Annotated in this window: 72 protein-coding genes and 4 pseudogenes; 43 read left to right on the plus strand and 33 right to left on the minus strand. The window is 71.5% G+C overall.

Going from position 1 to position 82,348, the window contains the following annotated elements; translation table 11 throughout:
* Nucleotides 1–165: 165 nt before the first annotated feature.
* From KUM49_RS46515 to KUM49_RS46525, 3 genes are all read right to left on the minus strand, one after another.
* On the minus strand, nucleotides 166–1,764 hold the full coding sequence (locus KUM49_RS46515) for a transporter (protein WP_217243059.1): 1,599 nt from the start codon (nucleotides 1,762–1,764) through the stop codon (nucleotides 166–168).
* Entirely contained in the window at nucleotides 1,761–2,555 is a 795-nt protein-coding gene (locus tag KUM49_RS46520; protein ID WP_217243060.1) for an ABC transporter ATP-binding protein, read from the minus strand. The genes KUM49_RS46515 and KUM49_RS46520 overlap by 4 nt, the downstream gene beginning before the upstream one ends.
* Nucleotides 2,556–2,663: 108 nt before the next feature.
* Nucleotides 2,664–3,326 (minus strand): bifunctional DNA primase/polymerase, encoded by a 663-nt coding sequence (locus KUM49_RS46525; protein ID WP_217243061.1) that lies wholly within the window; start codon nucleotides 3,324–3,326, stop codon nucleotides 2,664–2,666.
* A 284-nt stretch (nucleotides 3,327–3,610) separates the two neighbouring features.
* On the opposite strand from KUM49_RS46525, the gene KUM49_RS46530 reads away from it, so the two are divergent.
* A complete protein-coding gene (locus tag KUM49_RS46530; protein WP_217243062.1) occupies nucleotides 3,611–4,996 on the plus strand; it encodes a transcriptional regulator in 1,386 nt (461 codons plus the stop codon).
* 224 nt (nucleotides 4,997–5,220) lie between these two features.
* Nucleotides 5,221–7,299, plus strand: coding sequence for a hypothetical protein (locus KUM49_RS46535; protein ID WP_217243063.1), 2,079 nt, complete (start codon nucleotides 5,221–5,223; stop codon nucleotides 7,297–7,299).
* A gap of 44 nt (nucleotides 7,300–7,343) precedes the next feature.
* On the opposite strand, the gene KUM49_RS46540 is transcribed toward KUM49_RS46535, so the two are convergent.
* On the minus strand, nucleotides 7,344–8,651 hold the full coding sequence (locus KUM49_RS46540) for an ABC transporter substrate-binding protein (RefSeq protein ID WP_217243064.1): 1,308 nt from the start codon (nucleotides 8,649–8,651) through the stop codon (nucleotides 7,344–7,346).
* A 117-nt stretch (nucleotides 8,652–8,768) separates the two neighbouring features.
* Here KUM49_RS46540 and KUM49_RS46545 point away from each other — a divergent pair, with 117 nt between their 5' ends.
* Together KUM49_RS46545 and purU are read left to right on the plus strand one after the other, a co-directional pair.
* Nucleotides 8,769–9,269 (plus strand): hypothetical protein, encoded by a 501-nt coding sequence (locus KUM49_RS46545; RefSeq protein WP_217243065.1) that lies wholly within the window; start codon nucleotides 8,769–8,771, stop codon nucleotides 9,267–9,269.
* A 47-nt stretch (nucleotides 9,270–9,316) separates the two neighbouring features.
* Entirely contained in the window at nucleotides 9,317–10,198 is an 882-nt protein-coding gene (purU, locus tag KUM49_RS46550; protein WP_217243066.1) for a formyltetrahydrofolate deformylase, read from the plus strand.
* Between the two features lie 151 nt (nucleotides 10,199–10,349).
* On the opposite strand, the gene KUM49_RS46555 is transcribed toward purU, so the two are convergent.
* Complete coding sequence (locus tag KUM49_RS46555; RefSeq protein WP_217243067.1) at nucleotides 10,350–11,831, minus strand: zf-HC2 domain-containing protein; 1,482 nt, start codon at nucleotides 11,829–11,831, stop codon at nucleotides 10,350–10,352.
* A complete protein-coding gene (locus KUM49_RS46560; RefSeq protein ID WP_217243068.1) occupies nucleotides 11,828–12,409 on the minus strand; it encodes a sigma-70 family RNA polymerase sigma factor in 582 nt (193 codons plus the stop codon). Before KUM49_RS46560 ends, KUM49_RS46555 begins: the two co-directional genes overlap by 4 nt.
* Nucleotides 12,410–12,764: 355 nt before the next feature.
* Between KUM49_RS46560 and KUM49_RS46565 the strand changes: the two genes are divergently transcribed.
* A complete protein-coding gene (locus KUM49_RS46565) occupies nucleotides 12,765–13,145 on the plus strand; it encodes an STAS domain-containing protein (protein ID WP_217243069.1) in 381 nt (126 codons plus the stop codon).
* 148 nt (nucleotides 13,146–13,293) lie between these two features.
* The gene (locus tag KUM49_RS46570) at nucleotides 13,294–13,806 is read left to right on the plus strand and encodes an EF-hand domain-containing protein (protein WP_217243070.1); all 513 of its coding nucleotides are present in this window, start codon (nucleotides 13,294–13,296) and stop codon (nucleotides 13,804–13,806) included.
* 8 nt (nucleotides 13,807–13,814) lie between these two features.
* Here KUM49_RS46570 and KUM49_RS46575 read toward each other — a convergent pair whose 3' ends face one another.
* Entirely contained in the window at nucleotides 13,815–15,335 is a 1,521-nt protein-coding gene (locus KUM49_RS46575; RefSeq protein ID WP_217243071.1) for a class I adenylate-forming enzyme family protein, read from the minus strand.
* A 143-nt stretch (nucleotides 15,336–15,478) separates the two neighbouring features.
* On the opposite strand from KUM49_RS46575, the gene KUM49_RS46580 reads away from it, so the two are divergent.
* The 3 genes from KUM49_RS46580 to KUM49_RS46590 all read left to right on the plus strand — a co-directional run bounded on the left by KUM49_RS46580 (nucleotide 15,479) and on the right by KUM49_RS46590 (nucleotide 18,532).
* Entirely contained in the window at nucleotides 15,479–16,633 is a 1,155-nt protein-coding gene (locus KUM49_RS46580) for an acyl-CoA dehydrogenase (RefSeq protein WP_217243072.1), read from the plus strand.
* A 1-nt stretch (nucleotide 16,634) separates the two neighbouring features.
* Nucleotides 16,635–17,552: an acyl-CoA dehydrogenase family protein gene (locus tag KUM49_RS46585; RefSeq protein WP_217243073.1), complete on the plus strand. Its 918-nt coding sequence runs from the start codon at nucleotides 16,635–16,637 to the stop codon at nucleotides 17,550–17,552.
* 518 nt (nucleotides 17,553–18,070) lie between these two features.
* Nucleotides 18,071–18,532, plus strand: a complete 462-nt coding sequence (locus KUM49_RS46590) for an ATP-binding protein (RefSeq protein ID WP_217243149.1) — start codon at nucleotides 18,071–18,073, stop codon at nucleotides 18,530–18,532.
* A 438-nt stretch (nucleotides 18,533–18,970) separates the two neighbouring features.
* Here the strand turns inward: KUM49_RS46590 and KUM49_RS46595 are convergent, their stop codons facing one another.
* Complete coding sequence (locus KUM49_RS46595) at nucleotides 18,971–19,906, minus strand: cyclase family protein (protein ID WP_217243074.1); 936 nt, start codon at nucleotides 19,904–19,906, stop codon at nucleotides 18,971–18,973.
* Between the two features lie 83 nt (nucleotides 19,907–19,989).
* Between KUM49_RS46595 and KUM49_RS46600 the strand changes: the two genes are divergently transcribed.
* The 3 genes from KUM49_RS46600 (at nucleotide 19,990) to KUM49_RS46610 (ending at nucleotide 23,251) form a co-directional block, all read left to right on the plus strand.
* Nucleotides 19,990–20,907, plus strand: a complete 918-nt coding sequence (locus tag KUM49_RS46600) for an SDR family oxidoreductase (RefSeq protein WP_217243075.1) — start codon at nucleotides 19,990–19,992, stop codon at nucleotides 20,905–20,907.
* Between the two features lie 101 nt (nucleotides 20,908–21,008).
* Nucleotides 21,009–22,187, plus strand: coding sequence for an acyl-CoA dehydrogenase family protein (locus KUM49_RS46605; RefSeq protein ID WP_217243076.1), 1,179 nt, complete (start codon nucleotides 21,009–21,011; stop codon nucleotides 22,185–22,187).
* 14 nt (nucleotides 22,188–22,201) lie between these two features.
* Nucleotides 22,202–23,251 (plus strand): Zn-dependent alcohol dehydrogenase, encoded by a 1,050-nt coding sequence (locus KUM49_RS46610; RefSeq protein WP_217243077.1) that lies wholly within the window; start codon nucleotides 22,202–22,204, stop codon nucleotides 23,249–23,251.
* Nucleotides 23,252–23,286: 35 nt separating this feature from the next.
* Here KUM49_RS46610 and KUM49_RS46615 read toward each other — a convergent pair whose 3' ends face one another.
* Entirely contained in the window at nucleotides 23,287–24,339 is a 1,053-nt protein-coding gene (locus KUM49_RS46615) for a GlxA family transcriptional regulator (RefSeq protein ID WP_217243078.1), read from the minus strand.
* A 71-nt stretch (nucleotides 24,340–24,410) separates the two neighbouring features.
* Here KUM49_RS46615 and KUM49_RS46620 point away from each other — a divergent pair, with 71 nt between their 5' ends.
* Nucleotides 24,411–25,712, plus strand: a complete 1,302-nt coding sequence (locus KUM49_RS46620; RefSeq protein ID WP_217243079.1) for an MFS transporter — start codon at nucleotides 24,411–24,413, stop codon at nucleotides 25,710–25,712.
* On the opposite strand, the gene KUM49_RS46625 is transcribed toward KUM49_RS46620, so the two are convergent.
* Nucleotides 25,709–26,305, minus strand: coding sequence for a flavin reductase family protein (locus tag KUM49_RS46625; RefSeq protein WP_217243080.1), 597 nt, complete (start codon nucleotides 26,303–26,305; stop codon nucleotides 25,709–25,711). The two genes, KUM49_RS46620 and KUM49_RS46625, sit on opposite strands and share 4 nt — an antisense overlap.
* Nucleotides 26,306–26,369: 64 nt before the next feature.
* Entirely contained in the window at nucleotides 26,370–27,215 is an 846-nt protein-coding gene (locus tag KUM49_RS46630; protein ID WP_217243081.1) for an enoyl-CoA hydratase/isomerase family protein, read from the minus strand.
* 158 nt (nucleotides 27,216–27,373) lie between these two features.
* Here KUM49_RS46630 and KUM49_RS46635 point away from each other — a divergent pair, with 158 nt between their 5' ends.
* Nucleotides 27,374–28,582: an RNA-guided endonuclease TnpB family protein gene (locus KUM49_RS46635; RefSeq protein WP_217243082.1), complete on the plus strand. Its 1,209-nt coding sequence runs from the start codon at nucleotides 27,374–27,376 to the stop codon at nucleotides 28,580–28,582.
* 18 nt (nucleotides 28,583–28,600) lie between these two features.
* Here the strand turns inward: KUM49_RS46635 and KUM49_RS46640 are convergent, their stop codons facing one another.
* The 3 genes and pseudogenes from KUM49_RS46640 to KUM49_RS46650 form a co-directional block, all read right to left on the minus strand.
* Entirely contained in the window at nucleotides 28,601–30,826 is a 2,226-nt protein-coding gene (locus KUM49_RS46640) for an acetate--CoA ligase family protein (protein WP_217243083.1), read from the minus strand.
* A gap of 236 nt (nucleotides 30,827–31,062) precedes the next feature.
* Nucleotides 31,063–32,280, minus strand: a complete 1,218-nt coding sequence (locus KUM49_RS46645) for an NAD(P)/FAD-dependent oxidoreductase (protein ID WP_217243084.1) — start codon at nucleotides 32,278–32,280, stop codon at nucleotides 31,063–31,065.
* Between the two features lie 329 nt (nucleotides 32,281–32,609).
* A pseudogene (locus KUM49_RS46650) lies at nucleotides 32,610–33,689 on the minus strand (subtype B tannase); the annotation flags it as partial.
* Between the two features lie 5 nt (nucleotides 33,690–33,694).
* Between KUM49_RS46650 and KUM49_RS46655 the strand changes: the two are divergent.
* A pseudogene (locus KUM49_RS46655) lies at nucleotides 33,695–34,521 on the plus strand (transposase family protein).
* A 237-nt stretch (nucleotides 34,522–34,758) separates the two neighbouring features.
* Here the strand turns inward: KUM49_RS46655 and KUM49_RS46660 are convergent.
* Together KUM49_RS46660 and KUM49_RS46665 are read right to left on the minus strand one after the other, a co-directional pair.
* Entirely contained in the window at nucleotides 34,759–34,998 is a 240-nt protein-coding gene (locus KUM49_RS46660) for a hypothetical protein (protein WP_254402837.1), read from the minus strand.
* A 167-nt stretch (nucleotides 34,999–35,165) separates the two neighbouring features.
* Entirely contained in the window at nucleotides 35,166–35,999 is an 834-nt protein-coding gene (locus KUM49_RS46665) for a hypothetical protein (protein WP_217243085.1), read from the minus strand.
* Nucleotides 36,000–36,360: 361 nt separating this feature from the next.
* On the opposite strand from KUM49_RS46665, the gene KUM49_RS46670 reads away from it, so the two are divergent.
* Nucleotides 36,361–37,329 (plus strand): helix-turn-helix domain-containing protein, encoded by a 969-nt coding sequence (locus KUM49_RS46670; protein ID WP_217243086.1) that lies wholly within the window; start codon nucleotides 36,361–36,363, stop codon nucleotides 37,327–37,329.
* 387 nt (nucleotides 37,330–37,716) lie between these two features.
* Here the strand turns inward: KUM49_RS46670 and KUM49_RS49600 are convergent.
* Nucleotides 37,717–38,151, minus strand: a pseudogene (locus KUM49_RS49600) (hypothetical protein).
* 304 nt (nucleotides 38,152–38,455) lie between these two features.
* Here KUM49_RS49600 and KUM49_RS46685 point away from each other — a divergent pair.
* The 4 genes from KUM49_RS46685 (at nucleotide 38,456) to KUM49_RS46700 (ending at nucleotide 41,029) form a co-directional block, all read left to right on the plus strand.
* Entirely contained in the window at nucleotides 38,456–38,905 is a 450-nt protein-coding gene (locus KUM49_RS46685) for a DoxX family membrane protein (protein WP_217243087.1), read from the plus strand.
* Nucleotides 38,902–39,309 (plus strand): Zn-ribbon domain-containing OB-fold protein, encoded by a 408-nt coding sequence (locus tag KUM49_RS46690; RefSeq protein WP_217243088.1) that lies wholly within the window; start codon nucleotides 38,902–38,904, stop codon nucleotides 39,307–39,309. Before KUM49_RS46685 ends, KUM49_RS46690 begins: the two co-directional genes overlap by 4 nt.
* Before the next feature lie 198 nt (nucleotides 39,310–39,507).
* Nucleotides 39,508–40,113 (plus strand): GNAT family N-acetyltransferase, encoded by a 606-nt coding sequence (locus KUM49_RS46695; protein ID WP_217243089.1) that lies wholly within the window; start codon nucleotides 39,508–39,510, stop codon nucleotides 40,111–40,113.
* A gap of 4 nt (nucleotides 40,114–40,117) precedes the next feature.
* Entirely contained in the window at nucleotides 40,118–41,029 is a 912-nt protein-coding gene (locus tag KUM49_RS46700) for a GNAT family N-acetyltransferase (protein WP_217243090.1), read from the plus strand.
* A 5-nt stretch (nucleotides 41,030–41,034) separates the two neighbouring features.
* Here the strand turns inward: KUM49_RS46700 and KUM49_RS46705 are convergent, their stop codons facing one another.
* The 3 genes from KUM49_RS46705 to KUM49_RS46715 form a co-directional block, all read right to left on the minus strand.
* Nucleotides 41,035–41,700: a pyridoxal 5'-phosphate synthase gene (locus KUM49_RS46705; RefSeq protein ID WP_217243091.1), complete on the minus strand. Its 666-nt coding sequence runs from the start codon at nucleotides 41,698–41,700 to the stop codon at nucleotides 41,035–41,037.
* Between the two features lie 26 nt (nucleotides 41,701–41,726).
* A complete protein-coding gene (locus KUM49_RS46710; protein ID WP_217243092.1) occupies nucleotides 41,727–42,152 on the minus strand; it encodes a pyridoxamine 5'-phosphate oxidase family protein in 426 nt (141 codons plus the stop codon).
* 141 nt (nucleotides 42,153–42,293) lie between these two features.
* A complete protein-coding gene (locus tag KUM49_RS46715) occupies nucleotides 42,294–43,472 on the minus strand; it encodes an acetyl-CoA acetyltransferase (protein WP_217243093.1) in 1,179 nt (392 codons plus the stop codon).
* Between the two features lie 135 nt (nucleotides 43,473–43,607).
* On the opposite strand from KUM49_RS46715, the gene KUM49_RS46720 reads away from it, so the two are divergent.
* Entirely contained in the window at nucleotides 43,608–44,846 is a 1,239-nt protein-coding gene (locus tag KUM49_RS46720; protein ID WP_217243094.1) for an acyl-CoA dehydrogenase family protein, read from the plus strand.
* Nucleotides 44,843–45,313 carry a nitroreductase family deazaflavin-dependent oxidoreductase gene (locus tag KUM49_RS46725; protein ID WP_217243095.1) on the plus strand — a complete coding sequence of 157 codons (471 nt, stop codon included), beginning with the start codon at nucleotides 44,843–44,845 and terminating at the stop codon, nucleotides 45,311–45,313. Before KUM49_RS46720 ends, KUM49_RS46725 begins: the two co-directional genes overlap by 4 nt.
* 93 nt (nucleotides 45,314–45,406) lie before the next feature.
* Here the strand turns inward: KUM49_RS46725 and KUM49_RS46730 are convergent, their stop codons facing one another.
* Entirely contained in the window at nucleotides 45,407–46,042 is a 636-nt protein-coding gene (locus tag KUM49_RS46730) for a TetR family transcriptional regulator (protein ID WP_217243151.1), read from the minus strand.
* Between the two features lie 134 nt (nucleotides 46,043–46,176).
* Here KUM49_RS46730 and KUM49_RS46735 point away from each other — a divergent pair, with 134 nt between their 5' ends.
* The 3 genes from KUM49_RS46735 to KUM49_RS46745 all read left to right on the plus strand — a co-directional run bounded on the left by KUM49_RS46735 (nucleotide 46,177) and on the right by KUM49_RS46745 (nucleotide 50,094).
* Nucleotides 46,177–46,914 carry a VOC family protein gene (locus KUM49_RS46735; protein ID WP_217243096.1) on the plus strand — a complete coding sequence of 246 codons (738 nt, stop codon included), beginning with the start codon at nucleotides 46,177–46,179 and terminating at the stop codon, nucleotides 46,912–46,914.
* Nucleotides 46,915–47,105: 191 nt separating this feature from the next.
* Complete coding sequence (locus tag KUM49_RS46740) at nucleotides 47,106–49,469, plus strand: PQQ-binding-like beta-propeller repeat protein (RefSeq protein WP_217243097.1); 2,364 nt, start codon at nucleotides 47,106–47,108, stop codon at nucleotides 49,467–49,469.
* A 91-nt stretch (nucleotides 49,470–49,560) separates the two neighbouring features.
* Nucleotides 49,561–50,094, plus strand: a complete 534-nt coding sequence (locus tag KUM49_RS46745) for a hypothetical protein (RefSeq protein WP_254402840.1) — start codon at nucleotides 49,561–49,563, stop codon at nucleotides 50,092–50,094.
* Nucleotides 50,095–50,101: 7 nt separating this feature from the next.
* Here the strand turns inward: KUM49_RS46745 and KUM49_RS46750 are convergent, their stop codons facing one another.
* The 3 genes from KUM49_RS46750 to KUM49_RS46760 are packed head-to-tail and all read right to left on the minus strand — an operon-like array spanning nucleotide 50,102 to nucleotide 52,452.
* Complete coding sequence (locus KUM49_RS46750) at nucleotides 50,102–50,875, minus strand: enoyl-CoA hydratase/isomerase family protein (RefSeq protein ID WP_217243098.1); 774 nt, start codon at nucleotides 50,873–50,875, stop codon at nucleotides 50,102–50,104.
* Nucleotides 50,872–51,291: an OB-fold domain-containing protein gene (locus KUM49_RS46755; RefSeq protein ID WP_217243099.1), complete on the minus strand. Its 420-nt coding sequence runs from the start codon at nucleotides 51,289–51,291 to the stop codon at nucleotides 50,872–50,874. Before KUM49_RS46755 ends, KUM49_RS46750 begins: the two co-directional genes overlap by 4 nt.
* 3 nt (nucleotides 51,292–51,294) lie before the next feature.
* A complete protein-coding gene (locus KUM49_RS46760; RefSeq protein WP_217243100.1) occupies nucleotides 51,295–52,452 on the minus strand; it encodes a lipid-transfer protein in 1,158 nt (385 codons plus the stop codon).
* A 97-nt stretch (nucleotides 52,453–52,549) separates the two neighbouring features.
* Here KUM49_RS46760 and KUM49_RS46765 point away from each other — a divergent pair, with 97 nt between their 5' ends.
* Nucleotides 52,550–54,160, plus strand: coding sequence for a FadD3 family acyl-CoA ligase (locus tag KUM49_RS46765; RefSeq protein WP_217243101.1), 1,611 nt, complete (start codon nucleotides 52,550–52,552; stop codon nucleotides 54,158–54,160).
* A 56-nt stretch (nucleotides 54,161–54,216) separates the two neighbouring features.
* Here KUM49_RS46765 and KUM49_RS46770 read toward each other — a convergent pair whose 3' ends face one another.
* From KUM49_RS46770 to KUM49_RS46780, 3 genes are all read right to left on the minus strand, one after another.
* On the minus strand, nucleotides 54,217–55,440 hold the full coding sequence (locus tag KUM49_RS46770) for an RNA-guided endonuclease TnpB family protein (protein WP_217243102.1): 1,224 nt from the start codon (nucleotides 55,438–55,440) through the stop codon (nucleotides 54,217–54,219).
* A gap of 386 nt (nucleotides 55,441–55,826) precedes the next feature.
* Entirely contained in the window at nucleotides 55,827–56,027 is a 201-nt protein-coding gene (locus tag KUM49_RS46775; protein ID WP_217243103.1) for a hypothetical protein, read from the minus strand.
* Between the two features lie 217 nt (nucleotides 56,028–56,244).
* Nucleotides 56,245–59,184 carry a BTAD domain-containing putative transcriptional regulator gene (locus KUM49_RS46780; protein ID WP_217243104.1) on the minus strand — a complete coding sequence of 980 codons (2,940 nt, stop codon included), beginning with the start codon at nucleotides 59,182–59,184 and terminating at the stop codon, nucleotides 56,245–56,247.
* A 569-nt stretch (nucleotides 59,185–59,753) separates the two neighbouring features.
* Between KUM49_RS46780 and KUM49_RS46785 the strand changes: the two genes are divergently transcribed.
* The 6 genes from KUM49_RS46785 (at nucleotide 59,754) to KUM49_RS46810 (ending at nucleotide 67,187) form a co-directional block, all read left to right on the plus strand.
* Entirely contained in the window at nucleotides 59,754–60,986 is a 1,233-nt protein-coding gene (locus KUM49_RS46785) for an amidohydrolase family protein (RefSeq protein WP_217243105.1), read from the plus strand.
* Between the two features lie 7 nt (nucleotides 60,987–60,993).
* Nucleotides 60,994–61,911 (plus strand): TIGR03619 family F420-dependent LLM class oxidoreductase, encoded by a 918-nt coding sequence (locus KUM49_RS46790; RefSeq protein ID WP_217243106.1) that lies wholly within the window; start codon nucleotides 60,994–60,996, stop codon nucleotides 61,909–61,911.
* Between the two features lie 18 nt (nucleotides 61,912–61,929).
* On the plus strand, nucleotides 61,930–62,676 hold the full coding sequence (locus KUM49_RS46795; protein ID WP_217243107.1) for an SDR family NAD(P)-dependent oxidoreductase: 747 nt from the start codon (nucleotides 61,930–61,932) through the stop codon (nucleotides 62,674–62,676).
* A 116-nt stretch (nucleotides 62,677–62,792) separates the two neighbouring features.
* Nucleotides 62,793–63,911 (plus strand): LLM class flavin-dependent oxidoreductase, encoded by a 1,119-nt coding sequence (locus KUM49_RS46800; RefSeq protein WP_217243108.1) that lies wholly within the window; start codon nucleotides 62,793–62,795, stop codon nucleotides 63,909–63,911.
* A gap of 97 nt (nucleotides 63,912–64,008) precedes the next feature.
* On the plus strand, nucleotides 64,009–65,739 hold the full coding sequence (locus KUM49_RS46805) for an amidohydrolase family protein (RefSeq protein ID WP_217243109.1): 1,731 nt from the start codon (nucleotides 64,009–64,011) through the stop codon (nucleotides 65,737–65,739).
* On the plus strand, nucleotides 65,736–67,187 hold the full coding sequence (locus tag KUM49_RS46810) for an aldehyde dehydrogenase family protein (protein ID WP_217243110.1): 1,452 nt from the start codon (nucleotides 65,736–65,738) through the stop codon (nucleotides 67,185–67,187). The genes KUM49_RS46805 and KUM49_RS46810 overlap by 4 nt, the downstream gene beginning before the upstream one ends.
* Before the next feature lie 13 nt (nucleotides 67,188–67,200).
* Here KUM49_RS46810 and KUM49_RS46815 read toward each other — a convergent pair whose 3' ends face one another.
* The 4 genes and pseudogenes from KUM49_RS46815 to KUM49_RS46830 form a co-directional block, all read right to left on the minus strand.
* Nucleotides 67,201–67,521 (minus strand): hypothetical protein, encoded by a 321-nt coding sequence (locus tag KUM49_RS46815; RefSeq protein WP_217243111.1) that lies wholly within the window; start codon nucleotides 67,519–67,521, stop codon nucleotides 67,201–67,203.
* A gap of 17 nt (nucleotides 67,522–67,538) precedes the next feature.
* Nucleotides 67,539–68,225: a DUF6313 family protein gene (locus tag KUM49_RS46820; protein ID WP_217243112.1), complete on the minus strand. Its 687-nt coding sequence runs from the start codon at nucleotides 68,223–68,225 to the stop codon at nucleotides 67,539–67,541.
* A gap of 235 nt (nucleotides 68,226–68,460) precedes the next feature.
* On the minus strand, nucleotides 68,461–68,649 hold the full coding sequence (locus KUM49_RS46825) for a DUF397 domain-containing protein (RefSeq protein ID WP_217243113.1): 189 nt from the start codon (nucleotides 68,647–68,649) through the stop codon (nucleotides 68,461–68,463).
* Between the two features lie 10 nt (nucleotides 68,650–68,659).
* Nucleotides 68,660–69,292 (minus strand): annotated as a pseudogene (locus tag KUM49_RS46830) (DUF5753 domain-containing protein); the annotation flags it as partial.
* A 117-nt stretch (nucleotides 69,293–69,409) separates the two neighbouring features.
* Between KUM49_RS46830 and KUM49_RS46835 the strand changes: the two are divergent.
* The gene (locus KUM49_RS46835; protein WP_217243114.1) at nucleotides 69,410–69,685 is read left to right on the plus strand and encodes a hypothetical protein; all 276 of its coding nucleotides are present in this window, start codon (nucleotides 69,410–69,412) and stop codon (nucleotides 69,683–69,685) included.
* A 292-nt stretch (nucleotides 69,686–69,977) separates the two neighbouring features.
* On the opposite strand, the gene KUM49_RS46840 is transcribed toward KUM49_RS46835, so the two are convergent.
* Complete coding sequence (locus KUM49_RS46840) at nucleotides 69,978–70,373, minus strand: nitroreductase family deazaflavin-dependent oxidoreductase (RefSeq protein WP_217243115.1); 396 nt, start codon at nucleotides 70,371–70,373, stop codon at nucleotides 69,978–69,980.
* A 99-nt stretch (nucleotides 70,374–70,472) separates the two neighbouring features.
* Between KUM49_RS46840 and KUM49_RS46845 the strand changes: the two genes are divergently transcribed.
* The 9 genes from KUM49_RS46845 to KUM49_RS46885 all read left to right on the plus strand — a co-directional run bounded on the left by KUM49_RS46845 (nucleotide 70,473) and on the right by KUM49_RS46885 (nucleotide 80,146).
* Nucleotides 70,473–71,303, plus strand: coding sequence for an endonuclease/exonuclease/phosphatase family protein (locus tag KUM49_RS46845; RefSeq protein ID WP_217243116.1), 831 nt, complete (start codon nucleotides 70,473–70,475; stop codon nucleotides 71,301–71,303).
* A gap of 458 nt (nucleotides 71,304–71,761) precedes the next feature.
* Complete coding sequence (locus tag KUM49_RS46850) at nucleotides 71,762–73,351, plus strand: peptidoglycan-binding protein (RefSeq protein ID WP_217243117.1); 1,590 nt, start codon at nucleotides 71,762–71,764, stop codon at nucleotides 73,349–73,351.
* Nucleotides 73,352–73,492: 141 nt separating this feature from the next.
* On the plus strand, nucleotides 73,493–73,885 hold the full coding sequence (locus KUM49_RS46855) for a hypothetical protein (RefSeq protein WP_217243118.1): 393 nt from the start codon (nucleotides 73,493–73,495) through the stop codon (nucleotides 73,883–73,885).
* A 19-nt stretch (nucleotides 73,886–73,904) separates the two neighbouring features.
* Nucleotides 73,905–74,462 carry a protease inhibitor I42 family protein gene (locus KUM49_RS46860; protein WP_308407031.1) on the plus strand — a complete coding sequence of 186 codons (558 nt, stop codon included), beginning with the start codon at nucleotides 73,905–73,907 and terminating at the stop codon, nucleotides 74,460–74,462.
* A gap of 13 nt (nucleotides 74,463–74,475) precedes the next feature.
* Entirely contained in the window at nucleotides 74,476–74,886 is a 411-nt protein-coding gene (locus KUM49_RS46865; protein ID WP_217243119.1) for a hypothetical protein, read from the plus strand.
* 84 nt (nucleotides 74,887–74,970) lie between these two features.
* Nucleotides 74,971–75,816, plus strand: coding sequence for an LLM class F420-dependent oxidoreductase (locus KUM49_RS46870; protein WP_217243120.1), 846 nt, complete (start codon nucleotides 74,971–74,973; stop codon nucleotides 75,814–75,816).
* Nucleotides 75,817–75,959: 143 nt separating this feature from the next.
* Entirely contained in the window at nucleotides 75,960–78,545 is a 2,586-nt protein-coding gene (locus KUM49_RS46875; RefSeq protein ID WP_217243121.1) for a bifunctional FO biosynthesis protein CofGH, read from the plus strand.
* A gap of 68 nt (nucleotides 78,546–78,613) precedes the next feature.
* A complete protein-coding gene (locus KUM49_RS46880; protein WP_308407032.1) occupies nucleotides 78,614–79,489 on the plus strand; it encodes a DUF4231 domain-containing protein in 876 nt (291 codons plus the stop codon).
* An 87-nt stretch (nucleotides 79,490–79,576) separates the two neighbouring features.
* Nucleotides 79,577–80,146 carry a hypothetical protein gene (locus KUM49_RS46885; RefSeq protein ID WP_217243122.1) on the plus strand — a complete coding sequence of 190 codons (570 nt, stop codon included), beginning with the start codon at nucleotides 79,577–79,579 and terminating at the stop codon, nucleotides 80,144–80,146.
* Here the strand turns inward: KUM49_RS46885 and KUM49_RS46890 are convergent.
* The gene (locus KUM49_RS46890; RefSeq protein ID WP_217243123.1) at nucleotides 80,139–80,651 is read right to left on the minus strand and encodes a DUF2165 domain-containing protein; all 513 of its coding nucleotides are present in this window, start codon (nucleotides 80,649–80,651) and stop codon (nucleotides 80,139–80,141) included. The two genes, KUM49_RS46885 and KUM49_RS46890, sit on opposite strands and share 8 nt — an antisense overlap.
* A gap of 299 nt (nucleotides 80,652–80,950) precedes the next feature.
* Here KUM49_RS46890 and KUM49_RS46895 point away from each other — a divergent pair, with 299 nt between their 5' ends.
* Complete coding sequence (locus KUM49_RS46895) at nucleotides 80,951–82,066, plus strand: ADP-ribosylglycohydrolase family protein (protein ID WP_217243124.1); 1,116 nt, start codon at nucleotides 80,951–80,953, stop codon at nucleotides 82,064–82,066.
* Nucleotides 82,067–82,348: the final 282 nt, after the last annotated feature.

Below are 82,348 nucleotides of genomic sequence, written 5' to 3' on the forward strand. Positions count from 1 at the left end.
GCCAGTCTCTCGGGCGCGACAGCGCCGCCCGCTGCGAGGAGCTGGCGGCCGGCGGCCACGGGGGTGGGGGTTTGTGCGGTGTGCCGGGTGCGGGTGCCCGGTGGCTGGTCGCAGTTCCCCGCGCCCCTGGGGGCGCAGGTCCACGGGCCTACGGGCGCGCCCCGCTCACCCCTTGCTGACCGCCGTGAGGATCTCCGGCAGCTGCCGAGCCGTGCGCGGGGCCGCCAGCCGCAGACCCGCCACCGTGATCGCGGCCCCGTAGACCGTGCCCACCGGCAGCAGCAGCCAGCTCCACTCGTCGCCGCCCTCGCTGACGTTCAGCCAGATCGTCCCGGCGATGACGGGGGCGCAGAGCAGGGACGCCGAGACCATGCCGCCCAGGATGGCCATGAATGCGAGCCCGGACTGCCCGGGGGCCACGTTCTTGTAGCCCTCCTGCGGGATGGAGTACGGGAAGCGGGCGGAGGTCCACGCGCCGGTCGCCAGCATCGCGCCGAGCAGCGCGAAGGACAGCCCGAGCACCTCGGGCAGCTTCGGCCAGTCGTCGAGCAGGGCCGTCGTCAGGACGGTCACGAGGGTGGCGTACGGCAGGGTGATCACCAGCAGGGCGAGCGCGCGGGCGCGCAGTTCGACGTAGGCGTCCCGGGTCGAGGAGATCGTCAGCGCGACCATCCAGAACGCGGAGGTGTCCTGACCGAACTGGTTGTACATCTGCACGCCCAGCATCCCGGCGGCGAAGCAGGCGAAGTAGATCGAGCCGCTGCCCTGCAGGGCGTTGAACACCGGCACGATCAGACCGATGGCCAGCGAGGTCACCCAGGCCGCCTTGGTCTTGGGGTCGCGCCACACATAGCGCAGGCTGCGCTCCATGACCGTGCCGGTGCGGCCGGCGGGCAGCAGACGGGACAGGCCGGTCGAGGTCCGCTCGCGGGCCCCGGAGTCGGCGGACTGGAGCGTGGAGCCGTCCGGCGCGGTCATCAGCCGGGTCAGATGCCGCGACCAGACGGCGACCAGGGCCACCAGGGCGGCGGCGGTCAGGGCGAGCTGGAGGACGGCGACGCCGTACGACCCCTCGCTCGCGGAGTCCGCCGCTCCGATCGCCGACGCGGGCGGCACCCACTTCAGCACGTCGGCCGGCCCGTCCAGCTGGCCGAGACCACCGGAACCCAGCCGCTGCGCGCCGAAGTTGACGACCTGCGCCCCGACCGCGATGACCAGTCCGCTCAGCACCGCGAGATCCCGGCCCTTTCGGCTGGTCAGCAGCCGGAGGTTGGCCGCGGCGACGGCCCGCGCGAGCGCCACGCAGACCAGGAGCGCGAGGACGGCACCGACGACTCCGACGACGTACGCCACACCGCCGTGCGCGACCGACACGACGGAACCGGCCAGCATGCACAGCGTGAACAGCGGCCCGATGCCGACCAGCGAGGACACGAGCAGCGCCCGCACCAGCGGGCGGGGCCGCAGCGGCAGCATCACCAGGCGGGTGGGGTCCAGGGTCTCGTCGCCGCCGGGGAAGAACAGCGGCATCACGGCCCAGCCGGCCGCCAGCAGCGCGACGAGCAGCACCACCACGGACTCGGCGTGCGCGTGCCCGCGCAGCGCGATCAGGCCGATCAGCTGGGCCGCGGAGACGAGGAGGACGGCGACGACCGAGGCGACATAGGCGGCCCGCCGGCCACTGGACTGCCGGAGCCCGTTGCGCAGCAGGGACAGCTTCAGCCGTACGACGACAGGGGTGAGGGAGGTCGTCACGGTGCTCATCGGGCCGTCCCGCCGCCCAGCCAGTCGAGGTGGGAGCCGGTGTCGCGGCTGTTCGCGCCGACGAGTTCCAGGAAGGCCCGTTGCAGGGTCGGCGCGTCACCGCGGACCTCGGCGAGTGTTCCCTGGGCGCGGATGCGGCCCGCGGCCATCACCGCGACCCAGTCGCACAGCGACTCGACGAGCTCCATGACGTGGGAGGAGAAGACGACGGTGGCGCCGGAGGCGGTGTAGCGCTCCAGCACACCCCGGATGGTCTGCGCGGAGACCGGGTCGACGCCCTCGAACGGCTCGTCGAGGAACAGCACTTCGGGGTTGTGGAGGAGCGCGGCGGCGAGCCCGATCTTCTTGCGCATGCCGGTCGAGTAGTCGACGACGAGCTTGTGCTGCGCGCCGGCCAGGTCGAGGACGTCGAGGAGCTGGGTGACCCGCTTGTCGACCTCGGCGCCGGGCAGTCCGCGCAACCGCCCCGAGTAGGCGAGCAGTTCACGCCCCGACAGCCGCTCGAACAGCCGCAGTCCCTCCGGCAGCACCCCGATCCGCGCCTTCACCTCCACCGGATCCCGCCACACGTCGTGCCCGACGACCTCGACGGACCCGTGGTCGGGCCGGAGCAGTCCGGTGATCATGGAGAGCGTGGTGGTCTTCCCGGCCCCGTTTGGTCCCACGAGCCCGATGAACTTCCCGGCAGGCAGATCCAGATCGATCCCGGCCACGGCGACCTGTTGCCCGAACCGCTTCCAGAGCCCCCGCACCCGCACGGCCGCTGCACCCGTCACTGCTTCCGACGTCATGGATGCACCCTACGGCGGGACAACTTGGCCGACGGGCGCGGGACTGCGCCTGATGTGCGGCTCCGCCGCGTGGGCGCGACAAGCCACGGCACACCCGCGGCCGCGGAACTACCGGTCCCGCCCACACGCATAGGCGAGCGGCGAGATCAACTCCTCGGCGTCCGGCAGCCACCGATTCGCCGGCGTGGGGCGACAGGCCCACTGCACGGCCCCCCGGGACCCGAACCGGGTGGGCGGCCCGGCGACGTACTCGCCCTCACCCAGTGCGACGAGATCGAGCGACGACGGGGACCAGCCCAGCTTCCGCACCAGCTCCGGCACCTTCACCGAGGCCCCCGGCAGCACGAAGAACTGCATCCGCAGATCCGGCGTCAACGTCACGGGCCCCAGCGTCAACTCCATGCGCTCCATCCGCGCCAGCGCGAGGAACCCCGCCGTCTCCGGGACGGAGATCGCATCGAAGGTACGCCCCGTCGGCAGCAAGATGGACGCCGTCGGCTGTTTCTGCCACATCCGCCGGGCGACGGTCGCACTGCCGGTCGCCTGCGTCGCCCAGTCCTCGCGCGCCGGATGCGCGCCGGGTACGGCGCACGCGGCGTCGCCGCACGAGCAGCACTGCACCCCTTCGACGGCCTCCAGCCAGGTGCCGGGAAAGACGTCCCAGTGGCGCTCCTCGGCGTAGCGTACGGCTGTCTCCAGCAGCGATTCCCCGCGCTGCTTCGGAATCTGAACGGCTTCGGTGCCCGCGATCGTCTCTTCCACGCTGAACACAACTCCCGCGCTCACCTCGGGTTACGGGCGTAGCGCGCGCGGGGGAGGAGCATCGGTTCCGCATCTGGGGCGCATGGATGCATGTGCGGGGGCGCGCAGGAGGAAGCGAGGCGTGAGCTGGGTAGCCAGGTGTGGGGGCGGCATCCGCCTTTACCCCGGCAATCCTCGCATGCCTCGCATTTTCGCTCTCTCAGCGGGGCATTGATCTTCACGGCCGGAAATTTTCGGTGGAAGACACGTCAACTCGGTGCGTGGGCAGGCACCGCAGCCACAGGGGGTACGCCATGGCCGCAAGGCCTCTCGTCGCGCGGCAGCCGAACGAACGGTTGCAGGCGCTCATCCAGGAAGCAGGCTGCTCCAACGCGGGGCTCGCCCGCCGGGTCAACATGTGCGGCGCCGAACACGGTCTCGATCTGCGCTACGACAAGACGTCCGTGGCGCGCTGGCTGCGCGGACAGCAGCCACGCGGACGCGCCCCGGCGATCATCGCGGAGGCACTCGGCCGCAAACTCGGCCGTACGGTCACGATCGACGAGATCGGCATGGCCAACGGCAAGAACCTCGCCTCGGGTGTCGGCCTCCAGTTCTCGCCGACGGTGCTGGGAGCCATCGAGCAGGTGTGTGAGCTGTGGCGCAGCGACGTGGGCCGCCGGGACTTCCTGTCCGGTTCCTCCGTCGCCGCGTCCGCGCTGGTGGAGCCGAGCCGTGACTGGCTGATCTCCTCGCCGGACTCGCAGGTGGCGCGTTCGGCGGGGCCGCGGGTGGGGCCGTCCGACGTGGATGCGGTCCGCGCGATGACCCAGGCCCTGAGCGACCTGGACCACCAGTACGGCAGCGGGCATGTGCGCCCGGTCGTCGTGCACTACCTCAACAGCGTGGTGTCCGGACTGCTGGCCGGCTCCTACCGGGAGGCGGTCGGCCGCGACCTCTTCGCCGCGGTCGCCCGGCTGACCGAACTCGCGGGCTACATGGCCGTCGACACCGGCCAGCCGGGCCTCGCCCAGCGCTACTACATCCAGGCCCTGCGGCTCGCGCAGGCGGCGGGCGACCGTGGCTACGGCGGATACGTGCTCGCCGCCTCCATGAGCCACCTCGCCGCACAGCTCGGAAACCCGCGTGAGATCGCGCAGTTGGCGCGGGCGGCACAGGAGGGGGCGCGTGGGCACGTGACTCCGCGCGCGGAGGCGATGTTCTGCGCGGCAGAAGCGCGCGGGCACGCGTTGATGGGCGACGCGAGGGCGACCCAGGTGGCGTCCGGGCGCGCGGTGAGGGCGCTGGAGCAGGCGGACCCGTCCGCCGGGGACGACCCGGCGTGGATCGCGCACTTCGACGAGGCCTATCTCGCCGACGAGTTGGCGCACTGCCACCGGGACCTGGGACAGGCCGAGGCGGCGGCGCGGTGCGCGCGTGAGTCGCTGGCCGGGCACCCCGAGTCGCGGGCCCGCCGCAGGGCCATCGGCTACGTGCTGCTGGCCAGTGCGCAGGTGCAGCAGCGGGAGGTGGAACAGGCCTGCAACACCGGCATGAAAGCGGTGGAGTTGCTGGAGACGCTGCGCTCCAACCGGGGCGCCGAGTATCTCGACGACTTCCAGCAGCGGCTGGAGCCGTACCGGGACGAGTCGGTGGTAAGGGAGTTCGGGGCGCGGCTGGACCTTCAGGCCGCTGCGTGACAGCACCGGGTACCGGAGTGTGAACGGCAGGGAAACGAAGGCACCGGAGGCGAAAGGGGCCTTTATACAGCGGATGGGGGACCGGTTCTGTCACGGGACTCATGGTGATCTGTTATCGCCGTCACAGGGATGCAGGTCACGTCATGAGCTGCGTGGCACCCGGCTCAGGGAACCCGGTAGCGTGAGCCGACGATTCCGAAGGTCCCCCATTCGTAGGAGTCCCGGTGACGCAGAGTGGACAGGGCGAGGAGCCCTCGCCGCGTGAGGCGCGCGAAGGCATCGTGCTGCCCTCCGACGGCGGGGAACCCCTGCTGCCGGGAATGACGGGCGGATACGGCGGAAACGGCGGCTACGGCGGCCAGAACGGCTATGGCGGCCCGAACGCGTACGGCGGTCAGGGCGAACACGGCCGCCAGGACGCCCAAGGCCGGCAAGGCGAGTACGGCCGGCGAGATGAACACGGCGGCCAAGGTGAATACGGCGGCCCGGGTGCGTACGGCGGCCAAGGGGAGTACGGCGGCCAAGGTGAGTACGGCGGGCAGCCGACCGGCTCCGGTCGTCACGCGTCGACGCCCGGTTCGCCGTCCGGTCCACCGGCCGGTTCGCCGGCCGGTCCGGCCGGTGGTCAGGCCTGGGGCACGCCGTGGGGACCCGACCAGCACCAGGCCCCGGCCCCGCCGCCGGGTCAGGGCCGGCCGAGCACATCCGACCGGCCGTGGAGCTCACCCGACCAGTCCTGGGAGCCGGCGTCCGGCACCCTGCCGGCCGACGGATCACAGGCGTACGGCGCCGACACCTACGGCTCTCCCACGCCTCCCGCAGGCCAGTACGGCCCGCCGGGCGCCGACGCCTACGGCTCTCCTGACGCAGGGGCGTCTCAGCCGTCGGCTCAGCAGGCCGCGCAGGATGCCGCCCTGCCGCCGGCCAACACTTACGGCGCTTCCGGCGCCGGGGCGCCTCTCCCGACCGCTGCCGATCCGTACGGCTCTCCCGGCGGTGGTGCGCCCATGCCGCCCACAGGGCACGGAGTTCCGGACGCCGCTCCTCCGGCTCAGGGGCGCGGTGGCTCGCACGTCTCCCCTTCGCCTGTCGTGCACGGGGGCGGCGGGCATGCCGCCCCGCTGCCGCCCGCGGACGAGGGTGCCACCCAGTACCTCCCGCCCGTCGCGGCCGCGGAGGGCGGGGGCACGCAGTATCCGAAGCCCACGGCCGCGCAGGCCGCCGACGAGGGGGCGACGCAGTACATACCGCCGGTGGGCCCCGGGGCGTTGCCGCCCGAGGTGCACGCCGAGTCGCCCGGGGAGTCGACGCAGTTCCTGGGCCGTGCCCCGCAGGGCGGCGGCCACCGGGCCGGAGCGGGGCACCGGTCCACCGCCGGTCCGATGCCGTCCGCCGGTCCGATGCCGCCCGTGTCCGGCCCCGATGCCGAGGCCACGCAGTACATCGCGCCCGTGCCCGGGCAGACGGGCGGGGACCGGCAGCCGCCCGCCGAGTTCGACAACCTCTTCCGCACGGGTCCGGGCGGCGCGGCCCCGGGCGGCGCGGCCCCGGCCGGGGCGACCCAGCAGATGCCGCGCTTCCAGCAGCCGCCGGGTGCCCAGCCGCCGTACGGGCAGGCCGCGCGGCCGTCGTACGCCGGTCCGCCCGAGACCCCCACGTACGACGACGGCGGCCGTTCCGGCTCGCGGCTGCCGCTGATCGCCGCCGTCGGCATCGGCATCGTCGTCCTCGGTATCGGCGCGGGCGCGTTGCTCGCCGGTGGCGGGAGCGACGACAAGGGCGACAAGAAGCAGACCGTCTCGGCGACGGCTCCCGCGACCCAGGAGTCGGCCTCGCCGTCGGCCGACCCGGCCCGGGAGCAGGCCGTGGCGCTGGACAAGTTGCTGGCGGACAGCGGTGACAGCCGCACGGCGGTGATCAACGCGGTGTCCAACGTGAAGTCCTGCAAGAACCTCGGCCAGGCGGCCAAGGACCTGCGGGACGCGGCACAGCAGCGCACCGACCTGGTCACCCGGCTCTCCGGGCTCACGGTCGACAAGCTGCCCGACAACGCGGCGCTGACCGACGCTCTCACCAAGGCGTGGAAGGCGTCCGCGTCGGCAGACAACCACTACGCGGCGTGGGCCGACCAGGCGGCCGGCAAGAAGGGCTGCAGGAAGGGGCAGGCGCGCATCACCGCCCAGACCCAGGCCGGCAACCGGGCGAGCGGCACCGCCAGCACCGAGAAGACCCGGGCGGCCCGGCTGTGGAACACGATCGCGAAGCAGTACGGCCTGACGGAGCGCCAGCCGACCCAGCTGTGAACCGGGCCCGCGGCTGAGGGGCTACGGCCCCTCAGCCGGCTCACTCAGCTCAGCTTGGCGTCCTTCAGCGTGGCCGTCACGTCCGTGAAGCCCTTCTTCGCCGACACCAGCCGCCCGGACCGTACGACCTGCAGGGTCACCTCGGTGTTGACCAGGCGCGGGAAGCCGACGGACGCGAGCCGGGCCTGGAACTCCCAGCGCAGGCTCGGCGTCAGCCCGTCCGTGTCGACCTCGAGCCCGTTGTCCAGGGCCCTGCGCACGGAGTCGGCGCTCACCTCGCCGTCGCCGAGCGACTCGACGGCCGCCTTGAGCACCGTGTAGGCGATCCAGGTGGTCTGCACACCGGCGTCCGCGGGGTCGATCCGGTTGTCGCCGAAGGCCTTCTCGCTGATGACCTTCTTCATCGCGTCCCAGCGGGCGTCGGTCTCCACCGGGTACCAGCCGGTGATGTACGACCCCTCGTACGGCCCGGACTGCCCGCCGGAGGCGTCGATCACCGTCTGGTCGACGCTGCCGAGGACGGTGCCGGTGCGCACCTGCGGGTAGTCCTCGCGGGCGCGGCGGAAGGAGTCCATGAAGGTTCCGGTGCGGTCGCCGATCGCGGGGACCACGCACCCCTTCTTCGCCGTGTCGGTGGTGGAGCTCTGCAGGGCCCGTTCCGACTGCTCCGAGTACTGGGTGGCGTCCTCCGGCGCCCGCAGGTCCTCGGCGGCCGGGTGCCCGCCCGCCGTCAGGCCGGAGTCGAGCAGGACCGGCAGTTCGTCGCCGGCGATGGTGTCGGGCCGGACGAAGGTCACGGGCCCGCAGCTCGGGGCAAGCGCCTTGCCGAGGCCGGCCAGGAGGGTGGGCGCGCCGCCGTTCACGGGGTAGGAGAGGGGGCTGGTGAACTCGTCGGTGGTGACGCCGTAGCCGCCGATGTAGGGGATGCCCGCGCCTTCCAGGGGCGGGAAGAAGGAGTCGCTGTGCTGGCTGTACGAGCCGACCACGGCGACGACCTCCTCCTTGACCGCGCGCCGGGCGCACCTCGCCGCGGCCACGCTGTCGTTGCGGTCGTTGCAGGTCAGGACCGTGATCTTGCGGCCGTTGATGCCGCCCTGATCGTTGATCCAGCGGGCGTAGGCCTGTGCGAAGGCGGGCATGCCGGGCTTGTTGGTCGCGTCGGTTTCCTGCGGGGCCCAGGTCATGACCTTGATCGGGTCGACCCCGGAGCCCCCCGTGGCACCGGGGACGACCCCGCAACCGGCCGTCAGCGACGCGCAGGCCACCAGCGCCCCCACGGCCAGGGCGGTGGCTCTGCCGGGCCGGGTGGACATGGGGAGGAGGGTGCTGCTGATGCGTCGCCTGCCTGTCATGGGCACACACGATTCCGTCACATCACTAACCTGAGAGTGACCCTTGGTTAGGGAAGGGTGACGTACGGGTGAACAGCGGGGGCAGGTGAGGTCCCTGAGGAGCGGAACGTACGATCGATGACCGTGCAAGGTTCGGAGAACTCTTCCCGTCGCGGCCGTCGCTCGTCCACCATGGGCGACATGCCTCAGAACGACATGCCCTGGTGGCGCTGGCGCACCAATGTGCGCTCCGCGCTGCACATGCTCTCCGATCCGGCGTTCCAGCAGAACGTCTGGCTGGCCGGTGTCGAGGGGTACGGGGACGTCACCGACGCCGTGTACCGCCTGGTCGAGGACACCTGGCTGGACAACTGGTCCGCCGAGAAGTACGTCGGCACGATCTTCCGGGACTCCCAGGAGGCGGCCCTCGTCGACACCGCCGTCCTGCGGGTGCTGCGGATCATGCACCAGGTCGGGCCGGACGCCCCGGTCTCCGTCTACGTCGACCACGAGGGCTGGCCGGACGCGGTACGGGCGGCGCGTGACGCGCACGTACGGATGGCGGCGGCCGACGGCGAGGACCCGGACGCGCCGCCGCGCACGCTCGAGGTGCTGCGGATCCTGACGCGGTCTGCGTAGCGAGACGCCGGGACGGTCCCGGAGCCGGATATGGGACCCTGTGCTGCATGAACGCGCAGTCCAGCCAAGCCGCCGCTCCCGCCGACCAGTACGTCCTCACCCTCTCCTGCCCTGACAAGAAGGGCATCGTGCACGCCGTGTCGAGCTACCTCTTCATGACCGGGTGCAACATCGAGGACAGCCAGCAGTTCGGTGACCACGACACGGGACTGTTCTTCATGCGGGTCCACTTCTCGGCGGAGGCGCCGGTGACCCTGGACAAGCTGCGGGCCAGTTTCGCGGCGATCGGTGACGCCTTCCACATGGACTGGCAGCTCCACCGGGCCGACGACACGATGCGCATCGTGCTGATGGTCAGCAAGTTCGGCCACTGTCTGAACGACCTGCTCTTCCGCTGCCGGATCGGCGCCCTTCCGGTGGAGATCGCCGCCGTGGTGTCCAACCACACGGACTTCGCAGAGCTCGTGGGGTCGTACGACATCCCCTTCCACCACATTCCGGTGACCAAGGACACGAAGGCGCAGGCCGAGGCGCGGCTGCTGGAGATCGTGCGCGAGGAGAACGTCGAGCTGGTCGTCCTCGCCCGCTACATGCAGGTCATCTCCGACGACCTGTGCAAGCAGCTCAACGGCCGGATCATCAACATCCACCACTCCTTCCTGCCGAGCTTCAAGGGCGCGAAGCCGTACCACCAGGCGCACGCGCGTGGTGTGAAGCTGATCGGCGCCACCGCGCACTACGTGACCGCCGACCTCGACGAGGGGCCGATCATCGAGCAGGAGGTCGAGCGCGTCGGCCACGGCGTGACGCCGGACCAGCTCGTCGCGATCGGGCGGGACGTGGAGTGCCAGGCGCTGGCGCGGGCGGTGAAGTGGCACGCAGAGCACAGGATTCTGCTCAACGGCCGCCGGACGGTCGTGTTCGCCTAGCAGCTCGGGAGGTTCTGTTTCGGGGGCGGGTGCGGGGGCGGGTGCGGGTGCGGGTGCGTGGGGGCTGGTCGCCGGCCTTCAAGGGGCGCGGGACAGCTGCGCGACCAGCAACGGACCTCGCTGTAGCCGCCGACGAACCGGCAACCCGCCCCTACATCCGGCTCAAACTCGCCGCCGCGAACAGGACGTCCCTGATCGCCTCCCGGTCACCCAGCTGCCCCGCTGCGGCCTCCGCAGGAGAGACGTGGCCCGCCGCGAGTCGGCAGAACTCCACGCCGTCCAGGGCGACGTGGGCGACCTCGTGCTCGGCGGAGCCCACCGCGCCGGGGGAGTCCAGGGGGATCAGCCACTCGCCGCCGCCGTGTCCCTCGATCTCCAGGCGCAGGCTGCGGCCCGGCTCGCCGACCGGTACCAGGTGCCGGCCCGCGGCGGGTGCGGCCAGCCCGGTCCGGCGGCGTACGGCCAGCACGGTGGGCAGCATGCGGGCCGCGAGGTCGATCATGCGGTTGAGGTGGCGCGGGGACGGCGGGCCGTACGGGTAGTCCACCGCCTCGGCGATGTCCTCCGCGTGCACCCAGCACTCGAAGGCGCGGTCCAGCATCGCGTCGTGCAGCGGCAGTTCGAAGGCGCCGTACGGGACGGCCAGCCTGCCGCCGCCTGTGTCCCCTCCGGTGAAGGACACCGTGCGCACCAGGTCGTGGCTCTGCGCCCGCCAGGGCATCCGCACCGACCGGGTCGGCGGGAAGTGCGAGGCCCGCCAGTACGCCTCGGTCCGCGCGGCCGGTGTCGGCGCGTCCGCGGTGATGTCGCCCAGCGGGTCGTCGAGGCCGAGGGCGAGCGCGACCAGCCCGTCGACGGTGAGCAGGTGGGCGATGACCCCGGCGACGGTGGTACGACGGCTCGTCGCCTCGTCGGCCTCGAACCAGCGCAGCCGCACGGGCGCGTGCCACTCGGCGTCGCCTATGTCCTGGAGCAGGGCGTCCAGGCGGGCCGTCTCGGCGTCGTACGGCGTCGCCCAGACGGGCACCGGGATGCGCGGCGGGCGCCGGTCGAGGCAGCCGTCCAGGACGCGGGTGCGCAGGCCGGGGTCGAGGTCGAGGCTCTCGGGGCGCTGCAGCAGGCCGACCGCCTCCCGGAGGCGCAGGGCCTCGTCCGCGCAGCTTCCGCAGTCGCCGAGGTGTTCCTCGACGGCCATGGTCTCCTCCGGCGAGCAGGCGGCCAGCGCCCACGCTCCGAGGAGCGCCTTGAGGACGTGGTGCTCCAGGACGAGCGGCGGGGCGGGCGCCGGTTCCGCCGGCGCGGGCAGCGGCCGGTCGCCGTCCTCGACGGAGGCGCGGGGCATGGGTATGCGGGGCGCCCGGCCGGGGCCGGGGGCGCCGCCGGGAGCGGGGCGAGCGCCGGAGTCGTCGCCGGGCCCTGCCGGCCCGCCGTGTCCGCCCGGGTCGCCTGCCTGGTCGGGTCCCTGGCCGACGCCCTTGTCGTCGGGCTTGCCGTCGGACGGGTCGCCCGGCTTGTCGCCCGGCTTGTCGTCGTCGGGCTTGCGGGAGCCGTCGTCGCCTTCCCGGCCTTCCTGCCCTGCCTCTCCCTCGTCGTCGTGCTCCTCGTGGGCCTCGAACCGGTCCGTTCCGCTCATGCCGCACCCCCGTATCCGGGGGGTGCCCCGGGTGCTCCGGCGTCGTGGGCGGTGGACAGCAGTTGCAGGCCGAGGCGGAGCCGGCGGCGGGCCTCGTCCTCGGTGACGCCGAGGTCGGCGGCGGTCTGGCGGTAGTCGCGGCGCTGGAAGTAGGCCAGCTCCAGGGCGGCGCGCAGGGGCGCGGGCATGGACTGGACGATGTAGTCGGCGCGGGCGGCGACCGAGGCGTGGCGGACCTTGCGCTCCAGGTCCTCGGCGGTGCCGTGGCCCTCCCGGGTCAGGGCGGCGGTCTCGGTGGCCCGCAGCCGCTGCACGGCGAGGCGGTGGGTCAGGGTGGCCACCCAGGTGCGCAGGGGGCCCTGCTTGGGGTCGTAGGCGTCGGGGTGCTCCCAGACGTGGGTGAAGACCTCGCGGGTGATGCCGTCGGCGGCGCGTTCGTCGCCGAGCACGCGGTGGGCGAGGCCGTGCACGAGGGAGGCGAAGCGGTCGTAGAGCTCGCCGAGGGCGGCCGCCTCACCGCGTGCGAGCCGCTGCTGCATCTTGCGGTCCCAGCGGGGCGGTGCGTCCTTCTTCGCCATACGGCCCCCTCGGTCTGCCTGTGTCCCGGCTTGTGTCTGTGTCAAGCCTGCGCCCACCGTCTCCTCGAATGTAGTCGGCACCTCCGGCCGTGCACGCCCCTTTGTGCCAATGCGCGCCCCCGGTGGTCGCCAAGTGGTAGTGGACCTTTGCGGTGAGCTCTTGCGGGGACCTTGGCGGCACCTACCCCCGCATCGGCCGATCAGACCTGATCGAACAGGATCGAATACGACGGAAACAAGCCTCTTTCGCCTTCTTCCCGTTTCTAGGCCCGTGTTTCAGGGAACGGCCGCTGGGCAGCCGCGCTGCAAGGAAGCGTAGGGGCAGCTTCCGTTTGCTTTCCGGCGAGCGAAGGGCATGGTGGTGGCGTTCAATGTGACCGGAGGTGGGCACGGCGAGTGGGCCGTGCTCCAAGTGACAGGCGAGCTGGACCTGGTGACGTCGCCCGTGCTGCGCCAGCGGGTGCACGACGCGGTCGCGGAGGGCCGCCACAGCGTCGTCCTCGACCTCTCCGAGGTCTTCTTCTGCGACTCCAGCGGCGTCGGCGTCCTCATCGCCTCGCGCCGCCTCATCCGCTCCTGCCAGGGGCAGCTCCGCCTGATCCTCCCGGCCCGGGGCGCGGAGGACGGCTCCCACGTCAACAGAGTCCTGGGCGCACTCGGCGTCCGTCGGCTGTTCGACGTCCACCCGGACCTCGACTCGGCCGTGAGCACGGAGGCCGACCCGCTCTCGGCGTGACGCCGATTCGTACGGCTGTGCCACACCGTTGTCCCAGAATTCCCCCGGTCTTGGCACAAGGGTCGCTTTCCCGCGCCCGGAGGGCCTTCCACGTCGTACGCTCCGTGCCAGATGCACCCACACGTCACGTAAGGCGGCACGAAAAGACATGGTCAGCAGCGAGTACGAGCGCAGGATCGCCGCCCGGTTCGCCACCTTCGACCAGGACGGCAACGGCTACATCGACCGCGGCGACTTCAACGTGGCGGCCAAGGCGCTGCTCACGGAGTTCGGCACGGCGGCCCGCTCCGACAAGGGACAGGCCCTGTACCTCGGTGCCGAGGCGTTCTGGCAGGGCATGGCCGGCATAGCGGACCGGGACGGTGACCAGCGCATCACCCGCGAGGAGTTCGTGGGCGGTGCGGTCAAGCGCCTGCGCGACAACCCCGAGGGTTTCGCCGAGATCGCCCGCCCCTTCCTGCACGCGGCGCTCGCCGTCGCCGACCCGGACGGGGACGGCGCGGCCACCGTCGAGGACACCGCGCGCGTGCTCAGGATCCTGGGCGTCCCGCAGGACATCGCCGAGACCGCCGCGAGGGCACTCGACGCGGACGGCGACGGCAAGGTCGTCGAGAGCGAGATCGTGACCGCCTTCGCGCGGTACTTCACCGTCCCGGAGTGACAGCGCCCTCACGTCCCGGGTGGGCCTGAAAAACGCTCCCGGAGTTTGTACTTGAGCACCTTCCGCAGGGTCTCGCCCCGCGGAAGGGCGTCCACCACCTCCAGCCGCTCCGGCAGCTTGTGCGTCGACAGCCCTTCCGCGCGCAGATACGAGGTCACCGCGTCCAGGGTCAGCTCCCCGGCCGCCGAAGGCCGCTGCGCCGCCTCGACCACGGCGCAGACCAGCTCCCCGCGCTCCGCGTCCGGCAGGCCGATCACGGCCACGTCCCCGACGCCCGGATGCCGGTGCAGCAGGTCCTCGATCTCCTGCGCCGAGATGTTCTCGCCCTTGCGGATGATGACGTCCTTGAGCCGCCCGGTGAGGACCAGATGGCCGGTGTCCGTCAGGCGTCCGAGGTCCCCGGTGCGCAGGAACCCCTCCTCGTCGAAGGCCTCGGCGGTCTGGGAGGGATCCAGGTACCCCCGGCACACGGCCTCCCCGCGCAACCGCACCTCCCCGTCCACGATCCGTATCTCCATGCCCTCGGGCGGCCGTCCCTCCGTCGTCGCCAGCATCTCCGGGGTGTCGTCCGGCGCGCCCATCGTGATCATCGGCACCTCGGTCATGCCGTACCCGTGGGTCAGCTGCACCCCCATCTCCCGTACGACGGCGTGGTACACCTCCGGCGGCTTGGGCGCCCCGCCGCCCGCGAGCAGCCGCAGGGAGGGAAGGGCGGGGGTGCCAGGCTGTTTCCGCTGCTCGGTCAGGAACATCGAGTAGAACGCCGTCGACCCGCCCGCCATCGTCACCCCGTGCCTGCGGTACCCCTCCAGCGCGTCCGGCAGCGCGAACTGCTCGAAGAGCACCGCCGGGAAGCCGTACAGCAGCAGCATCACCATGTAGTCCGGGCCGCCGATATGGGCGTAGGGGAAGGCGATCGAGCCGACGTCGGAGGCAGTGGGACGGAGCGCGTGGGCGAGGCAGGAGCCGCCCGCGAGCAGTGAACGGTCGGTGTGCAGTACGCCCTTGGGGGACGAGGTGGTGCCCGAGGTCCAGTAGATCCAGCGGACCGAGGTGCCCTCGGCGGGCGGCGGGGGCAGCGCGGACGGGTCGCCGTCGGGCAGGCGGTCGTACGCCTCGATGATCCCCTTCGCGCCGAGCCGCCGCGCCATCTCCGTGTGGTCGAAGCCGCGCCACTCGCCCGGCACCGCGAAGTACTCGGCCTTCGACTCCCGCAGCGCGAAGGCGACCTCGCGGTCCCGGTAGAACGGGATCACCGGGCTCTGTACGGCGCCCAGGCGGGCCAGCGCGAAGGACAGCACGGCCGTCTCGATGCGGGTGGGCAACTGCCAGGCGACGACCGTGCCGGGGCGTACGCCGAGGTCGTACAGGCCCGCCGCGACCCGCTCGGACCGGTTGCGCAGCTCTCCGAAGCTCAGCGCTCGCTCCTCCTGGAGGAGGACCGGGCGGTCGGGGGTGAGGTCGGCGCGGCGGCTGACCAGGTCCCAGAGGGTGCGGGACGCGCCGAGCGCGTGGGCGGTGTCGTTCACAACGGCCCCCTGTAAAGCTGACGGACAGTCAGATGGTGCGCAGAGCGTAGGGCTCGATGCCTTGTCGGTCCAGAGGTGCGGGGCTAGCCTTCCCGGGAGCCATATCTGATGAACCGTCAGATTCCGTTCCCGGGAGGCCGCTGGTGGATCTCGCCCACTCGCCCGAAGAGGAGGAGTTCCGGGCGCGGCTGAAGGAGTGGCTGGCGAAGGTGCTGCCCACCCTGCCGCCGAAGCCGTCGCCGGACGACTGGCCCGGCCGCCGTGCCTACGACCTCGGCTGGCAGCGCATGCTCCACGACGCCGGATACGCCGGACTGCACTGGCCCGTCGACGCGGGCGGACAGGGTGCCACCCCGACCCAGCACCTGATCTTCCTGGAAGAGACCGAGAAGGCCGGCGCGCCCTACGTGGGCGCCAACTTCGTCGGCCTGTTGCACGCGGGGCCGACGATCGCCGCCGAGGGAACGCCCGGGCAGCGGGCACGCTGGCTGCCGCCCGTGCTGCGGGGCGAGGAGGTCTGGTGCCAGGGCTTCAGCGAACCGGACGCCGGCAGCGACCTCGCGGCGCTGCGCACGCGCGCGTGCCGGGACGGCGACGACTACGTGGTGACCGGTTCCAAGATCTGGACCTCGCACGCCGAAGTCGCCGACTGGTGCGAACTGTTGGTGCGGACCGACCCCCACGCGCCGAAGCACCGGGGCATCACCTGGCTCGCCCTGCCGATGGACGCCCCGGGGGTCACCGTTCGGCCGTTGCGGACGCTCGCCGGGTCGGCCGAGTTCGCCGAGGTGTTCCTCGACGAGGTGCGGGTGCCGGTGGCGAACCGGGTCGGCGACGAGAACGACGGCTGGCGCGTGACCATGGTGACGCTGTCCTTCGAACGCGGCACCGCCTTCGTGGGTGAGGTCGTGGCATGCCGGCGCGTGCTCCGCGAAATCGCCCGTACGGCACGCGCGAACGGGCGCTGGGACGATCCCGCCCTCCGGCGACGGCTGGGCCGGCTGGAGGCCGAGTTCCGCGCCCTGTGGCGGCTGACGCAGTGGAACGTGAGCGAGGCCGAGGCGAGCGGCGGCGTACCGGGCGTGGGGGGCTCGGTCTTCAAGCTGCGGTACTCGCAGGTCCGGCAGCGGCTCTACGACGCCGCCGCCGACATCCTGGGCCCCGACTGCCTCGACCTCGACCGGCCGTGGGTGCTCGACCGGCTGTCGTCGCTGTCGTACACCATCGCCGCCGGGACCTCGCAGATCCAGCGGAACATCGTGGCCGAGCGGATCCTCGGACTGCCGAAGGGGCGATGACGTGCGTTTCCGGCTGACGGACGACCAGCGAGCCCTGCGGGACGGCGTACGGCAGCTGCTCGCACGCCGTTTCGACCGCGAGGCGCTGTGGGCGGCCGTGGCGGCGCCGGGGCTGGACCGCGCGCTGTGGCGGGAGCTCGGCGCGGCCGGGTTCTTCGCGCTGCGGCTGCCGGAGGCGGACGGCGGGGTCGGACTAGGGCTGCCCGAGGCGGTGTTGGCCTTCCAGGAGGCGGGGCGGGTGCTGCTGCCCGGGCCGCTGGTGGCCACGCATCTCGCGGCGGGCAGCGTGCCGGGTGCGGCGACGGGGGAGGTGGTCGTGGCCGCCGTCGACGGGGGGCTGGTGGAGTGGCTGGCGGAGGCGGACGTCGTACGGGGAGAGGCGTCCGGGGCCGTACCCGTGCGGTCGGTCGATCCGCTGACGCCGCTGCACCGGGTGGCCGCCGAGGGCTCCCCGGCCCCTGTCGACACCGGGCGCGCCGGGGGCCCTCTCCCCGCCATGGGCTCCCCGGATCCCGTCGCCGTCCTCCTCACCGCCGCCGAGCAGCTCGGCACCGCCACGCGCGCGTGCGAGCTGGCCGCGCAACACGCCCGGACGCGTGAGCAGTTCGGGCAGCCGATCGGGGCCTTCCAGGCGGTCAAGCACCTGTGCGCCGAGATGCTGGTGCGGGCGGAGGTGGCCCGGGCGGCGGTGTACGCGGCGGCCGTCACCGCCGACCCGGTGGACATCGCGGCGGCCCGGCTGCTCGCCGACGAGGCCGCCGTGCTCGGCACCCGGGACTGTCTCCAGGTGCACGGCGGGATGGGGTTCACCTGGGAGAGCGAGGTGCACCTGCATCTGAAACGGGCCTGGGTGCGGGCGCAACGTGGCGGGGCGAACACGGAGAGTGAGGACGTGCTCGCGGCCGATCTGCCGACCTGAGCGGCGGAGAAGCGGAGTGGACTGGAGCGTCGCCGAGGTGGCCGGGACGGATGTCGCGGATTGTGGCATACCGGAATCACAGAGCGTTGATATCGGGTTGTGTCCTAGGTGTGACTCGTCACGTCCCGGAGTCGGTCGGTCGCTCCGGTACCTTGTGTGGGATGCGAATGGTTCCGAGCACGAGCCATGCCGGTGCCGCCTTCGAGGCGGCTCCGGATCCGGCGGTGCGCGCCGCTGTTCGCAGGGCAGGAAGGCCGTCGGCCCCTGCTTGTTCGACTTCCCTCGACGAGCGTCGCACAGTATGGCGCACGGGTACTCCTTCGCGCTGGAATATGCCCGAAGCGCTTGTTGGGGTGACTGTACGTCAACCATGCTGTCTCATAAGGGATTCACGTTCCGTGACCCCGGCTTTGGCCATTGTTCTGGCCATGCAAAAAATGGCTACGATCGTGGCCCTCGTGAGGCGCGAGGCTATGTGTCCGCCGGTTCGGATGGTGTGAGCGGTGCAGGTGCTTCAAGTGCAGCTGGAGATCCGGCCCGACCCCTCTGAGGTCGGGCGAGCCCGGAGGTGGGCCCGCTCACGCCTCGCCGGGTCCGGCATAGGGGACGACGAGCCGCTCGCGGAGATCCTGATCCTGCTCGTCTCCGAACTGGTCACCAACGCCGTGGTGCACACCGGCTGTCCGGCCGTGCTGCGGCTCTCCCTGCCGCTGCTGGAGGCCGAGCCGGCCACCGTGCGCCTCGAGGTGGCCGACCGCAGCGAGCGTGCCCCGGTGCCGCGGTGCGCGGACGGTGAGGAGACCGGCGGCCGCGGTCTCGCCCTCGTCGACGGGCTCGCCGACCGCTGGGGCTGGAGCCCCGAAGGCGCCGGCAAGCGCATCTGGTGCGAACTGGACCGGTGCGGAGCGCCCCGTCAGGGGACGGCGACCTACGGGGGCGGCGCTTCGGCGTATGAGGGGCTGGCGTTCGAGGCCGTGTGACCGGCGCACGGTGGACGACGGACGCTGAACGACGGGCGACGGGCGACGGGCGACGGGCGACGGGCCGAAGCCTCGTCGCGTGTGGGCGACTTGGTGCACGGTGGCAGAAAGCGCTGTCGTCCTTGATCTGCGGTGAATCTGTGCGCCGGGACGTGCTTCCGTGCGCGCCCATGACAAGCAGGACGTAAGCGATAAATCCCCGAACAGGTGTTGACGCCACGTGACCGTTTGATCACGCTTGTGTTCAGCGATTCGCCGTGAGGGGACGCCGAGGGTTCCGGTGACGGGAGCCCTCGACGAGTGCGGGTCGTGATTCGGCGTCGGTTCTTTCAGGGCCAGGAGGGACCGGTGGGGAGAGTGCGCCGGAGTCGGTCGGCGGCGCGCGATGCCGTGCTCGGGGCGGGCAGTTGCGCGCCGCCGACCGACGGCCCACGGGACTCAGAGGATGGCGACGGGTGCCACGGGGGTACCCGTGGCGCCGACGAAGGGTTCGGGCATCGCCGACAGCAGGAACGTGTAACGGTCCGCTTGTCCACAGGCTGTGGACAACTTTTCGAGATTCCAGTTCTGGCCCTGCAGCATGCCCATCTCCACGAGGTCGAGCGCGTGTACGGGCAGCCACAGATCCTCGACCTCCGGCGGGAAGATCTCGAAGGTCAGGGTGTCGTTCGCGACCGCCGCGACATCGCGCGCGTGGAACCACTCGGGGGTGCGGATCGACAGGCCGGGTGACGGATGGCCGTACGCCTGCTTGTCGCCCGCCAGATACACCTGGATCTGCCCCGTCCGTACGAGCACGACGTCACCGGCACGCACGCGCGTACCGGCGAGTTCCTCGGCGGCCTCCAGGTCCTCGGGGGTGACGGCGTGCGCGCCGTCGAGCCGCGCCACGCCACGCGCGCGTGCCACGTCGAGCAGCACCCCGCGCGAGACGATGTGCCGTGCCTTGTCGATGCTGCTGAACTCGGCGCCGCCGTGCGGGGTGATGGTGCCGGCCGGGCGGCCGTTGTAGAGCCGCCCCGAGTGTGAGACGTGGGTCAGCGCGTCCCAGTGAGTGGCGGCCTGCAGGCCCATCGTCACGGCGTCGTCGCTGCACGCCACCGTGCCCGGGCCGAAGATCTCCTGGTTGATCTGCACCATGGTGTGCAGCGGGTTGACCCGGCCCGGCATCAGCCCGGTCTGGACGCCGTCCTGTTGGAGAGGGAGCGCGAGAGGGACCCGGAGACCGCTCCGTACGCAGGTCGCGGCCTCGCGGACGACCTCGTCGGTGATCAGGTTGAGGGTGCCGATCTCGTCGTCGTCCCCCCAGCGGCCCCAGTTGTTCACGCGCTTGGCGATGTCGTGAAACGCCGGATGGAGTGCGGGCATGGACATCTCTGCTCCCGGGGGCTTGTCTCCACGCATCTGACGGGCCATAGAATCTAACGGTCCGTCAGAAACCGCGGGAAGGGGCCGGCATGGGGAACTTCTTGGCAGGCAAGGTGATCGCCGTGACGGGCGCCGGGCGGGGCATCGGCCGGGCGGTCGCCCTGGGCGCGGCGGCCGAGGGGGCGCGGGTCGTCGTCAACGACTACGGCGTCTCCATGGACGGCGGCTCGCCGACCAGTGAGATCGCCGAGTCCGTCGTCAAGGAGGTGACGGCGGCGGGCGGCGAAGCGGTCGCCGTGGCCGACGACATCTCGACGATGGCGGGCGGGCAGCGGGTCGTCGATGCGGCACTGACCTCGTACGGGCGCCTCGACGGGGTCGTGTGCGTCGCCGGGATCCTGCGCGAGCGGATGCTGTTCAACATGTCCGAGGACGAGTGGGATCCGGTGATCGCCACACACCTCAAGGGCACGTTCACGGTGTTCCGGGCGGCTTCGGCGGTCATGCGGCAACAGCGCGCGGGAACCTTGATCGGCTTCACCAGCGGCAACCACCAGGGCTCGGTGTCGCAGGCCAACTACAGCGCGGCGAAGGGCGGGGTCATCTCGCTGGTGCGGAGCGCCGCACTCGGCCTGCACAAGTACGGGGTGACCGCCAACGCGGTGGCGCCCGTGGCCCGTACCCGGATGTCGGCGAACGTGCCCATGGAACTCACCGAGATCGGTGAGCCCGAGGACGTGGCCGCCCTCGTGGTCTACCTGCTGTCGGATCGCGCGAGGGAGCAGGGGATCACGGGGCAGGTGTACACGATCGCCGGGCCGAAGATCGCGGTGTGGGCTCAGCCCCGGGAGCTGCGGTCCGCGTATGCGGAGGGCGCGGGGTGGACGCCGGAGCGGATCGCCCAGTTCCTGCCGGGGTCGGTGGGGGTGGATCCGATGCCGATGCTTTCGCAGGTGGCGGGGATGGAACTCGCCGCTGCGCGGCGTGACAGGCCGAACGCCCGGTAGTTCGGGCGGTGCTGGCGAAGGGCGGCTACGGGTTGTCTGTGGCGGGTCGCGCGGTTCCCCGCGCCCCTGGTCATCGCGTCCCACGTGGAGAGGAGACCCCGATGGACTTCGGATTGGCCGCTGAGGACGAGGCGTTCCGAGGGGAGGCCAGGGAGTGGCTGGCGACACACGCCGACAGCTCCCTCGACCGCCGCACCTGGGAGCGGACCCTCGGCAAAGCGGGCTGGATCGGGCTCGGGTGGGCCGAGGGCGGGTACGGCAACCGGACAGTCGGGCTTACCCGGCAGGTTGTCTGGGCCGAGGAGTACGCGCGCTCGGCCGCGCCGCCACGCTCCGGTCACATCGGCGAGAACCTGCTAGGCCCCACCCTTCTCGCGCACGGCACCGAGGAGCAGCGATCCCGGTTCCTGCCCCCGATCGCGGCCGGGGAGGAACTCTGGTGCCAGGGGTACAGCGAGCCCGGCGCGGGGTCGGATCTGGCCGGGGTGCGGACCAAGGCCGAACGGAGCGCGGACGGGACGTACCGCGTCACCGGCCAGAAGATCTGGACGTCCCTCGCGCACGAGGCGGACTGGTGCTTCGTCCTCGCCCGCACGGAACCGGGACGTGACCGGGTTCCCCCGGCCCCGGCGGGAGGTTCGCGACGTCACCACGGGCTCACCTTCCTGCTCGTTCCCATGGACCAGCCCGGCCGGATCGAAGTGCGGCCCATTCGGCAGCTGACGGGCACGAGCGACTTCAACGAGGTCTTCTTCGACGGGGCACGCGCGCGCGTGGAGCACGTCGTCGGAGGTGAGGGCGGCGGCTGGCGGGTCGCGATGAGCCTGCTCGGGTTCGAGCGGGGAGTCTCGACGCTGGCCCAGCAGATCGGTTTCGCCCAGGAGTTGGGGCGGGTCGTACGGACCGCCGTCGAGTCCGGCGCGGTGGACGACCCCGTCGTACGGGAACGGCTCGTGCGGCAGTGGGCCGAGCTGCGCGTGATGCGCTGGAACGCCCTGCGCACGCTGGGGAGTTCGGGTGACGCGGGCGCGCCCAGTGTGGCCAAGCTGCTGTGGGGCGGCTGGCATCAGCGGCTCGGGGAGCTGGCGATGCTGGTGCGGGGCGCGGCGGGGACGGTCGGACCGGCCCCGTGGTCGGCTTCGGCGCCGTACGAACTCGACGCACTGCAGAACCTGTTCCTGTTCTCCCGGGCCGACACGATCTACGGCGGCTCCGACCAGATCCAGCGCACGATCATCGCCGAGCGCGTGCTCGGTCTGCCGAGAGAACCCAAGGGCTGACAGGGGGCTGCGTGATGCGAGGCGTGGTGTTCGACGGAACGCGGATCGAGGTCGTGGACGATCTCGACGTACGGGATCCGGGGCCCGGGGAGGTGCTGGTCGCGATCTCGGCGGCGGGGTTGTGCCACAGCGATCTGTCCGTGGCGGACGGGACCATACCCTTCCCCGTTCCCGTGGTGCTCGGCCATGAGGGGGCGGGGGTGGTGGAGGCCGTCGGGGCCGGTGTCACGCATGTGGCCCCCGGGGATCACGTGGCCCTGTCGACCCTCGCCAACTGCGGCGCGTGCGCGGAGTGCGACCGGGGACGGCCGACGATGTGCCGGCAGGCCATCGGGCGGCCGGGACGGCCGTTCACGCGGGGCGGGCGGCCGGTGTTCCAGTTCGCGTCCAACTCCGCCTTCGCGGAACGGACCCTCGTGAAGGCCGTGCAGGCAGTGCGTATCCCGAAGGACATCCCGTCGACGTCCGCGGCACTCATCGGGTGCGGAGTGCTGACCGGCGTGGGCGCCGTGCTCAACCGGGCCGAGGTGGACCGCGGGGACAGCGTGCTGGTGATCGGCACGGGCGGCATCGGGCTGAACGTCCTTCAGGGCGCGCGGATCGCGGGCGCGCTGCGGATCGTCGCCGTCGACACGAACCCGGCCAAGGAGGCGGTGGCGCGGCGGTTCGGCGCCACCCACTTCCTGACCTCGACGGACGGGGTCCGGGACATCCTGCCGACGGGGGCGGACCACGCCTTCGAGTGCGTCGGCCGCGTCGAGCTGATCCGGCAGGCGATCGACCTGTTGGACCGCCATGGCCAGGCGGTGCTGCTCGGCGTCCCCCCGGCCACGGCCGAGGCGTCCTTCCTCGTCTCGTCCATGTACCTGGACAAGTCGATCCTGGGCTGCCGGTACGGATCCTCGCGACCGCAGCGGGACATCGCGCTGTACGCCGAGCTCTACCGGGAAGGACGGCTGCTCCTCGACGAGCTGGTGACCGAGACGTACCCGGTGGAGGACTTCGAGAAGGCGGTGGCGGACGCGGAGGCGGGGAGGGTGGCTCGGGGGGTGCTGACGTTCTGAGCCCCTGGTGGGGCGAGGTGCGCCGCTCCGGCCGTTCACCGGAGGGTGGCGGCACCGCCGTAGCCCTCGGGTTCGCCGATGCCGGTTCCGGCGGTTCCGGCCCGGAAGGTGCGGCGATAGGCGGTGGGGCTGACGCCCAGGGCGGCCTGTAGGTGCTGTCGCATCGACTGGGCGGTGCCGAAGCCCGCGTCCCGGGCCACCTGGTCGACGGACAGGTCGGTGGACTCCAGCAGGTGCCGGGCCCGTTCCACGCGCTGCTGGGCGAGCCACTGGCCGGGGCTGACGCCGACCTCCTCGCGGAAGCGGCGCGTGAAGGTGCGCACCGACATGGCCTCCTGCTCGGCCATGTCCCGCAGCTGGATCGGCTCGTGGAGGCGGCCCAGCGCCCACGCGCGGGCGGCGGTCGTGGTCGCGAGCTGCGGGTCGGGCACGGGGCGTTGGATGAACTGCGCCTGTCCGCCGTCGCGGTGCGGCGGTACGACCATCCGGCGGGCCACGTTGTTGGCGATCGCCGTGCCGTGGTCGCGGCGCACCATGTGCAGGCACAGGTCGATGCCGGCGGCGACGCCCGCCGAGGTCAGGATGTCGCCGTCGTCGATGAACAGGACGTCCGCGTCGAGCCTGATCCGCGGGAAGAGGCGCTGCAGGCGCTCGGCGTCCGCCCAGTGCGTGGTGGCGGGGCGGCCGTCGAGGAGGCCGGCGGCGGCCAGGACGTAGACGCCGGTGCAGATGGAGGCGAGACGGGTGCCGGGGCGGATGTGGGCGAGCGCGGCGGCCAGTTCGTCGGTCAGCACGCCCTGCTCGAAGACCGGGCCGAGTTCGTACGAAGCCGGGATGATCACGGTGTCGGCGGTGGCCAGGGCTTCCGGGCCGTGGGCGACCTCGATGGCGAAGTCGGCGTCGGTCTCGACCGGGCCCGGCGGGCGGATCGAGCAGGTGATCACCTCGTACAGGTGCCGGCGCTCGGCGTCCCTGGGGCGGCCGAAGATGCGGTGCGGGATACCCAGCTCGAAGGGGAGCAGACCGTCGAGGGCGAGGACGACGACGCGGTGCGGACGGAAGCCCGGGGAGCCTGTGGCCGTTTCCATGGCCTGATTCTAGCGAATGCTGTCTTTCGGGCCACTCGATCAGGTGAGCCAGGGGCGGAAGGCTCTATGTCGTGACCCAGACAACCGAAGCCGCCGTAGACGCCTCCCGCGCCGGAAGGAAACGGTCCCGCATCCACAGAGCCTGGTTCGTCGCTGCCGTCACCTTCGTGACGATCATCGGCGCCGCCGCCTTCCGTTCCCTGCCCGGGCTGCTCATCGACCCGCTGCACCAGGAGTTCGGCTGGTCCCGCGGCACGATCGGGGCGGCGGTCTCCCTCAACCTCGCGCTGTACGGGCTCACCGCGCCCTTCGCGGCCGCGCTGATGGACCGCTTCGGCATCCGTCGGGTCGTTGCCGCGGCCCTGATGATGATCGCGATCGGGTCCGGTCTGACCGTGTGGATGACGGCGGCCTGGCAGCTGCTGCTGTGCTGGGGTCTGCTGGTCGGCCTGGGCTCCGGCTCGATGGCGCTGGCCTTCGCCGCCACGGTCACCAACCGCTGGTTCACCGAGCGGCGCGGCCTGGTCACCGGCATCCTCACCGCCGCCTCGGCCTCCGGCCAGCTGATCTTCCTGCCGGTGCTGTCCCTGATGGTCGAGTACCACGACTGGCGCCCGGCGGTCGTCACGGTCGCCCTCTCCGCCCTCGCGGTGGTCCCGTTCGTATGGCTGCTGCTGCGCGACCACCCGGCGGACGTCGGGCTGAACCCGTACGGCGCGCAGGAGTTCGTGCCGAAGCCGGCCCCCGTGCCGGGAGCCGCGCGCCGGGCCGTGGCCGTCCTCTTCAAGGCCGCCCGCACCGGCCCCTTCTGGCTACTGGCCGGCACCTTCGCGATCTGCGGCGCCTCGACGAACGGCCTGGTCCAGACCCACTTCGTGCCCGCTGCCCACGACCACGGCATGCCGGCCCCGGCAGCGGCCTCGCTGCTCGCGGTCATCGGCGTGTTCGACGTCGTCGGCACGATCGCCTCCGGCTGGTTCACCGACCGCTTCGACCCGCGCCGGCTGCTGGCGGTGTACTACGCGCTGAGAGGCATCTCGCTGCTCTTCCTCCCGATGCTGCTGGCCCCGTCGATCCACCCGCCGATGCTCTTCTTCATCGTCTTCTACGGCCTGGACTGGGTCGCCACCGTCCCGCCCACCGTGGCCCTGTGCCGCGAGCACTACGGCGACGACAGCGCGATCGTCTTCGGCTGGGTCCTCGCCGCCCACCAGGTCGGCGCCGCGATCGTGGCCGTCCTCGGGGGTGTGGCCCGTGACGTCTTCGGCACGTACGACACGGTCTGGTACGCGTCGGGCGCCCTGTGCGCGGCGGCGGCGCTGATGGCGCTGGTGATCCGGCGGCAGGGAGCGCCGGTAAGGGTGGCGGCCTAGCGGAAGCGCCCCCTGTGGAACAGGAGGGGTGCGGCCTGCTCGTCGCCCGTGCCCAGCGCGTCCACCCGCCCCACCACGATCAGGTGGTCCCCGCCCGTGTGCACCGCGTGGATCGTGCAGTCGATCCACGCGAGCGTGTCCGCGAGGCGGGGGGAGCCGGAGACGGGGGACGCGTCGTGTGCGACGCCGGCGAACTTGTCCGCGCCGCTCACCGCGAAGCCGCGGCAGAGCCCGGCCTGGTGGGCGCCCAGGACGTTGACGCAGAAGACGCCGGCGCGGGCGATGCGCGGCCACGTCGTGGACGTACGGCCGACCATGAAGGCGACGAGGGGCGGGTCGAGGGAGAGGGAGGAGAAGGACTGGCAGGCGAAGCCGGCGGGTGCGGACTCGCCGTCGGCGGCGGGTGCGGTGACAACGGTCACTCCGGTCGCGAAGTTCCCCAGCACACGCCGGAACTCGGCGGGGTCGAGGGGCGGTCGTTCGTCCTCGCCGACGCAGCGCAACTCCGGGCGCGGCAACGGCTCCACGGGTTCCGGGCGGGGCCTGGCCCTGAGGTAGCGGACGGCTGCGGCGGCCATTCCTGCGTGTCCCATCACATCCACCATTGAAGCTGACGGTACGTCAGATAGGAAGGGGCGGGCGGGGGCGTGGAGGCGCTCATCGCCCGCGGTACTCGGGCTTCCTGCGCTCCACGAAACTCGCCACGCCCTCCCGCGCGTCCGCCGTCGTCATGTTGATCTCCTGCGCGGCGGCCTCCGCGGCGAAGGCGGTCGTGCGGTCGGTGTCCAGGGAGGCGTTGACCAGCTGCTTGGTGAGAGCGAGGGCGCGGGTGGGACCGGCGGCCAGGCGCTGGGACCACTCTCGGGCCGTCTTGTCCAACTCCCCGTCCGCCACGACCCGGTTGACCAGACCGAGCCGTTCCGCGTCCGGCGCGGTCAGCGCGTCGCCGAAGAACATCAGCTCCTTCGCGCGCTGCGGGCCGATCAGGCGGGGGAGGAGGTAGGCGCCGCCGCCGTCCGGGACCAGCCCGCGTCGTACGAACACCTCGATGAACCTGGCGGACTCCGCGGCGAGTACGAGGTCGCAGGCGAACGCGAGATGGGCGCCGAGGCCGGCCGCCGTGCCGTTGACGGCGGCGACGACCGGCTTCTCGCAGTCGAGGACGGCGGCGACCAGACGCTGGGCGCCGAGGCGGATCGTGCGGGCCACGTCACCGGCGACGCGGTCGTCCGCCGGTGGTCCGCCGCGCAGATCCGCGCCCGCGCAGAAGCCACGGCCCGTTCCGGTGATGACGACGGCCCGTACGGCAGGGTCGGCGGAGGCCTCCGACAGCAGCCGGATGACGCGTTCGCGCAGGTCAGGGGTGAGGGCGTTGAGGGTTTCGGGGCGGTTGAGCGTGATGCGGCAGACCTGATTGTCAGTGGCGTGCTGTACCAATGACTCAGCGGATTTTTCCGTCTCCGAGGCATTCGCGTATGTACGGGGGTAATCAGGCGTGTTCATCGTGACTCCTTCGTGGATACCCCGGCCTTCAGGCCGGGGAGGAAACGAAGCTCCTGCGGAGCAGGGCAGGGAAAGGTGAATCGCCTCCAGGGCGATTCGGCGTCTGCGGCCACCGGCCGACAGCAGCTGCTTACACGGAATCTGATAGAATGTGAGGTATGACGCAGCAGGTCAAGCGGGCGTTCAAGTACCGCTTTTACCCCACGGATGGGCAGGCAGCTGAGCTGTCGCGAACGTTCGGCTGTGTCCGCCTCGTGTACAACAAGGCGCTGGAGGAGCGCACACGGGCCTGGTACGGCGAGCAGCGCCGCGTCTCCTACGTGCAGTCGTCTGCCGCGCTCACGGAGTGGAAGAAGACCGGAGAGCTGGCCTTCCTGGCGGAGGTGTCCTCTGTCCCGCTCCAACAGGCGCTGCGCCACCTTCAGACGGCGTTCGGGTACTTTTTCGCCAAGCGTGCGAAGTACCCGCGCTGCAAGTCGCGGAAGAAGTCCCGGGCGTCGGCCGAGTACACCCGCAGTGCCTTCAAGTGGCGCGACGGACAGCTCACGCTCGCGAAGATGGCGGAGCCACTGGACATCCGCTGGTCGCGTCCGCTGCCCGAGGGTGCGGAGCCGACCACGGTGACCGTGTCGCGCGACAGCGCGGGCCGTTGGTTCGTGTCCCTGCTGTGCGATGACACCATCAGCCCGGCCCCCGCAACCAACGCGGCTGTCGGCCTGGACGCCGGTATCACCTCCCTCGTAACCCTGTCCACCGGGGAAAAGGTGGCCAACCCCAAGCACGAACGCCGCGACCGTGCCCGCCTCGCCAAGGCGCAGCGGGAGTTGTCCCGCAAGGTGAAGGGATCGGCGAACCGGGAGAAGGCCCGGCGCAAGGTCGCCAAGGTCCACGCACGGATCGCCGACCGGCGCCGCGACTTCCTCCACAAGCTGTCGACTCGACTCGTCCGTGAGAACCAAACGGTCGTGATCGAGGACCTCACCGTCCGCAACCTGCTGAAGAACGGGCGCCTCGCGCGCGCCATCTCGGACGCGGCATGGACGGACCTCCGCATGATGCTGGAGTACAAGTGCGCCTGGTACGGGCGCGAACTCGTGGTGATCGACCGCTGGTTCCCCAGCTCGAAGCTGTGTGGAACCTGCGGCACGGTCGCGGCGAAGATGCCGCTGAACGTCCGCGAGTGGACGTGCGAATGCGGCATCGTGCATGACCGCGACGTGAACGCGGCACGCAACATCCTGGCCGCCGGGCTGGCGGCGTCTGCCTGTGGAGACGGTATAAGACCTCAACGGGAGTCTTCCCGGACGGGGCGGTCGTGGGTGAAGCAGGAAACCCGGCGGGCGACCGCTGGAATCCCCCGCCTTTAGGCGGGGGAGGAAGTCAACTCAGCTGCACACCACCAGCGCGTCCAGCGCCACCGCGCCCTGACCCTGCGGCAGCACCATCAGCGGGTTGATGTCGAGCTCCGCGAGATGGTCCCCGAGTTCCAGGGCCATGCGCTGTACACGCAGGACGACTTCGACGAGCGCGTCGAGGTCCGCCGGGGGGCGCCCCCGGACCCCGTCGAGGAGGGCCCGCCCCCGCAGTTCGTCGCACATGTCCCGCGCCTGCCGCTCGCCGAAGGGCGGCACGCGTACGGCCACGTCCCGCAGTACCTCGACGAGCACGCCGCCGAGCCCGACCGTCACCGTCGGCCCGAAGAGCTGGTCGTGCGTGACGCCGACGACCATCTCGACGCCCCGCTCGACCATCTGGCAGACGAGGACGCCGTCCAGGGAGACGTCCTCGTAGCGGGCGATGTCGGTCAGCTCCCGGTAGGCGTCCCGGACCTGGCTGGCCGATGTCAGGCCGATCTTCACCAGGCCGAGCTCGGTCTTGTGGGCGATCCGCGCGCCGGACGCCTTCATCACCACGGGGTAGCCCACCAGCCCGGCCGCGCGGACGGCCGCCGCCGCGCTGGTCACCAACTGCTCGCGCGGTACGCGGATTCCGTACGCCCGCAGCAACTGCTTCGCCGCGTGCTCGCTCAGCTGCTGGCCGGGGCGCATCAGCTCGCGCGCCTTGCGGAAGGACGGCGAGGGGGTGCGTGGCGCCGAGTCGAAGGGGGAGCGGTAGCCGGTCACGAAGCGGTGGTGGTCGAGGTGGGCGCGGACGGCGGTGAGACAGTTCGCGACCGTGCGGAAGGTGGCCACCCGGGACGAGCCGAGCAGCACCTCGCGGTACGCCGGCTCGGTGCCGACGGGCGACCCCCACACCACGCACACCAGCTTGTCCGTCGACTCGGCCGCGTCCACCAGGTCCTGGACGAGCCTGTCGCTCAGTGGCGGGAAGGGCCCGGTGATCGGGCAGATCAGGACGCCGACCTCCGGGTCGTCGAGGATCGCGTCGATGATCTTCCGGCCCCGCTCGTCACCGACCGGGTGCCCGCCGTTGTCGACGGGGTTGGACACGTTCAGGTACTCGGGTATCCACTGGTGCAGTTCGGCCTGCCTGGCGCCCGACAGCTCCGGCAGCCGCAGCCCCGCCTCGGTCGCCAGGTCGGCGACGTGCGCGCCCGTGCCGCCCGAGATCGAATACACGACGACACCGTCGGCGCGGGGCGGCCGGGCGCGGGCCAGCAGGGCCGCGGTGTCCTGTAGTTCGTCGAGGCCGTCGACCCGGATCACCCCGTACTGCCGCATCGCCGCGTCCACCACCGTGTCCGCGCCGGTCAGTTTGCCGGTGTGGGAGGCGGCCGTGCGGGCGCCGGTCTCGGTGCGGCCCACCTTGACCGCGACGACCGGCACCCCGCGCCGGGCGGCCCGGTCGGCGGCGAGCAGGAAGGAGCGGCCGTCCTTCAGCCCCTCGACGTAGCAGGCGATGGCGCCGACCTCGGGCTGCTCGGCGAAGTAGGAGAGGAAGTCGGAGGTCTCCAGGTCGGCCTCGTTGCCGGTGGGCGCCCAGTGGGAGAGGCGGATGCCGAGTTCCTGGAGGGCGAAGACGGGGCGGCCCTGGTGGCCGGACTGGGTGATCAGCGCGATCGCCGGACCGTCCAGGTCGTCCCGGAAGTGCTCGAAGGCGTTGAGGTTCGTGTTGGGCCCCAACAGCCGTATCCCGGACCGGCGCACGGCCGCAGCGAGGCGGGCCTGCGCGGCGGCACCCTCCTCCCCGGTCTCCGCGAACCCGGAGGCGAAGACGACCGCGAACCTCACCTTGGTCTCGGCGAGTTCCTCGATCACGGGAAGCGGGTCGGCGACCAGCAGCACGGCGAGATCGACCTGTTCGGGCAGGTCGGCGACGGAAGGGGAGCAGGGGATGCCGAAGACGGACGGGCGGGTGGGGTGCACGGGATGCAGTCGTGCCCCGACGCGTTCGGACCAGGCGAGCAGTTGGCGGGTGACGCCGGTGTTCGGGCGGCCCTCCGTGTCCGAGGCGCCGACGACCGCGACGGACCCGGGGTGGAAGAAACGGTCCAGATCGGGGACCGTGGAGTACAGCGGCCGTCCGCTGACGTCGAGATCGTCGACCTCGGCGGGCCGGCCGTGGACGGCGGGGCCGGGTTGCTCGCCGCAGGCGATGACCCGGGCTCCGCGGGAGTCGGTGGTGAGGGTGCCGTGGGTTGATCCAAGCATCGGTCCGCCCGCTCCTGTGTGACAGCGAAATAACTGACGCAGTGTCAGATTACTGAACTGACGCTCCGTCAGGAATGGCTGTGCACGCAAAGTTGGCGGATCTGGACGCAACCCCCCTCGCCTTGGAGGTTCTCGCCGGTACACGGCGGCGGGGCGAAGGTGACGTTTTCTGCATCACCCGGGAGACGTCTACTACGTCTCCCGGGAGGCCTCGTCCACGTTCCGGTAGGCGGCTTCTACGTCACCGGGAGACGGGACGCCTGCCGCGTTCCGTCCTTGGCGACGGCCTTCGCGATCTTCTCCGCGTCGATGGCCAGCTCGCGGAGCATGCCGCTGATGGGGTTGGTGAAGCCGGTGAAGTAGAGGCCGGGCGCGTTGGCGGGGGTGCGGGCGCCGTGCACGACGGGCCTGCCGCGGGCGTCGAGCACGTCGAGGTGGCCGACCAGCCCTTCCAGGGCCCGGGCGTAACCGGTGGCCGCGATCACGGCGTCCGGCTCGACGCGGGTGCCGTCGGCGAGGACGGCCTTGCCGTCGTCGAAGGCCTCGACGGCGGCCACGACCTCGACCTTGCCCTTGCGGACGGCGTCGATCAGGCCGACGTCCTGGACGGGGATCGAGCCCTCGTGGACGCGGGAGTACAGGCCGGTGTCGGGACGGGGCAGGCCGTGCGCGGACAGGTCGGGCACGCTGAGCCTGCCCACCGGTCCCGCGAGCCGGTCGACGAGGGACACCGGCAGGTGCCGGACGAGCACGCCCGTGTACTGCGAGGCCCAGCCGGCCGTCGAGCGGCGCAGGATGTGCGGGACGGTGCGCACGGACAGCCGGACTCGCGAGGCGCCGCCCTCCACCAGGTCGACGGCGATCTCGGCGCCGGTGTTGCCGACCCCGACGACGAGGACGTCACGGCCGGCGTAGGGCTCGGGGTTGCGGTAGTCGCCGGCGTGCAGGAGCTCGCCGGTGTACGTGTCGCGGCCCGGCCAGTCCGGGATGCGCGGGGTGTGGTTGTAGCCGGTGGCGACGACCACCGCGGCGCCGGTCAGCTCCCGGCCGCCGGTGGCGTGCAGCAGCCAGCCGGTGCCGTCGGGGGAGCGCTCGACACGGGAGACCTCGACGCCGGTGACGATCTCCAGCTCGTGGTACTCGGCGTACTTCTCCAGGTACCGCACCACGTCGTCCCGGGAGACCCAGCGTCCGAACCGGCGCGGCATCGCCAGCCCGGGCAGGTCCGACAGCCGGCGGGTGGTGTGCAGGTGCAGCCGGTCGTAGTGGCGCCGCCAGGACGCCCCGACCTGGTCGGACTTCTCCAGCACGACCGCGCGCAGTCCCTTGGCGCGCAGTGCGTACGCGGCGGCGAGTCCGCCCGGGCCGCCGCCGATGACGTACACGGGACGGTCTGCCTGGTTCGGCTCCGCGGGACTCGCGGAGCCGGGGGAGGACGCTGTGGGGTCGGCCATGTGCGCGAGCGTAATCACATGCCGGGTTGATGGGTCTCGGTCAAGACCGGAATCGGTTGCGGATTGATCACGGCTGTAGGGGGAGTGGGTGGGACCCGTGGCGTGGAGCGCGTGGTTGTGCAGGACTCGGGACAGGTCGCGACGCCGAGCCCGGAGGGTGTGGCGGGCTCGGCGTCGCGGGCGGCGGCCGGAGTCATGACGGGAAACCTGTGGCCGCGTTCGGGGGGCTTCTTCGGGGCCACTACGAGGACCTCTTCGCGGCTCCCAAGGGCTACTTCGAGGACTTCTTCGGGGCTCCCGCGGGGCTACTTCGAGGACTCCTGCGGGGACTACTTCTTCCTGTAGCCCGTCACCTTGGCGATCCACGTGACGAAGTCGCCCGGGTCGGTGTTCGAGCCGTGGCCCTCGTCCCAGTAGTAGAGGTGGACGACGTCGTCGCCGAGACCGGCCGCGGCGGCGGCGATGTTGGCGGAGACGGTCAGCGAGGTGTCGCTGTCCTTCGTGCCGAGGCGGATCCACCAGTGCCTGGAGCGGCTGGGGTTCTTCTTCGCGAGGTGGTACATCGGGTTCATCAGGTTCAGCGTCTCGGGGAGGTCACTGTCGAGACGCTTGGCGGTGAGCCCGGTGGTGTCGTTCTTCAGGCCGTACGCCGTGAAGTGCCGGGTCTGGGTGGTGCCCTTGCCGAACAGGTTGTTCTCGCCGGTCGACAGGTCGAAGGCGTCGAAGGCCGGGACGGTCTTCCTGTGGCCGCCCACGTGGGTGAGGAAGTCGGTCCAGGTGAAGGACGCCTTGCCGCCGGATTAGGTGATGAAGGTGTGGGCGGCGAGGTAGGCCGCGCGGTCGGAGTCCGACAGGGCGGCGAGGTACCTGGTGGCCGACGGCTCCAGGTACTGCTTGACCAGGTACTCGTCGTAGTTGCGGGCCGTGAGGGTGGCGAAGCCGTTCAGGCCGCGCAGCTTCAGGGCGGCCTGGTACTCGGCGAACTGGGACCGGAGCTCCTTGGAGACCGTCTGGTCGACCTGCTTGCCCGTGCTGAGGGCGTTGGTGCCCCAGTTCCACTCGTAGGCGCCGCCGGCGTGTTCCAGGTCGGTGATCGGGCACCAGGCGCCGGTCGCGAAGATCCCGTCGGAGGCGTCGGCCGCACCGAGCTCCTTGAGGTACCTGTCGTAGATCCGGCTGTCGCCGGAGGCGCCGAGCAGGGATGAGAGGGCGCCGCCGGCGCTGGTGCCGGCGGAGACGATCCGGTCGGTGTTGCCGGGGATGCGGCCCTTGTTGAAACGGACGTACCGGACGGCGGCCTTGAGGTCGACGATGGCGGCCGGGGCGGTGCCGTAGTACTCGCCGTCGGCGTTCTTCAGGGTGCGGCCGCGGGCGCCGGGCTCGACGACGACGTATCCGGCGGCCAGCGTTTGGTGTGAAGAAAAACAACGGTCTCGCCGAGGGCCATGACGGCCTTGTCCACACCACCCGCCTGCCGCTGTCGAGCGCGCCCTTGAACTATCTCGCCGCCCTGATACGCGGCCACCTGAAGAAGATCGGCTCCCGGTGGCGGGCGCTGCCCGCCGGAAAGATCGCCGGCATCGTGCTGGCGGTGCTGCGCTGCGACCAGCGGCCCGACGATCTGGCCGGCGGGAACGGGGTGCACCGCACCACCGTGAGCCGGTGGGTGCGCGAGGTCGTCGGCCTGCTGGCCGGCCGCGCCCCGCGCCTGGACCCCGCGTTGAAGAAGATCGCCCGAAGGGGCGGCGGCGTGGTCCTGCTGGACGGCTCCCTGATACGCACCGGGACGGACAACCGGCGGAACTACTCGGGCAAGCACAAATGCCACGGCCTGCTCGTGATCGCGCTCACCGACGACCGCGGCCGACTGGTGTGGATCTCCGCGGTGCGGCCCGGACGCACATCCGAGATCACCGTCTGCCGCCACGACAAGCTCACCGCCCACCTGCGGGCCGCCGGGCTCGGCGCCATCGTCGACCTGGGGTTCGTCGGCCTCGACGACGGTCCTCCTGACGCCGACCCGGCGGTGATCTGCGGCTACAAGGCGGCCGGAACCGGCCCCTGACCCGCGGCCAGAAGCTGTCCAACAAGGCACTGCCCGCGGTGCGGGCCCCGGTCGAGCACGGCTTCGCCCATCTGAAGAACTGGCGCGTCCTCACCAAGGTCCGCACCGACCCGAAGTGGGCGACCGCGCTGGTGCGAGCCCTGCTCGTGCTGACAAACCGGGAAGTCACCCGCTGACGGATGACCTTGTCGCTGGACTAACGCCCCGGACCTGCCCGAGCCACCCGACGCCTACGCACACCAGACCATCTGACGTGCAGCTTTCACGATGCACCGACCTCAATGGGAGGCGGCAGATGGTAAGGCGCTCGCCCACCTGCTAGTGGCCTCCGAAGGGCAGCCAGTGGATCAGTTTGTCGTGGGTCTGGCGGCAGCGGGCGGCGATGGCGGCGGCCGGTGAGTCGGCAGTGGATGTCATGCGGCATCACCGTCTTCGAACTCTGGCGGTTCGGCGAGATCCGCGGTTCTGAAGGCGGTGGACCAGACGCGGCCGAAGTAGTCCTGCGGGCGGCGGAGATCGAGCGCGAGGGCCTCATCCAGGAGACCGACGCCTTCCAGCGCCCGTTCCAAGCCGGTGATCGCCCGGGCAGTGGGCTCTAAGACCTCGTGGAGGTAGTCGGCAGTCGCGCTGTCCGGCGCGCGTTCCGCGAGCATGCGCCATGACCCCACCTCACGATGACGCCCTTGCCTCCGGCTCCGGGTTGGCACCACCTCTTCCCCCAGGGGACTTTCACACCCCAAGCAATCGCCCATGCTGGGCGCTCACCACGAAGGCCCGGTCCGCGGGGACCGGGCCGTCGTGGTGAGCGGTTGTGCCGGGGTCAGCCGGTGATCGCTGCCTTCAGGGTCGACGTCGTGCCGTTGGGCCGTTTGAAGGTGCCGGTGGCGTAGTACTCGTTCTCGTTGGTGCCGGCGGGGTTGGGTGTGGTCCGGGTCACCGTCGCGGAGTAGGCGCTTGTCCGCTTGGTGCACGACGGGTCGCAGAGGTTGAGGGTCTTGGACGTGCTGACGCCGGCGATGATGGATCCGACCTTGATCGACTGCGGGATTATGTAGCCGCCGCTGGCCGGCGTGTAGGTGAGGCGGCTGCGTTCCTGGGGGATGTCGCGGTAGTGGCGTACCTGGTACCGCACGCACACCTTGCCGGCCGCGTACGTGGCGCACTTCTCGGCCGCCGTCTGCCACCTGCCCCAGGAGGCGTGGAGGTCCCAGACACTGCCGTCGCTGAACTCGCCCTGTACCTTGTACGGCCCGGAGTTGAGGGTCTGGACTGGGGACCAGGCGGAGGTCCACGCGGCGGTCTTCATGGTGCAGCCGCCCGTGCAGACCTGGGCGAGGGGCTCGCCGGTGTACCAGTGATAGGTGGTCGGCTTCATCCCGTAGCCGTTGACGGGGGAGAGGATCACCCTTCCCCGCCAGCCGGTGACCGAGCCGGTATCGGTGACGCGCTTCTGCACCTCGGCGCAGATCTGCCCCATCGGAGTGACGCCGTCGGCGTCGGTGTACGACTTGCAGACCTTGTCCATCGCCTGCCAGGTGGTCGCGGCCGAGGCGCTGGAGGCGCCGACGACGGTCCCGGCGCCGACGAGAGCGGCGGTAACGGCGAAGGCCGCCAGGTTCTTTCTGACCCTTCGTGTTGTTGCGGTGATGCGCACAGGTTCCCCGATTCATCTCTGTGGTTACTGAGGCGCCTGTGTGACGACAGTCGACTCGTGTGCCGATTGACAGGAGTTTCACTGCCACCTCAAGAGTGACGGCCTCGACCATGGACCTTAGGGTCATCGTGGGCTTCGGAACTTTGTCATCCGTGCAGGGAACTTTGTCAGTAGTGCACCGCCTCAAGTTGACGCTGAATCAGGTGAGGGTCCTGTGTGTGCCCCGTGAAGCCGTTGCGCAGCGAGATCGAATCCGGCCAAACTGATGTCTGAACCGTCCGTGTCGAGGGGGACTTGTGGGGGAACGGGCCGAGGTACTGTCAGGCCGGCTCTGTGACCGACACGGACGAGGATCTGCCTCATGAGCCCGGTCCTGGACACCGCGTTCATACCGCCGCGGGACCGGGAGGAAGTGATCCGGAACGCGGTGTGGGAATCCATGGTGGCGGTCGATATCGACCACCGTCCTGCGGCTGAGGACATCTCCGTTCGCATAGGGCTCGGCACCGTGGGGCCCATCAGGATCTGTTCGGCGCGGGCGACCCCGGCCACTCTCCGTCGGACGGAGCGGCTCGCCCGAAAGGACGAGGAGCCGGCCGTCACTCTCGGTGTTCAGATGACAGGCAGCAGCGTGGTGGTGCAGAACGGTCGCGAGTGCCTGCTGAGGCCGGGGGAATTCGCCGTCTACGAATCGATCGCTCCCTACACACATCTCTTCGACGAGGGAGTCGACTACCGCTTCATCCGTTTCCCCCGCGCGGCACTCGCGCTCCCCGACCGGTTGCTCCGGGACGTCACTGCGGTCCCGCTGGGATCCGACAACCCCGTTGCGCGCCTCGCCTTCACATACTTTGCCCAACTGGCCGTCAGCGACGACTTGCACCAGGGTGTGCACGCCGACGCCGTCGTGCAACCCAGCGTCGAACTCCTCCGTGCCGTCCTGACGTCCCAGCACGGCAACTCCAGCCTGACCAAGGGGCCGTTGGAGGCGACACTCAGCCTGCGGATCACTCGATACATCCGGGAGCACCTGGCTGATCCCGATCTGTCGGCGGCACGGATCGCCGCAGCACACAGCATCTCCGTGCGTCATCTCTACGCTGTGCTGTCCCGGTCGGGCATCAGCCTCGGAGACTGGATCCGTACACACCGCCTGGCCGAATGCAGGCGAGAGCTGGCCGGCCCGAACGGGCGGCTGCGGACCATCGAAGCGATAGGACGACGGTGGGGCTTCGCGGACGCCACCCACTTCAGCAAGGTGTTCAAACAGACGTACGGAATCTCGCCTCGGGCCTGGCGCGACCAGAACCACCCCCGCTCCTTGGCGTGATGATCGCCGCGCGGCCGCGTTTCGCGTGACCGACCTTGGACGCTCGGTCTCGGGCTGGGGTCAGGCGACCAGTGAGGTCGGTGCATCGTGAAAGCTGCACGTCAGATGGTCTGGTGCCGTGCATCGTAAGGCGCCGGAGCGGCCTCGTGGCGGAGCCACGTGGGCGTTTCGGCAACGCGGCGAGGTGCGGTGCCAGGCCGCGCGACCCGGACGGGCATAGTGAAAGGACCCCTTAGTCCAGCGACAAGGTCATCCGTCAGCGGGTGACTTCCCGGTTTGTCAGCACGAGCAGGGCTGCCGTCAGGGCCCTCGGCGAGACCGTTGTTTTTTCTTCACGCCAAACTCAACTGCCGCCGGGGGCCCGCCAGTTACGGCCGGCTCACGCGGTCACGGACGTGCGGTGAACCGCCCGTCGCCCCGCTTGTGCAGCCAGCCGCGGTCGGCGAGCTTGGTCATCTTCGCTCGCAGAGGTTCCAGCTTGCGGCGCACCGAGGCGTTCAGGCCCAGCCGCTCGCCGACCGCCCTGACCTGCACCGGGCCGTCGGCCTCCCGCACGATCGTCAGGATCTTGCGGTAGTCGCCGGGCAGCGCGCCCTCATCGGCCGCGTCGCTGCGGGATGAGCAGCACTGCCCGCCCGGCCACCTTCGCCGATACCGGAGCGACAGCCTCGGTGTTGGCCTGGACCTGCTTGGCTTCAACACCCGCTCCGCGATCGCCAGTTCGTCCCGCTCGACCTGGACCTCCTGAAGCTGCTTGGTCAACTCCTCGGCGAGGGCATCCAGTTCGCTCCGGCGAGCGGTGATCCACTGCCGCTCCTGCATCCCGGGCCCTCTCGCGATCTCGTGGCGTGCCGACCTGCCGGCGGGTCGTGGCGGGAGCAGGTCGCGGGCGCAGCCGAACCCGGCATCCCGCCGGAACCGGACCCGCCCGATGATCTACACCAAGGTCATCTGCCGCCGACCGGCGCGAGTACCCCACTCGTCATTCACACCAGACCCGCGACCTGCGACTTCACGATGCACACCGCTCAAAGGGGACGCACAGGCTTCTCGGGCGGTGTGGGGCCCGTTCCTCCCGGCCGACGCGGGGTTCCCGGAGGGGGTTAGCTGACGTACCGTCAGATCCATGGATTCGATCTGGCTCACCGGTGCGCAGTGGCTGGCCGTGCTGCGCATAGGGCTCGGGTTGTGGTGGCTGGAGAGCTGGCGGCACAAGGACAAGAGGGCCTGGTTCGAGGGCGCCGGGATCGTCTGGGCCGCGGACGTGGCGGCGAAGCACCGGTGGAACGCGGTACGCAGCGGCTTCGACGTCGTCGTCACGCCGTACCCGAAGGCCATGGCGTACGTCGTCGTCTACGCGGAGCTCGCCCTCGGCCTCGGGCTGATCCTCGGCTTCCTGACCCCGGTCGCCCTGGTCGGCGGACTGCTGCTGAATCTGCTCTACCTCGTGCTGATGATCCACGACTGGGCCGAGCAGGGGCAGAACTCGATGATGGCGCTGATCTCGGTGGTGGCGCTGTTCGGGATGTCCTGGCAGACGTGGTCGCTGGACAGCGCGCTGGGGCTGTTCCCGTGAGCGGGCGGTACGACGTCCCCGAGGCGGACGCCTTCACGCGGACGTACTGGGACGCGGCGGCACAGGGGCGGTTGCTGATCCGGCGCTGCGGGGCGTGCGGACGGCCCCACCACTACCCGCGCGAGTTCTGCCCGCACTGCTGGAGCGAGGACGTGGACTGGGAGCGGGCGAGCGGCCGGGCCGCGCTCTACACCTGGTCCGTCGTCCACCGCAACGACCTGCCGCCCTTCGCCGCGCGCACCCCGTACGTCGCCGCCGTCGTCGACCTCGCCGAGGGGCCGCGCATGATGACGGAGATCGTGCGGTGCCCGCCCGACCGGCTGCGGGCCGGGATGGAACTGGAGGTCGCCTTCCGGGAGGGGATGCCGGTGTTCCGGCCGGTCGGGTTCGGGGGGAGTGTGTGAGGTGTGAGGTCGGGAGCCTCTGCGGTTCCGGGCGCACAGGTGACCCCGAGCGGCTTCGGCGGGTTCGGGATGCCTGCGTGAGTCCGGTTCGCCGGGTGCACGTTGCGCGACCGAGGCCGGGCGGCTTCGGTGGGCCGTGGACGCACCGATGATCCCGAGCGGCTTCGGCGGGGCACGTCGAGGGGCTTCAATGGGCCGATGACCCAAGTCGACGACCAGCACGGCAGCCGCACCCGCCCCTTCCCCGACCTGCACGGCCCCGGTATACGCCTGCGCCCCTGGGACCCCCGGTCCGAAGCCGACGTCGCGGCCTGGCTGCGCGGCATCACGGAAGCGGAGTTCCGGCGCTGGAACACACCGCTCAGGCCGGTCACCGACCTCGAGGGCGCCCGTGAGTCACTGCGCTCCAGGGCCGTACAGGCGGTGGAGGGCGTCTCGGTGTCGTACTGCGTGGCGGACGCCGAGACCGGTACGGCTCTGGGGCACATCGGCGTCAACGCGATCGACCACGACCTGCGCCTCGCCCGCGTCGGCTACTGGGTCCTCCCCGAGGCCCGCGGCCGTCGCGTCGCCACCGGCGCCCTCGCCCTCACCGCCCGCTGGGCGCTCACCGACCTCGGCCTCCACCGCCTCGAACTCGGTCACGCCGTCGGCCACGACGCCTCTTGCAGGGTCGCCGAGCGGTGCGGGTTCCGCTACGAGGGCACGCTGCGGGACGCGATGTTCGAGGCGGGCCGCACGGACGCCTTCCGGGACGTACACCTGCACGCACGCCTGGCGACGGACCCCGAGCCGGAGTCGTAGCACGATGCGACCCGACGACCGGCCCGGCGCCGCGGGCACCTGGCACCGCACCGAAGACCTCGACCGCTTCCTCGCCCGCGCCGGAGCCTTCCTGCGCTCCCGGCCCGCCCTGCACACGGTCGCGCTGACGGTGACCGAGAAGCTTCGCACCCGCGGCCCGTTCGCCTGCGCCGACGGGCGGCCCGTGTTCGGCCTGCTGGAGCGGGACGGGGCCGTACGGGCCACCTACTTCCAGACTCCTCCTCGCCGGTTGCACCTCACCGCCCTCACCGCGGAGGACGCCGACTCCCTCGCTGTTCATCTGGCCGGACTCGGCCGAACGGTCCCCGGCGTCGGAGCGGAGCGTGAGACCGCCGCCGCCTTCGCCGCGGCCTGGCAGACCCGCACGGGGGCCCGCGCCGCGCTCCGGCAGCGGCAGCGGCTGTACAGCCTCGGCACGCTGACCGTGCCGGAGCCGGCCCCGGCGGGGCGGGCACGGGTCGCCGGGGAAAGCGACCGGGCCCTCCTCGTGCGCTGGAAGGACGAGTTCACCGAGGCGATCGGCGCGAGCGTCGCCTCGAACGCCGAAGCCTGGGCCGACGCCCGTATCGCCTCCGGCGGCATCACCTTCTGGGAGACCCCGGACGGCACCCCCGTCTCCATGGCCGGGGTCACTCCGCCGGTCGCCGGCCAGGTCCGGGTCGCTCCCGTCTACACCCCGGCGCACCTGCGAGGCCGTGGCTACGCGGGGGCCGTCACCGCCGCGATCAGCCGGGTTGCTCGGGACGCCGGCGCGGACGAGGTGCTGCTCTTCACGGACCTGGCCAACCCGACCAGCAACGCGCTGTACCGGCGGATCGGGTACCGGCCGGTGGCCGACTTCGCGGTGTACGCGTTCTCGGAGCGGAGGTTCTCGGAACGCGAATTCCCGGAGTAGGCCCGTCAGGGCCAGAGCAGTTCCCTTGCCCAGGTGTCCTCTTCACGCCGGTACACCAGCCGTACGTGCTGCCGTCGCACGTCGCCCTGGAAGAACTCCACCTCCTGCGGCCGGAGGCGGTACAGCGTCCAGGAGGGCACCGGGGCCTCCGGTTCGCCCTGCGCCCGTTCCCAGGCGGCCTGAGAGACCCGCGCCAACTCGTCCAGCGAGGTGAGGACTTCGCTCTGCCGTCCGGTGAGGGCAGCGGCCAGCGCGCCGGTGGAGCGGGCGTGCAGATCCGCCTGGCCCTGCCCGGACGGGGCAGCCGTGACCGGGCCGCGGATGCGCACCTGGCGGCCGTGGACCGGCCAGTAGAAGCCGAGCGCGGCGTACGGGCGAGCGGTCAGCTGCGCGCCCTTGCGGCTGGTGACGTGGGTCGCGAAGGACCAGCCGTCCGCGTCGGCGCCGTGCAGCATCACGGTCCGTACGTCCGGCCGGCCCTCCGCGTCCGACGTGGCGAGGGACATGGTGTGCGGCTCGGTCTGCCCGGCCGCCACCACGTCGGCGAACCACGTGGTGAACAGGGGGAGGGGGTCGGCGGGGGCGGTGGTCGGGTCGAAGGCCGGCAGTGTGGTGACCTCCGGGTCCCACACCCGCAGCGACCTCAGCAGTTCGTGAAGATCTGTTCCCATCCCCCGATTGTCGTGCCTGCCGTGCCTCAGACCGTACCGAGGTCCGACGACACCCAGCGCTCGGGCCGCATCCGGATCACGACCTGCTCGCCGTACTCCTTCCAGGCCACGTCGACGTACCCGTCCACCTTGTCGGCCGGGAGGTAGCGCGCGGAGATCTCCCGGAGCTGCTCGATGGTGGCGGGGGTCGTCTCGATGACCGGACCCTCGACCGACACGTACCGGATGGTGGGTTCCAGCCGGTCGACCATGAGCGTGAACCGGCCCGCCGCACGGATCAGCTCGTTCTTGCGGGAGTCGAGCGCCGTCATGATCCACACCGTGCCGTCGGGCTCGTACTGGTACCAGATGGGCACGGTCAGCGGAGCGCGTCCCGCTCCCGCGTCGACCGCGAGGGCGGCGATGTGCGGCTCGGCCAGGAACTTCTCACGTTCATCGCGGGTCAGGGCCATGCGATCTCCTCCGGCGGCTCGGGCGTCATCGTCCTGTGTCAGCCCAACGCCATTCGGCGTAGCCTCTGTTCCCGCCCGACGGGGCTTGCACCAACCGCCCGAAGGAACCGCACAGCAGGTCTTGCCGACGGGCCTACGGACCTACGGGCGAGTCCGCCCCAGCACCACCGTTCCCGAAGAGCAGAACCACCCGCCCGTCCCCGAGGCCACCGCCAGCTCCGGCAGCCGCCCGCCGTTCTTGCGCACCTGGCGGCCCTCCGCCTCGCCCCGTAGCTGACGTACTGCCTCCACCAGCAGGAACAGTCCTCGCATCCCGGGATGCTGGGCCGACAGTCCGCCCCCGTCCGTGTTCACCGGCAGGTCCCCGCCCTCGACCCTGAGCCGTCCCTTCTCGACGAACGGCCCGCCCTCGCCCTTCGCGCAGAAGCCGAGGTCTTCGAGTGTCACCAGGGTCATGTACGTGAACGCGTCGTAGATCTCCGCGAAGTCGATCTCCTCCGGCCGCACCCCGGCCCGCTGGAAGGCCAGCCGGCCGCTCACCGCCGCCGGGGAGGTGGTGAAGTCGGGCCACTCCGACATGGCCGCGTGCGAGACGTGCTCGCCGGTGCCGAGGATCCACACGGGTGCCGTACGGCAGTCCCGTACGTACTCCTCGGCGGCGAGCAGCACCGCCGCCCCGCCGTCGGAGCGCAGGCAGCAGTGGAGTTTGGTGAAGGGGTCCGCGATCAGCGGGCCGGACTGGACGTCGTCGACCGTCACCGGGTCGCGGAACATCGCCTCGGGGTTCAGGGCGGCGTTCGCGCGGGCCTGGACGGCGACCTGCGCCAACTGCTCGATCGTCGTGCCGTGTTCGAGCATGTGGCGGCGGGCCGCCATGGCGTACTTGGCGATGAGCGTGTGGCCGTACGGCACCTCGAACTGGAGGGGGCCGCGGGCGCCGAAGGAGAGGGTGCCGGTCCGGCGGCCTGCCCTGATGTCCGCGCGGGCGGTCGAGCCGTATGCCAGCAGTACGGCGTTGGCGTGGCCGGCGGCGATCGCGTCCGCCGCGTGCGCCGCCATGACCTCCCACGTCGAGCCGCCCACCGATGTCGAGTCGACCCAGGTGGGGCGCAGGCCCAGGTACTCGGCGACCTCCACGGGTGCGAGGGTGCCGGTGCCGGCCGAGGCGAAGCCGTCGACCACCTCCCTGCCGAGTCCCGCGTCGGCGAGGGCCCGGCGGGCCGCCTGGGCGTGCAGGGCGTACGGCGTCGCGTCGTCCACGCGGCCGCAGTCGGAGAGGGAGACGCCGACGATCGCCACGTTCCGGGATCCCGTCCTCATGAATCTGACGGTACATCAGTTCTGGTGGTGGGCGGCAGGTGTCGCGGGGCTGGGCATCCGGCCCTCCCCGCCCTAATATGACGACCCGTCAGATATCGATCCGGGTCTGGTGACGGACGGCTTCGAGGAGGGCCCATGGACGCCGGCTTCACCGCCGAGCAGGACGAGATCCGCCGTACCCTCCGCGAGCTCTTGCGGGCGCACTGCGGGCCCGCCGAACTGCGGGCCGCCCTCGACACCCCGGCCGGACACGACCCCGCCCTGTGGACCGCCCTCGCCGAACACCTCGGGCTGCCCGGCCTCGCGCTCCCCGAGACGTACGGCGGTGTCGGCTGCTCGGTGACCGAACTCGCCCTCGCCTGCGAGGAGACGGGCCGCTGCCTCGCCCCCTCGCCCCTGCTGGCCACCGCCATCCTCGCGGCCCCGCTGCTGCTCGCCCTCGGCACGGACGCCCAGCGGGCCGGGCTGCTCCCGCGGATCGCCTCCGGTGCGCTCACCGCCACCCTCGCCGTACCCGGCACCCACCTCGCCACCGCCCTCGCCCTCACCGGCGACAACGCCGGCGACTGGGCGGGCGGTGGCCGGGCCGGGGGCGTGCAGGCCAGGCGGGCGGGGGACGGCTGGCGCCTTTACGGGCAGGCCGACCAGGTGCTCGACGGGCACAGCGCGCGGCTGCTGCTGGTCGCCGCGCACGCGGGCGGGTTCGCGCGCTCGCGGACGCTGCTCTTCCTGGTGCGCGGGGACGCGGCAGGGCTCGTGCGGACCCGGCAGACATCCCTCGACGCGACCCGGCCGCAGGCCCGCCTCCAGCTCAGGGACACGGAGGCCGAGTTGCTGGGAGGCGAGGAGGCGGACGTACTCACCGCACTCGCGGCCCTCGGCGACAGCGCCGCCGCCGTCCTGGCGGGCGAGGCCGTCGGGGCCGCCGACCGGGCGCTGGGCCTGACCGTCGCGTACGTGCGGCAGCGGGAGCAGTTCGGGCGGCCGGTCGGGTCCTTCCAGGCGGTGAAGCACCGGCTCGCCGACGTGTACGTACAGGTGCAGGCGGCCCGCTCGGCGGCCTGCTACGCGGCGTGGGCGGCGGCGCACGAATCCGGAGGTGCGGCGCGAAGAGCCTCGTTGGAAGGGCGGTGGAGGGAGACGGGAGGGCGAGTGGGAGGGCTCGCCCTCGCGCAGGCCCTGGAGGCCCTGCGGTCCGCGTCCGCCGAGGGCATCCAGCTGCACGGCGGCATCGGTTTCACCTGGGAGCACGAGGCTCACTTGTATTTCAAGCGTGCCTGTGGCGACGAGCTGCTGTTCGGGCCGGCGCACCGGCTCCGGGCGCACGCCGCCGACACGGCACGGCTTCTCGAGAGCGCGGAGGTGGCGATGTGATCGGCGAGCGTGTGGTCCAGAAGGTGTCGTCGACGAGGGGCTTCGCCAAGGTCGCGCCCCACGTCATCCCCGCGCTCGACCGTGCCGTACACCGGCTGACCCGCGGGAAGTTCCTGCTCAGCGCCCAGCTGCTGCCGGGGGTGATCCTCACCTCGACCGGGGCGAGAAGCGGTCTGGCCCGGCGTACGCCGCTGGCCTGCATGCCGGAGGCGGGCGGCGAGAGCTGGATCCTGATCGGCTCCAACTTCGGACGGGCCGGCCACCCCGCCTGGACCGCCAACCTCCTCGCCCACCCGGACGCCACGGTCAGCTGGAAGGGGCGGGACATCCCGGTGACGGCCCGGCTGCTGGAGGGGGAGGAGCGGGCGGCCGCCTGGGCGGCGGTACTGGCCTTCTGGCCGCCGTACGCCACCTATCAGAAGCGGGTGGAGCGGGAGATCCGGCTCTTCAGGATCGTCCGGAGGTGAGTCCCGGCCTCCCTCACGCACGCAGGCGGTAGTCCACCCGAGTGAACTACCGCCTGCCAGACAGGACTTGGGGACTGTGTAAAAGGATGTGAGTTACTTCGTCGGCTTCTTGCCGGTCACGCCCAGGTGCACCAACAGCGCGAGGTTCGGCTTGAGTTCAGCCTGCTTCACGCCCCACGTCTGGAATCCCTTCTGGTGCGAGGCGACGGCCGCGAGCATCGCGACGATCGAACCCGCCACGGCCGCGGGATTCACGTCCTTGTCGACCCTGCCCTTGGCCTGCAGTTCGGCCACCGTGTCGGAGAGGGAGTTGTTCACGGAGTTGAGGATCTTCATACGGAGCTTGTAGAACCGTTTGTCGCCCTCGGCGGCCCCGAGGTCGACGACTCTGAGGATGGCGTCGTTGCGGCGCCAGAACTCCAGGAAGCCGTCGACGAGTTCCTGGGCGGTCTGCCAGCCGGCCTTGCCGACCCAGGAGCGGCCCGAGAGCAGCTCGGCCAACCCGGCTCCCTCGGCGGCCATTTGCTCGGCGATCTCCAGGACGGCGCCTTCGACGTCCGGGAAGTACTGGTAGAAGGTCGCGGGCGAAGTTCCCGCCTTCCGGGCGACATCGATGACTTTGACGTCCCGGTAAGGGGAGGAGCTGAGCATCTCGCTGAGGCAGTCGAGCAGCTTCTGCCGGGTCGCCTGCCCACGCCGACCGGCCACGCGGCCGTCGACGGTACGCACTTGTCCTGTCATGTCGTCAGCTTACCGAGGGGTGATGGGAGCGCGATTCGGCCGACTGCAAATGGGGTGCGCGGGCGGACGGAGGCGGGTGTGCCTGGTCTGCGGGGTGCGGGAGACGCCGTTACGTTGGCGACATGGCCGAAAACAGGGCATCCGGGTACGGAGAGGACGTCTACGGAGAGGGCGTCCCCTGCTGGGTGGACGCACAGCTTCCCGACGTCGAGGCGGGCAAGCGGTTCTACGGTGAGCTCTTCGGGTGGGCCTTCGAGGACGCGTACCAGGGGTCCACGTGGGCCCTGCGGGACGGCGAACCCGTCGCAGCGCTCGCCCGCAAGGCGGACGGGCGGCTGCCCACCGTCTGGACGGTGTACTTCGCCACCCCGGACGTCGAAGGGCTCGCCGACCGGGTCTGGGCGGCCGGCGGGCAGGTCGTCACCGCGCCCGTGCCGGTCGGCGACCTGGGTACGGCCGCGCTGGTCACCGACGCGGAGGGGGCCGTCTTCGGCCTCTGGGAGCCGGGCACGCACCGCGGCTTCGGCGCACGGCACGAGCCGGGCACCTTCGCCTGGGCCGAGCTGTACACCCGGGACACCGAGGCCGCCAACACCTTCTACGGCGGGCTCTTCCACGAGGCCCTGTTCGGCCCCGAGGCCCGGCCCGACTTCGGCCGCGCCCCCGTCCTGGACGTCTTCCCCGCCGAGATGCCGCCCCACTTCCTCGTCCACTTCGGCGTCGAGGACTGCCCGGCCGCCCTCGGGACGGTGAACCGGCTCGGCGGGCGGGTCCAGACGCCGCCCTTCGAGACTTCGTACGGGCGGGTGGCCGTCGTCACCGACAATCAGGGAGCGTCGTTCGCGCTGCTGGAACGGTAGGGCGCACTGCCGGCGCGAGGGATAATCCTGCTTTGATGTGAGACACCCCATTTGTTTCCGGGTTCGCAACCAGCGCCCGGGCCAGGAAGAATCGGGGTGCGTGCCGCCATGGCGGTGCGGTGGTGAGACGCTGCACGGGGTCGCGTCCATAAGTGGCATGGACGAGGCCCGTACGGGGAGGTGGCAGGCAAGTGGTGGATCAGCTGACGCAGCACGATCCGCGGCGCATCGGGCCGTTCGAGGTGCTGGGACGGCTGGGTGCCGGCGGCATGGGGCTGGTCTATCTGGCGCGCTCGGCGTCCGGGCGACGCGTGGCGATCAAGACGGTCCGGACGGAACTCGCCGAGGACCAGCTCTTCCGCGTCCGCTTCACCCGGGAGGTGGAAGCGGCCCGGGCGGTCTCCGGCTTCTACACGGCGGCCGTGGTCGACGCCGATCCGCGTGCGGCCGTGCCGTGGCTGGCCACCGCCTATGTCCCCGCGCCCTCGCTCGAGGAGATAGTGAACGAGTGCGGGCCGATGCCGGCCCAGGCGGTGCGCTGGCTGGCGGCGGGCGTCGCGGAGGCCCTGCAGTCGATCCACGGCGCCGGGCTGGTCCACCGTGACCTGAAGCCCTCGAACGTGCTGGTGGTCGAGGACGGCCCCCGGGTCATCGACTTCGGTATCGCGTCCGGCGTCTCGAACACGCGTTTGACGATGACGAACGTCGCCGTGGGCACCCCCGCCTACATGTCCCCCGAGCAGGCCAAGGACTCCCGCAGCGTCACCGGCGCGAGCGACGTCTTCTCGCTCGGCTCCATGCTGGTCTTCGCCGCCACCGGCCACCCGCCCTTCCACGGCGCCAACCCCGTCGAGACCGTCTTCATGCTGCTCCGCGAGGGCCCGGACCTCGAAGGCCTCCCGGACGAACTGCGCCCCCTCATCGAGTCCTGTATGCAGATGGAGGCCACGGCCCGTCCCAACCCGGCCGACCTCCAGTCCCAGCTGGCGCCCCACCTCTTCGGCTCCGGCTCCGACGACAGCGGTACGGCGTCGGCATGGCTGCCCGAGCGTGCGGTGGGCCTCATCGAGGCGCGGCGCGGCGGACGGCCTCCGGTGGCGCAGAGCGGCGGACGCAGCGGAGGCGGCCGGGTCGCTCCCATCCCGCCCCCGCCGTCCCGCGACCCCGTGGTCCCGGGGCCGGTCCCGGGCCCCGTGTCCGTGTCCACCGCCCCCGACACCGGCCCGGTCCGCCTCGCCGGCGCCCAGGTGCCCATCGGGCCCGGCCCGCGCGTCGCCGACGCCCGTGCCGCCGCCGTGAAGGCGCCCCCGCCGGAGGCCGGCCTGGTCGCCTCCTGGTCCAGGCCCAGCCCCGGCGTCAACGGCACAGGCCCTGCCGTGGGCCCTGCCGTACCGTCGGCGCCTCCCGTGCCCGCGGAGACCGCGGCCGGCTGGCGCCCCTGGCGCTTCCGTATGTCGAACGACGTCTGGGGCACCCCCTCCGTCGCCGGTGACCTCGTCTACGTCACCTCCTTCGAGGTTCACGCGCTGGACGTGGCCACCGGCCGCCGGCGCTTCAAGACGCGGGACGTGGCCTGGTCGATGGCGGTCGCGGACGGCCGGATCCACGCCTCCGACGGACCCACCCTGTTCGCCCTCGACGCCCGCGAGGGCGGCGACCTGTGGCGGCTGTCCACGGACGCCTGGGTGTACTCCATCAAGGCCGACCGCGGCACCGTGATCACCGGGACCCGCGGCGGCGGCGTCCAGGCCTGGGAGGCCTCCGGCGGCCAGAAGCTGTGGGAGCTCACCGGCTGCCAGACCGACTTCGAGTCCCCGGAGGCCGGACCCACCCTGCACGAGGGCACGGTCTACCTCTGGCACGACGCCCGGCTGCGCGCCCTGGACGCCCGCACGGGCGACGAGCGCTGGTCGTACCCCATCGGCGACGCGGCCTCCTGCGGCGGCGTACCGGTCCGGGTGGCCCAGGCGCACGACGGCAACGTCTACGTGTCCGCGGGCACCCGGGTTCTCGCGCTCGACATGATGAGCGGCCACGTCCGCTGGCACTTCGAGGCCCCGGCCGTATTCCTGTGCCCGCCCACCTTCGTACCGGGCCCCGCGGTCGCCGGCGGAGGCGTCTACCTGGCGGACTACCTCGGCACGGTCTACGCCCTGGACGCCACCGACGGCCGCGACCGCTGGCGCATCGCCACCGAGGCCCGGTCCTCCGTCGACTCGGTGCTGGTGGCAGGCGGGCACGTGCACGTGGGCAGCGGCAAGGGGCTCTACACCCTGGACGCGGTCACCGGCACGCCCAAGTGGCGTTTCCAGGCGGGCGGCGACATCGTGGGCGCCCCCGCGGTCGCCGAGGGCCGTATCCACTTCGGCTCGACCGACCACCTGCTTTACACCCTCAAGGCCGACGACGGGCGCCTTCGGTGGAAGCTCGCGACGGGCGGCGAGATCACCGGCTCCCCGGTCGTGAAGGACGGGGTCGTGTACGCGTGCAGCAAGGACCGGTGCGTGTACGCGCTGGACGCGGAGAAGGGGACGGGGACGGCCAGGACCACCTGACGCGGCGGGGGCCGGCCCGGCGGCTACGCCGGGTACGCGACCTCCACCAGTCGGTGACATGATCGTGACAGGTATTCCCTAGAGTGACGGCATGCAACTACGGGGACGCAGGGTCAAGTTCGCAGCGGTGGCGGCACTGGTGGTGCTGTCGCTCACCGGGTTCTCCACGGGACGCGGTCACCGCAGCAGCGGCAGCAGCAGTGGCGACGGCGGGGGCGGGGGCTGCAGCAGCTCCAGCCAGAACCACGACAGTTCGTCCTCGTCGTCCGGCGGCAGTACGTACCGCGACGACGATGACGACTACAACGACACCGGAAGCTCCTCCGGCAGTTCCTCCGGGGGCACGTCCAAGCCCCTGAGGGACGCCAAGGTCGAGCTGGTGACGTGCGCGACGGAGGATGAGGCGTACGCCACGGTCGAGGTCACCAACCCGAACTCCAGGGGCGCCGACTTCACCGTCACCGTCAGGTTCCTCGACGCCGGTTCCGAGCAGGTGGACGTGCGGAGCGTGGACGAGTTCGTCACCGCGAAAGGCGTGGTGAAGGTGCGGGTGCCCCTGGCCGCCCCGGGCATGGCGGCCCAGGTCGACCGCTGCGACCCGGACCTGTACGCCCCGGCCGGCTGACGGACGCTCAACGCAGACGGAACCTGCCGCCGCGCCGGCCGGAGAACAGCTCCGCCTGCCGCTCGGCGGGCAGGTTCCCCAGCGAGATGAGATGCGGCGCCTGCGCGAACCCCTGCGCTCGCGCCGACTCCTTCGCCGCCCACAGCGCGCGGACCGTTCCCTGGGTGGCCTCCGCCGGATGCCCGGCGATGACGGCGGCACAGGCGGTCGCGGCCTCCAACGCCCCGCCCGGCTCGGTGAGTTCGGAGACGAGCCCGATGTCGTGGGCCCGCCGCGCGGAGATCCGCTCCGCCGTGCCCATCAGCGTCATCCGCGCCACCTCCCCGAACGGCATCCGCTGCGCCATCAGCACCGACTCGTACGCGCTGACCATGCCGTAGGTGGTGTGCGGGTCGAAGAACGTGGCGGTCGTGTCCGCGACGACGAACTCCGACTCCCCGAGCAGATAGAAGGCGCCGCCACAGGCCATCCCGTGCACGGCGGCGACGACCGGCTTCCACAGGTCGTTCGCCTTCGGCCCGACCGTGAGCAGCGGATCGTCCTGCATGTACGGCGACGTCGGCTGCGGTACCACGGCGTCCCGGTCGATCCCGGTGCAGAACGCCCGCTCCCCGGCGCCGGTGAGGACGACGGCCCGCACCGAGTCGTCGAACCGCAACTCCCGCCACGTGGCCCTGAGTTCGTCGGCCATCGTGAGGTCGATGGCGTTGAGCCTGGCCGGCCGGTCGAGGGTGACGACGGCGACGCCGGTGTCCTGGCCGGCGTCGACGCGCACGCTCACGGCCGCTCCGGGATCCACTGCGGGAGCCCGGTCGTCCCGTCGTACGCGAAGCTCACCCTGGCGCCGATCCGGATGCCGTGCGGATCAACGGAGTCGAGAGGGGCGCCGGGCTCCCTGACCAGGTTGCCGACGAGCCGTATGTGCGGCGCGTCGGCGAGCTCGACGAGGACGACGTTGTACGGCGCCAGCGCCGCGTAGTCCGGCAGGAGCGGCGGATGCGGAACGACGTACGACCAGACGCGCCCCTGTCCGGACATCGCCCGCCATCCGCTCGCGAAGGACCGGCAGTGCGGACAGCACGGGCGGGGCGGGAAGCGGAGCTCTCCGCAGTCGGCGCAGGCCTGGACGCGGAGCTCGCCCTGGGCGGCGTACCGCCAGAACGGGGCGCCGTCGGGGTCGGTGACGGGGGTCAGCACGGGTCAGCTCCTCAGCAGCAGGGCGGAGGTGGGGACACCCTCGCCCGCGGTGACGAGGCAGGTGGCGGCGGCCGGGACCTGTGCCGTACTGGTTCCCCGGAGCTGCTTCACGCCTTCGTTGATCAGGTTGAAGCCATGGACGTACGCCTCGCTGAGCCCGCCGCCCCCGGTGTTCAGGGGCAGCCGCCCGCCGATCTCCAGGGCGCCCCCCTCCGTGAAGGCGCCGCCCTCGCCGCGGTCGCAGAAGCCGTAGCCCTCCAGGGAGAGGGGGACCAGGGGCGTGAACGCGTCGTAGATCTGGGCGACGTCGACGTCCTGGGGCGTGAAGTCGGCGTGTTTCCACAGGTGCCGGGCGGCGGTCCAGGCGGGGCCGGTGAGGGGGTCGTCGTTCCAGTAGTTGACCATGCCGTGGTGCTGGGCCGGGAGCCCCTGGGCGGCGGCGTGGACGTAGACGGGTCTGCGCCGGCAGTCCCGGGCCCGCTCCCTGCTGACGATCACACAGGCCAGCGCCCCGTCGGTCTCCAGGCAGTTGTCGAAGAGGCAGAGGGGCTCGCTGATCCAGCGGGAGGTCATGTACATCTCCCGGGTGAGGGGGCGGTCGTACATGATCGCGGCGGGGTTCTGGTTCGCGCGGTTGCGGCAGGCCAGGGCGACGTTGAACAGGTGGTCGCGGGTGGCGCCGTATGCGTGCAGGTAGCGGCGGGCGAGCATGGCTATCTCGTCCACGGGGCGCAGGAGACCGAAGGGCCGCGTCCACTGGGCGGGGGTGGGGAGCTGGACGGTGGTGTTCTTCCAGGGCCGGGGCCCGGACCCCCGCTTGCGTGACCTCCAGGCGACGCCGACGGTGGCCTGTCCCGTGGCGACGGCGGCGGCGAGATGGGCGACGGTGGCACAGGAGCCGCCGCCGCCGAACCCGATCCTGCTGAAGAAGGTGAGGTCGCCGAAACCGACGGCCTTCGCGAGCTCGACCTCGTCGGTCTCCTCCATCGTGTACGAGGCGAGGGCGTCGACCTCGCCGGGCGCGATCCCGGCGTCGTCGAGAGCGGCGAGAACGGCACGGCAGGCGAGGGTCTTCTCGTCCTCGGGGAGGTGCTTGGCGAAGGGGGTCTCACCGATGCCGACGATGGCGGTGGCGTCCTTGATTCCTGCTGCTCCGGCCATGCTGGGCGTTACCTCCGCACGCTCGCTGGGCGGCTGACAGACCGTCAGACTACAGCTAATCTGACGGGTAGTCAGCTAGTGGGACTGGAGGCCTCTCGTGCGCGGTGACTTGGAGTGGGGCAGCATTCCGGGACTGGTCAGGTGGGCGGCCGAGCGGTACCCGGACGTCGAGGCGGTGGTGGACGGCCGTACCCGCATCTCCTACGGCGAGCTGGGCGCCCGCGTGGACCGCGCGGCGGCCGCCTGCATCGCGAACGGCGTCGCGGCCGGCGACCGGGTCGGGATCTGGGCCCCGAACACCCTCGACTGGATCGTCTCCGCCCTGGGCGCGGTCTCGGCGGGCGCGGTACTGGTGCCGTTGAACACCCGCTTCAAGGGGACGGAAGCGGCGGGCGTACTGCGGCGCAGCGGCGCCCGGCTGCTGTTCGTGACGGGGACGTTCCTCGGGACGTCGTACGTGGCGTCACTGCGGAGGGCGGCGGAGCGGGGGGCGGGTGACGGAGTGCTGCCGGGGCTGCCGGCACTGGAGCAGGTGGTCGTCCTGTCCGACGACGCCCCCGCCGACTTCCGCACCTGGAAGGACTTCCTGGCGAGCGGCGACGCGGTGGCGCAGGCGGAGGTCCGGGCCCGGGCCTTGGCGGTCCCCGGCTCGGCGCCCTCGGACATCATCTACACCTCCGGTACGACCGGCCGCCCCAAGGGCGCGGTGATCACCCACGCGCAGACCCTGCGGGCCTACGAGGTGTGGAGCGACCTGGCAGGACTGCGGCAGGGCGACCGCTACCTGATCGTCAACCCGTTCTTCCACACCTTCGGCTACAAAGCGGGCGTGATCGCCTGCCTGATGCGGGGCGCGACGATGATCCCCCAGCCGGTCTTCGGCGTCGACACCGTGCTGGCCAACATCGCGGCGGAACGGGTGTCGGTCCTGCCCGGCCCGCCGACCCTGCACCAGTCGTTGCTGGACCACCCGGCCAGGGACGCCCACGACCTCTCCGCCCTGCGCCTGGTGGTGACGGGCGCGGCGGTGGTGCCGCTCCGCCTGGTCGAGCGGTTGCGGGGCGAACTGGGCGTCGGGACGGTCCTCACGGCGTACGGCCTCTCCGAGGCGAGCGGCATCGTCACGATGTGCCGCCGCGGCGACGACCCGGCGGTCATCGCGTCGACGTCGGGCCGGGCGATACCGGGGGTGGAGGTGCGGGTGGTGGACGCCGGGGGACGGACGGCGGGGCCCGGTGTCCCCGGCGAGGTCATGGTCCGCGGCTTCGCCGTCATGCGCGGCTACTACGACGACGGGGCCGAGGCCGAGGGTGCGACGGCCGAGGTGCTGGGGGCCGACGGCTGGCTGCGCACCGGAGACGTGGGCGTGCTGGACGAGGCGGGCAACCTGCGCATCACCGACCGCCTGAAGGACATGTTCATCGTCGGCGGCTTCAACGCCTACCCGGCGGAGATCGAGCAACTGCTGGGCCTGCACCCGGGCGTGGCCGACGTGGCGGTGATCGGCGTACCGGATCCCCGGCTGGGGGAGGTCGGCAAGGCGTACGTCGTCCGGCGGCCGGGGGCCGTGCTGACGGGGGACGACCTGATCGCCTGGGCGCGACGCGAGATGGCGAACTACAAGGTCCCGAGGACGGTGGAGTTCCTTCGGGAGCTGCCGCGGAACGCCGGCGGGAAGGTGGTCAAGGGGGAGTTGCGGGGCCGTTGACTTGCTCCTCGGGCTGAAGCCCGAGGATTCTGGCCTTCTCGTCCGTTGCTGTGCCGCTACGCGGTACGGGGTTCGGACGGGATTCCATGGCTTCCTGCTTCGTCGCGCTGTGCCGGGACGAGTCCTGGTCTGACCTGCGCTCCACAGGCTGTCACCGCCAGTCCGGCGGCCGTTTTCACGTTCTTCGCGGCATTGTGGTCCCGGTCGTGCACCGCACCGCAGGCGGCGCAGGTCCATTCCCGGATGTGCAGGGGCTTGGGGCCGTCCTTGGCCCCACACGCCGAACACACCTGACTGGTCGGCTCGAACCGGCCGATCTTCACCAAGGTGCGCCCGTACCGGACCGCTTTGTACTCCAGCATGTGCACGAATTGCGCCCAGCCCGCGTCATGCACACTCTTCGCCAGCCTGGTGCGCGCCAGTCCCTTGACCGCCAGGTCCTCCACACCGATCGCTTGGTTGTCGCGGATCAGCCGAGTGGAGAGCTGGTGGTGGAACTCCCGGCGCGCGTCGGCCACCTTCGCGTGGGCGCGGGCGGCCTTCAGGCGTGCCTTCTCCCGGTTCCTGGATCCCTTCTGCTTGCGGGACAGCTCCCGCTGGGCCTTCTTCAGCCTCTTCTCCGCCCGGCGCAGGAAGCGCGGGGAGTCGATCACGCGGCCATCGGAGAGGACGGCGAAGTGGGTCAGGCCCAGGTCGATACCGACCCTCTGGTCGGTGCCGGGCATCCGGGCGGCGTCAGCGGCCGGGTCGGTGTCGATGACGAATGAGGCGAAGTACCGTCCCGCCGCGTCCTTGACCACGGTGACCGAGGAGGGCTGTGCGGGCAGGGTGCGGGACCACTTCACCTGCACCGCGCCGATCTTCGGGAGGTTCAGCCTCCCGGAACCGGTGATCGACCAGCGGGCATTGGGGGTGAAGCGGATCGACTGACGGCTGTCCTTGCGGGACTTGAAGCGGGGCGCACCGCTCTTCGCGCCCCTGCGCTCGCCCCTGAGGGAGGCGAAGAAGTTCTTGTAGGCGGTCTCCGCATCGCGCAGGGACTGCTGGAGGACGACCGCGGAGACCTCGCCCAGCCAGGACCGCTCGGGTGTCTGCCTGGCCTGGGTGATCAGCTGCTTCGACAAGTGCCCGGCGGTGGGGAAGGCCAGCCCAGCCGTGCGGGCGTCCTCGCGGGCGCGCACGGCATCGTTGTACACGACGCGGGCGCACCCGAACGCCCTGGCCAGCGCGAGGCGTTGGGCGGTGTCCGGGTACAGCCTGAAGGCGTACCGAAGCTGCATGCGGTGATCGTACGAACGAGCGCCACCCGCCACCAGGGGGAACGTATGAACGGTCGGTACTCCCTTGAACCGGGAGGAGCGGAACGGTCCGAACGAGGGAGGCGTTGCCCGGCATCGCCGGATCGGGCCCCTGACGCTCCGCGTCGGCCGTGATGACGCCTGCGCTCTCCTGCTCCGCAGGACAGCATCCGTGACGCTCCGCGTCACCATGACAGATTCGCTTCACCACCGGCCTGAAGGCCGATGCACTGCGAATGAATCCCGGTAGCGGACGGAGGGGGCCGGCGCGGTCACGGAACGTCCTGAGGCGGATGCCGGACACGCCTCGACCGCGGCGGCTTCCCCTCCGCGCCGCCGCGGTCGATCCCCCGTCCGGAAAGGCCTGGTCAGGCCGGCTCGTCCGTGGCGTGCACGTTGTCCGTCGACGCCTCGCCCGTGTCCTCGTCGGTCACCTTGAGCGGCTTGGTGGTGGCGTGCACGTTCTTGGTCGTGATGGGCTCGCTGGTGGCGTGGACGTTGTCCGTCGTGGCGTCACCGGTCGGCTCGCCCGTGGCGTGGACGTTGTCGGTGCTGTTCTCGTCGCTCATGTCGCTGACTCCCCTGTGTTGTGCGATGGACTGAGAGATCCGCCCGGCAACTCCCCCGAGGGCTGTCGGGCGGATCTGCTGGGCCGGTTCACCCTAAGAGGTCCGGCCGCTCGTCGCTCCGCCTGCCCCCCGACGCGACGGCTCGACACGGTTGAGAGTGCCGGGCGGCGATAAACGAATGATGAACGCGGAACGCCGGGCGGCCGGGGACGCCGCCTCAGACCACCGGTGCCGGCTTCAGCAGGCTCCTGACCTCGGCCGCTTCCGGAGATCCCAACACGTCGAAGATCTCCAGGGCTTCCCGCCAGCACACCTGGGCCCGGTCGCGCTGACCGATCCCGTCGAGCGCCTGCCCCAGCACCGTGAGGACGTTTCCGCGTCGCCACTCGCCGCCGATGCCGCGCAGCAGGGTCAGGGCCGTCTCGGCGTTCACCGCGGCCTTGGCCGGGCGACGTGCCGCGAGGTCGAGTTCGGCGAGGCGGAACAGGGTCATGCCCTCCCACAGGCGTTGGCGGCTGTCCCGGAACACCTGGAGGGCCTGGTGCAGGCACTCGGTCGCCTCGGACAGCCTCCCGCTCTGGGTGAGGGCGAGACCCAGCGCGTACCGGCCGTTGGCTCCCCGCAGGGCGTGCCCCATGTCGTCGTACATCGCCGCGCCCCGCTGGGCCATCGCCACCGCGGTGTCCGTCCGGCCGGTGGCCAGATGGATGCGGGACAGGTTGCACAGGGCGCTGGCCTCACCGGGCCGGTCGCCGAGGGCCCGGAAACTGTCGATGGCGCGGGTGAAGTGCTCCTCGCCCTCCTGGTGCCGGTTCTGGTACAGCGCGACCACCCCGCTGATGTTGGACGACCAGCAGCCCGTGAGCGGGTCGTCGGCCTCCCGGGCCAGCTTCGTGGCTCGCTCGGCTTCCCGGACGGCCACGTCGAACCTGCTGCCGGAGATGTGGTGGACGAAGGCCAGCATCGTCAGCGCCCGTGCCTCCGTGCGGGAGTCCCCGGCTTCCTGCGCCGCGTCCCGCAGGAGTCCGGCGACGGCCTCGTACTCCTTGGAGTTGGCACCCGACTCGGCCAGGTCGACCGCCGCCCAGAGGATGTCGACGGCGCGCCGCAGCGTCGCGGGCCGGGCGGACTGGCGTACGCACGCGAGCAGGGAAACCGCCTCGGCGTACAGCCAGTCCTGCGCCGCGTGACGGTCGGAGAAGGCCAGCCCCGGGTACGCGGTGCGCTCCAGGTGGTCCACGAGCCGGTCCTCGGGCCGTTCGATCAGGTAGACGCCCGCGACGGTGGCGAGGTAGAAGTCCAGCAGCCGGGACATCGCCGCCTCCCGCTCACTGGGCGGCCACTCGTCCCGCTCCGCGCAGGCACGCGCGTAGAGCCGCACCAGATCGTGGTACCGGTAGCGGCCGGGGGCCGCCGACTCCAGCAGCGAGGTGTCGACGAGGGACTCCAGCAGGTCCTCGGTCTCCTCCACCGGCAGGTCCAGCACCGCCGCGGCCGCCGCCAGCGAGAGGTCCGGTCCGTCCGCCAGTCCGAGCAGCCGGAACGCGCGGGCCTGGGCGGGCTCCAGTGCCCCGTACCCGAGCTCGAAGGTGGCCTTCACCGCGAGGTCGCCGGCCTGGAGCTCGTCCAGGCGACGGCGTTCGTCCGCCAGCTTCGCCGCCAGGACCGAGACCGTCCACGTGCGGCGGGCCGCCAGGCGGGAGGCGGCGATGCGGATCGCCAGAGGGAGGAACCCGCATGCCGCCACGACGTCCAGGGCGGCCTTCCGCTCCGAGCGCACGCGTTCCTCGCCGACGATCTTCGTGAAGAGCTGCAGGGCCTCGTCCGGGGACATCACGTCGAGGTCGACGAGGTGGGCCCCCGCCAGGTCCACCATCCGGACGCGGGAGGTGACCAGTGCCGCGCAGCCCTCCATGCCGGGGAGCAGCGGGCGTACCTGGGCGGCGTCGCGGGCGTTGTCCAGCAGCACCAGAACCCGGCGGCCGTCCAGCATCGAGCGGTACAGCGCCGCCCGTTCCTCCAGGGTGTCGGGGATGGCGGAATCGGCGGTGCCCAGTGCCCGCAGGAACGAGCCGAGGACCGTCTCCGGCTCCGCCGCCCGCGCGCCGGCGCCCTGCAGGTCCACGTACAACTGGCCGTCGGGGAACGCTCCCCGCGCCTGGTGCGCCACGTGGACCGCCAGGGTCGTCTTGCCGACGCCGCCGATGCCCGCCACGGCCGACACAGCCATGACCCGGCCCTCCGCCAAGGCCAGCACCTCGCCGAGCTCCGACACGAAGGCGGCGCGGCCCGTGAAGTCGGGGACGGTGGCGGGGAGCTGGGCCGGGCGTACCGGCGCGGCGGCCGGCTCCGCCCTGGGCGCCGACGGTTCCGCCAGGCCTGGGTCGGCCTGAAGGATCCGCTGTTGCAGCTCCCGCAGTCCCGGGCGCGGGTCCACGCCGAGTTCGTCGGCGAGCAGGCGGCGCGTGTCCGCGTACACGGCCAGCGCCTCCGCCTGGCGTCCGCTGCGGTACAGCGCCAGCATCAGCAGCTCGCGCAGCCGCTCGCGCAGGGGGTGCGCCGCCGTCAGCGCGGTCAGCTCCGAGACCGCCTCCGCGTGGCAGCCCTGCTCCAGGTCCATGTCCAGGCGGGACTCCAGCAGTTGGAGCCGCCATTCCTCCAGGCGGACCCGCTGCGCCTCCGCGTACGGGCCCGGCACGCCGGCCAGCGCCTCGCCGTCCCACAGGGCCAGGGCCCGGCCCAGGACGTCCCGCGCGTGGCACAGGTCTCCGGCCGAGCGGGCCTTCTCCGCCTCCGCCGCCAGGTCCTGCACGACGGAGAGGTCCAGCGCACCGTCGCCCAGCCCACGGACCGCGTACCCTCCGGACTCGCTCACCAGTACGCCGGGGCCCAGCACCTTCCGGAGCCGGGAGGCGTACGTCCGCAGCGCCGCCAGGGCCTGCGAGGGCGGCTCCTCACCCCACAGGGCGTCGATCAGTTCGGCGGCGGTGGCCGTGCGGCCCTCGCGGAGCAGCAGGGCGGCCAGGAGGGCGCGTTGCTGGGGAGAGCCGGTGCTCAGTGACTCCTCGCCGCGCCAGGCACGCACCGGCCCGAGCACAGCGAAGCGCAGTGCTACGGCGGTCTCTTCGGCGGCGGGCCCGCCGGACTCCGCGGTCAAGGCCGCCTCCTGAGAGCCACGCCCGACCGATTCCGGTGCCAGAGCCGCCCTTTGTCCCCCGGACGCACCGGATCCCGCTGCCACGGACACCACTTCACCCCCCGGCGCCCCGGCCTCCGCCCCGGCCCCGGGCGCTCCGGCCCGTACGACTGCGGCCCCGGCCTCGGTCTCCGCCCCGTCGGATCCAGTCGCCACGGCCGACCCACACCCCTCGTCAGCCCCGGGCTCGCCTGATCCGTGAGTCACGGTCGCCGCCTCGGCCCCCCGCACGCCCGTTCCCGGCACTACCGCCTCCTCCTCGGAGAAGCCGGGACGGCGCCTCTGCTCCGGTACACGCGGTACCTCCGGCACTCGCGGTACACCGTCCATCGCCGTCGTCCCCCTAGATGTCCTGAGCCACCCCGCCAGTTTGCCTTGTTCATGGCAGATGCGTCAGCTGCGGGGGGCGCGATCACAGGGAGGCGCGCGGGATATCACAAGCCCCTCACGCCCTCTCCCCACCTGCTGGGGAACGCGCAAGCCCCATCCCGCTAGCTGACGGACCGTCAGATCGGCGCTACCGTGCCCCCATGGAGACCAACTCACCTCTTCCTCCGATCATTTCCGTCGACGACCACACCGTCGAACCCCCCACCGTCTGGCAGGACCGGCTCCCGAAGAAGTACCTCGGCACCGGTCCCCGCACGGTCCGCGCCCCCCTCAAGGAGATGACCTTCCTCGGCGGCCGCTTCAAGCCCGTCATGGGCAAGCCGGGTGACGACGGTCCCCTCGGCGACTGGTGGGTCTACGAGGACCTGCACCGCCCCCTCACCCGCCTCGACACCGCCGTCGGCTACAGCAGGGACGAGATCAAGCTGGAGGTCATCACCTACGAGCAGATGCGGCCGGGGTCGTACGACGTCCCCGCCCGCCTCGCCGACATGGACGTCAACCACGTCCAGTCCGCCGTCTGCTTCCCGACCTTCCCGCGCTTCTGCGGCCAGACCTTCACGGAGGCGAAGGACCACGAGCTCGGCCTCCTGTGCGTCCAGGCCTACAACGACTGGATGGTGGAGGAGTGGTGCGGGCCCGAGGCGCACGGCCGCCTCATTCCGCTCACCCTCATCCCCCTCTGGGACGCCGAACTGGCAGCCGCGGAAGTCCGCCGCAACGCCGCCCGCGGTGTCCGTGCGGTCGCGTTCTCCGAGATACCCCCGCACCTGGGGCTGCCGTCCGTCCACACCGACGACTGGGACCCCTTCCTCGCGGCCTGCGACGAGACCGGCACGGTCATCGCCATGCACATCGGCTCCAGCAGCCGTATGCCGTCGACCTCCGCCGACGCCCCGCCCGCCGTCGGCTCCACCATCACCTTCGCCAACTGCTGTTTCTCGATGGTGGACTGGCTGATGAGCGGCAAGTTCGAGCGCTTCCCGAACCTCAAGGTCATGTACGCGGAGGGCCAGATCGGCTGGATCCCCTACATCCTCGAACGCGCCGACGTCGTCTGGGAGGAGAACCGCGGCTGGGGCGGGGTCGCCGACAAGGTCCACCGGCCGCCGTCCGAGCTGTTCGCCGAGCACGTCTACGGCTGTTTCTTCGACGACGCCTTCGGTCTGCGGAACCTGGACGCCGTCGGAGTCGGGAACGTCCTGTACGAGACCGACTACCCCCACTCCGACTCGACCTGGCCGAAGTCGCGGGAGGTCGGCGAGGCCCAGATGGGGCACCTCACTCCGGACGTGGTGGAACGGATCGTGCGGGGCAACGCCATCGACCTGCTCGGGCTCACCCCGGACGGACTCTGGAACGGTCCGAGGTGATCGAGGGATGATCCCGTACGGCATCCAGCTCCCCGTCCAGTCCCAGAGCACCCTCTACGCCGAGCCGTGGGAGGCCGCCGCCGGCCCGGGTGACCTCGTCGAGATCGCCAGGACCGCCGACCGCGCCGGATTCTCGTACGTCGCCTGCTGCGACCACGTCGCCATCCCGCGTCGGCTCGCGTCCGCGATGAGTACGGTCTGGTACGACCCGATCGCCACCCTCGCCTTCCTGGCCGCCGCCACCGAACGCGTCCGGCTGCTCAGCCACGTCGCCGTCGTCGGTCTGCGCCATCCGTTGCTCAGCGCCAAGCAGTACGCGACCCTCGACCACCTGAGCGGCGGGCGGCTGATCCTCGGGGTGGGGGCCGGGCATGTGCCCGAGGAGTTCGAGGCGCTCGGGGTCGACTTCCGGCAGCGCGGGGCCGTGCTCGACGAGTCGCTCGACGCCCTGCGCGGGGCGCTCGGCTCCGACGAGTTCCCCGAACACCACGGCAAGCTCTACGACTTCCAGGACCTCGGCCAGCGTCCCCGGCCGGCCCAGACCCGCGTCCCCTTCTGGGTCGGCGGCTCCTCGCCCGCCGCCGTCCGCCGGGCCGCGCTCAAGGGCGACGGCTGGCTTCCGCAGGGCGACCCGCGTGACCGGCTGCCCGCACAGATCGAGACGATCAGAAGCATCCGGGAAGAGGCCGCCGTCCAGGGATCCTTCACCGTCGGTGCCATCGCCGAGCCGCTGTACGTCGGCACGCCCACCTGGGACGTCGGGCGCCGCACCCTCACCGGCCCGCCCGACGCCCTCGCCGAGTCCCTGCGCGCCTATCGCGCGATGGGCGTCCAGCAGATCCAGGTCAGGTTCCGGAGCCGGAGCCGTACCGAACTCACCGACCAGATGGCCGCCTTCGGCGCGGACATAGGCCCGCACCTGTAATTCCGACAAGGAGACAGCATGGGCAAGCTGGACGGACGCGTCGTGATCGTCACCGGGGCGGCGCGCGGGCAGGGGGAGCAGGAGGCGCGGCTGTTCCGCGAGGAGGGGGCCGAGGTCGTCGTGGCCGATGTGCTCGACGAGCAGGGGCAGGCTCTCGCGAAGGAGATCGGGGCGCTGTACGTGCATCTCGACGTGGGGCGGGAGGAGGAGTGGAGGGCCGCGGCCGACGCGGTCACGGAGGCGTACGGCCATGTCGACGGGCTCGTCAACAACGCCGGCATCCTCCGCTTCAACAGTCTCCTCGACACACCCCTCGACGAGTTCATGGGTGTCCTGCGGGTCAACCAGGTCGGCTGCTTCCTGGGCATCAAGACCGTGGCACCCCGGATGCGCGACGGGGGCACGATCGTCAACACCGCCTCCTACACCGGGATGACCGGGATGGCGTACGTGGGGGCGTACGCGGCCACCAAGCACGCGATCGTCGGGCTCACACGGGTGGCCGCGCTGGAGCTGGCGGACCGGGGGATACGGGTCAACGCCATGTGCCCGGGAGCCATCGACACCGCGATGAGCAATCCGGGTGCCGACCCCGAGGGTGCGACGGACGCGCTCTACCGCAAGCTCGTGCCGCTCGGACGGATCGGGCGCCCGGAGGAGGTGGCCAGACTCGCGCTCTTCCTGACCTCCGAGGACTCCTCCTACATCACGGGGCAGCCGTTCGTGATCGACGGGGGCTGGCTCGCGGGCGTGACCGTCGTCTGACTGGCCATCAGCTATTGACGGTCCATGCCCGCGGTGCCACAGTCGGCGTCAAGCAAATCTGACGGTACGTCAGAAATCATGCACCCAGATACCAGAACCGGGGACGGTGAACCTCCTTGGAATTCGGGCTCTTTGTACAGGGATACGTGGGCAAGCGCGCCGAGACCGACCCGCTGGCCGAGCACAAGGCGCTGATGGAGGAGACCGAGTACGTCATCCAGGCGGACAGGTCGGGCTTCAAGTACGCCTGGGCGTCCGAGCACCACTTCCTGGAGGAGTACTCCCACCTCTCCGCCAACGACGTCTTCCTCGGCTACCTCGCACACGCCACCGAGCGCATCCACCTCGGCTCCGGGATCTTCAACCCGCTCGCCCAGGTCAACCACCCGGTGAAGGTCGCCGAGAAGGTCGCCATGCTCGACCATCTCACCCAGAACCGCTTCGAGTTCGGCAGCGGACGCGGGGCCGGCTCGCACGAGATCCTGGGCTTCCTCCCCGGCATCACCGACATGAACCACACGAAGGAGATCTGGGAAGAGACCATCGCCGAGTTCCCGAAGATGTGGCTCCAGGACGAGTACGTCGGCTTCCAGGGCAAGCACTGGCAGCTCCCGCCGAGGAAGATCCTGCCCAAGCCGTACGGGAAGTCCCACCCCGCGATGTGGTACGCCGCCGGGTCGCCGCCCTCGTACGCCATGGCCGCCCGCAAGGGCCTCGGGGTGCTCGGCTTCAGTGTGCAGAAGGTCTCCGACATGGAGTGGGTCCTCGAGCAGTACAAGACGGCGGTCGTGGACGCCGAGCCGATCGGCGCCTTCGTCAACGACAACGTGATGGTGACGACCACCGCGATCTGCGCGCCGACGCACGCCGAGGCGATCGAGATCGCCGTCAACGGCGGGCTGCACTATCTGCCGTCGCTGGTGTTCCGGTACCACGACACGTTTCCCCGTCCCGAGGGGTTCCCGGTGTGGCCGGAGATCCTGCCCGAGTACACCGCGGAGTTCGTCGAGGTCCTCATCGAGGAGGAGCTGCTGATCTGCGGGGATCCGGACGAGGTGTTCCGGCAGTGCAAGCGGTGGGAGCAGGCGGGGGCAGATCAGTTGAGCTTCGGGCTGCCGGTGGGGGTGCCGAAGCAGGAGACGTTGCAGACGATCCGGCTGATCGGGGAGCACGTGATTCCGAAGATCGACACGGATCCGGTGCATCGGACGTCGCGGTTCCGGGCTGCCGTGTGATCGCCGTTGCGGGGGGCGGGTGCGTGGGGGGCTGGTCGCGCAGTTCCCCGCGCCCTTGAGGTACGTACACCGGCCCGGCGTTCAAGGAGGCTAGCCCATGCTCGATCACGTCATTGAAGGCGCGACCGTCGTCGACGGTACGGGCGCGCCCGCCTACGTTGCGGACGTCGGTGTCCGCGACGGTCGTATCGCCGCCATCGGCACGGTCACCGAAGAAGCCCGGACCACCGAGGACGCGCACGGCCTCGTCCTCGCCCCCGGCTTCGTCGATCCGCACACGCACTACGACGCCCAGCTGTTCTGGGACCCGTACGCGACCCCTTCCCTCAATCACGGCGTCACGACGGTCGCCGCCGGCAACTGCGGGTTCACCCTGGCGCCCCTGAACCCGGCACGCCCCGAGGACGCCGACTACACCCGCCGCATGATGTCCAAGGTCGAGGGCATGTCCCTGGTCGCGCTGGAGGAGGGAGCGCCCTGGACCTGGCACGGCTTCGGCGAGTACCTGGACGCGCTGGAGGGGCGGATCGCCGTCAACGCCGGCTTCATGGTGGGGCACTGCGCGCTGCGGCGGTACGTCATGGGACCGGACGCGATCGGCGGACAGCCGAGCGAGGAACAGCTCGCGGCGATGCTCCGCTTGTTCCACGAGGCGATGGACGCGGGCGCCTGGGGCTTGTCCACCACCCAGTCGTCCACCCACTCCGACGGCGACGGCAAGCCGGTCGCCTCCCGGCACGCCCTGCCCGCCGAGCTGCTGGCGCTGTCGCGGGCCGTCGGTGAACACGAGGGCACGCAGATCGAGGCGATCGTCGCCGGCTGTCTCGACCAGTTCAGCGACGCGGAGATCGACCTGCTCGCGGAGATGAGCGCGGCGGCCGGACGCCCCCTGAACTGGAACGTCCTGACCGTCGACGCGTCCGTCCCCGAGCGGGTGCCCCGGCAGCTCCTCGCGAGCGAGCGGGCACGGAAGGCGGGCGGCAGGGTCGTCGCGCTCACCATGCCGATCCTCACGCCGATGAACATGTCCCTGGGCACCTTCTGCGCCCTCAACCTCATCCCGGGCTGGGGCCCGATCCTCGCCCTGCCCGTCCCGGAACGGATCGAGAAGCTGCGCGACCCGTCCGTCCGGGCCGAGATGCTGGAGCGGGCCGGGTCCAAGGAGGCGGGCGTCTTCCGGCGGCTGGCGCACTTCGGGCGGTACGTCATCGGCGACACGTACAGCGAGGCGAACCGGGGCCTGAGCGGGCGGGTCGTGCGGGACATCGCTGCGGAACGCGGCCAGGACCCGTTCGCGTGCCTGGTCGAGATCTGCGCCGCCGACGAGCTGCGTACGGTGCTGTGGCCCATGCCGACCGACAACGACCCGGCGTCCTGGGCCCTGCGCGCCGAGACCTGGCAGCACGAGGACGTGCTGCTCGGCGGCTCGGACGCGGGCGCGCACCTGGACCGGATGTGCGGAGCCCCGTACACGACCCGCTTCATCGGGGACTGTCTGCGCGGCCGGAAACTGGTGGGCCTGGAGCAGGCCGTGAAGATGCTGACGGCCGATCCGGCGCGGCTGTTCGGGCTGCGGGAGCGCGGGCAGGTGCGGGAGGGCTGGCATGCGGACCTCGTCCTCTTCGACCCGGAACGGATCGCCGCGGGCACGGCCACCCTGGTGCACGACCTGCCGGGAGACAGCCCCCGGCTGGACTCCAAGGCCATCGGGATCCGGGCCGTATGGGTCAACGGGGTCGAGGCGATCCGGGACGACGTGGTGAGCGGGTCGGTACCGGGGAAGGTGCTGCGCTCGGGGCGGGACACGCGGACGGTGGCGACCAGGTGACCGAGGGACAGCGGCTGTTCGTCGGCGGTGCCTGGGTCGAGCCGGAGGGTGGTCACTACGAGGTCGTCGACCCGGCGACCGAGGGGACCGTCGGGTGGGCGCCGGAGGCCTCGCGGGACCAGGTGCGCGCGGCCTGCGCTGCGGCCCGCGAGGCCTTCGGGCCGTGGTCGCGTACGGCGCCGGAGGAACGGGCGGCGGTGCTGGCGCGCGCCGCGGACATCATCCGGGACCGCCTGGTGCCGTACGCGGAGCTGGCCCGGGCGGAGACCGGGGCGACGACGGGTACGGCGCGCGGGATGCAGGTCGGGGTGGCCGCCGCCCGTTTCCGGCGCTACGCGCGTGTGGAACCCGCCGAGTGGGCGATCGCGCCACAGATCAACGAGGCCGGGCCGATGGGACGGGCGGCGGTGATGGGCGCGCTGGCCGTGCGACAGCCGGTCGGGGTCGTCACCTGCATCACGTCCTACAACAACCCCTGGGCCAACCCGGCGGGCAAGGTCGCCCCGGCGTTGGCCATGGGCAACACGGTGGTGGTGAAGCCGGCCCCGCAGGATCCCCTCTCCGTCTACCGGATGGCGGAGGCACTGGAGGCGGCCGGGGTGCCGCGCGGCGTGGTGAACGTCGTCTCCGGACGGTCGGTCGAGGTGGGGGAGGCGGCCGTCGCGTCCCCCGACGTCGACATGGTGAGTTTCACGGGTTCGACGGTGGTCGGGCAGCGGATCGCCGAGGTCTGCGGCCGGTCCATGAAACGTCAGTTGATGGAGCTGGGCGGGAAGGGGGCGGCGGTCGTCTTCGACGACGCGGACGTCGGGTCGGCGGTGGCCGGGATCGGGACGACGTTCTCCTTCTACAGCGGCCAGATCTGCACGGCGCCGACGCGGGTGCTCGCGCAGCGAGGGGTGTACGACCGTCTCGTCGAGCAACTGGCCGCGTATGCAGGCCGGTTGAAAGTGGGCGACCCGCGGGAGCCGGACACGGTGGTCGGCCCGGTGATCTCGTCCGCGCACCGGGACCGGGTGGAGTCGTACGTCGAACTCGGCCGGAAGGAGGGCGCGGTGGTGGTGACGGGCGGCGAACGGCCGCCGCTGGACCGGGGTTTCCACGTCGCCCCCACCCTCCTCGCCGACTGCACCAACGACATGCGCGTGGCCCGCGAGGAGATCTTCGGCCCGGTCGTGTCGGTCGTCCCCTTCGACGAAGAGGAGGAGGGGGTCGAACTCGCCAACGACACCGACTACGGACTCATCGACTACGTCTGGTCGGCGGACGTGGCCCGCGCCTTCCGGGTGGCACGGCGACTCCGGGCCGGCGGGGTCGGCGTGAACACCGTCGGCCGCAACATGGAGGCGCCGTTCGGTGGGTTCAAGAGGAGCGGGGTCGGGCGGGACGTGGGGTCGTACGCGCTGCACGCCTACAGCGAGGTGCAGGCGATCGTGTGGCCGGGGTGAGCTCCGGCCCTGCTCAGCCGCGCCCTGGGTCGTCGGGATCCGGATCGCGGACCGGTAGACGGGGGGCTCGGTCGGGCCTCGTCCAGAATCGGGTGCCCGCTGGACGCGCCTCGGGGTAGTACTGGCGCTCGACCTCCTCCGGGTTCTCGCCGACGGCGGCCATCAGGTCCAGGAGCATGCGCTCCGCGTGGCCGGGATCGAGCCGCTCGCCCACTCCCTCCGACCCCCAGCGCACGACGAGCTCGGCAGCCCGCGTCAGTTCCTCATCGCTCGCCTGAGGAAAGGCCAGAGCCAGGGAGGCGCGGGCGAGTTCCACTGCACTCTCGGTGGGCATGAGTCACCTCCTCGTCGTCATCGAGCGTTGCACACCCGGCACCGTCCGTACATCACGGCGGGCGCCCGGAGATGGATGCGCGTAAAGCTCTGCGCTGCGCGCAGGCACTCGTGCCGGTCCAACTGCGCGTACTCCTCAGTGCACATCGCGTCCCTGACGGCGATCTCCCAGTGGTTCAGTGCGAGCCGCCAGTTGTTGTTGTGCGCGACGCGCACGAAGACGTCGACGAATTCCTGCCGGCCTGCGCCGACGGCGGTGGTCGGGTCGGCGTGTACGTATCGCGTCAGGTCGTCGATCAGGTACGGGAAACGGATCCGCTGGCCGAGCGTGCGCCGCTGGTACATCTTGCCCGTGGGCAGCGACTTCACGTTCTTGATGCGGTTCGCGATCACTTCACCGGCCACGCCACCGATGATCGCGGGTACCAGGAGCCAGCCGACGAGCGACAGGAGCCAGAGCCATTTGCGCTCGGGCGACTCCATCAGGGTCACCGTCTGATAGACGTCCAGCGGCGTCTCAGCCCGCGCGGCCAAGGTCCATGCGAGAGCGAGCACCGCGACGACAGGCATACCCCAGTCGATTAACCACTGGGTGATGCCCGACAGTGCCTTCCTGGACCGCCAGAGCCGACGCACCAACCGCCAAGGGTTTGCGCCGGGTGGCGGGTTCAGGGTGGTCGGCTGCGGAAGCATGCTGACCGTCAACGGCACCCCCCGGTGATGTTTACGTACGTATCGTGAATATCGCCGTTCCCGTCACGTCTCATGCGTATCGGACGTGGGGAATTCAGCGGTTGGTCGGCTCGGGCGGGCCACTGGCGGTCGTGCCCCCGTGCTGTTGAGCCGGAGGCTGCGGAGGCGAGTGGCGGGCAGGCCGGATGTGCGCCGGTGGTCTCCAGCACGGGATTGCCGACGCGGTGCTATGTCGCGTCGGACGGGTTCACGGCCGGCCCGCCGCCTTCAGCATGCCGAGCAGGGCACCGAACGCGACGGGATCGGCGGTGAGGACGGCTTGGGCGGGGTCGGCGCTTTCGGTGACGTGGACGGTGGTGGGGGAGGGGGCGGATATGTGGACGCAGGCCTCACCTTCTTGGCAGTAGGACGACTTCTGCCAGAGGGGAGTGGGCATGTCGGCTCCTTCACAGGTTGTGGGCGATGGAACGGATCAGATCCCGGGACTTCTCCGGGCCGAGGGCCGTGGCTTCGACGACGTCCAGGAGGCGCCGGTACTTCTCCAGGTGGGCCTCGGCATTCAGAAGGACCGGACCGTGGAACTGGTCCAGTTGCACGGTGTCCAACTCCGGTACGGGGCCGCACAGGTAGTTGATGGACTGGCCTGACCCTGGGAACGCCCCGACGTCGAAGGGGAGTACGCGCAGGGTGATGTGGTCCCGTTCGCTCATGTCGATCAGGTGATGGAGCTGCTCTCTGGCCACCCGTCGGCCGCCGACCCGCATGTGCAGGGCGGCTTCGTGGACGACGGTGCTGTACGGATTCGGGTTCTCCCGGAACACGACGTCCTGGCGTTTGATGCGGTGCGAGACGCGGTGCTCGACTTCCGGCGGGGTGGGAGTCGGAATCGCCTGGCTGAAGATCTCCCGGGCGTGCTCGGTGGTCTGGAGCATGCCGGGAATGTGCGCGGTGAAGGCGGTGCGGATGGCCGTTGCGTGGTGCTCCAGCTCGGCGAGCGTGAGCAGCCCCGACGGAAGCACATCTCGGTAGGCGTCCCACCAACAGCCGCGGGTCTTCTCTCCGGCCATGTCGACGAACGAGCTGGGCGCGTCGAAGGGCGGCAAGCTGCTGTGGGCCGAGTGCGGGGACGGGGCGGCGAAGTGGTGAGCCGGGCCATACTGAGAAGTGGAGCCATGCCCTTGCACCAGGAGCAGACCATGAGCGCACAGCCCGAGCACGGCTGGGGAGCGATGCCGCTGCCCGAGATCCGGACCGTGGACGACGTGCGCGGTGCGCTCAGCCGCTACGGCTTCCCGGGTGACCGGGAGCGCTTCGAGGAGGAGCTGGCCGCCGCCATAGGAGCTTCCCCGACCAACGACTTCGAGGGCGCCGCCGCAGTGGTCCGCGCCTACCGGCACCGGGTTCTGATCAGGAACTCGCCCGAGATCATGGCCGCCCTCGAGGAGGCGCGCGCCGGAGGCGGCCCCACGTGAACGAACCGTTGGAGGAGGCCGAGCCTGCGAGGAAGGCGTTCGGCGACCTGACGGAGGGGGAGCGGGAAGTCGTCCGGGAGCACTCGTGACCATCGGCCGCGACCCGGCGGTCGGCCGCGAGATCCCGGGCTGGCGGCCCCGTCCGTGGAGTACACGTACACGACACCCCTCGCACGCGATTCAGCCGAGCGACCACGGTCGTGTACACGCACACGCCGGGCATGGGAGTGACGGTCGTCCACTACTTCCGTGACCCACAGGTGGTGGACTGAGTCCGGCCGGGGCCCTGACCTCACCCGTCCAGATCCACCCGCACCGTCAGCAGATCCGTCCCGAACGCCCGGACCCCGACGCTGTTGAGCCGGGGCAGGCCGCGCAGTCGCGCCACCGGGTCGTCGTCGGGGAGCAGGTGGGCCGTGCCCGGATGCCAGCGTCCGCGGATCCGTACCCGTACCCGCGGATCGGCCTTGATGTTGCGGACGTACTGGGACCGTTCGCCGAACTCCGACACCAGCCAGAAGGAGTCGCCGACGCGGCGGCCGCCCACCGGGGTGTGGCGGGGCAGGCCGGAGACGCGGCCCGTGGTCTCCAGGACCGTCTGGAGAGGGAGGCGGCGCAGTACAGGGTTGCCGACTCGGCGTTGGAAGGTCGTGGCGGCGCGGAACCTGAGATCGGCGAGGCGGGACATCGTCCGTGGGGCTCCTTGTGACGGAAGGGGCGGCGGGATCGTTCGCACGGCTGCTTCAATGGTCGCCCACGCGGCGCAAATCGAGGACGGTGGCTGCGGATGCGGGTCGTGACCTGGAACCTGTGGTGGCGCTTCGGCCCCTGGGAAGCACGGCAGAAGGCGATCATCGAGGTGCTGCGGGATCTGCGCCCCGACGTCGTCGGTCTGCAGGAGGTGTGGGCCGCGGGCGGGGAGAACCAGGCCGAGTGGCTCGCCGAGGAGCTGGGCCTGCACTGGGCCTGGGCGCCCTCCCCGTCCCCCGAACGCTGGCGGCAACGCCTCGGGGACCCCACGGTCGACATAGGCAACGCGGTGCTGAGCCGCTGGCCGGTCGTCGAGCAGGCGGTGCTGGCGCTGCCCGCACCGGCCGGCCTCGCCGACGGCCGCACGGCCCTGTACGCCCGCCTGGCCACCCCCGCCTACGACGTCCCCTTCTTCACCACCCACCTCACCTCGGCCCCCGCCGCCTCGGCGGTGCGCTGCGGCCAGGTCACCGCCCTCGCGAGGTTCGTCGCCCGCCACCGCGGCGACACCCCGTTCCCGCCCGTCGTCACCGGGGACTTCAACGCCTGGCCGGACTCGGACGCGGTCCGGCTGTTCGGCGGGTACAAGACCGAGCCGGTCGTACCCGGCCAAGTCCTCTACGACGCCTGGGAGTACGCCGGCCCGGCCGCGCCCTCCGCCACCTGGACCCCGGAGAACCCCTACGCGGCCCGGGTGTTGGAGCCCCCCGTCCGTATCGACTACATCCACGTGGGCCCACCCGGCCCGGCCGGCGAGGGCCACGTCCGGCACGTCCGGCGGGCGGGCGACGGGCCGGTGGACGGGGTGTGGGCCTCGGATCACGCGGCGGTGGTGGCCGACCTGGCGGCGGACGAGCTCAGCACCTGACCCTGCCCTGTGCGGGGTTGGCGTACCTGCCCCGGTCCCGCCCCTGCGCGGGGTCGGCGTACCCGCCCGGTCCTGCCCCCGTGCGGGGTCGGCGTACCTGTTCCCGACCCGCCCTGCGCGGGATGCCGTACCCGCCGGGTCCTGCCCGTGCGCGGGGTTGCCGTTCCTGTCCCGGTCCTTCCCGTGCACGGGGGTTGCCGTACCCGCCGGGTCCTGCCCCTGGGCGGGGATGCCGCACCCGCCCAGTCCGCCCCTGCGCGGGGCGCCGCGCCTGCCCCCGACCCGCCCCGCGCGGGGATGCCGTGGGAGCCGTGTGCACGGCGTGTGAGCTTCGGGTCGGTGCGCTCGGCGCCGTGTTAACGTCCCGCGGGCATGATCATGTTCAGTACCCCCGCACGGGCAGCCGCGTCGAAGGCGCCGGTACCGCGGGGACGGAAAACGGGGGAACGGGGCCGGCGATGACAGGAGTTCTGCGGCGGATCGACGAGTCCGCGTCCGAGCGGGCCGAGCGGCTGGCCGGGCTGGGCGACCGGATGCTGAAGGCCGGGAGCAAGAACGACCTGCTCGATCTGATCGACCTCGCGTTCGCCGAGCCCCCGCCGGAGGGTGACCCGGGAACCCTGGAATCGCTGGGCATGCGGTACCGCGACCAGCTCGACGAGGCCATGGGCCTGCACGAGCGGGTGGACAGGGTGGCCCGCAAGGGGCTGCCGGAGGTCTGGGTCGGCGACACGAGCGTCCTCGCCTCGGACGCGGTGAGTGCCGTGTCGCGGACGGTGTCGGAGATGGCGGAGGCGTTCGAGGGCGGTTCCCGGGCGCTCATCGTCCTGGCCGACGCGATCATGGAGGCCCAGCGCCAGGACGGCGAGGGCCGGGGGAAGTTGCAGCAGGCGCTGTCGGAGATGGGCAGCGACCGCGAAGGTTTCTTCGACGAGTTGCGCGAGAACGACGAGGAGGAGTGGGACCGGGCGAACGCCGCCCACTTCGCCTCCTACGGCGTCGGTCTGATGCGCAAGGCCGTTCTCGCCGCCGGCGAGGCCTGCCGCGTCGCGGCCCGGGACCTGAACAAGTGGGCCACGGAGGCCCGCGCCGGGAAGATGGACACCGACGAACTGTCCGCGGTCGACCGTCTCATGCTCGCCGACACCAGCAATGTGAAGGGCGCGGCCGAGTACAACGAGATCCTTTCCGCGGCCGAACTGGAGCGCTCCGGGCGGGCCATGGAGAACCTCCCGCCGGCCGACCGGGCCCGGATGGAACTGCTCATGGCGAACGCCTCCTCCCCGCAGGAGAAGGCGTATCTCATGAAGGGCCTCGCCGCGGGCCGAAGCGTCGACGAGATCGACGAGTTCGCCTTCAAGATCCAGGGCAAGGACCCGGCCTGGCTGCAGCGGCACCTGTCGCCGATCACCACCCAGGGCGACAGCCTGAAGGACGAGGGGACGAACCCCGACGGGTCCAGCGTCAACATCGACGACCAGACGTTCAACGGCCAGAAGTGGGTCCAGGGCGGCGACGGCTCGGAGGGCACCTGCGTGGCCTCCTCCACCGTCACCGCGCGCGCCATGGTCGACCCCCTCTACGCCCTCGACATCACCGGCGGCCCCAGCGGCCAGGAGGACGACCCCGAGGCCTTCCGGCAGCGTCTGGTGGAGGAGCAGCACCGGCTGCACACGGAAGGCGACGGCGGCGAGAAGTGGAGCGGCATGGGCCCCGAGGGGCAGGAACGCATCGCCGACGACGCCATCGGCGGCGCCACCGGCGACGACTACCAGCGCCGCGACATGAACACCGCCGACGAACGCAGGCAGGCCCTGACCGACGTCGAGAAGGCGGTCGCGGAAGGGAAGCCGGTCCCGGTCGACGTCAGGAGCGACGACGGCGCCCATGCGATGACCATCATCGGCCAGGAGGGCGACATGCTGCAGATCTACAACCCCTGGGGCACCACCACCTGGGTCAGCGAGGACGACTTCATCAACGGCAACATGGGCAAGGCGTCCAACGGTGAACTCGACGACGCGTACAGCGTCTACGTCCCGCAGTAGGGCGCTGGTCAGCGGCCGTCTTGATGATGGTGTGGGAGCCGCGTGCGGGCCGTGTGACGCGAGGAGGTCCGGGCCGCTGCCGCGTGTTAGCCTCCCCGCCGACGTGATCAACGGGGGATAGGGGGGATACGGGGGATGACGATGCCTTCTGCACAGGACTCCACGTCCGCGCGGGACTTCTCGGTCAGCAAGAGCGGGCTCACCGGCCAGGCGAAAGAGCTGAACGAGGCGGGCGACGACGCGGGGAAGATCCGTACCGCGGTCGACTCCAGGGCCTGCTACGCGACGGACCTCCTGGGCGGCGCCGTCTCCGCGGAGGCGATCAACTCGTACATCGCGGCCTGGGCGGCGGAGGCCCGCACGATCGAGGACGCGCTGCACGAGCTCGCCGACAAGCTGCACCTGGCCAAGGGGGCGTACTCCGGCAGCGACGGCCTCGTCGAGACCCGGGTCAACAGCGTGGCCGTGGCCGAGAGCGAGATGTCCACGATGCCGACCTTCGGCGAGCGGCCCTCGGTGCTGTCCCAGTACTGAGGGGCGAGGAAGCGAAACAGTGAACCCAACGATGCGTACGGCGTCCACTTCCCGGAACAGAACGGGGGCTGGGGGCACCGGAGTCACCGCGGTCGCCCTCCTCGCCCTCCTCGCGCTCGCGACGGGCTGCGGAACGGGAACCGACGAGTCCGCCGAGCCCACCGCGCCCAGGAGCCACCCCGCCCAGGACCGCAGCATCTCCGCCGAGGTCGGGGAGCGCTTCACGCTCACCGTCGAGGAGAACGCCTCCACCCGCGAGCACTGGTACCTGGGCGACCCCGGGCCCGACACCTCGGTGGTCCGCGACCGGGGCAGCAAGAGTGCGTCGGACTCCGGCGACGAGCCGGTGCCCGGCGCGGGCAGCGACCTCACCTTCACCTTCGAGGCCACCGGCAAGGGCAGCACCGAGATCGTGCTGATGCACTGCACGTTCAAGACCAGCTGCGAGGGCGACGGCAGCAGCGCGGCCTCCCCGGAGCCGACGCAGACGCAGACGAAGACGAAGACGCCGACCGCGTCCCCGTCCGCCACCCCGTCCGAGCCCGAGCGGGTCACCTACACCGTCACCGTCAGCTGAGCCGAGGCCCGCGATGAACACGACCTCAGACCACCCGTCCTACACCGACGACGAACTGGCCGGGTTCGACGTCGGCGTGCTCCTGCGCTACGGCCTCACCGCCGCCCCCGGCCCCCGCCGCACCGCCCTGTTCGGCGACGGCGCGGCGGCCGCCGCCGTGATCCTCGACCGCCTCGGCACCCAGCCCCGCTCGGTGGCCTTCCTCGCCGAGGTGGTCCGGGCCGGCGGCCTGGCCTACGCCGCGGAGCTGCCCGAGCCGTTGCCGCGCCCCGGGGCGGCGGTGGTCGTACGCGACTGGCTGGAGGCCGCCACCCAGCTCGCGGGCGGCGCCCCCGCCGACGAGACGGCGGCCCGCTGGCTGGGAGCGGTCGCGACGATCATCGAGCTGAAGCACCTGACGAGGGCACGCGCGGCCCGGAACTGACCCCTGCACCCCCGGACAGGCCCTGTAGCTGTGTGCCGACCGGTCGGTATGGACAGGCGCGCCCTCACCCGGTACAGATGAGCCATGCGCATCTCCGTGACGATCTTCCTCACCGACGAGACGATCACCCCGACCCGGATCGCCCGTGAGCTGGAGCAGCGCGGGTTCGCCGGGCTGTACCTGCCCGAGCACACGCACATCCCGGTCGAGCGGACCACCCCGTACCCGGCGGGCGGGGAGCTGCCGCCCGAGTACGGCCGCACCCTCGACCCCTTCGTCGCGCTCGGCCAGGCCGCGGCGGTCACCGACCGGCTCGGCCTGGGCACCGGCATCACGCTCGTCGCCCAGCACGACCCGATCGACCTCGCCAAGCAGATCGCGACCGTCGACCACCTCTCCGGCGGCCGCTTCACCCTCGGCCTCGGCTTCGGCTGGAACGTCGAGGAGGCCGCCGACCACGGCGTCGAGTGGCGCACCCGGCGCGAGCTCGTCCGCGAGCGCATGGCGCTGATGCGGGCCCTGTGGAGCGACGAGCCGACGGCGTACGAGGGGGAGTTCGGGAGCGTCCGGGCGAGCTTCGCCCACCCCAAGCCCGTACAGAAGCCGCGCGGTCCCGTGGTCGGTCCGCGCACGCTGGTCGGCGGGGCGGCGGGGCCGAAACTGTTCGCCCACATCAGCGAGTACGCCGACGGGTGGCTGCCGATCGGCGGGCGCGGCCTGTCGCAGTCGCTGCCCGTACTGCGCGCGGCCTGGGCGGACGCGGGCCGCGACCCGGCGGCCCTCCAGGTCGTCCCGTACGCCGTCCACCCCTCGCCGGGCAAGCTCGCGCACTACGCCGAGCTGGGCATCGAGGAGGTCGTGGTGCAGCTGCCGCCGGCGGGCGAGGCGGAGGTGCTGCGGGTACTGGACGAATACGCCGAGTACTTGTAGCCGAGGTGGCGGCAACCAGCCCAGGGGCGCGGGGAACTGCGCGACAAGCCACGACGAACCCGCACCGGGCAACGCACGACAGCCCTCCCACGAACACCCCCCGACCCTGCTGAACCGGGGGAGCCCCTCCGTATGCTCGAAGGATGACGACTTCCGCGACCTCCGGAACCGGCCCCACCGAGAACTCCATGCGTCGCGCCCTCAAACGCGCCCGGGACGGCGTCGCCCTCGACACCGCCGAGGCCGCGGTGCTGCTCCAGGCCCGGGGCGAGGCCCTGGAAGACCTCACCGCGTCCGCCGCCCGGGTGCGGGACGCGGGCCTGGAGGCGGCGGGCCGCCCCGGCGTCATCACCTACTCGAAAAGCGTCTTCATCCCCCTCACCCGGCTGTGCCGGGACAAGTGCCACTACTGCACCTTCGTCACCGTGCCCGGCAAGCTGCGCCGCGCCGGGCACGGGATGTTCATGTCCCCGGACGAGGTCCTGGACGTGGCCCGCCGCGGCGCCGCCCTCGGCTGCAAGGAAGCCCTGATCACCCTCGGCGACAAGCCCGAGGAGCGCTGGCCGGAGGCGCGCGAATGGCTGGACGCGCACGGCTACGACGACACGATCGCCTACGTCCGCGCCATCTCCATCCGCATCCTGGAGGAGACGGGCCTGCTGCCCCACCTCAACCCCGGAGTGCTGACCTGGACGGACTTCCAGCGCCTCAAGCCGGTCGCCCCGTCCATGGGCATGATGCTGGAGACGACGGCCACCCGGCTCTGGTCCGAGCCCGGCGGCCCGCACCACGGCTCGCCGGACAAGGAACCGGCGGTGCGGCTGCGGGTCCTGGAGGACGCCGGCCGCTCGTCGGTCCCCTTCACGTCCGGGATCCTCATAGGGATCGGTGAGACGTACGAGGAGCGCGCCGAGTCCCTGTTCGCGCTGCGGAAGGTGTCCCGGGCCTACCACTCCGTCCAGGAACTGATCATCCAGAACTTCCGCGCCAAGCCGGACACCGCGATGCGCGGCATGCCGGACGCGGAACTGGACGAGCTGGTGGCGACGGTGGCGGTGGCCCGGCACATCATGGGCCCCTCGGCCTGTCTCCAGGCCCCGCCGAACCTCGTGGACTCCGAGTACGAGCGCCTGATCGGCGCGGGTATCGACGACTGGGGCGGGGTGTCCCCGCTGACGATCGACCACGTCAACCCGGAGCGCCCGTGGCCGCAGATCGAGGAGCTGTCCGCACGGTCGGCCGCCGTCGGTTTCGCGCTGCGGGAACGTCTCTGCGTGTACCCCGAGTTCGTCCAGCGCGGCGAGCCCTGGCTGGACCCGCGGCTGCGACCGCACGTACGGGCGCTCGCGGACCCGGAGACGGGCCTGGCGCGAGAGGACGCCGTCGTCGAAGGCCACCCGTGGCAGGAGCCCGAGGAGGTCTTCGAGTCGACGGGCCGTACGGACCTGCACCGCACCATCGACACCGAGGGCCGTACGTCCGACCGCCGCGACGACTTCGACGAGGTCTACGGCGACTGGGGCGCCCTGCGCGAGGCCGCCGCCCCCGGCATGCTGCCGGAGCGCATCGACACGGACGTACGACAGGCCCTGGCGACGGCGGCCGACGACCCGACCCGTCTCACCGACGAGGAGGCCCTCGCCCTGCTGCACGCGGACGGCCCCGCGCTGGACGCCCTCACCCGCATCGCGGACGACGTCCGCAGGTCGATGGTCGGCGACGACGTCACGTACATCGTCACGCGGAACATCAACTTCACCAACGTCTGCTACACCGGTTGCCGCTTCTGCGCCTTCGCCCAGCGCCGCACGGACGCCGACGCCTACACGCTCTCCCTGGACCAGGTCGCCGACCGCGCCCAACAGGCCTGGGAGGTCGGCGCGGTGGAGGTCTGCATGCAGGGCGGCATCCACCCGGACCTGCCCGGGACGGCGTACTTCGACATCGCGCGCGCGGTGAAGTCCCGCGTCCCCGGGATGCACGTGCACGCCTTCTCCCCGATGGAAGTCGTGAACGGCGCGACGCGCACCGGGATGTCCATCCGCGAGTGGCTGACGGCCGCCAAGGAGGCCGGCCTCGACTCCATCCCCGGCACGGCCGCCGAGATCCTCGACGACGAGGTCCGCTGGATCCTCACCAAGGGCAAGCTGCCGACGGCGACCTGGATCGAGGTCGTCAGCACGGCCCACGAGCTGGGCATCCGCTCGTCGTCGACGATGATGTACGGGCACGTGGACCAGCCGAGGCACTGGCTGGGGCATCTGAGGACCCTGTCGCGCATTCAGCAACAGACGGGCGGCTTCACGGAGTTCGTCACCCTCCCCTTCATCCACACCAACGCGCCGGTGTACCTGGCGGGCATCGCCCGCCCCGGCCCGACCATGCGCGACAACCGGGCGGTGACGGCGATGGCCCGTCTCCTGCTCCACCCGCACATCCCCAACATCCAGACCAGCTGGGTGAAGCTGGGCACCGAGGGCGCGGCCGAGATGCTGCGCTCCGGCGCCAACGACCTCGGCGGCACCCTCATGGAGGAGACCATCTCCCGCATGGCGGGCTCCTCCTACGGCTCGTACAAGTCCGTCAAGGACCTGATCGAGGTGGCGGAGACGGCCGGCCGCCCGGCCCGGCCGCGGACGACCCTGTACGGCGAGGTGTCCGAGGAACGCCGACGGGCGGCGACCGTGTCGGACGGACATCTTCCGGAGTTGTTGCCGGTGTTGGACTGACCCGCACCCCGGCCGGGCAGTAGAAAGGGCCCGTTGGGCGCCTTGATCCGGTGGCGAGGGGACGAAGCGTGAGCGTGACGACCACGGACGGACTGCGGGACGACGACATGCCGGTGGTGTTCCGTTCCTCGGACACCGCCTCGCTGACCGGCCAGCGGCGCTATCTCGGAGGGACGAAGTGGCGGCTGGTGCTGGCGGTGGCCGCCGCGTTGTTCGGTGTCCTGAACCACCGGGCGGCCTTCCTCGCCCTGGTCGCGGTCTTCGTCACGACGCTGCTGGTGGAGGTCTGGCTGCTGGCGGAGCGGCCGGAGCAAGCCTGGTACGACGGCCGGGCACTGGCCGAGTCCACGAAGACGCTCGCCTGGCGGTACGCGGTGGGCGGGACCCCGTTCCCGGCCGAGCTGCCGCAGGGCGAGGCCCAGCTCCGCTTCCTGGAGCGCTTACGGGAGTTGGTCAGGGAGGCTCCCGCCACCAGCCTCGCCCCGATGGGGTCGGCCGCGGTCACGGACGCGATGAACGACCTGCGCGGCCGTGACTTCGCCGCACGCAAGGCGGCGTACCTGGAGCATCGCGTCGAGGACCAGCTGGGCTGGTACACGAACAAGGCGCGGGCCAACGTCGTACGGGCGCGGCGCTGGCGGCTGCTGCTCATCGCCGTCGAAGGTCTGGGCCTGACGGCGGCGGTGTTACGGCTCACCGGTGTGCTGGAATTCGACCTCGCCGGGGTCCTCGCGGCCGTGCTGGGCGCCGGCTCGGCGTGGTTCGCGGTGCGCCAGTACGAGACGCTGGGCCGCGCCTACACGTTCGCCGCCACCGAGCTGAGCGTCGTCCACGACCGGCTGACCCAGGCCGAGAGCGCCTCCTGGGCCCAGGAGGTCGCGGACGCGGAGGAGGCGATCAGCAGGGAGCACACCATGTGGCGGGCGTCGCGGGGAGCGGGCTGACGTGGGGCCGGTGGGATCCGCGGCCGGTGGGCTCACAGTACGATGATCGGACCCCCGATATGTGGGGTCCCGTAGCTGAGGAGATGCGTGCCCGTGCCTGCCCGACGGCTTCCCTCGTGGGTCTGGGTGACCGGCCTGACGGTGGGCGCGGTCGTGGCGGTCACCGTCCTGACCGTCCAGGCGGACAAGGGGCCGCAGCCGACCGCCACCGCCGCCAGACCGAGCGCCTCCGCGACGGGCGCGCAGCCCACGCCCACGAAGTCCGCGGCGCCGACCGCGGTGCCGGACGGCTCCGGCAGCGGGCGGCGCATCGTGTACTCCCTCGGGCAGAAGCGGGTCTGGCTGGTCGACGCGAGTGACGCGGCCCGCCGTACCTTCGCGGTGTGGCCGGGCACGGTCGATCCCGCCCCCGGCACCTACACGGTCGGGACCCGCACGGACGCGACGACCGGCTCGGACGGCGTGCAGATCGAGCACATCGTCTACTTCGCCACCGCGTCCGGCGCCAACATCGCCTTCTCCAGCGCCGTGGACGGCTCCTCGCCGCCCCCGCCGGCCGAGGGCGTCCGAACAGGCGGCATCCGCATGAAGACGGCCGACGGGGACGCGCTGTGGACCTTCGGCGAGACGGGGACGACGGTCGTGGTGGTCAGCTAGCGGAGCGCGTGCCCGCGTCGCCGAGCGGCAGGTTCACCACCAGCAGCGCGATCCCGCTGAACACGAACGCCCGCGTCGCCGCGTCCAGCCCGTTCCAGTCCCCGGACTGCCACATCGCGAACCACTCGCCGCCTATCGCGATGAACCCGGCACCGAACAGCAGCATGACCATCAGCAGGCCGTACGTCGAGATGCGCCGGGCACCCGCGTGGTCCCTGCGCGCCCACAGCCAGGTCCCGAAGAGGAGGACGAGCGCGGTGGCCGTCTCCCACACGATGATCGCGACGTAGGCCGCGTCCTGCAGTCCCTTGCTGGTGATGGCTCTCCACATCAGGTCGTCGTCCTTGAACGTCGTGTCCATGGCGAGCACATGCTGCACGAACTGCTGGTTCGTCCCGAAGTCGGTGATGTTCCCGAAGGCGACGAGGAGCATGTAGAGGGCGACGGAGGCGGTGAGAAGGGTGGCGGTGAGGGAGAGAGCACTGCGTGAGGTTGTAGTGGCCATGGCGACTATCTTCCCTTCACGGGGTGCTCACCCCGTACGCATTGAGCCAGAATCAAGGCGGCCGGTATGCGTGACCGGAACGCCGAACGGGCCGCGTGCCGAGCCCACTTGAGGAGCCGCGGGAGAGACGGCGCGGTGTCCCCGCCGCCGGGGCGGAATGACTCGGCTGCGCTGAAATCTGGCCACACCGGACCACTGCGGTTACTCCCGGCATACCGATTCGCCCCTGAACCGCCCGTCTCTGTTCGATTACAGTGCTGAGCTGTCGTACGTCTGGACGGTTGCCGTGGGAGGTCTTGGTGGGTGCGACAGCCGGGGCCGTCTGGGGGCGTGCCGAGCAACAGGACTTCCGGGGGCGGGTGCGCGGGACCCTGCTCGGGGCGGCCGTCGGGGACGCGCTGGGCGCGCCCGTGGACGGGCTCGGGCTGGCGGAGATCCGGGAGACGTACGGGGCGGAGGGGCTGCTCGATCTCGGGTTCGGGTACGGGCGGCGCGGCGCGGTCAGTCATCTCACGCAGCTCACCCTGTTCACCGTGGACGGGCTGATACGCGCCCAGGTGCGGCGCGACACCGGCGCCTGGCATCCGCCCACCGACGTGCACCGGGCGTATCTGCGCTGGGCCGCCACCCAGCGCGACTGGGGGCCCGACGAGCGGCGCAAGGAGGACGGCTGGCTCGCACGGGAGGAGTGGCTGTACGCCCGGCGGGACCCGACCCGGTCCCTCCTCCTCGGGCTCGGCGACGACACCATGGGGACCCTGGACGCGCCCAAGAACCCCGGTGAGGCCGGCCCGGAGGCCGCCGCCCGGTCCGCGCCCTTCGGGCTGCTGGTCGGGTGGGAGCCGCAGCTGGTCGTCCAGCTGGCCGTGGAGTGTGCCGCGCAGACCCACGGGCACCCCACCGCCTGCCTGGCGGCCGGCGCGTACGCCGTGATCGTGCACGCCCTCGCCCGCGGCGAGAGCCTCGACGGCGCCGTGCAGCGGGCGCTCGCGCTGCTCACCGTCAGACCCGGCCACGAACCCGTGTCGGACGGATTGCAGCACGCGCTGGGCGCCGTACGGCAGGGGATGCCGGACGCCGCCCGGGTCGAGGAACTCATCGGGAACGGTACGGCGGAGGGGCTGCTGTCCGCCGCCGTGTACTGCGCGCTCGTGGGGGAGGACGTACGGCACGGGCTGTGCCTGTCGGTCAACCACGACGGGCCCTCCGCGGCCGCGGGCGCGCTCACCGGCGGCCTGCTCGGCGCCCTGCACGGCGAGACGGCCCTCCCGCCGGCCTGGCTGGCCGAGCTGGAGGGCCGTCCCACCCTGCTGGAACTCGCGGACGACTTCGCGATGGAGATGACCCAGGGACCCGCCCTGCACGGCCCGGCGGGAGCCTCTCCGGGATGGCTGGCCAGATACCCAAGGGCCTAACCACCGGACCGGGAGCCACCGGACCGGGAGCCACCTGACGGCCGAGCCGCCTGACCGCCGAGCCGTCTGGCCGCCGCGCCGCCTGGCTGTCGAGCCGCAGAGCTACCCGGCCTCCGAGCCGCCGAGCTCCCGAGCTCCCGAGCTGCCGAGCCGTCTGGCTGTCGAGCTGCCCGGCCGCCTGGCTGCCGAGCCGTCTGGCTGCCGAGCCGCTTGGCCGCGCCCAGCGACCCGGCCTGTCTCGCCGTCAGTCCTTCATCGGCGTTCGCACCGAGTTCTCCACGC

This window comes from Streptomyces sp. AC555_RSS877, from assembly GCF_019049245.1.
Taxonomy (GTDB): Bacteria; Actinomycetota; Actinomycetes; order Streptomycetales; family Streptomycetaceae; genus Streptomyces.

Excerpts from the sequence above, each read along its gene's own strand:
- KUM49_RS46515 (WP_217243059.1), bottom strand. The coding sequence starts at position 1,764 with ATGAGCACCGTGACGACCTCCCTCACCCCTGTCGTCGTACGGCTGAAG.
- KUM49_RS46520 (WP_217243060.1), bottom strand. The coding sequence starts at position 2,555 with ATGACGTCGGAAGCAGTGACGGGTGCAGCGGCCGTGCGGGTGCGGGGG.
- KUM49_RS46530 (WP_217243062.1), top strand. The coding sequence starts at position 3,611 with ATGGCCGCAAGGCCTCTCGTCGCGCGGCAGCCGAACGAACGGTTGCAG.
- KUM49_RS46540 (WP_217243064.1), bottom strand. The coding sequence starts at position 8,651 with ATGACAGGCAGGCGACGCATCAGCAGCACCCTCCTCCCCATGTCCACC.
- KUM49_RS46545 (WP_217243065.1), top strand. The coding sequence starts at position 8,769 with ATGACCGTGCAAGGTTCGGAGAACTCTTCCCGTCGCGGCCGTCGCTCG.
- purU (WP_217243066.1), top strand. The coding sequence starts at position 9,317 with ATGAACGCGCAGTCCAGCCAAGCCGCCGCTCCCGCCGACCAGTACGTC.
- KUM49_RS46555 (WP_217243067.1), bottom strand. The coding sequence starts at position 11,831 with ATGAGCGGAACGGACCGGTTCGAGGCCCACGAGGAGCACGACGACGAG.
- KUM49_RS46560 (WP_217243068.1), bottom strand. The coding sequence starts at position 12,409 with ATGGCGAAGAAGGACGCACCGCCCCGCTGGGACCGCAAGATGCAGCAG.
- KUM49_RS46565 (WP_217243069.1), top strand. The coding sequence starts at position 12,765 with ATGGTGGTGGCGTTCAATGTGACCGGAGGTGGGCACGGCGAGTGGGCC.
- KUM49_RS46570 (WP_217243070.1), top strand. The coding sequence starts at position 13,294 with ATGGTCAGCAGCGAGTACGAGCGCAGGATCGCCGCCCGGTTCGCCACC.
- KUM49_RS46595 (WP_217243074.1), bottom strand. The coding sequence starts at position 19,906 with ATGTCCATGCCCGCACTCCATCCGGCGTTTCACGACATCGCCAAGCGC.
- KUM49_RS46600 (WP_217243075.1), top strand. The coding sequence starts at position 19,990 with ATGGGGAACTTCTTGGCAGGCAAGGTGATCGCCGTGACGGGCGCCGGG.
- KUM49_RS46605 (WP_217243076.1), top strand. The coding sequence starts at position 21,009 with ATGGACTTCGGATTGGCCGCTGAGGACGAGGCGTTCCGAGGGGAGGCC.
- KUM49_RS46610 (WP_217243077.1), top strand. The coding sequence starts at position 22,202 with ATGCGAGGCGTGGTGTTCGACGGAACGCGGATCGAGGTCGTGGACGAT.
- KUM49_RS46615 (WP_217243078.1), bottom strand. The coding sequence starts at position 24,339 with ATGGAAACGGCCACAGGCTCCCCGGGCTTCCGTCCGCACCGCGTCGTC.
- KUM49_RS46625 (WP_217243080.1), bottom strand. The coding sequence starts at position 26,305 with ATGGGACACGCAGGAATGGCCGCCGCAGCCGTCCGCTACCTCAGGGCC.
- KUM49_RS46630 (WP_217243081.1), bottom strand. The coding sequence starts at position 27,215 with ATGAACACGCCTGATTACCCCCGTACATACGCGAATGCCTCGGAGACG.
- KUM49_RS46635 (WP_217243082.1), top strand. The coding sequence starts at position 27,374 with ATGACGCAGCAGGTCAAGCGGGCGTTCAAGTACCGCTTTTACCCCACG.
- KUM49_RS46640 (WP_217243083.1), bottom strand. The coding sequence starts at position 30,826 with ATGCTTGGATCAACCCACGGCACCCTCACCACCGACTCCCGCGGAGCC.
- KUM49_RS46645 (WP_217243084.1), bottom strand. The coding sequence starts at position 32,280 with ATGGCCGACCCCACAGCGTCCTCCCCCGGCTCCGCGAGTCCCGCGGAG.
- KUM49_RS46660 (WP_254402837.1), bottom strand. The coding sequence starts at position 34,998 with ATGCTCGCGGAACGCGCGCCGGACAGCGCGACTGCCGACTACCTCCAC.
- KUM49_RS46670 (WP_217243086.1), top strand. The coding sequence starts at position 36,361 with ATGAGCCCGGTCCTGGACACCGCGTTCATACCGCCGCGGGACCGGGAG.
- KUM49_RS46685 (WP_217243087.1), top strand. The coding sequence starts at position 38,456 with ATGGATTCGATCTGGCTCACCGGTGCGCAGTGGCTGGCCGTGCTGCGC.
- KUM49_RS46695 (WP_217243089.1), top strand. The coding sequence starts at position 39,508 with ATGACCCAAGTCGACGACCAGCACGGCAGCCGCACCCGCCCCTTCCCC.
- KUM49_RS46700 (WP_217243090.1), top strand. The coding sequence starts at position 40,118 with ATGCGACCCGACGACCGGCCCGGCGCCGCGGGCACCTGGCACCGCACC.
- KUM49_RS46705 (WP_217243091.1), bottom strand. The coding sequence starts at position 41,700 with ATGGGAACAGATCTTCACGAACTGCTGAGGTCGCTGCGGGTGTGGGAC.
- KUM49_RS46710 (WP_217243092.1), bottom strand. The coding sequence starts at position 42,152 with ATGGCCCTGACCCGCGATGAACGTGAGAAGTTCCTGGCCGAGCCGCAC.
- KUM49_RS46715 (WP_217243093.1), bottom strand. The coding sequence starts at position 43,472 with ATGAGGACGGGATCCCGGAACGTGGCGATCGTCGGCGTCTCCCTCTCC.
- KUM49_RS46720 (WP_217243094.1), top strand. The coding sequence starts at position 43,608 with ATGGACGCCGGCTTCACCGCCGAGCAGGACGAGATCCGCCGTACCCTC.
- KUM49_RS46735 (WP_217243096.1), top strand. The coding sequence starts at position 46,177 with ATGGCCGAAAACAGGGCATCCGGGTACGGAGAGGACGTCTACGGAGAG.
- KUM49_RS46745 (WP_254402840.1), top strand. The coding sequence starts at position 49,561 with ATGCAACTACGGGGACGCAGGGTCAAGTTCGCAGCGGTGGCGGCACTG.
- KUM49_RS46760 (WP_217243100.1), bottom strand. The coding sequence starts at position 52,452 with ATGGCCGGAGCAGCAGGAATCAAGGACGCCACCGCCATCGTCGGCATC.
- KUM49_RS46770 (WP_217243102.1), bottom strand. The coding sequence starts at position 55,440 with ATGCAGCTTCGGTACGCCTTCAGGCTGTACCCGGACACCGCCCAACGC.
- KUM49_RS46775 (WP_217243103.1), bottom strand. The coding sequence starts at position 56,027 with ATGAGCGACGAGAACAGCACCGACAACGTCCACGCCACGGGCGAGCCG.
- KUM49_RS46785 (WP_217243105.1), top strand. The coding sequence starts at position 59,754 with ATGGAGACCAACTCACCTCTTCCTCCGATCATTTCCGTCGACGACCAC.
- KUM49_RS46790 (WP_217243106.1), top strand. The coding sequence starts at position 60,994 with ATGATCCCGTACGGCATCCAGCTCCCCGTCCAGTCCCAGAGCACCCTC.
- KUM49_RS46795 (WP_217243107.1), top strand. The coding sequence starts at position 61,930 with ATGGGCAAGCTGGACGGACGCGTCGTGATCGTCACCGGGGCGGCGCGC.
- KUM49_RS46805 (WP_217243109.1), top strand. The coding sequence starts at position 64,009 with ATGCTCGATCACGTCATTGAAGGCGCGACCGTCGTCGACGGTACGGGC.
- KUM49_RS46815 (WP_217243111.1), bottom strand. The coding sequence starts at position 67,521 with ATGCCCACCGAGAGTGCAGTGGAACTCGCCCGCGCCTCCCTGGCTCTG.
- KUM49_RS46825 (WP_217243113.1), bottom strand. The coding sequence starts at position 68,649 with ATGCCCACTCCCCTCTGGCAGAAGTCGTCCTACTGCCAAGAAGGTGAG.
- KUM49_RS46835 (WP_217243114.1), top strand. The coding sequence starts at position 69,410 with ATGAGCGCACAGCCCGAGCACGGCTGGGGAGCGATGCCGCTGCCCGAG.
- KUM49_RS46840 (WP_217243115.1), bottom strand. The coding sequence starts at position 70,373 with ATGTCCCGCCTCGCCGATCTCAGGTTCCGCGCCGCCACGACCTTCCAA.
- KUM49_RS46845 (WP_217243116.1), top strand. The coding sequence starts at position 70,473 with ATGCGGGTCGTGACCTGGAACCTGTGGTGGCGCTTCGGCCCCTGGGAA.
- KUM49_RS46850 (WP_217243117.1), top strand. The coding sequence starts at position 71,762 with ATGACAGGAGTTCTGCGGCGGATCGACGAGTCCGCGTCCGAGCGGGCC.
- KUM49_RS46855 (WP_217243118.1), top strand. The coding sequence starts at position 73,493 with ATGCCTTCTGCACAGGACTCCACGTCCGCGCGGGACTTCTCGGTCAGC.
- KUM49_RS46865 (WP_217243119.1), top strand. The coding sequence starts at position 74,476 with ATGAACACGACCTCAGACCACCCGTCCTACACCGACGACGAACTGGCC.
- KUM49_RS46870 (WP_217243120.1), top strand. The coding sequence starts at position 74,971 with ATGCGCATCTCCGTGACGATCTTCCTCACCGACGAGACGATCACCCCG.
- KUM49_RS46875 (WP_217243121.1), top strand. The coding sequence starts at position 75,960 with ATGACGACTTCCGCGACCTCCGGAACCGGCCCCACCGAGAACTCCATG.
- KUM49_RS46890 (WP_217243123.1), bottom strand. The coding sequence starts at position 80,651 with ATGGCCACTACAACCTCACGCAGTGCTCTCTCCCTCACCGCCACCCTT.